Annotated in this window: 105 protein-coding genes, 2 tRNA genes and 2 pseudogenes; 36 read left to right on the forward strand and 73 right to left on the reverse strand. The window is 66.8% G+C overall.

Translation table 11 applies throughout. The features are described from left to right. From ACWKZU_RS00860 to ACWKZU_RS00890, 7 genes are all read right to left on the reverse strand, one after another. The coding region (locus tag ACWKZU_RS00860) for an ABC transporter substrate-binding protein (RefSeq protein WP_449280504.1) at nucleotides 1–1312 on the reverse strand (1312 nt) is incomplete at its 3' end. A gap of 73 nt (nucleotides 1313–1385) precedes the next feature. Further along, entirely contained in the window at nucleotides 1386–3068 is a 1683-nt protein-coding gene (locus ACWKZU_RS00865) for a dipeptide ABC transporter ATP-binding protein (protein WP_449280505.1), read from the reverse strand. Continuing rightward, nucleotides 3065–3937: an ABC transporter permease gene (locus ACWKZU_RS00870; protein WP_449280506.1), complete on the reverse strand. Its 873-nt coding sequence runs from the start codon at nucleotides 3935–3937 to the stop codon at nucleotides 3065–3067. Before ACWKZU_RS00870 ends, ACWKZU_RS00865 begins: the two co-directional genes overlap by 4 nt. Next, nucleotides 3934–4920, reverse strand: a complete 987-nt coding sequence (locus tag ACWKZU_RS00875) for an ABC transporter permease (protein ID WP_449280507.1) — start codon at nucleotides 4918–4920, stop codon at nucleotides 3934–3936. The genes ACWKZU_RS00870 and ACWKZU_RS00875 overlap by 4 nt, the downstream gene beginning before the upstream one ends. Nucleotides 4921–4924: 4 nt before the next feature. Continuing rightward, nucleotides 4925–6247, reverse strand: a complete 1323-nt coding sequence (locus tag ACWKZU_RS00880) for a M20 family metallopeptidase (protein ID WP_449280508.1) — start codon at nucleotides 6245–6247, stop codon at nucleotides 4925–4927. Next, on the reverse strand, nucleotides 6244–7194 hold the full coding sequence (locus ACWKZU_RS00885) for an aldo/keto reductase (protein ID WP_449280509.1): 951 nt from the start codon (nucleotides 7192–7194) through the stop codon (nucleotides 6244–6246). The genes ACWKZU_RS00880 and ACWKZU_RS00885 overlap by 4 nt, the downstream gene beginning before the upstream one ends. Beyond that, nucleotides 7191–8507: an acyl-CoA thioester hydrolase/BAAT C-terminal domain-containing protein gene (locus ACWKZU_RS00890; RefSeq protein ID WP_449280510.1), complete on the reverse strand. Its 1317-nt coding sequence runs from the start codon at nucleotides 8505–8507 to the stop codon at nucleotides 7191–7193. Before ACWKZU_RS00890 ends, ACWKZU_RS00885 begins: the two co-directional genes overlap by 4 nt. A gap of 315 nt (nucleotides 8508–8822) precedes the next feature. On the opposite strand from ACWKZU_RS00890, the gene ACWKZU_RS00895 reads away from it, so the two are divergent. Beyond that, nucleotides 8823–8892, forward strand: a tRNA-Ile gene (locus ACWKZU_RS00895). A 65-nt stretch (nucleotides 8893–8957) separates the two neighbouring features. On the opposite strand, the gene ACWKZU_RS00900 is transcribed toward ACWKZU_RS00895, so the two are convergent. The 4 genes from ACWKZU_RS00900 to ACWKZU_RS00915 all read right to left on the reverse strand — a co-directional run bounded on the left by ACWKZU_RS00900 (nucleotide 8958) and on the right by ACWKZU_RS00915 (nucleotide 13823). Beyond that, entirely contained in the window at nucleotides 8958–10295 is a 1338-nt protein-coding gene (locus ACWKZU_RS00900) for a dihydrolipoamide acetyltransferase family protein (RefSeq protein WP_449280511.1), read from the reverse strand. Between the two features lie 51 nt (nucleotides 10296–10346). Next, nucleotides 10347–11348: an alpha-ketoacid dehydrogenase subunit beta gene (locus ACWKZU_RS00905; protein ID WP_449280512.1), complete on the reverse strand. Its 1002-nt coding sequence runs from the start codon at nucleotides 11346–11348 to the stop codon at nucleotides 10347–10349. Then, a complete protein-coding gene (locus ACWKZU_RS00910; protein WP_449280513.1) occupies nucleotides 11345–12616 on the reverse strand; it encodes a thiamine pyrophosphate-dependent enzyme in 1272 nt (423 codons plus the stop codon). The genes ACWKZU_RS00905 and ACWKZU_RS00910 overlap by 4 nt, the downstream gene beginning before the upstream one ends. A gap of 94 nt (nucleotides 12617–12710) precedes the next feature. Then, the gene (locus ACWKZU_RS00915) at nucleotides 12711–13823 is read right to left on the reverse strand and encodes a histidinol-phosphate transaminase (RefSeq protein ID WP_449280514.1); all 1113 of its coding nucleotides are present in this window, start codon (nucleotides 13821–13823) and stop codon (nucleotides 12711–12713) included. Nucleotides 13824–13979: 156 nt separating this feature from the next. On the opposite strand from ACWKZU_RS00915, the gene ACWKZU_RS00920 reads away from it, so the two are divergent. The 3 genes from ACWKZU_RS00920 (at nucleotide 13980) to purB (ending at nucleotide 16626) form a co-directional block, all read left to right on the forward strand. Continuing rightward, nucleotides 13980–14390, forward strand: a complete 411-nt coding sequence (locus tag ACWKZU_RS00920) for a phage holin family protein (protein ID WP_449280515.1) — start codon at nucleotides 13980–13982, stop codon at nucleotides 14388–14390. A 103-nt stretch (nucleotides 14391–14493) separates the two neighbouring features. Beyond that, nucleotides 14494–14970 carry a low molecular weight protein-tyrosine-phosphatase gene (locus ACWKZU_RS00925; RefSeq protein WP_449280516.1) on the forward strand — a complete coding sequence of 159 codons (477 nt, stop codon included), beginning with the start codon at nucleotides 14494–14496 and terminating at the stop codon, nucleotides 14968–14970. Between the two features lie 270 nt (nucleotides 14971–15240). After that, a complete protein-coding gene (gene purB, locus ACWKZU_RS00930) occupies nucleotides 15241–16626 on the forward strand; it encodes an adenylosuccinate lyase (RefSeq protein WP_449280517.1) in 1386 nt (461 codons plus the stop codon). A gap of 109 nt (nucleotides 16627–16735) precedes the next feature. Here the strand turns inward: purB and ACWKZU_RS00935 are convergent, their stop codons facing one another. Further along, nucleotides 16736–17893 carry an MmpS family transport accessory protein gene (locus tag ACWKZU_RS00935; protein WP_449280518.1) on the reverse strand — a complete coding sequence of 386 codons (1158 nt, stop codon included), beginning with the start codon at nucleotides 17891–17893 and terminating at the stop codon, nucleotides 16736–16738. Nucleotides 17894–18142: 249 nt separating this feature from the next. On the opposite strand from ACWKZU_RS00935, the gene ACWKZU_RS00940 reads away from it, so the two are divergent. The 3 genes from ACWKZU_RS00940 to ACWKZU_RS00950 all read left to right on the forward strand — a co-directional run bounded on the left by ACWKZU_RS00940 (nucleotide 18143) and on the right by ACWKZU_RS00950 (nucleotide 20430). Then, entirely contained in the window at nucleotides 18143–19003 is an 861-nt protein-coding gene (locus ACWKZU_RS00940; protein WP_449280519.1) for a siderophore-interacting protein, read from the forward strand. 91 nt (nucleotides 19004–19094) lie between these two features. After that, complete coding sequence (locus ACWKZU_RS00945) at nucleotides 19095–19925, forward strand: LssY C-terminal domain-containing protein (protein ID WP_449280520.1); 831 nt, start codon at nucleotides 19095–19097, stop codon at nucleotides 19923–19925. Continuing rightward, a complete protein-coding gene (locus ACWKZU_RS00950; RefSeq protein WP_449280521.1) occupies nucleotides 19918–20430 on the forward strand; it encodes a hypothetical protein in 513 nt (170 codons plus the stop codon). The genes ACWKZU_RS00945 and ACWKZU_RS00950 overlap by 8 nt, the downstream gene beginning before the upstream one ends. Before the next feature lie 54 nt (nucleotides 20431–20484). Here ACWKZU_RS00950 and ACWKZU_RS00955 read toward each other — a convergent pair whose 3' ends face one another. The 10 genes from ACWKZU_RS00955 to ACWKZU_RS01000 all read right to left on the reverse strand — a co-directional run bounded on the left by ACWKZU_RS00955 (nucleotide 20485) and on the right by ACWKZU_RS01000 (nucleotide 28281). Beyond that, nucleotides 20485–20772, reverse strand: coding sequence for an ABC transporter ATP-binding protein (locus ACWKZU_RS00955; RefSeq protein ID WP_449280522.1), 288 nt, complete (start codon nucleotides 20770–20772; stop codon nucleotides 20485–20487). A 27-nt stretch (nucleotides 20773–20799) separates the two neighbouring features. Next, nucleotides 20800–21369 carry a DUF308 domain-containing protein gene (locus ACWKZU_RS00960; protein ID WP_449280523.1) on the reverse strand — a complete coding sequence of 190 codons (570 nt, stop codon included), beginning with the start codon at nucleotides 21367–21369 and terminating at the stop codon, nucleotides 20800–20802. Nucleotides 21370–21602: 233 nt separating this feature from the next. Then, on the reverse strand, nucleotides 21603–22979 hold the full coding sequence (dnaB, locus tag ACWKZU_RS00965) for a replicative DNA helicase (RefSeq protein WP_449280524.1): 1377 nt from the start codon (nucleotides 22977–22979) through the stop codon (nucleotides 21603–21605). A gap of 534 nt (nucleotides 22980–23513) precedes the next feature. Further along, complete coding sequence (gene rplI, locus ACWKZU_RS00970) at nucleotides 23514–23963, reverse strand: 50S ribosomal protein L9 (protein ID WP_449280525.1); 450 nt, start codon at nucleotides 23961–23963, stop codon at nucleotides 23514–23516. A gap of 13 nt (nucleotides 23964–23976) precedes the next feature. Next, a complete protein-coding gene (rpsR, locus tag ACWKZU_RS00975; protein WP_017884085.1) occupies nucleotides 23977–24237 on the reverse strand; it encodes a 30S ribosomal protein S18 in 261 nt (86 codons plus the stop codon). A gap of 55 nt (nucleotides 24238–24292) precedes the next feature. Beyond that, entirely contained in the window at nucleotides 24293–24829 is a 537-nt protein-coding gene (ssb, locus tag ACWKZU_RS00980) for a single-stranded DNA-binding protein (protein WP_449280526.1), read from the reverse strand. Nucleotides 24830–24832: 3 nt separating this feature from the next. Further along, a complete protein-coding gene (gene rpsF / locus ACWKZU_RS00985) occupies nucleotides 24833–25195 on the reverse strand; it encodes a 30S ribosomal protein S6 (RefSeq protein ID WP_449280527.1) in 363 nt (120 codons plus the stop codon). A 189-nt stretch (nucleotides 25196–25384) separates the two neighbouring features. Further along, the gene (locus ACWKZU_RS00990; protein ID WP_449280528.1) at nucleotides 25385–25759 is read right to left on the reverse strand and encodes a hypothetical protein; all 375 of its coding nucleotides are present in this window, start codon (nucleotides 25757–25759) and stop codon (nucleotides 25385–25387) included. Nucleotides 25760–25865: 106 nt separating this feature from the next. Then, nucleotides 25866–26687, reverse strand: a complete 822-nt coding sequence (locus ACWKZU_RS00995) for a PIG-L family deacetylase (protein WP_449280529.1) — start codon at nucleotides 26685–26687, stop codon at nucleotides 25866–25868. A 142-nt stretch (nucleotides 26688–26829) separates the two neighbouring features. Beyond that, a complete protein-coding gene (locus ACWKZU_RS01000) occupies nucleotides 26830–28281 on the reverse strand; it encodes a CCA tRNA nucleotidyltransferase (protein ID WP_449280530.1) in 1452 nt (483 codons plus the stop codon). A 67-nt stretch (nucleotides 28282–28348) separates the two neighbouring features. Here ACWKZU_RS01000 and ACWKZU_RS01005 point away from each other — a divergent pair, with 67 nt between their 5' ends. From ACWKZU_RS01005 to trxA (ACWKZU_RS01015), 3 genes are all read left to right on the forward strand, one after another. Then, nucleotides 28349–30694 (forward strand): DUF6049 family protein, encoded by a 2346-nt coding sequence (locus tag ACWKZU_RS01005; RefSeq protein WP_449280531.1) that lies wholly within the window; start codon nucleotides 28349–28351, stop codon nucleotides 30692–30694. A gap of 106 nt (nucleotides 30695–30800) precedes the next feature. Next, nucleotides 30801–31787: a thioredoxin-disulfide reductase gene (trxB, locus tag ACWKZU_RS01010; protein ID WP_449280532.1), complete on the forward strand. Its 987-nt coding sequence runs from the start codon at nucleotides 30801–30803 to the stop codon at nucleotides 31785–31787. Between the two features lie 35 nt (nucleotides 31788–31822). After that, the gene (gene trxA, locus ACWKZU_RS01015; RefSeq protein ID WP_053383104.1) at nucleotides 31823–32146 is read left to right on the forward strand and encodes a thioredoxin; all 324 of its coding nucleotides are present in this window, start codon (nucleotides 31823–31825) and stop codon (nucleotides 32144–32146) included. Nucleotides 32147–32622: 476 nt separating this feature from the next. Here trxA (ACWKZU_RS01015) and ACWKZU_RS01020 read toward each other — a convergent pair whose 3' ends face one another. The 9 genes from ACWKZU_RS01020 to rpmH all read right to left on the reverse strand — a co-directional run bounded on the left by ACWKZU_RS01020 (nucleotide 32623) and on the right by rpmH (nucleotide 38110). Next, on the reverse strand, nucleotides 32623–33081 hold the full coding sequence (locus ACWKZU_RS01020) for an SRPBCC family protein (protein WP_449280533.1): 459 nt from the start codon (nucleotides 33079–33081) through the stop codon (nucleotides 32623–32625). Nucleotides 33082–33121: 40 nt separating this feature from the next. After that, nucleotides 33122–34117, reverse strand: a complete 996-nt coding sequence (locus ACWKZU_RS01025) for a ParB/RepB/Spo0J family partition protein (RefSeq protein WP_449280534.1) — start codon at nucleotides 34115–34117, stop codon at nucleotides 33122–33124. 3 nt (nucleotides 34118–34120) lie between these two features. Further along, a complete protein-coding gene (locus tag ACWKZU_RS01030) occupies nucleotides 34121–35035 on the reverse strand; it encodes a ParA family protein (protein WP_449280535.1) in 915 nt (304 codons plus the stop codon). Further along, the gene (rsmG, locus tag ACWKZU_RS01035; protein WP_449280536.1) at nucleotides 35028–35669 is read right to left on the reverse strand and encodes a 16S rRNA (guanine(527)-N(7))-methyltransferase RsmG; all 642 of its coding nucleotides are present in this window, start codon (nucleotides 35667–35669) and stop codon (nucleotides 35028–35030) included. The genes ACWKZU_RS01030 and rsmG overlap by 8 nt, the downstream gene beginning before the upstream one ends. 135 nt (nucleotides 35670–35804) lie before the next feature. After that, on the reverse strand, nucleotides 35805–36308 hold the full coding sequence (locus tag ACWKZU_RS01040) for a Jag family protein (RefSeq protein WP_449280537.1): 504 nt from the start codon (nucleotides 36306–36308) through the stop codon (nucleotides 35805–35807). An 8-nt stretch (nucleotides 36309–36316) separates the two neighbouring features. Further along, nucleotides 36317–37279 (reverse strand): membrane protein insertase YidC, encoded by a 963-nt coding sequence (gene yidC / locus ACWKZU_RS01045; protein ID WP_449280538.1) that lies wholly within the window; start codon nucleotides 37277–37279, stop codon nucleotides 36317–36319. Between the two features lie 4 nt (nucleotides 37280–37283). After that, nucleotides 37284–37589 (reverse strand): membrane protein insertion efficiency factor YidD, encoded by a 306-nt coding sequence (yidD, locus tag ACWKZU_RS01050; RefSeq protein ID WP_449280539.1) that lies wholly within the window; start codon nucleotides 37587–37589, stop codon nucleotides 37284–37286. Beyond that, nucleotides 37586–37948 carry a ribonuclease P protein component gene (gene rnpA / locus ACWKZU_RS01055; RefSeq protein WP_449280540.1) on the reverse strand — a complete coding sequence of 121 codons (363 nt, stop codon included), beginning with the start codon at nucleotides 37946–37948 and terminating at the stop codon, nucleotides 37586–37588. Before rnpA ends, yidD begins: the two co-directional genes overlap by 4 nt. A gap of 24 nt (nucleotides 37949–37972) precedes the next feature. Continuing rightward, on the reverse strand, nucleotides 37973–38110 hold the full coding sequence (rpmH, locus tag ACWKZU_RS01060; RefSeq protein ID WP_010155609.1) for a 50S ribosomal protein L34: 138 nt from the start codon (nucleotides 38108–38110) through the stop codon (nucleotides 37973–37975). 453 nt (nucleotides 38111–38563) lie between these two features. Here rpmH and dnaA point away from each other — a divergent pair, with 453 nt between their 5' ends. From dnaA to ACWKZU_RS01110, 10 genes are all read left to right on the forward strand, one after another. Then, the gene (gene dnaA, locus ACWKZU_RS01065; protein ID WP_449280541.1) at nucleotides 38564–40012 is read left to right on the forward strand and encodes a chromosomal replication initiator protein DnaA; all 1449 of its coding nucleotides are present in this window, start codon (nucleotides 38564–38566) and stop codon (nucleotides 40010–40012) included. Between the two features lie 409 nt (nucleotides 40013–40421). Next, on the forward strand, nucleotides 40422–41564 hold the full coding sequence (gene dnaN / locus ACWKZU_RS01070; RefSeq protein WP_449280542.1) for a DNA polymerase III subunit beta: 1143 nt from the start codon (nucleotides 40422–40424) through the stop codon (nucleotides 41562–41564). A 12-nt stretch (nucleotides 41565–41576) separates the two neighbouring features. Then, complete coding sequence (gene recF / locus ACWKZU_RS01075) at nucleotides 41577–42746, forward strand: DNA replication/repair protein RecF (RefSeq protein WP_449280543.1); 1170 nt, start codon at nucleotides 41577–41579, stop codon at nucleotides 42744–42746. Further along, nucleotides 42743–43237 (forward strand): DUF721 domain-containing protein, encoded by a 495-nt coding sequence (locus ACWKZU_RS01080; protein WP_449280544.1) that lies wholly within the window; start codon nucleotides 42743–42745, stop codon nucleotides 43235–43237. The genes recF and ACWKZU_RS01080 overlap by 4 nt, the downstream gene beginning before the upstream one ends. 308 nt (nucleotides 43238–43545) lie before the next feature. Continuing rightward, nucleotides 43546–45543 (forward strand): DNA topoisomerase (ATP-hydrolyzing) subunit B, encoded by a 1998-nt coding sequence (gene gyrB / locus ACWKZU_RS01085; protein ID WP_449280545.1) that lies wholly within the window; start codon nucleotides 43546–43548, stop codon nucleotides 45541–45543. A gap of 25 nt (nucleotides 45544–45568) precedes the next feature. Beyond that, nucleotides 45569–48112 carry a DNA gyrase subunit A gene (gene gyrA, locus ACWKZU_RS01090; RefSeq protein WP_449280595.1) on the forward strand — a complete coding sequence of 848 codons (2544 nt, stop codon included), beginning with the start codon at nucleotides 45569–45571 and terminating at the stop codon, nucleotides 48110–48112. After that, nucleotides 48105–48512 (forward strand): DUF3566 domain-containing protein, encoded by a 408-nt coding sequence (locus ACWKZU_RS01095; RefSeq protein ID WP_449280546.1) that lies wholly within the window; start codon nucleotides 48105–48107, stop codon nucleotides 48510–48512. Before gyrA ends, ACWKZU_RS01095 begins: the two co-directional genes overlap by 8 nt. Before the next feature lie 97 nt (nucleotides 48513–48609). Beyond that, nucleotides 48610–48683, forward strand: a tRNA-Ile gene (locus ACWKZU_RS01100). Nucleotides 48684–48856: 173 nt separating this feature from the next. Next, nucleotides 48857–49069, forward strand: coding sequence for a helix-turn-helix transcriptional regulator (locus ACWKZU_RS01105; protein ID WP_449280547.1), 213 nt, complete (start codon nucleotides 48857–48859; stop codon nucleotides 49067–49069). A 90-nt stretch (nucleotides 49070–49159) separates the two neighbouring features. Further along, nucleotides 49160–50266, forward strand: a complete 1107-nt coding sequence (locus ACWKZU_RS01110) for a tyrosine-type recombinase/integrase (RefSeq protein ID WP_449280548.1) — start codon at nucleotides 49160–49162, stop codon at nucleotides 50264–50266. 63 nt (nucleotides 50267–50329) lie between these two features. Here ACWKZU_RS01110 and ACWKZU_RS01115 read toward each other — a convergent pair whose 3' ends face one another. The 6 genes from ACWKZU_RS01115 to ACWKZU_RS01140 form a co-directional block, all read right to left on the reverse strand. Further along, nucleotides 50330–50938 carry a hypothetical protein gene (locus tag ACWKZU_RS01115; RefSeq protein WP_449280549.1) on the reverse strand — a complete coding sequence of 203 codons (609 nt, stop codon included), beginning with the start codon at nucleotides 50936–50938 and terminating at the stop codon, nucleotides 50330–50332. A 9-nt stretch (nucleotides 50939–50947) separates the two neighbouring features. After that, the gene (locus ACWKZU_RS01120; RefSeq protein WP_449280550.1) at nucleotides 50948–51409 is read right to left on the reverse strand and encodes a single-stranded DNA-binding protein; all 462 of its coding nucleotides are present in this window, start codon (nucleotides 51407–51409) and stop codon (nucleotides 50948–50950) included. Between the two features lie 47 nt (nucleotides 51410–51456). Continuing rightward, nucleotides 51457–53274 (reverse strand): type IV secretory system conjugative DNA transfer family protein, encoded by a 1818-nt coding sequence (locus ACWKZU_RS01125; RefSeq protein WP_449280551.1) that lies wholly within the window; start codon nucleotides 53272–53274, stop codon nucleotides 51457–51459. Beyond that, nucleotides 53271–53753 (reverse strand): hypothetical protein, encoded by a 483-nt coding sequence (locus tag ACWKZU_RS01130; protein ID WP_449280552.1) that lies wholly within the window; start codon nucleotides 53751–53753, stop codon nucleotides 53271–53273. The genes ACWKZU_RS01125 and ACWKZU_RS01130 overlap by 4 nt, the downstream gene beginning before the upstream one ends. 257 nt (nucleotides 53754–54010) lie before the next feature. Next, nucleotides 54011–57031: a hypothetical protein gene (locus tag ACWKZU_RS01135; RefSeq protein WP_449280553.1), complete on the reverse strand. Its 3021-nt coding sequence runs from the start codon at nucleotides 57029–57031 to the stop codon at nucleotides 54011–54013. Between the two features lie 72 nt (nucleotides 57032–57103). After that, on the reverse strand, nucleotides 57104–58117 hold the full coding sequence (locus ACWKZU_RS01140; protein ID WP_449280554.1) for a DNA-processing protein DprA: 1014 nt from the start codon (nucleotides 58115–58117) through the stop codon (nucleotides 57104–57106). Between the two features lie 349 nt (nucleotides 58118–58466). Here ACWKZU_RS01140 and ACWKZU_RS01145 point away from each other — a divergent pair, with 349 nt between their 5' ends. The 8 genes from ACWKZU_RS01145 to ACWKZU_RS01180 all read left to right on the forward strand — a co-directional run bounded on the left by ACWKZU_RS01145 (nucleotide 58467) and on the right by ACWKZU_RS01180 (nucleotide 65512). After that, nucleotides 58467–59555: a tyrosine-type recombinase/integrase gene (locus tag ACWKZU_RS01145; protein WP_449280555.1), complete on the forward strand. Its 1089-nt coding sequence runs from the start codon at nucleotides 58467–58469 to the stop codon at nucleotides 59553–59555. Nucleotides 59556–59563: 8 nt separating this feature from the next. Next, the gene (locus ACWKZU_RS01150; RefSeq protein ID WP_449280556.1) at nucleotides 59564–59881 is read left to right on the forward strand and encodes a helix-turn-helix domain-containing protein; all 318 of its coding nucleotides are present in this window, start codon (nucleotides 59564–59566) and stop codon (nucleotides 59879–59881) included. Then, nucleotides 59878–61632: a hypothetical protein gene (locus ACWKZU_RS01155; RefSeq protein WP_449280557.1), complete on the forward strand. Its 1755-nt coding sequence runs from the start codon at nucleotides 59878–59880 to the stop codon at nucleotides 61630–61632. Before ACWKZU_RS01150 ends, ACWKZU_RS01155 begins: the two co-directional genes overlap by 4 nt. 89 nt (nucleotides 61633–61721) lie before the next feature. Next, on the forward strand, nucleotides 61722–62696 hold the full coding sequence (trxB, locus tag ACWKZU_RS01160) for a thioredoxin-disulfide reductase (protein ID WP_449280558.1): 975 nt from the start codon (nucleotides 61722–61724) through the stop codon (nucleotides 62694–62696). Beyond that, nucleotides 62693–63019 carry a thioredoxin gene (gene trxA, locus ACWKZU_RS01165; protein WP_449280559.1) on the forward strand — a complete coding sequence of 109 codons (327 nt, stop codon included), beginning with the start codon at nucleotides 62693–62695 and terminating at the stop codon, nucleotides 63017–63019. The genes trxB (ACWKZU_RS01160) and trxA (ACWKZU_RS01165) overlap by 4 nt, the downstream gene beginning before the upstream one ends. Continuing rightward, nucleotides 63016–64104 carry an ACR3 family arsenite efflux transporter gene (arsB, locus tag ACWKZU_RS01170; protein WP_449280560.1) on the forward strand — a complete coding sequence of 363 codons (1089 nt, stop codon included), beginning with the start codon at nucleotides 63016–63018 and terminating at the stop codon, nucleotides 64102–64104. The genes trxA (ACWKZU_RS01165) and arsB overlap by 4 nt, the downstream gene beginning before the upstream one ends. Continuing rightward, a complete protein-coding gene (locus tag ACWKZU_RS01175; RefSeq protein WP_449280561.1) occupies nucleotides 64101–65093 on the forward strand; it encodes a metalloregulator ArsR/SmtB family transcription factor in 993 nt (330 codons plus the stop codon). Before arsB ends, ACWKZU_RS01175 begins: the two co-directional genes overlap by 4 nt. A gap of 14 nt (nucleotides 65094–65107) precedes the next feature. Beyond that, entirely contained in the window at nucleotides 65108–65512 is a 405-nt protein-coding gene (locus ACWKZU_RS01180) for an arsenate reductase ArsC (protein WP_449280562.1), read from the forward strand. A 138-nt stretch (nucleotides 65513–65650) separates the two neighbouring features. On the opposite strand, the gene ACWKZU_RS01185 is transcribed toward ACWKZU_RS01180, so the two are convergent. From ACWKZU_RS01185 to ACWKZU_RS01200, 4 genes are read right to left on the reverse strand one after another with little or no spacing between them, the layout of a single operon-like run. After that, complete coding sequence (locus ACWKZU_RS01185) at nucleotides 65651–65959, reverse strand: hypothetical protein (protein ID WP_130109623.1); 309 nt, start codon at nucleotides 65957–65959, stop codon at nucleotides 65651–65653. Next, the gene (locus ACWKZU_RS01190; protein WP_211359139.1) at nucleotides 65956–67875 is read right to left on the reverse strand and encodes a heavy metal translocating P-type ATPase; all 1920 of its coding nucleotides are present in this window, start codon (nucleotides 67873–67875) and stop codon (nucleotides 65956–65958) included. Before ACWKZU_RS01190 ends, ACWKZU_RS01185 begins: the two co-directional genes overlap by 4 nt. After that, nucleotides 67872–68231: a Cd(II)/Pb(II)-sensing metalloregulatory transcriptional regulator CmtR gene (gene cmtR, locus ACWKZU_RS01195; protein ID WP_130109622.1), complete on the reverse strand. Its 360-nt coding sequence runs from the start codon at nucleotides 68229–68231 to the stop codon at nucleotides 67872–67874. The genes ACWKZU_RS01190 and cmtR overlap by 4 nt, the downstream gene beginning before the upstream one ends. A gap of 36 nt (nucleotides 68232–68267) precedes the next feature. Then, the gene (locus ACWKZU_RS01200) at nucleotides 68268–69590 is read right to left on the reverse strand and encodes an NAD(P)-binding domain-containing protein (protein WP_449280563.1); all 1323 of its coding nucleotides are present in this window, start codon (nucleotides 69588–69590) and stop codon (nucleotides 68268–68270) included. Between the two features lie 86 nt (nucleotides 69591–69676). On the opposite strand from ACWKZU_RS01200, the gene ACWKZU_RS01205 reads away from it, so the two are divergent. After that, nucleotides 69677–70030 (forward strand): ArsR/SmtB family transcription factor, encoded by a 354-nt coding sequence (locus ACWKZU_RS01205; protein WP_130109620.1) that lies wholly within the window; start codon nucleotides 69677–69679, stop codon nucleotides 70028–70030. Then, nucleotides 70030–70650 carry a GNAT family N-acetyltransferase gene (locus tag ACWKZU_RS01210; RefSeq protein ID WP_130109619.1) on the forward strand — a complete coding sequence of 207 codons (621 nt, stop codon included), beginning with the start codon at nucleotides 70030–70032 and terminating at the stop codon, nucleotides 70648–70650. The genes ACWKZU_RS01205 and ACWKZU_RS01210 overlap by 1 nt, the downstream gene beginning before the upstream one ends. On the opposite strand, the gene ACWKZU_RS01215 is transcribed toward ACWKZU_RS01210, so the two are convergent. The 26 genes from ACWKZU_RS01215 to ACWKZU_RS01340 form a co-directional block, all read right to left on the reverse strand. Beyond that, nucleotides 70622–72139, reverse strand: coding sequence for an ATP-binding protein (locus tag ACWKZU_RS01215; RefSeq protein ID WP_449280564.1), 1518 nt, complete (start codon nucleotides 72137–72139; stop codon nucleotides 70622–70624). The two genes, ACWKZU_RS01210 and ACWKZU_RS01215, sit on opposite strands and share 29 nt — an antisense overlap. Beyond that, nucleotides 72136–72918: a hypothetical protein gene (locus tag ACWKZU_RS01220; protein WP_449280565.1), complete on the reverse strand. Its 783-nt coding sequence runs from the start codon at nucleotides 72916–72918 to the stop codon at nucleotides 72136–72138. Before ACWKZU_RS01220 ends, ACWKZU_RS01215 begins: the two co-directional genes overlap by 4 nt. A gap of 11 nt (nucleotides 72919–72929) precedes the next feature. After that, nucleotides 72930–74393, reverse strand: a complete 1464-nt coding sequence (locus ACWKZU_RS01225; protein WP_449280566.1) for an SCO6880 family protein — start codon at nucleotides 74391–74393, stop codon at nucleotides 72930–72932. Next, entirely contained in the window at nucleotides 74393–75820 is a 1428-nt protein-coding gene (locus ACWKZU_RS01230) for a conjugal transfer protein TrbL (protein ID WP_449280567.1), read from the reverse strand. Before ACWKZU_RS01230 ends, ACWKZU_RS01225 begins: the two co-directional genes overlap by 1 nt. A 30-nt stretch (nucleotides 75821–75850) precedes the next feature. Further along, on the reverse strand, nucleotides 75851–76120 hold the full coding sequence (locus tag ACWKZU_RS01235; RefSeq protein ID WP_449280568.1) for a DUF6112 family protein: 270 nt from the start codon (nucleotides 76118–76120) through the stop codon (nucleotides 75851–75853). A 113-nt stretch (nucleotides 76121–76233) separates the two neighbouring features. After that, entirely contained in the window at nucleotides 76234–76500 is a 267-nt protein-coding gene (locus tag ACWKZU_RS01240) for a DUF6112 family protein (RefSeq protein ID WP_449280596.1), read from the reverse strand. Further along, nucleotides 76497–77672 carry a M23 family metallopeptidase gene (locus ACWKZU_RS01245; protein WP_449280569.1) on the reverse strand — a complete coding sequence of 392 codons (1176 nt, stop codon included), beginning with the start codon at nucleotides 77670–77672 and terminating at the stop codon, nucleotides 76497–76499. The genes ACWKZU_RS01240 and ACWKZU_RS01245 overlap by 4 nt, the downstream gene beginning before the upstream one ends. 6 nt (nucleotides 77673–77678) lie before the next feature. After that, the gene (locus ACWKZU_RS01250; RefSeq protein WP_449280570.1) at nucleotides 77679–78374 is read right to left on the reverse strand and encodes a hypothetical protein; all 696 of its coding nucleotides are present in this window, start codon (nucleotides 78372–78374) and stop codon (nucleotides 77679–77681) included. A gap of 80 nt (nucleotides 78375–78454) precedes the next feature. Then, the gene (locus ACWKZU_RS01255) at nucleotides 78455–79522 is read right to left on the reverse strand and encodes a ParB N-terminal domain-containing protein (protein ID WP_449280571.1); all 1068 of its coding nucleotides are present in this window, start codon (nucleotides 79520–79522) and stop codon (nucleotides 78455–78457) included. After that, complete coding sequence (locus ACWKZU_RS01260) at nucleotides 79519–80385, reverse strand: hypothetical protein (RefSeq protein WP_449280572.1); 867 nt, start codon at nucleotides 80383–80385, stop codon at nucleotides 79519–79521. The genes ACWKZU_RS01255 and ACWKZU_RS01260 overlap by 4 nt, the downstream gene beginning before the upstream one ends. A gap of 75 nt (nucleotides 80386–80460) precedes the next feature. Continuing rightward, nucleotides 80461–80895: a hypothetical protein gene (locus ACWKZU_RS01265; RefSeq protein ID WP_449280573.1), complete on the reverse strand. Its 435-nt coding sequence runs from the start codon at nucleotides 80893–80895 to the stop codon at nucleotides 80461–80463. Further along, complete coding sequence (locus tag ACWKZU_RS01270; protein ID WP_449280574.1) at nucleotides 80892–81587, reverse strand: DUF2637 domain-containing protein; 696 nt, start codon at nucleotides 81585–81587, stop codon at nucleotides 80892–80894. The genes ACWKZU_RS01265 and ACWKZU_RS01270 overlap by 4 nt, the downstream gene beginning before the upstream one ends. Then, the gene (locus ACWKZU_RS01275) at nucleotides 81584–82489 is read right to left on the reverse strand and encodes a bifunctional DNA primase/polymerase (RefSeq protein ID WP_449280575.1); all 906 of its coding nucleotides are present in this window, start codon (nucleotides 82487–82489) and stop codon (nucleotides 81584–81586) included. Before ACWKZU_RS01275 ends, ACWKZU_RS01270 begins: the two co-directional genes overlap by 4 nt. Beyond that, entirely contained in the window at nucleotides 82489–83571 is a 1083-nt protein-coding gene (locus ACWKZU_RS01280; protein WP_449280576.1) for an ArdC-like ssDNA-binding domain-containing protein, read from the reverse strand. The genes ACWKZU_RS01275 and ACWKZU_RS01280 overlap by 1 nt, the downstream gene beginning before the upstream one ends. A 409-nt stretch (nucleotides 83572–83980) precedes the next feature. Beyond that, the gene (locus tag ACWKZU_RS01285) at nucleotides 83981–84928 is read right to left on the reverse strand and encodes a cation diffusion facilitator family transporter (protein WP_449280597.1); all 948 of its coding nucleotides are present in this window, start codon (nucleotides 84926–84928) and stop codon (nucleotides 83981–83983) included. Nucleotides 84929–85258: 330 nt separating this feature from the next. Further along, nucleotides 85259–86098 carry a F510_1955 family glycosylhydrolase gene (locus ACWKZU_RS01290; protein WP_449280577.1) on the reverse strand — a complete coding sequence of 280 codons (840 nt, stop codon included), beginning with the start codon at nucleotides 86096–86098 and terminating at the stop codon, nucleotides 85259–85261. 118 nt (nucleotides 86099–86216) lie between these two features. Beyond that, complete coding sequence (locus tag ACWKZU_RS01295; RefSeq protein ID WP_449280578.1) at nucleotides 86217–86825, reverse strand: DUF305 domain-containing protein; 609 nt, start codon at nucleotides 86823–86825, stop codon at nucleotides 86217–86219. Between the two features lie 100 nt (nucleotides 86826–86925). After that, nucleotides 86926–87372: a DUF6153 family protein gene (locus ACWKZU_RS01300; protein WP_449280579.1), complete on the reverse strand. Its 447-nt coding sequence runs from the start codon at nucleotides 87370–87372 to the stop codon at nucleotides 86926–86928. A gap of 125 nt (nucleotides 87373–87497) precedes the next feature. After that, the gene (locus tag ACWKZU_RS01305) at nucleotides 87498–88310 is read right to left on the reverse strand and encodes a helix-turn-helix transcriptional regulator (protein WP_449280580.1); all 813 of its coding nucleotides are present in this window, start codon (nucleotides 88308–88310) and stop codon (nucleotides 87498–87500) included. A 1075-nt stretch (nucleotides 88311–89385) separates the two neighbouring features. Then, on the reverse strand, nucleotides 89386–90414 hold the full coding sequence (locus ACWKZU_RS01310) for a type II glyceraldehyde-3-phosphate dehydrogenase (RefSeq protein ID WP_449280581.1): 1029 nt from the start codon (nucleotides 90412–90414) through the stop codon (nucleotides 89386–89388). Nucleotides 90415–90522: 108 nt separating this feature from the next. Beyond that, on the reverse strand, nucleotides 90523–90837 hold the full coding sequence (locus ACWKZU_RS01315; protein WP_449280582.1) for a metal-sensitive transcriptional regulator: 315 nt from the start codon (nucleotides 90835–90837) through the stop codon (nucleotides 90523–90525). Between the two features lie 4 nt (nucleotides 90838–90841). After that, the gene (locus tag ACWKZU_RS01320; protein ID WP_449280583.1) at nucleotides 90842–93079 is read right to left on the reverse strand and encodes a heavy metal translocating P-type ATPase; all 2238 of its coding nucleotides are present in this window, start codon (nucleotides 93077–93079) and stop codon (nucleotides 90842–90844) included. Between the two features lie 33 nt (nucleotides 93080–93112). Continuing rightward, the gene (locus tag ACWKZU_RS01325) at nucleotides 93113–93370 is read right to left on the reverse strand and encodes a hypothetical protein (protein ID WP_449280584.1); all 258 of its coding nucleotides are present in this window, start codon (nucleotides 93368–93370) and stop codon (nucleotides 93113–93115) included. Nucleotides 93371–93384: 14 nt separating this feature from the next. After that, nucleotides 93385–95700 carry a heavy metal translocating P-type ATPase gene (locus tag ACWKZU_RS01330; protein WP_449280585.1) on the reverse strand — a complete coding sequence of 772 codons (2316 nt, stop codon included), beginning with the start codon at nucleotides 95698–95700 and terminating at the stop codon, nucleotides 93385–93387. Nucleotides 95701–95748: 48 nt separating this feature from the next. Next, nucleotides 95749–96651: a hypothetical protein gene (locus ACWKZU_RS01335; RefSeq protein WP_449280598.1), complete on the reverse strand. Its 903-nt coding sequence runs from the start codon at nucleotides 96649–96651 to the stop codon at nucleotides 95749–95751. Nucleotides 96652–96692: 41 nt separating this feature from the next. Further along, nucleotides 96693–96902, reverse strand: a complete 210-nt coding sequence (locus ACWKZU_RS01340) for a heavy-metal-associated domain-containing protein (RefSeq protein WP_449280586.1) — start codon at nucleotides 96900–96902, stop codon at nucleotides 96693–96695. Between the two features lie 228 nt (nucleotides 96903–97130). Here ACWKZU_RS01340 and ACWKZU_RS01345 point away from each other — a divergent pair, with 228 nt between their 5' ends. Then, nucleotides 97131–97343 carry a hypothetical protein gene (locus ACWKZU_RS01345; RefSeq protein ID WP_449280587.1) on the forward strand — a complete coding sequence of 71 codons (213 nt, stop codon included), beginning with the start codon at nucleotides 97131–97133 and terminating at the stop codon, nucleotides 97341–97343. A gap of 286 nt (nucleotides 97344–97629) precedes the next feature. Here the strand turns inward: ACWKZU_RS01345 and ACWKZU_RS01350 are convergent, their stop codons facing one another. After that, on the reverse strand, nucleotides 97630–98064 hold the full coding sequence (locus ACWKZU_RS01350; RefSeq protein WP_449280600.1) for a hypothetical protein: 435 nt from the start codon (nucleotides 98062–98064) through the stop codon (nucleotides 97630–97632). 94 nt (nucleotides 98065–98158) lie between these two features. Further along, a pseudogene (locus ACWKZU_RS01355) lies at nucleotides 98159–98635 on the reverse strand (DNA cytosine methyltransferase); the annotation flags it as partial. Nucleotides 98636–98768: 133 nt separating this feature from the next. Here ACWKZU_RS01355 and ACWKZU_RS01360 point away from each other — a divergent pair. Both ACWKZU_RS01360 and mobF read left to right on the forward strand, forming a co-directional pair. Then, on the forward strand, nucleotides 98769–99404 hold the full coding sequence (locus ACWKZU_RS01360) for a hypothetical protein (RefSeq protein WP_449280588.1): 636 nt from the start codon (nucleotides 98769–98771) through the stop codon (nucleotides 99402–99404). Nucleotides 99405–99495: 91 nt separating this feature from the next. Further along, a complete protein-coding gene (gene mobF / locus ACWKZU_RS01365; RefSeq protein ID WP_449280589.1) occupies nucleotides 99496–103044 on the forward strand; it encodes a MobF family relaxase in 3549 nt (1182 codons plus the stop codon). A 325-nt stretch (nucleotides 103045–103369) separates the two neighbouring features. On the opposite strand, the pseudogene ACWKZU_RS01370 reads toward mobF, so the two are convergent. The 4 genes and pseudogenes from ACWKZU_RS01370 to ACWKZU_RS01385 form a co-directional block, all read right to left on the reverse strand. Next, nucleotides 103370–104591: pseudogene (locus ACWKZU_RS01370) on the reverse strand (IS3 family transposase). 117 nt (nucleotides 104592–104708) lie between these two features. Beyond that, a complete protein-coding gene (locus ACWKZU_RS01375) occupies nucleotides 104709–106001 on the reverse strand; it encodes an APC family permease (protein WP_449280590.1) in 1293 nt (430 codons plus the stop codon). A gap of 163 nt (nucleotides 106002–106164) precedes the next feature. Continuing rightward, complete coding sequence (locus ACWKZU_RS01380; protein WP_449280591.1) at nucleotides 106165–106932, reverse strand: cytochrome c biogenesis CcdA family protein; 768 nt, start codon at nucleotides 106930–106932, stop codon at nucleotides 106165–106167. A gap of 3 nt (nucleotides 106933–106935) precedes the next feature. Further along, nucleotides 106936–107529 carry a TlpA disulfide reductase family protein gene (locus tag ACWKZU_RS01385; RefSeq protein WP_449280592.1) on the reverse strand — a complete coding sequence of 198 codons (594 nt, stop codon included), beginning with the start codon at nucleotides 107527–107529 and terminating at the stop codon, nucleotides 106936–106938. 1327 nt (nucleotides 107530–108856) lie between these two features. Here ACWKZU_RS01385 and ACWKZU_RS01390 point away from each other — a divergent pair. The 3 genes from ACWKZU_RS01390 to ACWKZU_RS01400 all read left to right on the forward strand — a co-directional run. Beyond that, nucleotides 108857–109309 carry a DUF6153 family protein gene (locus ACWKZU_RS01390; RefSeq protein ID WP_449280599.1) on the forward strand — a complete coding sequence of 151 codons (453 nt, stop codon included), beginning with the start codon at nucleotides 108857–108859 and terminating at the stop codon, nucleotides 109307–109309. A 438-nt stretch (nucleotides 109310–109747) separates the two neighbouring features. After that, nucleotides 109748–110509 carry a M23 family metallopeptidase gene (locus ACWKZU_RS01395; protein WP_449280593.1) on the forward strand — a complete coding sequence of 254 codons (762 nt, stop codon included), beginning with the start codon at nucleotides 109748–109750 and terminating at the stop codon, nucleotides 110507–110509. Between the two features lie 54 nt (nucleotides 110510–110563). Continuing rightward, nucleotides 110564–111262 (forward strand): multicopper oxidase domain-containing protein (locus tag ACWKZU_RS01400; RefSeq protein WP_449280594.1); only part of this gene is annotated, 699 nt, incomplete at its 3' end.

Raw genomic sequence — 111262 nt, forward strand, 5'->3', positions numbered from 1 at the left:
CGGTGCCGAAGGAGCCGGTGTCGAACGGGATCCGCTCGACCTCGAAGCCCGCCTCCTTCAGCGAGGAGGCGATCGCCTCGCCCAGCTGCTGGCGCTGATCGGTCTGCGCGTAGAGGCTGTCGACGTACCAGTCGAGATGCAGGCGCTCGCCGTCCTTGACTCGATAGCCGTCGCCGTCGATCTCGGTCCACCCGGCCTCCTCGAGCAGGGCGATCGCCTCGTCGAGGTCGTAGCCCCACGAGTCGACGAGATCCTCGTCGAACGAACCGGCCGGCGGTGTGCCGGGAAGCGTCGTGCTCCACGCCTTCTCGTAGACGCCGGCGTAGATGCTCTGGAGCAGACCGTCGATGTCGATCGCCGAGCGGAACGCCAGACGCACGTTCTCATCGTCGAACGGAGCCAGGTTGGGATTGATGTTCAGCAGCCACGGGGTGCCCGTGTTGTCCTGCGTGATGATCTGGTTGCCCGCGCTCTCCACCTCGGGGATGTTGAGCGGCGGTACCTGGTCGATCGCGTCCGCCTGACCGGAGTTCAGCGAGCCGATGCGCGACTGGGGCTCCGGCACGAACTGGATCACGACCTCGTCGAGGTACGCGGCGCCCTGGTGGTCCCGGGTCTCGGGAGCCCAGGCGTAGTCCTCGAAGCGCTCGAGCACGAGCTTCGAGCCCGCGACGTACTCGGCGACCCGGAAGGGCCCGGATCCGATCGACAGCGTCGGATCCGCGCTGCGCTGGCCCGGCTCGGTCTCGCTGAGCACCTTGCCGGAGTAGATCGGCCAGTGGGGGGTCGAGAGCTGATGGATGAACGCCGCGTTCGGGCGCGCAAGGTCCACGCTCAGGGTGTACTCGTCCACGACCTCCGTCGACTCGATGAAGCTCGACGACGTCGCGAGGCCCGGCTCGTTCAGCGGCCGGTCGAGGTTCTGCTTGAGCACCTCGGCGTTGAACGGGGAGCCGTCGTGGAAGACGACGTCCTCGCGGAGGGTGAAGGTGTAGTTCAGCCCGTCGTCCGAGATCTCCCACCCGGTCGCGAGATACGGGTGGTACGTGCCGTCCTCCGCCTGGGCGACCACCTGATCGAAGATGCTCGAGTTGATGGAGTTGACGTTCAGGCTCGGGACGACCTGGCTGTCCCAGGTGGGCGGCTCGGTGTTGGCGAGATAGGTGAGCGTTCCGCCCGCGACGGGGGCGGTGCTCGAATCGTCTGCGCCCGCGGACCCGGTGTCTCCCGAGGAGCAGGCGGCGAGGCCGAGAGCGAGGACGAGGCCGAGAGCGAGGCCGGTGGCCGCTCGGCGCAGTGGTCTGCGTGTCATGATGGGTTCCTTACTGGATGGACCGGCCGCGCGATGCCGCCGCCGGGAATGGTGCGGATGGGAGGAATCGGAGTCACAGTCTCGGTATCGCCGAGATCAGTTCTCTGGTGTACGGGTGTTCGGGCTGTTCGAAGATCTGCTCGGGCTCCCCGGTCTCGACGATGCGGCCGTGCTGCATCACGGCGACGTCATGGGCGATGTGCCGGATCACCCCCAGGTCGTGCGAGATGAACAGGAGCGAGACGCCGAGCTGATCCTGCAGATCGGTCAGCAGATCGAGCACCTGCGCCTGGATCGAGACGTCCAGCGCGGAGACCGGCTCATCGCAGACGATCACCTCCGGATCCGTGGCGAGCGCCCGCGAGATCGACACGCGCTGCCGCTGGCCGCCCGAGAGCTCCAACGGGTGGCGCCCGAGGTGCTCGCCCCGCAGCCCGACCTGCTCGAGCAGCTGCACGGCCCGGTCCACACGGTCCTCCGCGGGAACACCGGCCGCACCGAGCGCTTCGGTGAGGATCGCGCGCACGGAGTCGCGCGGATCGAACGAGCCCAGCGGATCCTGCGAGATCGTCTGGATCCGCCGCCGCCGCATTCGCCGTTTCCGCTCCGGCACGCTCGACCACGGCTCTCCGTCGAGGCGGACCTCGCCGGAGCTCGGCTCCGTCAGTCCCAGCACGATTCCGGCGGCGGTCGACTTGCCCGATCCGGATTCTCCCACCAGCCCGAGCGTGGTGCCCCGGCGCACGTCGAACGACACGTCGAACAGCACCTGGGTGCCCCCGCCCCCGGGGCGGGGATACACCTTGTTCAGCGCGCGCGCCTCGATCACGGGAGGGGCCGGATCGATGCTCCCCGGTGAGAGCGGCTGTGCGGCCGGACCCAGTCGGTCGGCGAAGGAGAAGGGCGGGAGCTTCGAGAGCCGGGTGCCCCGGGAGCTGCCCGAGGGAATCGCGGCGATGAGCTCCTTCGTGTACGAGGCCTGCGGATCGCGGAGCACCGCGTCGGGGTCGCCGCGCTCGACCAGCTCACCGCCCCGCAGCACGAGGATCTCATCCGCGAGCGAGGACACGACGGCGAGGTCATGGCTGACGAGCAGCAGCCCGGTGCCCTGCGCCTTCAGGCGCGCGAGCAGCGCCAGCACCTGCTTCTGCACGGTGACGTCGAGCGCGGTCGTCGGCTCGTCGGCGATCAGCACCCTGGGGTTCGCCGCCACGGCGCTCGCGATGAGCGCGCGCTGCCGCAGCCCGCCCGAGAGCTGGTGCGGGTACTGGCGGAGCCGGAGTGCTGCATCAGCGATCCCGACCTCCGAGAGCAGCTCCGCGGACCGCGAGAGGCGCTCCGACCGGTTCAGCTCGGTGTGCAGCCGGAGGGGCTCGTTCAGCTGACCGCGGATGTTCACGAGGGGATCGAGCGAGACGAGCGCGTCCTGCAGCACGAGACCCACCTCTCGGCCGCGCAGCTCGCGCCACTGGCGCTCGTCGAGGCGCAGCAGGTCGTGCGCTCCGACGGTCAGACGATCGGCCGTGACCGCCGACCCCCGGCCGGCGAGGCCGAGGAGGCTGCGCGCCGTGACGCTCTTGCCCGATCCCGACTCCCCGACGAGCGCGACGCAGCGTCCGGGTTCGAGGGTGAAGCCGATGCCGGAGACGACCGTCGTACCGTCGAAGGCGACGCTGAGATTCTCGACGTGCACGAGCGCATCGGCCGCGGCGGCGGTCTCCGGAACGCTCACCGCTCCGACCGCTGCGGCGCTCACAGCGAGCTCCGCTTCGAGACGAACCGCTGCTGCAGGTAGCGGCCGGTCACCGTGACCGAGATCACCGTGACGGTGATGAAGACACCGGGCCACACCGCGATCCAGGGTGCGATGCTGAGATACTGCCGGGCCTCCGAGAGCATGAGTCCCCACTCCGGGGTCGGCGGCACGGACCCGAGTCCGAGGAAGCTGAGCGCGGCGCCGAAGATGATGCTCACGCCGACGCCGAGCACGGAGCTCACGAGCACCGGCCCGAGGCTGTTGGGCACCACATGGCGGGTGACGAGCACCGACGGCCGCAGCCCCAGCGCCAGCCCCGACGCGACGAATCCGGATCCTCGCACCTGCAGCACCTGCGCACGCACGAGACGCGCGGCTCCGGGGATCCTGCCGAGGCCGACCGCCCAGATGAGGCTCAACTGGCCGGGTCCGAGGATCGTGATCGTCAACAGCGCGATCATCACCTCGGGAAAGGCGAGCAGGATGTCGAGGAATCGCGTGATCACGCGGTCGAGGATCCCGCTCGCATAGCCCGCGACGACCCCGAGCACGATGCCGCCGAGCAGGCCGATGAGGGTGGCGCCGATGCCGAGCGAGATCGAGTAGAACGCGCCGTGCACGATGCGCGAGTAGAGATCGCGCCCGAGCTGATCGGTGCCGAGCCAGTGCTCCGCGCTCGCGGGCTGCAGCGCATCCACGGGTCTGCCGAACAGCGGGTCGTGGGTCGCGAAGAGGCCGGGGGCGACGGCCGCGACGAGCAGGAGTGCGAACACCACCATCGCGAGCAGCACCCCGAACGGCGGAACACCAGCGCGGCGGGAGGCTTTCTGGCGAGCGGCGGCGGTGCTTCCGGGAATCGTGGCCGTCATGGTCTCCCCTGTCGCAGTCTCGGGTCGATGATCGGATAGAGCATGTCGACGATCGTGTTGATCACGATGAAGATGAAGGCCGCGAAGACGACGAAGCCGAGCACGAGGGGGATGTCCCGGTCCTGCACCGCGGAGACCGCGAGGCGACCGATCCCCGGCCGCGCGAACAGCGTCTCGACGACGGCCGTGCCGCTGAGCAGTGAGCCGAAGATCACGCTGCTCAGGGTGAGCGCGGGCAGGCTCGCGTGGCGGAGGACGTGATCGGTGCGGAGGCGGGTCTCTCCGAGACCCCGCGCACGGATCGTCGTGACGAACGGCTCGTGCAGCGTGTGCTCCATGCGCTCCCTGAGCACCTGCGAGAGCACGCCGATCAGGGGCACCGCGAGGGTGATCACCGGCAGCACGAGGCTCGCCGGGCCGTCGTTGCCGAACGCGGGCAGCCAGCGCAGGCTGAAGGAGAACAGGGTGATCAGCAGGATCCCGAGCCAGAACGAGGGGATCGAGACCGCGACGAGCTCGAAGCCCTGCGCGAGGAAGCGCACCCGGCGCTGTCTGCCCGAGGTCGCGAGCGAGAACAGCACCGCGACGCCGACGGCGACGATCATCGCCCAGACCGTCAGCTCCACCGTCGAGCCGAACTCCTTGAAGAGCAGGTCGACCACCGGGGTCGCCCGCAGGTAGCTCACTCCGAAGTCGAGGCGCACGATGCCCCCGAGATACGAGAGGTACTGCACGATCAGCGGCTGATCGAGACCGTAGTGGGCGGCGATCTCGGCGCGCATCTCCGGGGTCGCTTCCTGCACTCCGGCGAGCAGCTTGTCGAGCGGGTCGCCGGGGATCAGCTGCAGCGCGATGAAGGTGATCGTGGCCGCGGCCCAGAGCACCAGGACGATATCGACGAGGGAACGTCCGAGCTTGTGCACCCAGCTGGGGGCGCCGCGGCGGTGCGCCGCGATCACCCGCGTGTCGATGTCGGCGGTCATGCGGTCACGCCTCCCACCGGCGGCGGCCTCCGCGCGCCTGGAACTCGGCCTCTGCCGCAGCGCGCAGGCCGGGATCCGCGAGATAGTCGGCGGCCAGGCCGCCGAGCGCGATCGCACCGTCGACGAGCGCGCGGATCGCCGGTTCCCGCACGGTCGTCTCGGCGAACTCCGCATTGTGGGGCACGACGTCCGGCGAGCCGCCGAGTCCGAGCGCCGGGTGGATGGCCGGGATGAACTGGCTGACGTTGCCCATGTCGGTCGACGGGCCGCCCTGACGGGCGACCGCCGGCGTCACCGGCACGGTGCGCCCCCGCGCGGTGAGGTGCCGCGCCCAGCGCTTCACGAGCTCGGTGTTCTGCACGAGCGGCAGATAGGGCGGCTCGAAGTCCAGGTCGATCTCGGCGCGCGTGCCCGTGGCGAGCGCTGCGCCCTCGAGGATGTCGACCACGCGGTCGGTGAGCACCTTGAGCGTGTCGATCTCCGTCGAGCGGATCAGGAACACCGCCGAGGCGCGATCCGGCACCACGTTCGGCGCCGCACCGCCGTCGGTGATGATCCCGTGCAGACGGTCGACCGGCAGGATGTGCTGGCGCAGCTGCGCGACCGACTGGTAGGCCGTGACGACCGCGTCGAGGGCGTTGAGGCCCAGGTACGGGCTGAGTGCGGCGTGCCCGGCTCTGCCGTGGTACGTCACCGAGACCCGGCGCACGCCGCTCGTGCCGGGCCCGAAGATCGGGCTGACCGAGTCTCCGACCGAGGGGTGCACCATGCCCGCGGCGTCGACGTCGTCGAAGCCGCCCGCGCGGATGATGAGCTCCTTGCCCGCCCCGCCCTCCTCAGCCGGGGTGCCGATGAGCGAGACTCGACCGCCCAGGCGGTCGACGATGTCGCGCACGCCGAGAAAAGCGCCGACCGCGATACCCGCGATCACGTTGTGCCCGCACGCGTGCCCGATCCCGGGAAGCGCGTCGTACTCCGCGAGGATCGCGAAGTGCGGCCCATCGTCCCCGTCGTCGCCCGCGGTCGCGACGAACGACGTCGCGAGGCCGAACGCGGACCGCTGCACCGCGACGCCGTGCGCCTCCAGCAGCTCCGCGATCCGGGCGACCGAGCGGTGCTCCTCGAAGCCGACCTCGGGATGCTCGTAGAGATCGACCGCGAGAGCGCGGAGTTCGGCGGAGAGTCCCTCGATCCGCGCGGCGATCTGCTCCTGGAGCGCGGCGTCGGCCCCTCGGAACGGAGAGTGCGGATCGGGTTCGGGGCGCACGGCATCCGCCTGCGCCTGCTCGAATGCCAGATAGGCGTGCAGGGGGTCGGTGCCGCTCATGCCTGCTCCTCGCGTCCGTATCGGGGATCGAACGAGAAACCTCCGAGCGCCTCGCGAACCTCGTGCTCGATCCGGGGGACGAGCTCGGCGGCGATCGGCCGTTCGAGCACGGCCAGGTTCTCCACCAGGTGCTGCGGCGATCGCGACCCGACGACCGCAAGGGTGTTCGGCGCCGTCGCGAAGATCCAGGCGAGCTTCAGCTGCGTCGGGGTGAGACCCGTGTCGTCGGCGAATCGCCGCAGCACCCCGTCGACCCGCTCGAACTCCGCGGCCGGCAGCCCCCGGCCGATGAGCGGCCAGTACCCCACGAAGGGGATCCCCCGCTCGGCCAGCGACCCGATGAGCGGGCGATGCCCCGGCGCCGCGACGTTGTAGACGCTCTGCACCGCGGCGAGTCCCGGCTCGACGCGCAGCACGTCTTCCAGCTGCTCCGCGGTCGGCTCGCTCACGCCGATGCTCCCGACGAGGCCCTGATCGCGCAGATCCTGCAGCGCGCCGAGCTGATCCGCGAGCGGATAGTCCGGATCGATGCGGTGCAGATAGAGCAGGTCGATCTGTTCCCTCCGGAGCCGGGAGAGGCTCGCGTGCACCTGCTGGCGCAGGTAGTTCGGGTGGCCCAGCACGTCCCACTGCGTGGGTCCGGGACGGAGCATTCCGACCTTCGTGGAGACGAGCACGTCGGAACGGTCGCCGACGACCTCGCCGATCAGCGTCTCGCTGATGCCCGGGCCGAGCGCGTCCGCGGTGTCCACGGCGTCGAAACCGGCGTCGAGGGCGGCCCGCAGTACGGACTTCGAGGCCTCGGGATCCTGCGGGGCTCCCCAGCCGTCGAGGCGGGTCAGGCGCGCGCCGCCGAACACGAGGCGCCTCACGGAACGGCCGGCGACGGGCGTTGTAGCCGCTGCGGGCGCGGTCACCGCCGCGGCCGTCGTCGAGTTCTCGCTCATGCGGTCGCCACCGCCCTTCCCAGGAACTCGAGCACCCGGGGCCACAGGTCCGCTCGCGCGCGGGCGATGCCCTCCGGGGTGCCTCCGAGATTCGTGAATCGCTCGGAGACCCGGCCGGCGTCGGGTCCGATGATGATGGTCGCCGGGCCGTTCGCCGGGCCCAGGGTGTGCCCCGCGTTCTCATAGCTCAGATGCTCGACGTCGTGCGAGAACCCCTTCTCGCGCAGACGGGCCACCGCCCAGTCGCTGAAGACCGCGGACGGCCACAGCACGTCGTCCCGGCCGGAGAGGAGGAGGATCGGACCGTTGATCCGCTCAACGGGGATCTCGTACGGCTCAGGGTCGTCGACCAGCGAGCGGCTGCGGAGTGCGCCGACCGCGAAGACCGCGCCGCCGTCGCGCAGCGGCACCGGATGGTCGGGGTCGCTGAAGCCGCGCGGCAGGAACGGGATCGGCTCGCCGTGCAGCGTCCAGGCGGCGCGCACGGTGTCATCCCCGATCCTCGCGAACCCCTGATTGACGGTGTTGCTCGGCACCCACGCGAGCACCCCGCGTACCGCCGGGAAGGTGGCGCCGAGCAGCAGCGCGAGCTCTCCACCGCGACTCGCGCCGCTGACCACCAAGCGGCTCGCATCCACCCGAGGCTGACCCGATAACCAGTTGAAGGCGTTATCGAAGTACTCGAGCGGGATCTCCTCGAGGGTCTCCGGGAGAAGATCCTCGACGCGGAAGTACCCCAGGGCCAGCGCGGCGTAGCCGTGGGAGGCGTAGAGCGCGCTGAGCGCCTCGGGAATCCCGCCGTTGGATCCGGGCACGACGACGATGCCCGCGTGCGGTCCCGCTCCGGGCGGGGTGAAGAGCGTGCCGACGACACCGTCCTCGCGGATCTCGCGGCGCTCGACGCCTTCGGCCACCGGGCGCCGCAGGACGGAGGTCTCGGCGGTGCCGCTGCGCGGCGTCTCGACCGTGAACACGAGCTCGAACGGCTGGAGCCCCGACTCGATGAACCGACTGTCTCTGATGCGGACAGGCGAATCCTCCGTGGGCCTCAGCGACCAGATGAGCCCGTTCGCGTCGGCCGTGCGGTAGCCGCCGTCGACCGGGACGGCGGTCCCGAGGTCGACTCTCCCCGCCGCGTCCGCGACGAAGTGGGCGAAGGACGCCCACCGCGTATCGCCGAGCTGCTCCGACTCGACGGCGACCGAGACGAGCTCACCCGCGCGGGCTCCGCTGATCCGGACGCGGGTGTCCGCGTCGATGAGCGCATCCGTCGGCGTGACGTCGATGTGCAGAGAACCGCTCGCGTGACTCAATTCCACTCCCAGATGCGTGATGGTGCCGGTGACTTCGGCTCAGCTTATGGCTGGCATAAGCACCGCTACAACATCGGCAGGTAACCGAGAGTAATGTGGTAAACCCGTTACGTGACGTGCTCTCCTCCGAGAAGCCCGGGCGTCACCATCGGCGGGACGGACACCGAGATACAGCGAGTGCCCTCCCGGCGGAACGCCGGACATCCCGGAGCCGAGCGGAAGCGCTCACGCCGATCCAGGACACCGTCGGCCGGCCGCGTCGCAATCCGCAATAGACGTCGCGGATCGACGTCTGCCGGGTACCGTGGGGGCATCGCGACAACCCGGATGGTTCCGGTAGCCGGTTCATGACCGAGCAGCAGCGGGTTCGAATCCCGCCGTCGCGTCGAGCGTCGGTGAGGCGCCGCGCGTCGTCGCGGCTCCCGATCGTGCCGGACGCCGCGGTGCGACTCAGTCCAGCAGCAGCGCGGGCTCCTCGAGCACCGAGGCCACGTCGGCCACGAAGCGGGAGATCACGTCGCCGTCGACCACGCGGTGGTCGAACGAGCCGCCGACGGTCGTCACCATGCGCGGGCGCACCTCGCCGTCGACCACCCACGGCTTCTCGCGGATCGTGCCCATCGCCATGATGGCGCACTCCCCCGGGTTGAGGATCGGCGTGCCGAAGTCCATGCCGAAGACGCCGATGTTGGTGATGGTGATGGTGCCGTTCTGCATCTCGGCCGGCTGGGTGCGGCCGTCGCGCGCGGTGATGGTGAGCTGCTCGATCGCCTTCGCGAGGTCGAGCAGGCTGAGATCCTGCGCGTCCTTGATGTTGGGCACCACGAGGCCGCGCGGCGTCGCTGCCGCGATCCCCAGGTTCACGAAGTTGTGACGGATGATCTCGGTCTCGGTGAACGTCGAGTTGACCTGCGGATTGCGCCGGATCGCCCACAGCATCGCCTTCGCGAAGATGAGCAGGGGCGACACCTTGACCCCCGCGAAGTCGGTGGAGTTCTTGAGGCGCTTCACGAACTCCATCGTGCGGGTCGCGTCGACATCGGTGAAGACGCTCACGTGCGGCGCCTCCGTCGAGCTCGCGACCATGGCCTTCGCGATCTGCTTGCGCATGCCCTTGAGCGGGATCCGCTCTTCGCGGGCCTCCGGTGCGTCGGGGGTCGAGAGGTTGCGGAAGAGGCTCGCCTGCGAGGCCTGCCGCACCACGTCGTCGCGCAGGATCTCGCCGGCGATGCCGGTACCGCTCACCTGCGTGAGGTCGACGCCCAGATCCTTCGCGAGCTTGCGGATCGGAGGCTTCGCGATCACGGGGGCCGCGTCGGCCACCGGGATCGGCGCGTGGGCGCCGCCGGCCGGCACCGCACCGCCCAGCAGCGGCTCCCCGCCGCGGCGCCGGCGCGACTTCACCGCGCCGGCCGCCCCGTAGCCCACCAGCACGGCGCCGCCCTCCTCCTCGTGCTCGACGCTCGCCGCCGCATCGGCCACCGCGTCGCGGGTCTCCTCCGACTCGGCGGGGGCGGCCGAGGGCGCGGGATCCGATCCCCCGCTCCCCTCGACGGAGACCCGCAGGATCGGATCGCCGACCGGCACGGTCTGGCCGACCTCGGCGAGCAGCTCCGTGACCGTGCCGGTGAACGGCGAGGGCAGCTCGACCAGCGACTTCGCGGTCTCGATCTCGCAGATGACCTGATTCAGTGCGACGGTGTCGCCCGCGGCGACGTGCCACGCGACGATCTCTGCCTCGGTCAGCCCCTCGCCGACATCGGGGAGGGGGAAGGTCATCTCGCTCATGGGTGACTCCTGTGGTCTCGGCGGTCTATCGAAGTGCGGGGTCGCGACGGCTCAGTAGTGCATCGTGCGGTCGACGGCTTCGAGCACGCGATCCGCGTCGGGGAGGAAGAGCGGCTCGATGGAGGCGGCGGGGAACGGGACGTCGTAGCCGGAGACGCGCAGCACGGGCGCCTGCAGCGAATAGAACGCGCGCTCCGCGACGGTCGCCGCGATCTCGCTCCCCACGCTCGCGTTGCCCGACGCCTCCTGCGCGACGACGAGCCGGCCCGTCTTGCGCACGGAGGCGAGCAGGGGCTCGTAGTCGATCGGCGAGACGGTGCGCAGGTCGACCACCTCGATGCTCGTTCCCTCCGATTGCGCGATCTCGGCGGCCTGGAGCAGGGTCGTCACCATGGCGCCGAAGCCGACGACGGTGCAGTCGGAGCCGGTGCGGGCGATGCGGCTCTGGTGCAGCTCGGCTGCCGGGGCGCCGGGGTCGACCTCGCCCTTCTGCCAGTACTTCGCCTTCGGCTCGAAGAAGAGCACCGGATCGTTCGAGGCGATCGCCTGCTGGATCATCCAGTAGGCGTCGTGAGCGGTCGAGGGGGCGACGACCCGGAGACCCGGAGTGTGCGCGAAGTAGGCCTCGGGGCTCTCCTCGTGGTGCTCGATCGAGTTGATGTGCCCGCCGTAGGGCACGCGGATGACGATCGGCATGTCGACCTTGCCGTCGTGCCGGGCGCGGATCTTCGCGAGCTGCGTGGTGATCTGATTGAACGCCGGGAAGATGAAGCCGTCGAACTGGATCTCGACGACCGCGCGGTACCCGCGCAGTGCGAGACCGATCGCGCTGCCGACGATGCCGGCCTCGGCGAGCGGGGTGTCGAGCACCCGGGCCGTTCCGAACTCGGCCTGCAGCCTGTCGGTCACCCGGAACACGCCGCCGAGCGGGCCGATGTCCTCGCCCATCAGCAGCACACGGTCGTCGGCGGCCATGGCGGCGCGCAGCCCCTCGTTGATCGCCTTCGCGATCGGCAGCGTGGTGCGCTCCGCAAGAGTCACGATCTCGGTCACTCGGTCACCCCTCGCTCCGCTCCGTGGGCTGCCGCCGTGTGCGGCACCGGCCGCGACGCAGACGCTGGCGCGTCTACCGGCGTCGCGTCCGCCCCCTCGAACGACGACTCGTACTGGGCGAACCAGGCGCGCTGCTCGTCGATCCGCGGGTGCGGCTCGGCGTAGACGTGCGCGAACATCGACTCCGGCTCCGGCTTCGGCAGCGTCAGGATCCGATCGCGCACGGCCTTCGCCCGGCGATCGGCGGTCTCGGCGACCTCGGCGAAGAACGCGTCCTCGACGCCGCGGCTCCGCAGGTACGCCTCGAGGCGGTCGATCGGGTCGCGCTGCTGCCAGACCTCGAGCTCGCCGTCGGGGCGGTATCGCGTGGGATCGTCGGCGGTGGTGTGCGCGCCGATGCGGTAGGTGAGCGCTTCGATGTACCCGGGCCCGTGGCCCTCTCGCGCGAGGCGCAGGAAGCGGCGCCCGACGGCGTACGCCGCGAGCGGGTCGTTGCCGTCGATCTGCACGGCGCGGAGACCGAAGCCGAGCGCGCGTCGGTAGAGCGGGGTGCGCGACTGCCGGGCCACGGGCACCGAGATCGCCCAGCCGTTGTTCTGCACGACGAAGACCTCGGGGGTCTGGTAGCTGGCGGCGAAGACCATCGCCTCGTTGGGGTCGCCCTGGCTGGACGTGCCGTCGCCGTAGAAGACCATCGTGGCCTCACCGGTCGCGGTGCCCGCCTCGCCGGCGTCGAGCGCGGTGTCGCCGGCTCGGCGCTTCGCGTCGAGCACCTGGCCGAGCGCGTGACCGGTGGCGTGCTGCGTCTGGGAGCCGAGCACCAGCGTGTAGAGGTGCACGTTGCCGTTGGCGGGGTCGGTGATGTCCCACCCGCCGTGCGTCACGCCGCGGAACTGGGCGGCGATGTCCAGCATGTCGACGCCGCGCACATTCGCGACGAGGTGCTCGCGGTAGGCGGGGAAGATGTGGTCCTGCGGCTCGGAGGCACGGACGAGGCCCACCTGGCAGCCCTCCTGGCCCACGCTCGGCACCCAGAGCGCGAGCTGGCCCTGCCGCTGCAGGTGCGTGCACTCGGTGTCGAACGCGCGGGTCGACACCATGTCGCGGTACCACTGCTTGAAGTCGTCGAGCCCCACGGCCGCGAGTTCGTCGGCGAACTCGGCCGCGGTGCCCGAGGGCGCGTACTCGCCCGCATCGTCGAGGAAGCGGATCGGCTCGGGATCCGCGCCACTGGCGAGCAGCGGGGTGTCAGTCGTCTCTTCGCTCATCCCGACCCAGTGTAATCGGGCCCCATGTCGCGGCGCGGATATTCAGCGGCCGGGCGAGGCCCTGCGGCACCCGGACGGCTGCCGTGCGCGGCCGCTACGCGGTCGTCTGCAGGAGATGAGCGTTGACGACCCGCAGCACCTCGGCGACGCTCTCGGCCTCCCCCACCGAGATGCGCACCCCGTGGCCGGCGAACGGCCGCACGAGCGTGCCCGCCTCGGCGAAGTCGGCCGCGAGCGCGAGCGCACTCGCCACCCCGCCCTCCCCCGGCGCGGTCTCGGGGATCCACACGAAGTTGCCCTGCGCCGCCGGCACGGCGACGCCGATCTCGCGCAGCGCGGCGGCGAGCGCGTCGCGCCGGGCCGCGATCTCGGCGATCCGCTCGGCGCCCGCCGCCCGGGCCTCCGGCGTGAGCGAGGCCAGGGCGGCGCTCTCGGCGATGCCGGTCACGGAGAGCGGGATCGAGACGCTGGCGGCGGCGGTCAGGATCGCGGGATCCCCGACCCCGTAGCCGATCCGCAGCCCGGCCAGCCCGTAGGCCTTCGAGAAGGTGCGCAGCACCACGAGATTGCGGTGGCCCCGCAGCACGTCCTCCCCGCGCACGGCGTCGGGATCGGTGACGAACTCGCGGTAGGCCTCGTCGAGCACCACCAGCACGTCGGACGGCACGCTCGCCATGAAGCGGTCGAAGTCGGCGCGGCGGATCGTGGGGCCCGTGGGGTTGTTCGGCGTGCACAGCAGCACGACCCGCGTGCGCTCCGTGATCGCCGCGGCCATCGCGTCGAGGTCGTGCTCGGCGCGCTCGTTCAGCGGCACCGCGACGGGCACCGCCCCCGAGGCGAGGCCCATCGCCGGATACGCCTCGAAGCTGGGCCAGGCGTGGACGAACTCGTCGCCCGGGCCCGCCGCGGCCTGCACGAGCTGGTAGAGGATCGCGACCGAGCCGGCGCCGAGGTGCACCCCGTCGAGGCTCACGCCGAAGAACCCGGCGAGCGTCGCGCGCAGCTCGGGCATCGCCGCCGCCCCGTAGCGATTCGTCTGCTCCGCGCGCCTCGCGATCGCCTCGAGCACGCCGGGCAGCGGCTCGAAGGGGTTCTCGTTGCTCGACAGCTTGAAGCCGGGCTTCGTCGGGGTGGCGCCCTGCCGGTAGGCGGGGGTGGCGAGCACGTCGGGGCGGAGGCGGACGGGCGGCACGGCGTTTTCGCTCATGGACGTTCAGTCTAGAGGTCGCACCGACAGGCTCACCGGTCGTCCGGGCGGCGCGGGATCGAACCCCGTCGGCCTGCGCGCATGGAGTGACGAGCGAACACGCGCCGCCCTGCGCGCTCTGCGGCGCTCCGCAGGCTGGGCTGCGAGACTGAGGGCATGCGCACCATCATCCGGATTCTCGTCGGCGCCTTCGCACTGTGGCTCACCACGCTCATCGTGGGCGGCAGCGGTCAGCACGGCGTCTGGGTCGTCCCCATCGGCGAGGACGACTACTCACCCCTGCTGACGCTCGTCCTCGTGGCGCTCGTCTTCGGGCTCGTCAACGGCACCCTCGGCCGGGTGGTGCGCTTCGTCTCGATCCCCCTCTACATCATCACGCTGGGCCTCTTCGGCCTCATCGTGAACGGCTTCCTGTTCGCCGTCGTCGCCTGGCTGTCCGAGCTCGCGGGCTTCGGCCTGCGCATCGAGTCCTTCTGGTGGGGCGTGCTCGCGGCCCTCGTGATGTCGATCCTCGCGGGTCTCATGAACGGCCTGCTTGGCACCGGCAAGCAGAAGGAGGATCGCTGAGCCGGGGCGCTCCCGGCCTCGCGCACGCACCCGCCGCACGCGCCCCGCTCCCCGCGGCGAGCGCACCCCGGGTTCTCCGAGGGCGCTCGGGCACACTGGAGGGGTGAGCGCCTCCGACATCCTCCGCATCAGCTTCGTCTGCTCCGGCAACATCTGCCGCTCCCCCATGGGCGAGGTGATCTTCCGCTCGCTCGCGGAGCGCGCGGGGATCGGCGAGCGCTTCCGCGTGACCTCCCGCGGTACCAACGGCTACCACGTGGGCGATGCCGCGGATCCGCGCACCCTCGTCGCCCTGACCGACGCGGGCTACGACGGCAGCGCGCATCGGGCCACGCAGGTGAGCACCGCCGACATCGCGGGCCACGACCTGCTGATCGCGCTGGATCGCGGACACGAGCGGCACCTGCGCGGGCTCGGCGCGGATCCGGATCGCCTCAGCCTGCTCACCGCCTTCGATCCCGAACGGCCCGCCGACCCGGACGTGTTCGACCCCTACTACTCGGACCAGCGCGCCTTCGAGGAGGTGCTGGTGCAGGTGGAGCGCAGCAGCACCGTGCTGCTCGAGCGCCTGACCCGGTGATCCAGCGGCGCGCTGCTCCGATTCCCGCGCTGAGGGTTTCACGCCCGACCACCCCGCAAGACACCTTCGCGCGCCAGTAGTTGTCACCAAAACTGACGTTTGGTGACAACTACTGGCGCGCGAAGGTAGAGCCCCGGGCGGGCAGGGCGGATCGAGGACGGACGGGGCGCCGGGTGCTGACGCCGCACGGCCGCACGACCCCCGTGAGAGAATAGACGGCGGACCGCGCGGCGGATCGCGCGCCACACGCCACGACTGCACGGAGACTCCATGACGCCCCTGCCCCCGCAGCCCATCAGCCCGCTCGACGGCCGCTACCGCGCACAGGTCGCGGGCCTCGGCGACACGCTCTCCGAGGCGGGTCTCAACAAGGCGCGCGTGCACGTCGAGGTGGAGTGGCTCGTCTACCTGACGCAGCACGAACTGCTGGGCGGCACCCCCATGGCCGAGGATCAGGTGGCGGCGCTGCGCGAGTGGGCCGCGGACTTCGGGCAGGCCGAGATCGACGAGCTCGCGGAGACCGAGAAGACCACGCAGCACGACGTGAAGGCCGTCGAGTACCTCGTCCGGGCCCGCCTCGAGCAGCAGGGCCTCGGCCACCTCGCCGAGCTCACCCACGTCTGCTGCACGAGCGAGGACATCAACAACCTCTCGTACGCGCTCACCGTGCAGCAGGCGATCGCCGACGTGTGGCGCCCCCGCTTCGTGAAGGTCATCGGCGAGCTCGCCCGCCAGGCCGAGCAGTACCGCGATCTGCCCATGATGAGCCGCACGCACGGCCAGCCCGCCACCCCGACCACGCTCGGCAAGGAGCTCGCGGTCTTCGTGCACCGCCTGGAGCGCCAGCTGAACCAGATCGACGACATCGAGTACCTGGGCAAGTTCTCGGGCGCCACCGGCACCTTCGCGGCGCACCTCGCGGCCGATCCCGACACCGACTGGGCCGAGGTGTCGCAGCGGTTCGTCGAGGGCCTCGGCCTCGACTGGAACCCGCTCACCACCCAGATCGAGTCGCACGACTGGCAGGCGGAGCTGTACACCAGGATCGCCCACGCGAACCGCATCCTGCACAACCTCGCGACCGACATCTGGAGCTACATCTCCATCGGCTACTTCCGTCAGATCCCGGTCGCCGGGGCCACCGGGTCCTCGACCATGCCGCACAAGGTCAACCCGATCCGCTTCGAGAACGCCGAGGCCAACCTCGAGCTCTCGAACGCGATCCTCGACTCCCTCGCCGCCACGCTCGTCACGAGCCGCTGGCAGCGCGACCTCACGGACTCGTCGGCCCAGCGCAACATCGGCGTCGGCCTCGGCCACTCGGTGCTCGCGCTCGACAACATCCTCAAGGGCCTCGGCCAGATCGACGCCGCCCCCGAGGTGCTCGCGGCCGACCTCGACGCGAACTGGGAGGTGCTGGGCGAGGCGATCCAGACCGTGATCCGCGCCGAGGTCACCGCGGGCCGCTCGACCATCTCGGATCCGTACGCCGCGCTCAAGGAGCTCACCCGCGGTCGCCGCATCGGCCAGGCCGAGCTCGTCGAGTTCGTCTCGGGGCTGGAGATCGGCGACGAGGCCAAGCAGCGGCTGCTCGCACTGACCCCCGCCACCTACATCGGCGACGCGGTGCGGCTGCTCGACTTCCTGCAGCGCTGAGCGCGTTCCGGGGTCCGTCCGAGTCGGACGGACCCCGGAACAGGGCCGGATGGTGGCCGCGGTCGTCCTCAGCGGCGTGATCGCGAGGACAGGCCCTACGAGACGCCTACTAGCACTGCACCACCGAGTACATGCCGGTGGAGGTAAGCTCCTTCACGACTTCTCCGTTCCGAATCAAGGTGCATGTGACGGAGTCGCCATCCTGGATCTGAGCGTTGAACACCGCGGTTCCCGTCGAGTTCTCGAAGTACTTCTCCCAGGGGAGACTCGCGGCGGTCTCCTGCTGGATGGAGAAAGTGCCAGGAGCCGCGTAAGTGATGAGCGCTGAACTGCCGTTTCCGGTGATGCGGTAAATCGTCCCGCGTTTAGGGAGGGTCAACGAGATCTTGGTGGAGGAGTCCACGACCTTTCCGGCTGGGATGTTCTGTGCCTGAACCTTAAGGTCGAAGTCATCACCAGATTCGATCGATGTGAAGCCCGCCTCCGACAACGCGTTCCGCGCTGCCGCGCCGGTCATCCCGACTACGTCAGGCATCTTGCTCCCCGCGCGCATGGTCACCGTCGCCCAGATGCTGACTCGTTCACCCGGCTTTCTGTCGGTAGATATGACCGTGTTACCCGCACCCTTGATCTCATGCTTGAGGTAAGCGCGCTCGAGCTTCGTCTTGGCTTCGTCGACTAGGAGGCCTGCCACATCCGGGACCTCCATATCGGGGATGTCGAGGCGAATTGCGAGCGCCGACCCGGCGGAAACTTCAGTGCCCGCCTTCTGTGTCTGAGACAGGACCTTCCAGGTGGGATCCGGATCGTGGTCGCCGAGATCGTGGTTGACCGTGAGATGGGCATCCTCCAGGGCTAGCCGTGCCTCCGAGAAGGGCATTCCCACGACGTCGGGCACTTCGACCTCGATCGGGTGATAGACGACGGCCACCGCGGACTCCGAGTAGACCCTGCTTCCAGGGGAGGGCTCCTGGCTGTGCACCTCGTACAGGCTCCACTTCATATCTGGCCCCACATACTCCTGCTCGATGGCGAGGCCGGTTTCTCTGAGGAGGATCTCCGCTTTCACAGGCGTGAGACCGGTGAGGTCCGGAACCGTTCGCTTCATGCCGGCATCGATAGCGAACCATCCGCCAGCGACGAGAGCCACCGCAGCGACGAGCACGATGGCGAGCCGTTTCCCTTTCCAGCGGCTTCTCGTGTTGGAGATGTCATCGGTGCTGCCTGTTTCGCCGGTCGCATGCGTGGCGCACGTGGGGTCGGTCAAGCCGCCTCCTCTGATGAACTGAATGGTGCATGTGCACTGCCAGGATCCGGATATCTCGACCTCATAGCGTACCAGTAGGTTACTCAGGTCATCACCACGGGACAAGGGCGCGTGTCAGTGCAGGGGCATCCGGCGCCCATGCCCCGCGCTCGAGGTTCTGAACATACGAAGGGCACCGCCGCCCCCGCCCGCGCTGGCGGCTCCGAGGCGCTTATGCCAAGGTGGGAGGCATCCGAAGAGAGGATGTCCGTGTCCGAACTGGAGCCCCCCGTCGACGACCGCTTCGCCCGCACCCGCACCGTGCACCGCTTCACCGCGCGCCGGGTGACGGTCATCGACATCACCGAGATCGAGCACTTCACGCGGGTGACGCTGTCGAGCGACGAACTGGGCGACTGGGCGAGCACCGGGCCGGAGGATCACGCACGCGTCTTCTTCCCCGATCCCGAGACGGGCGAGCTCCTGGCGCCCACCCCGGTCGGCCCCGACGAGAGCGGGATCGTGCGCCCGGAGGGACCGGCCTTCGGCCGCGACTTCACCCCGCTCAACGTGCGCAGAAGCCCCGGATCGGGACACCGGGTGTTCGACCTCGACATCCTCCGGCACGAGGATCCCGGCCCCGCGGCCCGCTGGGCGGGGCGCGCCGAGCTGGGCGACGAGATCGTGATCGTCGGCCCCCGCGGCTCGGTGTCGGCGGCCTCGAACGCGCCGCGCCTGCTCTGCGTCGTCGACGAGACCGCACTGCCGGCCACCGCGCGCTGGATCGAGGACATGCCCTCCTCTGCACGCATCGAGGTGATCGCCGACGTCACCCACGGGCTCGACTGGGTGCGCGCCTACCTCGCAGCGCAGGGCGGCCGCGACGTGCGGGTCTCAGCACCCCCGGCCGATCCCGACGGTCTGGCCTCGGCCGTGCGCGACGCCGGAGTCGACACCGCCACGTACGTCTTCGCGGCAGGAGAGGCCACCCGCCTCGTGCCGCTGCGCCGCCTGCTGCGCCGCGAGCTCGAGCTGCCGCGCGAGCAGTACGCGATCAGCGGCTACTGGAAGCGCGGCGCCGTGGCCTTCGACCACCACGCCCCGATCGACCCCGAGGATCCCGAGGACTGATCCCGCGCACCCGGCTCCGGGCTCCGGCGTCTCCACGATCCTGCCGCCCGCAGTCCCTGGATGACGGGGCCGAGCCGACTACCATGGGTCCATGGACCCGGTGCAGCGTTCGCGCATCTCGCTCACGGCCGTGCTCGACGAGTTCTTCTTCGTCTACGCGGGACTCGCCGCCATCTGGCTGGCGTGGCTCGTGCTCACCGAGACCTTCAGCTTCGGCTGGTTCGGCATCCTGTTCCTCATCGCCTTCTGGGTGCTGCTGGCGTACCTGGTGCTCCCCCGCCTGCACCGCATCCTGACCACGGTCTACGTACCCGACTACTTCATCGGACGCACCCGGACGAGCGACGGGCTGCTGGGCGACCCGATCAACCTGTCGCTGCGCGGCTCCGAGCCGCAGCTGCACCGGGCGATGGAGGCGGCGGGCTGGATCCGCGCCGACCCGGTGACGCTGCGCTCCTCGTGGCGCATCATCGTCTCGACCCTCACCCGCCGCAGCTACGATCGCGCGCCGGTGAGCCCGCTGTTCCTCTTCGGGCGGATGCAGGACTTCGCCTATCAGCAGGAGGTCGAGGGCAACCCCGCGAAGCGGCACCACGTGCGGTTCTGGCGCACGCCGGAGGACTGGCTGCTGCCCGGCGGCGCCCGGGTCGACTGGCTGGCCGCGGGCACCTTCGACCGCGCGGTGGGGTTCTCCCTGTTCACGCTGCAGATCACGCACAAGATCGACGCCGACATCGATGTCGAGCGGGATCACGTGGTCACCACCGTGACGGAGGCGAACCCTGCGGCCCGCCTCGAGCTGCTGGCCGACTTCTCCACCGGGTACCACTCGCGGAACGGGGGCGGCGACAGCATCCGCACGGACGGCGACCTGCCGATCCTCGATCTGCGCGCCTTCGCCGAGGAGGTGCCGCGTGACTGACGAGCCGCGCAAGCGGGCGGCGGTCGAACCCGCCTCGGCGCTCTTCGCCCGCGACGACCGGGCGGGCCCGCGGGAGACGCGCCCCTTCTCCGTCTCCGGGGGCGCGGCGCTCGTGGTGCTCCGCGCGGGCGGCGCGGTGCTCTGGAGCGTCGGGCTGCTGCGGGAGTGGGGATCCATTCGCCACGAGTTCGATCTCGACGCGGACGAGTCGGCGTGGGCGCTCGGGATCGTGCTCGGGATCGAGGGCCTCTGGGCGCTGCTGCTGCTCGCACTCGCCTGGGCGGTGTGGCGGGGGAGCAACGCGGCGCGCGTCCTGGTGATGCTCGGGGCCACCGCGAGCATCACGATCTCGGCCGTCTCCTACTTCGCCGCCGGTGAGGAGATCACCGTGCGCACCACCCTGCTCACGCTCGCGCTCGACATCCTGGTGCTGCTCGCCCTCTCCAGCCGCGACGCCCGCACCTGGACGCGACGGCGGGTGCGGGATCGCGCGGCACGAAGCTGAGATCGCTGCGTCGACGGCCTCGGCCGCTTCGCGCGGTGCGCCGGACCGGGTCCCTCAGTGCCAGTTCTTGTCGTCGGGACGCCGCAGATCCTTGCGCGCCTCCAGATCCTCGGCGCTGGGCTTGCCGCCGAGGCCGACGAGGGCCACCATCAGCACCGACACGATGAACCCGATCCCCAGGAAGACCAGCGCGAGCACCCAGTCGCGGGTGGCCATCAGCACGATCAGGCCCGCGAACACCCCCAGCACCGCGGAGAAGCCGACGAGTTCCAGCGGTCGCAGGCGATCACGGCGCGACGGGGTCACGGGATCCTGCTCGGTGGGCTCGGGGGACTGGCTCATCATCTGCTTTCGTGTCGAATCGGAGATCTAGCGATCGGCGCCCGCGGTGTCCGCGCGGCGGGTGTCGAACGCGGAGATGCCCAGGAAGACGCCCGCGATGATCGCGTAGGCGCCGAAGAAGCCGAGCACGGCGACGGGATCCTCGCGCACGAGGAGCGCGAGGATGGCGAGGAGGATCCCCGCGGCACCGAGCAGCGTGGCGTCCGACCGGCTGCCGGGGCGCACGACGCTGCCGATCAGCTCCAGCAGCGCGCTCACGAGCGCCCAGGCGGCGATCAGGCACGCGAAGGCGATCGGCGTGCCGGCGAAGGGCAGCGCGATCGCGGCGAGGATCGCGGCGATCGCGAGCAGCAGCGGAATCGGGCTCGGCGATGCGGTGCGTCGAGCCGCCCACTCCACCAGGTGCGCGACGCCGATGGCGGCCAGAGCGGCCGCGGCGATGCCCCGATCGAAGCCCAGCTGCTCGTGCAGGGTCGCCGTGAACGCGATGGCGACGGCCGCGACGAGCAGCGCCGCGACGCGCACGAGCCGCGCGAATCGGGGGACCGGGGTTTCGGGGGTCGTCGACGGCCCAGTGCTCGTCACCGCAGCGGCCATGACACCCCTTCCTTCGTCCCCAGTCTATCGCGCCCGAGTGGGCGCCTCCTGACCGCGCGGGCCCGCCGAAAGCGCCGCCGGCGGGCGTCGCGTCACCCTGTCGCCGAGACGGATCACACGTCGCCGGACGCACCCTCGGGGCGCATCCCGTCGCAGTGGCGCCGCAACGGATCGCACGGCTTCGCCGCGCGATTCCGCTCGAGCGCTGCGCGCTCACGGGATGCGCGATGCGCTCATACGCCCTGCGGCATGTCCTGGAAGCGGGAGTAGTGGCCCTGGAACGCGACCGTGACCGTGCCCGTGGGCCCGTTGCGCTGCTTCGCGAGGATGAAATCGGCCTCGCCGGCACGCGGGCTGTCCCGGTCGCCCACCGCCTCGCGGTGGAGCAGGATCACCATGTCCGCGTCCTGCTCGAGCGAGCCCGACTCGCGCAGGTCGCTGATGGCGGGCATCTTGTCGGCACGCTGCTCCGAGGCGCGGTTGAGCTGCGAGAGCGCGATGACGGGCACGTCGAGCTCCTTCGACAGCAGCTTGAGCGCGCGCGAGAACTCGCTGACCTCCTGCTGACGGCTTTCGGTCTTCTTGCCGCTCGACAGCAGCTGCAGGTAGTCGATGACCACCATGCGGAGGCCGTGCTGCTGCTTGAGGCGCCGGCACTTGGCCCGGATCTCGACGAGGGTGAGGTTGGGGCTGTCGTCGATGTAGAGGGGCTTCTCCGCGATGCGCGCCTGCGTGGCCGCGAGCTTCTGGAAGTCGCGGTTGTCGAGAGCGCCCTTGCGCAGGGTCTGCATGGGGATCGTGGCCTCGGCGGCGAGCAGGCGCATCGCGATCTCGGCCCGGCCCATCTCGAGCGAGAAGAAGACGGTCGGCGCCTCGGCGTGCACCGACGCGTTGCGCGCGACATCGAGGGCGAGGGTCGACTTGCCCATGGCCGGACGGGCGGCGATGATGATCATCTGCCCGCCCGCGAAGCCGTTGGTCATCGCATCGAGCTCGCTGAAACCCGTCGGCACGCCGAGCATGCCGTCCGCCGCGCCGTTGGCCTTGTTGATCTCCTCGATGGCCGCGTCGACCGCCAGCGAGAGGGGCACGTAGTCCTCGCCCTGGCTCTCGCCCGTCACGCCGTAGATCTCGGACTGGGCGACGTTGACGAGATCGATCGCCTCGCCCTCTCCCGCGTAGCCCATCTGCACGATGCGGGTGCCGGCCTCGACGAGCCGTCGCAGCAGCGCCTTCTCCGCGACGATCTCGGCGTAGAAGCTCGCGTTGGCCGCGGTGGGCACGATGCTGGTGAGGGTGTGCAGGTACTCGGCGCCGCCGGCGCGCTGCAGCTCGCCGGCCTTCGTGAGCTCGTCGGTCACCGTGATCACGTCGGTGGGCTCGCCCCGCGAGTACAGGGAGAGCACGGCCTCGTAGATGACCTCGTGCTTCGGCACGTAGAAGTCGGGGCCCTTGAGCAGGCCGGTGACATCGGCCACCGCGTCCTTCGAGAGCAGCATGCCGCCGATGGCGCTCTGCTCGGCGAGCAGATCGTACGGCGGGGTCCGCTCGTGCCCGCGGGCCTCGTCCTCGACGAACGGATCTGGGATTCCCAGGTGTGCGATGGACACTCGGTCACTCCTTCACGCTGAAACGGGGGCTGTTACTGAACGATCAGACACCAGACCCCGGACATTCACGGTATGGGCACTCGCCGCGCGGTTCAAACGTCGACGGATGCGGGGAAATAGACCCTGTGGATAACTCGGTGCATAACCGGCCGCTTTGAGCCGCATCTTGTCCACATGCTTGGGGACAAGATGTGGATGGCTTGTGGAGTACGAGATATTTATAGCCTTTGATCAGGCATTTGCGCTTTCCACAGCGAAAAAGTTATTCAAGTTTCAGGTAGAACTTGAGGCTTGCGATGCGGGGGAGGGTGTGGACAACCTCGGCTCGAGATCGCATTTGTCAAGACCGAAACGCGTTCCGGGCGTTTCGTCCGGTTCACCGCCCGTTTCCGCTCCGTTTTTCAAGCTGGCGGGCGGCGCGGAGGGCTCGGCGGTGCGCCGGGAGCGGCACCGGCCGGGCTTCGTCCCCACACGGCAGCGGGGCGGCGATCCCGAAGGATCGCCGCCCCGCTGCGTTCAGCGCGAGCGAATCGCTCAGCGCTGCGAGATGACCTGCAGGGTCACCTCGGCGTCCACACCCTCGTGCAGGTGGATGATCGCGCGGTACTCGCCGGTCGTCTTGATCGACGGAACGGTGATCTTGCGCTTGTCGATCTCGCCGAGGCCGGCCTCGGAGACCGCGGCCGCAACGGCGGCGGGCTTCACCGAGCCGAAGAGGCGGCCACCGGTGCCGGTCTTCGCCTGCAGACGGATCTTGTTCTCCTGCAGCTTGGCCTTGAGCGCCTGCGCGTCCTCGACCGAGGCGAGCGCGCGCGCCTCGCGCGCGGCACGGAGCTGCGCGACCTGGGCCTCGCCACCGCGGGTCCAGTGCACCCCGTAGCCCTGGGGCACGAGGTAGTTGCGTGCGTAGCCGTTCTTGACGTCGACGACGTCACCGGCGGAACCGAGGCCCTGGACCTCGTTCGTGAGAATTACCTTCGCCATGATGGTCTACTCCTTAGCGGCCGGAGCCGGCGTAGGGGAGGAGGGCCATCTCGCGGGCGTTCTTCACGGCCTTCGCGATCAGACGCTGCTCCTGCACGGACACGCCGGTGATGCGGCGGGCGCGGATCTTGCCGCGCTCAGAGATGAACTTGCGCAGCGTCGCGACATCCTTGTAGTCGATGACGCCGACGGTCTGCTTCTTCGCGGGTGCGAGGGTCTTGGCGTTCTTACCCCGACCCGGCTTGCGGCCTGCGCCGCTGGACTTGCCTGCCATATTTGGTCTCTTTTCGTGATGCGATCCGGTTGCACCGGATCAAGAAGTTTCTTGCCTAGAAGGGCTGCTCGTCGTCGAAGCCGCCACCGAAGTCGCCACCGCCGCCGGAGCCGCCCTGACCCGAGTTGGTCCAGGGGTTGTCCTGCTGCTGCGCGGCGGGCTTGCCCCAACCGCTCTGGCCCTGCGGCTGGCCGCTGCCGCCGCCGAAGCCGCCGACCTGGCCGCGCGACTGCCCCCGGTTGACCTGGGCGGTGGCGAAGCGGAGCGACGGCCCCACCTCCTCGACCTCGAGGTCGAGGGAGGTGCGCTGCTGCCCCTGGTTGTCGGTGTAGCTGCGCTGGGTGAGACGGCCCTGCACGATCACGCGCATGCCCTTGGTGAGCGAAGCGGCGATGTTGTCGGCGTACTCCCCGTACGCTCGGCAACCCAGCCACAGCGGCTCGCCGTCCGACCAATCACCGGACTGGCGGTCGCGCACGCGCGGGGTCGAGGCGATCCGGAAGGTCACCCACGACTTGCCCGCCTGGCTGACGCGCGGCTCCGGGTCGGCAACCAGGTTGCCGACCACGGTGATCAGCGGCTCGCCGGCCATGAGCTACGCGCCCACCTTCGCGGCGGCACGAGCGGCCTTGGCCTGATCGCGCTTGGCCTGAGCGGCGCGCTGAGCGATGAGCTCGTCGGCGCGGAGCACCTTGGTGCGCAGCACGGCCTCGGAGAGGCCCAGCTGACGGTCGAGCTCGGCGGTCGCCTCGGGGGTCGCGGTGAAGTTCACCACGGCGTAGATGCCCTCGGCCTGCTTCTTGATCTCGTAGGCGAGACGGCGCTTGCCCCAGATGTCGACGTTCTCGATCTCGCCGCCCGCAGTGCGGATGACGCCGAGGAACTTCTCCAAGCTGGGGGCCACGGTGCGCTCGTCGATACCGGGATCGAGGATCACCATGAGTTCGTACGGATGCATTACTGACCCACCTCCTTCGGACTTCACGGCCACAGGATTTCTGTGGCAGGAGGGTTGTTGTGCATCGTGCCCGCGTGCGGAGCGGATCGCTCGACACGCAGACAACTAGAACAGCTTAGCACCTTTACGCCCTCGGCGGCAGCGCCGATCCCGCGGCTCGCCCGGGCTCGGCGGGGGCGGTGGATCCCGCTACTCCAAGGACGGCTCCTCTTCGGCGGACCCGGTGCACACCTCGAGCTCCGCGGCCGTCGGCTCGTGATCCCACTCGCACGAGGACACGTCGCCGAAGCCGCCGGTGCCATCGAAGCCGCCGAACTCGTCGAACCCGCGGATCGCCTCGCTCGCGATCGCGATCCCGCCCACCAGCACCGCGGCGGTCACGGCGATCCACACGATCCTCGCGAGCGCGCTCGGGGGCTGCGACGTCGGCGGCGCCGGGCGGGCGAAGGGCCCGAAGCCCGGCGTCGTGAACGGCGGCGGCGCGGGATCGGCGGCCGATCCGAACGGCGCCTCCGGACTGCCCGGCGCGCCCGGCGGCGGGCCCGGCGGATTCGAGTCGCTCATCGCGAGCACCGCCCTTCGTGGACTGGGATCGCCTCATCGTAGCGCGGAACTCGGAAGCGACCCCCACCCGCGCCGCGCCGCCCCGCCGCGGCGAGCGCGACGCTCCCTAGCGGCGGTGGAACGATTCGATCCTGCCGATCGGCTCCCGCTGGCCGCCCACGTGCACGATGTCATCGCCGTCGACCGTGAGCTGCGTGGCGTGCGCGCGCAGCGCGGCGACCTTGCGGTCGAACCAGGGGGAGACGTCGTGCGCCTCGACCAGAGTGTCGGGCTCCGCGGCGTCCGGGGAACGGGTCCCGGCATCCGCGTCGCTGCCGCCGCCATCCTCGGACGCGGCATCGCCGTGCGTCGACACGATCTCCCAGAACGGCAGGTCCAGCGCGTGCGCCACCGCGCGGGACAGCCGGTGCGCGAGGACGTGGTCGGGGTGCCCGTAGCCGCCTCCGTCGTCGTAGCTCACGATGCCCTGCGCGCCGGCGGCGTGCGCGGCGGCGAGCAGGTCGCCCAGCGCCTCGACGGCGGGCACGCTCGTGAGGGCGTCCGGTCCCGCCGCGGGGTCCGGGAGCGCGCGGCCGTCGTCCCCCCACTGCATGCCCGAGTCCTCGTAGATGGCGGGGGAGAGACCCTCCGCTCGCGCCGGCTCGACCCCGAGGAACGCGTGGCGCTCGATCCCGAGCATGCCGAGCGCGGTGCGCAGCTCGTTCTGCCTCGCCACCGCGAGACCGTGGGCCGCGACGAGCGCCTCGAGCGGGCCGGCGACGACCTCGCCCTGCTCGCCGCGGGTCAGGGTGACGAGCAGGGGCTCCCGCCCCGCCCCGGCCAGCGCCGCGAGCGTGCCCCCCGTCGTGATGGTCTCGTCGTCGGGGTGGGCGTGCACGAACATCACCCGCGCACGCCCGTCGAACCACTCGCTCGGATCCTGCGTCATCGTCTTTCTCCAGTTCCTTCCGGGGCGGGTCGGCGGGCGATCGCCGACCTCGACTCCCCTGCGCTCCGCTCGATCGACGGGCCGGGGTGCTGCGCCGCGGGATCCTCAGCACCCGATGGGCCGGCGCATCCGCCCGGCGTCCTCACCCGGCCGTCTGCTCCGCCCACCAGGCGCGCAGCCGCTCCTCGGCCGCCTCCTCGCCGATCGGCCCCTCGTCGAGCCGCACCTCGAGCAGGTGCTTGTAGGCGCGGCCCACCATCGGCCCGGGCGGGATCCCGAGGATCGCCATGATGCGCTCCCCATCGAGCTCGGGGCGCACAGCAGCCAGTTCCTCGGCCTCGGCGAGCTCGCCGATCCGCCGCTCGATGTCGTCGTACGCGTGCTCGAGGCGCTCCGCCTTGCGCCGGTTGCGGGTCGTCACATCGGCGCGGGTGAGGATGTGCAGCCGCTCGAGCTCGCCGCCGGCGTCGCGCACATAGCGCCGCACGGCCGAGTCCGTCCACTGCTGATCGCTGTACCCGAAGAAGCGCAGGTGCAGTTCGACGAGGCGCGACACCCGCTTCACGGTGTCGTTGTCGAAGCGCAGCTCGCGCAGGCGCTTCCGCGCGAGCTTCGCACCCACCACGTCGTGGTGGTGGAAGGTGACGCCCCCGCGCTCGAAGCGACGGGTGGCCGGTTTGCCGATGTCGTGCAGCAGCGCGGCGATCCGCAGCACGATGTCGGGGGAGGGGGAGTGCTCCCGGGTCCGCTCCAGCTCGATCGCCTGCCGCAGCACGGTGAGGCTGTGCTCGTAGACGTCCTTGTGCCGACCGTGATCGTCCTGCGTGGCCACCAGCGCGGTGAGCTCGGGCAGGAAGCGATCGGCCAGCCCGGTGTCGACGAGCAGCCGGATCCCGGGCAGGGGGTCGTCGGTCGAGATCAGCTTGACGAACTCGTCGCGGATCCGCTCGGCAGAGATGATGTCGAGGCGATCGGCGAAGCGCACCATCGCCTCCTGCGTATCCGCCGACACCTCGAAGCCCAGCTGCGCGGCGAAGCGCGCCGCTCGCAGCATGCGCAGCGGATCATCGGTGAACGACGACTCCGCGGAGCCGGGAGTGCGGATCACGCCGGCCAGCAGATCCTCCACTCCGCCCGCGCCGCTCGCGGAGGACGCGCCGACGTCGATGAGCCGCAGCTCGGGCAGCATGAGCGCGAGCGCGTTGATGGTGAAGTCGCGCCGCACCAGGTCGCCCTCGATCGAGTCGCCGTAGCTGACCTCGGGCTTGCGGGAGTCGTCGCGATAGGTGTCGGCGCGGTAGGTCGTGATCTCGACGTCCTCTCCGAGCAGCTGCGCGGCGATGGTGCCGAAGTCCCGCCCCACGTCCCACACGCTGCGGGTGAGCGACTCGAGGATCTCGCGGGTCTCATCGGGCCGGGCCGAGGTCGTGAAGTCGAGATCGGTCACGGTGCGGCCCAGCAGCGCGTCGCGCACCGGTCCGCCGACCAGGGCGAACTCGTGGCCGCGATCCGCGAAGGCCGCGGCGAGCGTCGCGACGGGCTCGGAGGCTGCGATGGCCCGCAGTGCCTGCATGGATTCGGCGAGAGAGGGCATCCCTCAAGCGTACCGGGGGACGCGACGGCTCGGATCCGTATCAGCGTCGATCCATAGACTGGGCCCCATGTCATCAGCTCGTCGGCGCCGCGCGCTCGCGTCCCCCGCCGCACTGGTCGTGCTCGGGCTGCTGGTCGCACCCGCGGCACCCGCGCTCGCCGAGCCGGAGGATCCGGATCCCGCGCCGCTCGCCGCCGAGTTCGTCGTCGCGCCGCAGGAGCCGGTGATCCTCGAGGGCACCGACGCCGCGTTCGGGTTGCTCGTCAGGAACACGGGGGAGCTGGCGATCCCGAGCGGGACCATCGAGCTGCGCCTCTCCGTGCAGCCGGCGCAGTCCCCCGACGACCTGGACGCGGAGTCGACGACGCCCTCGCTGCACCTCGCGGAGGCGCGCATCGGCGAGACGGCCCCCGAGAGCGAGCAGGCCGCGACCATCGCGGTGCCGCAGGACGAGCTCCCGACGCTCGAGACCCGTGGCGTGTACACCGTGCGGGCGTCGTTCACACCCGACCCCTCCGACGGCGCGGAGACCGCGGATCCCCTCTCTGCCGTGACACCGGTGGTCTGGCGGGGGCCGGGATCGCCCAGCGCCGAGGGCGAGGGGGGATCGGGGGACGGACAGCCCGACGCCCGCAGCAGCGTGCCGCTGGGGTTGATCGTGCCGGTCGTGCTCCCGTCCGAGATCCGCACGCTTCCCACGCGCAGCCAGCTCGGCGAGCTCGTGCCCGCGTGGGATCGGCTGCTCACCCAGGCCCGTGCGCACCGCGCCACGCTCGCCATCGATCCGCGCGTCGTCGCCGGGATCCGGGCGTACGGCGACGAGGCCCCCGAGAACGCCCGGCAGTTCCTCGCCCGGCTGGAGCAGAGCGCGCTGCCCAGCTTCCTGCTGCAGTTCGCCGACGCGGATCCGGCGGCGCAGGCCGCCCTCGGCTTCACCTCGCTGCTCACCCCGAGCAGCCTCGACTTCGTCTCGCGCTTCGGCAGCTTCCCGTTGGCGGCCGAGGGCGGAGCGACGGCCGCCACCGAGGGTGCCACCGCCGCGGCCTCCGCTGCGGAGAGTTCTGCTGCCGCGGCCGATAGCGATCCCGGCGAGTCCGGCGCCGGGACCTCCGACGCCGCGACGGACTCCTCGGCCTCCGGCGAGTCCGGCGCCGGAGGAGAGGGGGATGCGCAGGAGAGCGCGGATGCGCAGGACGACTCCGAGACGCAGTCCCTGCCGACGCTGGAGGATCTGCTGAGCTGGCCTCAGGGCGATCCCGTCGCGTGGCCGGCGAACGGCGCCGTCGACGCCGACACGCTCGAACTGCTGCGCACCTCGGGCGTCGACACGGTCGTGCTCGGCTCGGGCAACGCCTCGACGGCGGACACGGCGCGCGCGCGGATCTCCCGGAGCGACGCGCTGATCGCCGACGACGCGCTCGGCGACGACGCGCTCGCGGCGCTGTCGGGAGCCACCGAGACCGAACGCGCTGCAGGCTCGGCCCGGCTCGCCGCCCGGCTGGCGTTCGCCGCGCAGTCGGGCTCGGAGGGCCTGCTGCTCGGCCTCGACCGCGGCGCGACGGGCGACAGCGAGGACCCGGCGCTGCTGCTCGAACTGCTCGCCTCGTTCGACTGGGTCGTGCCCGCCCCCGTCTCCGAGCTGCCCGAGGGCCGGGCATCCCTGCGGGCCGGCGGCACGAACGAGGAGCGGCTCGAGCTGCTGCGCTCGGCCGCGAGCCGAGAATCCTCGGTCACCGAGCTCGGCGCGGTGCTCGTGAACCCCGAGTACCTCAGCGGCTACCAGCGCGCGCGCCTGCTCGAGCTCTTCGCCACGCGGCACGCCGCCCCCGGAGTCGACTTCGACGGCGTCGCCGCCCAGTACCGGGAGCGGGACGCCGAGCTGCTCGAGGGCGTGCGCGTGATCAGCACGGAGCACACCCAGCTCGTCGGCAGCTCCACCCGCGTACCGGTGCAGCTGCGCAACGCGCTGCCCTTCGACGCGATCGTCGCGGTGCAGGTGGAGCCCTCGTCGGCCGCGCTCTCGGTCACCGAGCGCCGGTTCCCCGACGTCGTGGTGCCCGCCGAGGCGACCGAGCGGGTGCTCGTCCCCGTGCTCAGCCGCGTCTCCTCTGGAGAGTCGGGGCTCGTGGTCACCGTGTCGGCGGCGACGGGCGATCCGACCGTCTTCACCAGCACGCTTCCCGTCTCCATCCGCAGCAGCTTCGAGACCATCGCCCTCTGGGTGATCGGCTCGCTCGCGGCGCTGCTGCTCGGCTTCGGCATCTGGCGCAGCGTGCGCCGTCGGCGTCAGCACGGCGCCGACGCCGGAATCGACGCGGACGATGAACCAGAGGCGTCCGACGTCGACGATGCGACCGACGCAGACGCCGACGCGGCCACCGCACCCGGCGCTGCGACCCGGGCCGCGGAATAGCACCGCCCTAGTATGGGTTGTACCACCTGCGCGGTCCCGACCGCACCCTGATATTCCCCGCGCGGCCCCCGGCCGCGTCAGAACCGCACTGCGCGCGAGGAGCCCCATGCACCAGATCATCATCATCGGTTCCGGCCCCGCCGGTTTCACCGCGGCCATCTACGCGGCACGCGCCGGCCTCAAGCCGCTGCTCTTCGCGAGCTCGGTCGCGATCGGCGGGGAACTGATGAACACCACCGACGTCGAGAACTTCCCCGGCTTCCCCGAGGGTATCCAGGGGCCCGACCTGATGCAGAAGATGCAGGAGCAGGCCGAGCGCTTCGGCACCGAGGTGGTGTACGACGACGTGGTGGAGGTCGACTTCTCCGGCGAGATCAAGCGCCTCACCACGGGCGACGGCACCGTGCACGAGGCGCACACCGTCGTCTACGCGACGGGGTCGGCCTACCGCAAGCTCGGCCTGCCCGACGAGGACCGGCTCTCCGGCCACGGCGTCTCGTGGTGCGCGACCTGCGACGGCTTCTTCTTCCGCGAGAAGACCATCGCCGTGGTCGGCGGCGGCGACTCCGCCATGGAGGAGGCCACCTTCCTCACCCGCTTCGCCGACAAGGTCTACGTGATCCACCGCCGCGACGAACTCAAGGCCTCCAAGATCATGCAGCAGCGCGCCTTCGACAACGAGAAGATCGAGTTCATCTGGAACTCGGAGGTCGCCGCGATCCACGGCGAGAGCCAGCTCAGCGGCGTCACGCTGCGCAACACCGTCGACGGCACCGAGAGCGAGCTCGCGCTGGAGGGCCTGTTCATCGCGATCGGCAACGACCCGCGCACCCACCTCGTGCACGGCAAGCTCGACCTCACCGGGGAGGGCACCATCGCGGTCGAGGGACGCAGCTCGCGCACCTCGTCGCCCGGAGTCTTCGCCGCCGGCGACGTCGTCGACCCGACCTACCGCCAGGCCGTCACGGCCGCCGCGTCGGGCACGGTCGCGGCGCTCGACGCCGAGCACTACCTCGCGGCGATCGCCGACCACGGCGAACTGGAGGCCGTCGAGCTGGACCGAGTCGAGGTCGAAGCGCTCGTCGAGCGCTGATCACCGACCATCTTCCCAAGGAAAGAGGAGCCATCATGAGTGAGGCCATCAACGTAGACGAGCAGACCTTCGACAAGGTCGTGCTGCAGAGCGAGATCCCCGTGCTCGTCGATTTCTGGGCCGCCTGGTGCGGTCCCTGCCGCGCCGTGGCGCCGGTGCTCGATCAGATCGCGGCCGAGCAGGAGGGCAAGCTGCGCATCGTCAAGCTCAACGTCGACGAGAACCCGAATCTCGCGGCGCAGTACCGCATCACCTCCATCCCCGCGATGAAGGTCTTCAAGAACGGCGAGGAGGTGCGCGAGATCATCGGGGCGATGCCGAAGCCGATGATCGAGGAGCACCTGAACGGCATCATCTGAGTCTTCTCGCTCTGCGGCGGTGAGACGATCGGCCGCGTGCTTGGACAGGCACGAATCGTTCTGAAGTTGAACGCGTCAGCGTTCACCTCGATTCGTGGGGCCGCACACGGCGGCCTCGCGTGTCGCTCCGCGCCACGCATCCCTGATGCGCACGCTTCCCCGATCGCCTCACCGCCGCTCTCGTTTGCCGATGATTCGACAGATGGTGAGGGGCGGGTGGCAGAAGTCGCGCGCAGGTGCGATGGTGCGCCGCGTCGAGTCCGCTTCGCCAGTGGGAAAGCACGGATGGCCGGCTTGCACCTGTTCGCCGGTTGAGCGAGCGAGGCGAGTCGAAACCCGGCGAGTCGCGGCCCGCGGGATCCGCATCGAGATACCCGGGTCATCGGGTCCTGCGCCTCCGGCCTGTTCCCCGCCTCCGCGCAGGATGACGGTTGCAGGCGCCCGCTCCCCGAGCCTGCCGAACGGGGAGATCCCGCTCAGGCGGCCGGCGTCTGCTCGGCGAGGGCGGCGAGACGGTCGATCGACGCGCGCAGCGCGTCGACGGTGTTCCCGCGGGCGCGGGCGAAGCGGTTCGGATCGGTGAGCCCGGTCCAGTCGTACGTGTGACGCACCAGGCATCCGCCCGCGGGCAGCGGATCCACCTCCCAGCGCCAGAGGTGCCCCGGCTGCGGCTCACCGACGGGTGACGGGCGCCACGCGATCCGGCGCCCCTCCTCGAACTCCACGATGTGGTTCTCGCGATCCTCGCCGTTGTGGATGCGCATCACGAAGACATCTCCGACGTCGTGCACGCGCTGACCCGCGGCCGCCTCGATCAGGTTGCCGTTGCCGTCCCAGCTCGGCTGCTGCGCGGGATCGGCGATCAGTTCGAAGACGACCGCCGGGTCGGCGGACACCTCGCGTTCGGCCGCGACGATTCTCGTTTCCTGGCTCATGGCACCAGTCAACCACGCGGCCCGCCGCTTCGGGGAATACCTACCCGAAGCCGGGGTCGTCGAGCTCGGCGAGGATGCGCTTGAGATCCGCGATCGTCGCGAAGTCGATGATGATCTGCCCCTTCTTCGCCCCGAGCTTCACCGCGACGCGGGTGTGGAAGCGATCTCCGAGGCGCTCGGCGATCTCGCCCAGCTGCGCCTGCACACCGCCCGCCCGCGGCTTGGGGGAGCGGCGCTTGGGCTCCTCCGACGCCACCGCCTCGGCCGCGCGCACCGAGAGTCCCTCGTTGACGATCTTGTCGGCGAGGCGCTGCATGGCCTCGCCGTCGCCATCGAGCGAGAGGATCGCGCGCGCGTGACCCGCCGAGAGCACTCCCGCCGCCACGCGCGTCTGCACCGGCTCCGGCAGGCGGAGCAGCCGGATCGTGTTGGAGATCTGCGGCCGCGAGCGGCCGATGCGCTCCGCGAGCTGCTCCTGCGTGATGCCGAAGTCGGCGAGGAGCTGCTGGTAGGCGGAGGCCTCCTCGAGGGGGTTCAGCTGCGCGCGATGCAGGTTCTCGAGCAGCGCGTCGCGCAGCATGTGCTCGTCGGCGGTGCTGCGCACGATCGCCGGAATGGTCTCCAGCCCGGCCCGCTTGGAGGCGCGCAGGCGGCGCTCGCCCATGATCAGCTCGTAGCGCGGCTCGCCCGCCGACGGCGCCGGCTCGATGGCCCGCACCACGATGGGCTGGAACACGCCGAACTCGCGCACGCTGTGCGTCAGCTCCTCGAGGGCCTCCTCGTCGAACTCCGTGCGCGGCTGCGAGCGGTTCGGCACGATGTCCGCGACCGGCAGGCGGGTCAGCTGCGCGCCCGGCACCTCCTGCAGAGCGTCGTCGGTGTCGACCCCGACGGTCTCCTCGCCCGCATCGATCGCCGCGACCGCTCCACCGTTGGCGGGGAAGAACACATCGACCGGGCGCTCCCCGCTCGAGGGCGACTGCGGAATGAGCGCGCCGATCCCGCGGCCGAGCCCGCCTCGCTTCTTCGTCGCCATGCGCTACGCCTCTCCGTTCTGGTTACTGATGTTGTTCGGTGATCCCGGGCCCCGCTCGGCCATCTCGGCCGCGGCCTCGAGGTAGGCGAGCCCGCCGATCGACGCGCCGTCGTAGGCGTGCACGGTCTGCCCGTAGCTGGGGGCCTCCGAGATGCGCACCGAACGGGGGATCACCGCGTTCAGCACCTGCTCGGGGAAGTGCGCGCGCACCTCGCCCGCGACCTCCTGGGCGAGGTTGGTGCGGGCGTCGTACATCGTGAGCAGGATCGTCGAGATGCGCAGCCCGGGATTGAGGTGCTTCTGGATGAGCTGGATGTTGCCGAGCAGCTGGCTCAGCCCCTCGAGCGCGTAGTACTCGCACTGGATCGGGATGAGCACCTCGTCGGCGGCGACGAAGGCGTTGACCGTGAGCAGCCCGAGCGAGGGCGGGCAATCGATGAACACGTAGTGGTACGTGCGCTCGGATTCGGCGAGGAACGCCTGCAGTGCCGTACGCAGCCGCTGCTCGCGCGCGACGAGCGAGACCAGCTCGATCTCGGCGCCGGCCAGGTTGATGGTCGACGGCACGCAGTCGAGGTTCTCGTGGTCCGTCGTCGACTGCAGCGCGTCCTCGAGCCCGCTGTCGCCGAGCAGCACGTCGTAGACGCTCGTGACCTCGGGGCGATGGGGCACGCCGAGCGCCGTGGAGGCGTTGCCCTGCGGGTCGAGATCGATCACGAGCACGTTGGCGCCGCGACGGGCGAGCGCCGACGCCAGGTTCACCGTGGTGGTGGTCTTGCCGACCCCGCCCTTCTGGTTCGACACCGTGATCACCCGCGGCTCGTCCGGCAACGGGGAGACGGTTTCGGCGAGTTTGCGGCGTCGCCTGATCTTATCGACGAGGTGGTCGCCGACGAGCGACTTCTCCGCTTCAGCCATGTCTATCGATTTTAGCCCGAAACACCCGGGTCGTCTCGTCCAGCTGACCGACACCGAGCTCCTCGACCGCGATGTCGCGCACGCGGTGCTTGCGGAGCACCTTCTCGGCGGCGTCGATCTCGTCCTGCACCGAGGTCCCCTTGAGGAAGAGCATCTCCCCGCCGTCGCGCAGCAGGGGAGCGGTGAGCGGCACGAGCTTGCGCAGCGCCGTCACCGCTCGAGCCGTGACCTGATCCACCTCGAAGGCGCCGTGATACTCCTCGGCGCGGCCGCGCCGCACCTCCGCGTTCCGGAGATCGAGGCGGTCGATCTGCTCGTTCAGCCAGGCGCAGCGGCGCTCCATGGGCTCGATCAGCAGGAACCGCACGTCCGGCCGCACGATCGCGAGCACGAGTCCCGGCATGCCGCCGCCGGTTCCGATATCGGCCACGCGGGCCCCGGACTGCACGAGCGGAGCCAGCACCGCGCTGTTGAGCAGGTGCCGTGTCCAGAGGCGGGGCGGTTCGAGCGGGCCGATGAGGCCCAGCTCCTCGCCCCGGGCGCCGAGGTCCCGGGCGAACTCGCGCAGCACGTCGATGCGCTCACCCGCGATGGCGGCGGCGACCGCGGGCTCCGGCTCGAGTTCTACCGTCATTCCGTCCTCATCACTTCGACTCCTGAGCGAGTGGGATCCGCGCGACCCCGGCACTGCGCCGCGTCGCGCGGAGGAGCGCCGAGGCTCCCGGCGCCCCGTCGGGCCTTCGTTTCACGTGAAACGGGCCCGTGGGCTTCAGCCGCGGCTGATGACGAGCCGTCGATCCCGGCCCTCGCCCCGCGACTCCGAGTGGTAGCCGCGCTCCGCGACCTCGTCGTGCACCAGCTTGCGCTCGTAGGACGACATCGGCTCGAGCTCCACGCGATCCCGACCCGCGGCGATCTGAGCGATCGCGGCGTCGACCATGCCCTTGAGCTCGGTGGCGCGGGCGTCGCGCGATCCCGCGACATCGACGATGAGCCGCGAGAAGCGGCCGGTCCTCGCCTGCACGGCGAGGCGGGTCAGGTCCTGCAGCGCCTGCACCACGTCGGGTGCGGCGATGCGATCGAGATCCTCGCCGCCGCCGTTCACCGAGACGTACGCGCGGCCGTTGGCGACGTCGATGTCCAGGTCCCCGTCGAGATCGGCGATGTCGAGCAGCCCCTCGATGTAGTCGGCGGCGAGATCGCCGTCGGCCTCGAGCTCCTCGAGACCCGGTTCGTCGCCGGCCAGCTTCTCGTCAGCGCGCTCTGTGCTCACGGTGCCCCTCACTTCTTCTTCTTCTTCGAGCGCTTCGAGCTCATCGGCTGCTGGCGCTGACCCTGCTGCGGTTCGGGAGCGGCCGACGGATCCTGGCCCAGGGCCTTCGCGCGCTTCTCGTCGTCGGTCATCTTACCCTTGGCCTTGAGACGTTCCTGACGCTTGCGCCAGGCCTCGCTGCCCGGGGTGGGCATGGTGTTGATGACGATGGCCTGCTGACCCATGGTCCACAGGTTCGAGCTGAACCAGTAGATGTTGAGCGCGAGCGGGAAGGCCACACCCGAGAAGAGGAACGCGAAGGGGATGATGTAGAGCAGGATCTTCTGCTGCCGGTACATCGGCGAGTTCTTGGTCTCGTCCGAGACGTTCTTCGACATGATCTGCAGCTGCGTGAAGAACTGCGACGCGATCATGAGCACCATGATGGCGCCGAGCAGCGCGACGACCATCCAGTTGCCGCTCTCCCAGCCCTGGGTGAACGTCATCTTGAGCGGTGCGCCGAAGATGCTCGCCGCGTTGAAGCTGTTCGTGAGCGACTCGTTCATGAACCCGATGCCGGTCTTGTTCTCGGCGGCGTGGCGGAGCACGTAGAACAGCGAGAAGAACACCGGCATCTGGATGAGGATCGGCAGGCACGACGCGAACGGATTGGTGCCGTGCTTCTTGTACAGGGCCATCGTCTCGCGGCTCATGGCCTCGCGCGAGAACTGATCCTTCTTGCCCTTGTACTTGTCCTGGATCTTCTTCATGTCGGGCGCCAGATCCATCATTCGACGCTGCGACTTGATCTGCCGGACCGTCACCGGGATCAGCGCCGAGCGCACGACGACGACGAGGCCGATGATCGAGAGCACCCAGGTGACGCCCGAGGCCGGGTCCATGCCCATCGCGGTGAACAGCCAGTGCCAGGCCCACAGCACGAGCTCGACGAGCCAGCGCAGCGGCCACAGTATCGTTTCGAAGAAGTCCACCGGGTTAGGCCTTTCGCTCGATGGGGCGGACGAAGCCGCGAGGGTTGATCACGAAGTTCTGGTGCTGCCCGGGAGGTACGTCATCGATACCGCCGGGAGTGAAGGGATTGCAGCGGAGAAGCCGCCAGACGGTGAGCGCCGTGCCGACGAGGAAGCCGCGAAGCTGATACGCCTCCAAAGCGTACCGGGAACAGGATGGATGATACCTGCATACCTGTCCGTAGAGCGGGGAGACGAGGCGGCGATAGGCGTGCATGAACGCGATCATCGCGTTGCGCGGCAGCAGCCAGATCTCGAGCAACGGAGTCATGATTCCGCGCCCCGGGGGAGCATCTCGTGGGCGAGGCGGTCGAGGGCGCGATTCATCTCGTGCTCGAGCTGTTCGAAGGACGCGTCGGTGATCGCCGGCAGGGCCCGGAAGACCACGTCCAGCTCGCCGAAACCCGCGTGCAGCCGGCGCTCGACGACGGTCTTCATCCTGCGGCGGATCAGATTGCGCGTGACCGCGTTGCCGATCGCCTTGGAGACGATGAAGCCGAACCTCGCGGGTTCTCCGGGTGCACGCAAAACCGCGTGGGTGATGCACAAGGCACCCCCCACGCGGCGACCGGCGCGCACGGCGCGGCGGTAATCCTCGCCCCGGGTGACACGATGCTGCCTCGCAGGCACGATCGGGAACCGGGAACGGTGAGACTAGGCGGTGAGCTTCGAGCGGCCCTTGCCGCGACGGGCCGCCACGATGGCGCGGCCGGCGCGGGTGCGCATGCGGGCGCGGAAGCCGTGCACCTTGGCGCGGCGGCGGTTGTTGGGCTGGAAGGTACGCTTGCTCATGACAGACTCCGTGACTTATGGAACAGATCCCCGAGGCTCGGTGACATCGAGGAAGTCGGATCTGGGCGAGCACGTGATGCCGTGAGAAAAACGCACGCGTTTTCCGCAGCACGCACTGGCGCAAGTGCGCCGATCCAGGCGGGCCGCCCATACAAGGTACTTACTCTACGCGAGAACTCCGGCTCCGTCAAAGTCTCGGCTCCCCCCGACCGGCTCCCGACGGCCGGCTCCGGCACCGTCTCGGCGCGGATGCGACGCGCCGAGACGAAGATCGATCTCCGCTTTCACAGACAGACTTGCCTGTGGACAAAACTGTGGCTAACGTGGGCGCAGGTGTTCTCCCACCGCTGACAATATCCCGGAATTGCACGGATCTGCGGCGATTCCCTTGTGGATAACTCTGGGTATAACATTGACCATTCCAATCCATTCGAGATCGAGCCGGGTAGACGCGTGACTGATGACGAACTGCAGGAGGTCTGGGCGCGTGTGACCCGGGCGGTCATGGGCGACCCGTCCGTGGGCCCCGCGAACGGCGCTCAGGTCGCCCTCGCCCTGCCCCGGGGGATCGCGGCGGGCACCCTCTACCTCGCGGTTCCCTACGAGTTCACGCTGAAGCTGCTCGAGAGTCGCCTGCGACCCTCGATCATGGCCGCGATCGCGGGGATCCCCGAGGCCGACGAGATCGAGAACTTCGTCGTCATCGTCGACGAGGAGGCGCATCCGTCGCTGGATCCCGAACCCTCCGCCGTGGAGGAGGAGCCGGCCGCCGCGACACCGCTTCCGGCATCGACGCACGCCACTCCTCGGCACGATGCGGTGCGCCCCGTCGACGAACCGCGCCGGCGGCACGGCGCCGAGGCGCCCGTCGACAGCCGCCTGAACGAGAAGTACCGCTTCGACAGCTTCGTGATCGGGCAGTCGAACCGTTTCGCGCACGCCGCCGCCGTCGCGGTGGCCGAGGCCCCGGCCCGGGCGTACAATCCGCTCTTCATCTACGGCGACTCCGGCCTCGGCAAGACCCACCTGCTCCACGCGATCGGGCACTACGCGCGCGAGCTCTTCCCCGATGTGCGCGTGCGGTACGTGAGCTCGGAGGACTTCACCAACGACTTCATCAACTCCATCGCCAACAACCAGGGCGCCGCCTTCCACTCGCGGTATCGCAGCGTCGACATCCTGCTCGTCGACGACATCCAGTTCCTCGAGGACAAGGTGGAGACCCAGGAGGCGTTCTTCCACACCTTCAACACGCTGCACGATCACAACAAGCAGGTCGTCATCACGAGCGACGTGCAGCCGAAGCAGCTCCGCGGCTTCGAGGAGCGGATGCTCTCGCGCTTCGAGTGGGGACTGCTCACCGATATCCAGGCCCCGGACCTCGAGACGCGCATCGCGATCCTGCGCAAGAAGGCGCAGCGGGAGAACCTCGAGATCGACCACAGCATCCTCGAGTTCATCGCCAGCAAGTTCTCGTCGAACATCCGCGAGCTCGAGGGCACCCTGATCAGGGTCACGGCCTACGCCAGCCTGAACCAGCAGCACATCGACATGCCGCTCGTGCACACGGTGCTGAAGGATCTGATCACACTCGACGCCGACAACGAGGTGCAGCCCTCCGACATCATCAGCAAGACGGCCGAGTACTTCGATCTGTCGATCGACGACCTCTACGGCCCCACGCGCGCGCAGCAGATCGCGACGGCCCGGCAGATCGCCATGTACCTGTGCCGCGAGCTCACCCCCCTCTCGCTGCCCAAGATCGGACAGCTCTTCGGCGGCCGCGATCACACCACCGTCATGTATGCGCACAAGAAGATCTCGCAGCTCATCGCCGAGCGCAGGTCGATCTACAACCAGGTGCAGGAGCTGACGACGCGTATCAAGCAGGGCTCTCGCTGACACCCGTTCACCGACCGTTTCTCCACAGATATTCATCACCCTGTGGATAGCTGGGGAGAACTCGGGCGTTTCTGTGGAGGAGATCCTGCGGCCTGTGGAATCATCGTGAGGGCGCTACTTCCGCATCATTCCGCGGGGGAGCACTCGCTCCGATGCTGCCAACACCTCACAGAGATGTAGTTCTTTAGGACATACTGCGATCGGGGGAGTTATCCACAGTTTCCACAGCTGTTAACACTGTTAACACCTCAATCTCTTTTCAGGGCACTCGATCACGCACTCCGCACTCGGCCCGATCCCCGTCTGCCAGACGCCGACAGGAGTTCGCGGATGCTCCGGGCCGCTGAGTATGCAAAGATTGTGAACCGACAGATCAGGCGCACACGTGTGTGCGTGGGAGGGAACCCAGATGCGATTCACCGTCAACCGTGACGTGTTCAGCGAAGCCGTATCGTTCGCCGTCAAGCTGTTGCCGCAGCGTCCCACCCAGCCGCTGCTCAGCGGTGCCCTGATCGAGGCCGAGGGCGACCAGCTCACGGTGTCGTCGTTCGACTACGAGGTGTCCGCCCGCACGAGCGTCACCGCGGTGATCTCCGAGGCCGGCCGGGCGCTGGTATCGGGACGCCTGCTGAGCGAGATCGCGCAGCGTCTGCCCCACGCCGATGTCGAGGTGTCTCTCCTCGAGAGCCGGGTGGAGGTGCGATGCGGATCCGCGTCGTTCAGTCTTCCCGCGATGCCCGTCGAGGAGTATCCCCAGGTGCCCCGGATCGACTCGGTCTCGGGGTCGGTTCCCGCCGACGTCTTCGCCGATGCGATCGCGCAGGTCTCCCTGGCCGCTTCGAAGGACGACGTCACCCCGGTCATCACCGGTGTGCAGTTCGAGGTGAACGAGAACTCGCTGACGCTGACGGCCACCGACCGGTATCGCGTGGCCACGCGGAGCATCGACTGGGAGAACCAGGGCGGCCAGGAGGAACTGACGGCACTGGTGCCGTCGAAGATCGTGACCGAGGTCGGCAAGACGTTCTCGAGTGACGGCCAGGTGCAGGTCTCGATCGTCAAGGACGCCGAGCGAGAGCTGATCGCGTTCACCGGCGGATCGAAGACGGTGACCTCGCTGCTCATCAAGGGCAACTACCCGCCGGTCGGCCGCCTCTTCCCGGAGAACGTCGACAACTATGCCGTGGTGAACACCGGCGAACTGGTGGAGGCCGTCGGCCGCGTCGGGCTGGTGCTCGAGCGCGAAGCCGCCCTCCGCTTCTCCTTCGTCGAGGGATCGGTGACGCTGGAGGCGGCGGGCACCGAGTCGGCCCAGGCGGTGGAGACGGTCGACACGCACCTGGTGGGCGACGACATGGTGGTCTCGTTGAAGCCGCAGTTCCTGCTCGACGGTCTGCGCTCCACCCATGCGGAGTTCGCGCGGATCGCGTTCACCCGCACCGACAATCCGGGCAAGCCCGGGCCGGTGCTGATCACGAGCCAGCGCAGCAAGGAAGAGGCCGACGAGGAGAGCTTCCGCTACCTGCTCCAGCCGAACCTGCTGCTCCGATAGGGGAGGGGAGCGATGCGGGTCGCGCATCTCTCGCTCGTCGACTTCCGCAACTACCGCAGCGCGGAGCTCGAGCTGGCGCCGGGCCCGAACCTGCTCGTCGGCCGGAACGGCCAGGGCAAGACGAACCTGGTCGAGGCGATCGGCTACTTCGCGACGCTCCGTTCCCACCGCGTGACCGGCGACGGGCCTCTGATCCGATCGGGGGCGGATGCCGCCGTAGCGCGCCTGAAGGTGGCTGCCGCCGATCGAGATGTGATGCTCGAACTGCAGTTGAATCGGGATCGGCCCAATCGTGCGCAGGTCAACCGCAACGCGGTGCGACCTCGGGAGGTCACCCGATGGTTCGCCGCAGTGGCATTCGTGCCGGAGGACCTGGGAATCGTTCGTGGAGAGCCCTCAGGACGCCGGCGCTTCCTCGATGACGCGCTGGTGGCCCGGCATCCGGTGGCTGCAGGGGCTCTCGCAGACTACGAACGGGTGGTGCGTCAGCGTACGTCGCTGCTGAAGTCATCGCGCGGAGGCTCCGGTGCACTCGAGGCGACACTGGGCATCTGGGACGAGCAGCTGATTGAGTACGGCACGCAGATCATGCTCGCGCGCCGCGAGCTGGTCCGCGATCTGGGGAGTCCGCTGCGGGAGGGGTACCGTCGGCTGGTGACGCAGGATCACGGCCCCGAGCTGACTCTGAGCGAGTCGGTGCGCAGCGCGATCGCCCCGGATGATGTTTCACGTGAAACGGGCTCCCCGGAGGCGCTCGCCTCCGTTTCACGTGAAACACTCGCCGAGCAGTTCCGGCAGGCCCTCGCCGCCGTGCGATCGCGAGAGCTCGATCGCGGCGTCACGCTCGTGGGTCCCCACCGGGATGATCTGGTCCTCACGCTGAACGGGCTCCCCGTCAAGGGGTACGCCAGCCACGGGGAGTCGTGGTCCTTCGCGCTGTCCCTGAAGATGGCGCTCGCCTCGATCCTGCGGGACGAGTCGCCGGCGGGCGATCCGGTGATCATTCTCGACGATGTCTTCGCGGAACTCGACTCGCGGCGGCGCGAAAGCCTCATGGCCGCGGTCAGCGACTTCGAGCAGGTGATCGTGACCGCGGCCGTCGAGGAGGATGTGCCCGACGGGGTGTCCTGGCGTCGCGTCCGCATCGAAGCCGGCGCGATCCTCGAGGAGACCGACCGATGATCCCTGTCGGCGAGGACGGATTCGCCACCGAGGCCTATCTGCGCGCGAAGGCCGTGTGGCGCGGGTCGACGTATCGCCGGAGGCGGCGCGCGGAGCAGGACTCTGACTCGCCGGGGGGCCGCCCGTTCGGCGGCGGACGTGATCCGCGTGCGCTCGGAGACGTGCTCAGCGTGATCGCCAGCGACATGGGGTGGAGCGTCGAGCTCGAGCAGGCCCGCCTCATCGCCGAGTGGCCGGAGTTCGCCGGGGAGGCCACCGCCGACCACACGACGGTGGTCGGGATCAGCAATGGTGTGCTGCAGGTGCAGTGCGACTCCACCACCTGGGCTACTGAGCTGCGGCGGCTGCGCGCCGAGATGCTCACGAGGCTGCTCCGCGACTACCCCGATGCCGAGATCCGCGACCTGCGGTTCCTGGCCCCCGGTGCGCCGAGCTGGCGGCACGGCCCGCGGTCGGTGCGGGGGAGAGGACCGCGCGACACGTACGGGTGATCGAGGAGAACCATGGTGACGGGGTCGCGCGCCGGTATCCGGAGATGGGAGTGCATGCGTCCGCGGGTGTTCCCAGATGATTCATGGCCGCGGCGACGCCGCGGAGACGGCCCGCCGAACAGCGCGCAGGAGCGTCTCGTGGGCTTCGATCCGATGCATCGACTGCGCGGGGGATCGTCCCCCGCTGAGAAATGAGTGCTGGGAGCCCGCAATGGGGCATTCCGGGGCTGATTCTTGATAAGCTGGTGTGCGGACGTGTCCGGCGTGCAAAAACGCTCTGAGAGGCCCAGAAAAGGATTATTCAAGGCATGAGTTCAGAACAGGCTGCGGCCGCGGAAGACTACGGCGCCGGTGCGATCCAGGTGCTCGAGGGCCTCGAGGCGGTACGCAAGCGGCCTGGCATGTACATCGGGTCCACGGGCCCGCGGGGTCTGCACCATCTCGTCTACGAGATCGTCGACAACTCCGTCGACGAGGCGCTCGCCGGCTACTGCGACACGATCGACGTCACGATCCTCGAAGACGGCGGTGTGCGCGTCATCGACAACGGGCGAGGGATCCCGGTCGATCCGCACTCATCCGACCCGAGCAAGTCGACGGTGGAGGTCGTACTCACGGTGCTGCACGCCGGAGGCAAGTTCGGCGGCGGCGGGTACGCGGTCTCCGGCGGCCTGCACGGTGTGGGCTCGTCCGTCGTGAACGCGCTGTCGAGCCGGTTCGAGGTCGAGGTCAAGCGGCAGGGTTTCACGTGGAACATGTCCTTTACCGGCAGCGTCCCCGACGGTCCCCTGACGCAGGGAGAGCCGAGCGAGGAGACCGGCACCACGATCACCTTCTGGCCCAGCGCGGAGATCTTTGAGACGATCGAGTTCGACTACCAGACGCTGCGCACGCGGTTCCAGCAGATGGCCTTCCTCAACAAGGGCCTCAAGATCGTGCTCACCGATCTGCGCCCGCAGGAGCCGGTTGAGAATCAGGAGGGCGAGCTCGTCGCGCCCGCCGCGCCGCACGACGAGTTCCTCTACGAAAAGGGGATCGAGGACTACGTCCACCACATCAACTCGACGAAGCGCGCCGAGCTGGTGAACGACGAGATCATCTCGTTCGAGCTGGAGGACACCGAGCGCAAGATCTCCGCCGAGGTCGCGATGCAGTGGACCACGGCGTACACCGAGAGCGTGCACACCTACGCCAACACCATCAACACGCATGAGGGCGGCACCCACGAAGAGGGATTCCGCGCCGCTCTGACGACGCTGGTGAACCGGTACGCGCGCGAGAAGAACATCCTGCGCGAGAAGGACGACAACCTCTCCGGCGACGACGTGCGCGAGGGGCTCACCGCGGTGATCTCCGTGAAGCTCGGCGAACCGCAGTTCGAAGGCCAGACCAAGACGAAGCTCGGGAACACCGAGGCCAAGGCCTTCGTGCAGAAGGTGGTGGGGGATCAGCTCGGCGACTGGTTCGAGCGCAATCCCGGCCCGGCGAAGGACATCATCCGCAAGGCGATCCAGGCGGCGACCGCGCGTCTGGCCGCCCGCAAGGCCCGCGAGACCGCGCGGCGCAAGGGCCTACTCGAGTCCGGCGGCATGCCGGGCAAGCTCGCCGATTGCACGAGCAAGGATCCCTCGATCTCCGAGATCTTCATCGTCGAGGGCGACTCCGCGGGCGGATCGGCGAAGACCGGGCGAAACCCCCATACGCAGGCGATTCTCCCGCTCAGGGGCAAGATCCTTAATGTGGAGAAGGCCCGCCTCGACCGAGCCCTGGGCAACGCCGAGGTGCAGGCCATGATCACGGCGTTCGGCGCCGGCATCGGGGAGGAGTTCGACCCCGAGAAGGCCCGGTACCACAAGATCGTGCTCATGGCCGATGCCGATGTGGACGGTCAGCACATCACCACCCTGCTGCTCACGCTCCTGTTCCGCTACATGCGCCCGCTCATCGATCTCGGCTACGTGTACCTGGCTCAGCCCCCGCTCTATCGGATCAAGTGGGCCAACGCCGAACACGAGTACGTGTTCAGCGACGCGGAGCGAGACATCCGTCTGAGCGCCGGTGCGGAGAACGGACGCCGGCTCGTCAAGGAGAGCGGCGTGCAGCGCTACAAGGGCCTCGGCGAGATGAACCACGAGGAGCTGTGGGACACCACGATGAACCCCGAGACCCGCACGCTGCTGCAGGTCACCATGGAGGATGCCGCCGCGGCGGATGAGATCTTCGCCACGCTGATGGGCGAGGACGTGGAGGCCCGCCGCAGCTTCATCCAGCAGAACGCGAAGGACGTGCGCTTCCTTGACATCTGAGAACCAGAATCCGGATCCCGACACCGTGCAGGACGAGACGACGGAGCCTCAGGAGGAGGCCGTCCACGGCAAGATCGACCAGGTCGATCTGCAGCTCGAGATGCAGCGCTCGTACCTCGACTACGCCATGAGCGTGATCGTCGGGCGCGCGCTGCCCGACGTGCGCGATGGACTCAAGCCGGTGCACCGCCGCGTGATCTACACGATGTACGACGGGGGATACCGCCCCGACAAGGCGTTCTCCAAGTGCACGCGCGTCATCGGCGATGTCATGGGCCAGTTCCACCCGCACGGCGACAGCGCGGTGTACGACTCCCTCGTGCGTCTCGTGCAGCCGTGGTCGCTGCGCTACCCGCTGGCGCTCGGCCAGGGCAACTTCGGCTCGCCCGGCAACGACGGAGCCGCCGCGCACCGGTACACGGAGACCAAGATGTCGCCGCTCGCCATGGAGATGGTGCGCGACATCGACGAGGACACGGTCGACTTCCAGGACAACTACGACGGCCGCACGCAGGAGCCGACGGTCCTCACCAGTCGCTTCCCGAACCTCCTCGTCAACGGTTCCGTCGGCATCGCGGTCGGCATGGCCACCAACATTCCGCCGCACAATCTGCGAGAGGTCTCCGAGGGCGCGATCTGGCACCTCGAGCACCCCGAAGCAACGCGCGAGGAACTGCTCGAAGCGCTCATGGAGCGCGTGCACGGCCCCGACTTCCCGACCGGTGCGCAGATCCTCGGCACCAAGGGCATCCGCGACGCCTACCGCACCGGCCGCGGCTCGATCACCATGCGTGCGGTTGTCAACATCGAGGAGATCCAGGGCCGCACCTGCCTCGTCGTGACCGAGCTGCCGTATCAGGTCAACCCCGACAACCTCGCGGTCAAGATCGCGGACCTCGTCAAGGACGGCAAGGTGCAGGGCATCGCCGACATCCGCGACGAGAGCAGCGGGCGCACCGGCCAGCGCCTCGTGATCGTACTGAAGCGCGACGCGATCGCCAAGGTCGTGCTCAACAACCTGTACAAGCACACGCAGTTGCAGGAGAACTTCGGCGCGAACATGCTCGCGATCGTGGACGGCGTGCCGCGCACGCTCGCGATCGACGGCTTCATCACGGCCTGGGCCAAGTTCCAGGTCGAGGTCATCGTGCGCCGCACGGAGTACCGCCTCAAGAAGGCGGAGGCCGAGGCCCACATCCAGCGCGGCTACCTGAAGGCCCTCGATGCCCTCGACGAGGTCATCGCGCTGATCCGTCGCTCGCCGACCGTCGACGAGGCGCGCGAGGGTCTCATGGCGCTGCTCGGCGTGGACCAGATCCAGGCAGACGCGATCCTCGGCCTGCAGCTGCGCCGCCTCGCGGCCCTCGAGCGGCAGAAGATCCTCGATCTGGCCGCCAAGCTCGAGGCGCAGATCAAGGAGTACCAGGGCATCCTCGAGTCGCCGGTCGAGCAGCGCAGCATCGTCATCGGCGAGCTGAGCGAGATCGTCGACAAGTTCGGCGACGAGCGGCGCACCACGATCCTGCACGGCTTCGACGGCGACATGTCGATGGAGGACCTGATCCCCGAGGAGGAGATGGTCGTCACGGTGACGCGCGGCGGATACGTCAAGCGCACCCGCATCGACAACTACCGCTCGCAGCACCGCGGCGGCAAGGGCGTCAAGGGCGCGCAGCTGCGCGCCGACGACATCGTCGAGCACTTCTTCGTCACCACGACGCACCACTGGCTGCTGTTCTTCACGAACACCGGTCGCGTCTACCGCGCGAAGACGTATGAGATCCCCGAGGGCGGTCGCGACTCCAAGGGACAGCACCTCGCCAACCTGCTGGCGCTGGCGCCCGACGAGTCGGTCACGCAGATCCTCGACGTGCGCGACTTCGCCGCCGCCGGGTACCTGGTGCTCGCCACCCGGGACGGCCTCGTCAAGAAGACCGCGCTCGAGGAGTACGACACGAACCGCACGGGCGGCATCATCGCGATCAAGCTGCGCGAGGGGGACGAGCTGGTATCGGCGCTCCTCGCCGAGGCGACGGACGACGTGCTGCTCGTCTCGCGGCACGGCATGTCGGTGCGATTCACCGCCTCTGATCAGGCACTTCGTCCTATGGGCCGGTCCACGAGCGGCGTGCGGGGCATGGGCTTCCGCGAGGGCGACTCGCTGCTGTCGGCCTCCCGGATCAACGGTGCCGAGGGGTACGTCTTCGTGGTCACCGAGGGCGGCTACGCGAAGCGCACGGCCGTCGACGAGTACCGCGTGCAGAACCGCGGCGGTTACGGCATCAAGGTGGCGAAGCTCGACGAGAACCGCGGCGACCTGGTCGGCGCGCTCATCGTCGGGGAGACCGACGAGGTGCTCGCCGTGCTGGCGAGCGGTAAGGTGGTGCGATCGAGCGTCGCAGAGGTGCCGGCGAAGGGGCGCAACACCATGGGTGTGGTCTTCGCACGATTCCCAGAGGGGGACCGTATCATTGGCATCGCGCGAAATTCGGAGCGCGGGCTCGATGACGAGGAGTCCGAGGCCCAGGGCGCCGAAACCGCTGACAACAAGGAAGACGTGAATGAGTAACACTGTCGCCGACAAGCTGGCAAAGAAGACCCGGAAGAAGGCGCCTGCGAAGCAGGTGCGCCTGAAGCTGGTCTACATCGACTTCTGGTCGGCCGTGAAGTTCTCCTTCCTGGTGTCGATCTGCCTCGCGATCGTGAGCGTCGTCTCGACGGTGCTGATCTACACGGTGCTCACGCAGACCGGCGTCTTCGCACAGGTGGACACGCTGTTCATGGACATCGTGGGCGAGGACAACAGCCTGATGAAGGTCATCGGCTTCCCGCAGGTCTTCGGATTCGCCGTCGTGGTGGGGATCCTCAACACCATCGTCGGCACCGCGCTGGGCGCTGTGGGATCCCTCGTCTACAACCTGCTCGTGCGCGTGCTGGGCGGGTTCCAGCTCGGTTTCACGAGCAACTAGGCCGCGGCCTCGCGGCGCACAGGTCGGGCAACGCGCCCGATATCCGGGTTCGATTTCGATTTTCGGCTCGGATCGGGTAGAGTCATTGCTTGGTCAAGGGGCTATAGCTCAGGCGGTTAGAGCGCTTCACTGATAATGAAGAGGTCCCAGGTTCAAGTCCTGGTAGCCCCACCGAAAAATGCGGGAAAATCAAGGGTATCCGTGATCATCACGGGAGCAAGACTTGATTGCCTCACGAAAAACTCACGATTTACTCGGCAAAAGAGCCCATTTTGGCTCCTGCCTGTGTGGATGTTTCGAGACATCTGGATACGGCGGTGGGAAGTCCGGGACACCTGTTTGGCATGACCAGACAGAACCCCATCGAACACCTTCAACCCCTTATCAGTTTGCAGGAGCTTGCCGAGTACCTCGGCGTCCCGGTCCAGCGCATCTACGACTGGCGGGCCGCTGGCACCGGACCCCGCGGCTATCGCTTTGGTCGGGAGTTGCGCTTCCGCGTCGCGGACGTGGAGCGATGGCTCGAAGAGCAGGCCGAGTCGTCCGATGGGCGGTGAGCCAGCATGGCTAGGCCACGTACCCCGATCGGGACTTTCGGCGAAATAACTGTCAAGAAATTCGGAGCCAGTTTCATTGCCCGAACACACATGCGCGACTGGGACGGGAAGCTGCGCCGCCTTGAAGCCAGCGCGGCGACCCGTTCCGCCGCGGCAACCCTGTTGAAAGAACGCATCTCCAAGCGTGGCGATCATCGGGCTGGCTCCGGGGTCCTGACCGGAGATACCACCTTCCCTGAATTGGTGGAGTTCTGGATCGACGACATGAAAGCCGACACCCGTCTGGCGCCGTCGACGAAGGACACGTACGAACGCAACATGCGCACTCTCGTCTTTGCCGCGTTCGAGCACTTCACGCTTCGAGAGATTAGTGTCAGCCGAGTCGATCAGTTCCTCAAGCGGGCCTCCACCGTCAGCTACAGTCGCGCCAAGCACGCAAAAGTCGTGCTCGGTCTGATGCTCGGTCTTGCCGCCAGGTATGACGCGATCCCCACCAATCCTGTGCTCTCCACCCGGCGCCTTCACAAGCCTAAGGTGCGGCCGTTGGCGCTCACGATCGAGCAGGTCGACGCGATCCGTCGTGCGGTCGCGAACTGGCGACGTGGACCGAAGCGGATGGGACCGAAACCAGACGGTCAACTGGAAGTCATCATTGAGACGATGCTGGGCACGTCCGCGAGGATCGGGGAGGTCCTTGCAATTCGTGCGTGCGATCTCGACCTGGATGCGCAGACACCCAGCGTGGAGATCACCGGCACGATCGTGCACTTCAAAGGTCAAGGACCCAAGCGACAAGAGTTCCCCAAGACAGACTCCTCGCATCGGCGAATCCCACTGCCTGCGTTCGCGGTGGCGTGCCTGCGGCAGCATCTGGAAGCGAAAGGAACCCCGGCGGGTGAGGTGCTCATATTCCGCACCAGGAATGGGACGCCGTTCAGCACGAACAATGTCCGCACTCGGCTACGGAAGATTCTTGAGGAAGCTGGAATCATGGGCGTCACTCCACATGCTTTTCGACGAACGGTCGCAACGACAATTCACCGTGAAGCCGGCATCAGGCTTGCATCGGAGACGCTCGGGCACAGCTCGGAGGAGGTCACTCGCGTGCACTACATTGAACCCGACGGGATGGTTGACCCGCGAGCCGCACAGATCCTCGAACAACATCTGGCGCCTACTGGTTTGCATGGTCGATGACCTCTGCCGCGTGGAGGTTCGGGTTGAAGCATCGATCCTCACCGTGCCGCCACTCGTGCGTGCTCACGGCACTTCTCCGGTACTCAGCACGAGACCTGCGATGAACTGATCCTCGGTATGGCGACGCGATTCAACATCGGCGTGCATGTGCTCCACGAAGTCTTCCTCACGGTTCGGGATTCGGATGTCTTCGACGGGATCGGGGTCAGGTTCGCCGGGCCAGGCAATGCGACGTGTCGGGCGGTCGGTGTTCAGCCGTGTGCCGCAGGCGGCGGTCCAGTGTCGGAGGCGTTCTTGGGCTTCGGTGAAGTCGCGGTGCCAGACGAGCATCGCGGAGCCTTTGGCTTCGGGGTGGATCGCGCATAGCCAGTGGATGTGCAGCGCGGACAGCTCCCACACCAGCTCCGGGTGGCGGTGCCAGAACGGAGGGATCACCGCGACCGGGAGGCCGTAGGTGTGTCGGAGCCAATGCACCCATTCGTTCAGCGCGAGCCATTCTTCTTCTGCGGCGTCGGCGGTGAGGAGGTTCCAGTTCACCGGCCCCGGAGGCCCCGACTCATCCTCGCCCTGGGTGCCGGGGGTGTCGGTGTCGGGGTCGTAGCTTTCATCGAACTCGTCCTCCGCCACCTCACCTGCATCGACTTCACTGGTGTCGGGCAGTTCATCGGCCATGATCCGTCCTCACCTCCCGATCGCGGCAGCAGCAGAGGTGCGGCGCGGCGTGCCAGGAGACAACGCCGCGTCTTCGAGCCCGGCATCCAGTGAGTCGGACTCCGGGGTGCGTCGGGGCCGGTCGACGGTGTAGCGGGTGCGGGCGAGGTCGTGTCCGATTTTCTTTGCGACGAATTCCTCGGCCATGACGGTCTGCCCGTTGTCGTCGGTGCGGTCGTAGTGGTGGGTGTAACCTTCGGCGACGAACTTGTCGCCTTTCGCGAATCGTTGGTGGGCGCGTTCGGCGGTCTTCCGGAACGCGACGAGGTCGTGGAAGGTGGTCTCGGTCTGCGTGAATGATCCGTCGTCTTCGCGACGGTAGTGCTCCTGCCCGATCTTCACGAACAGCCGTGCGTCACCTTTCTCGGTGAACGACAGGTGGGGTTCGGAAGCGATGAACCCGGACAGGGACTCTTGTGTGTGGATGGTCATTGGACTCTCCTGGTGATGTTCGGGACCCCACGGCTTGGGGTGCTCTGTCACTCAGGTGCGCCCACGGCCCCCTGCTTGCCGCTCTGTGCAGGGGTGTCGTGTTGCAGCAGCTTTTCCACATCACGGCGCTGCGTCTGTAGCTCGTCCGCGTTCTTGCGCCCCGTCCAGGCACGGAGCTTCGCGACGATGGGCGGTGCTGAGCGGAGGAGGATGAGGCCGGTGCCGAATGGGAGGGTGCGGATCACGTCGGGCGGCATGATCGCTACCCGGCGGATGGAGCGTTGTGCGGTGCGGGAGCCGTGGTCGCCGATCGTGGTGGAGTCGGTGATCTCGTCTCGCTCTCCGATCAACGTGGTGAGGTCTTGGAGGTCGCGGCTGTTGGATGCTCCGCCGAGGATGATCTTCACAATGCTGGCGTCCCAGATCGCGCCCGCGGCGTTGTCCGACCACTTCTCTCTAGCCTGGGCGAGGGATTGCAGCACGGGCATCGTCGTGATCCCCGTACCCCCGCCTTCTGCCATCAGTGTGGGGAGGGATGGGAGCGGGGCGAGGTTGCCGATCTCATCGAGGGCGAGGAGCAGTGGCGGGTCGAGTCTGGTCGCGGGTGAGCGTGCGGCGAGGCGGCGTGCGGCTTCGACGAGGTCTTCCACGAACGCCGACACCAGCGCTGCACTGTTGTTCGCCCCCGCCCCGGTCGCGAGGAGGTAGACGGTGCCGCGCTTGCGTAAGAACTCTTCCGGGTCGAACTGCTCGTGCGGTCCTGGGCTCACGGCGTCGAGCACTCGGGGGTCGGCGAGGGCTGCGAGGGAGAGCGAGACGCCTTGCCAGATCGAGTCCCGGGTGCGGGGGTCTGAGTCGATCATCGCCTGCAAAGAGTCTGCCCACCCGGTTGCAGCCTCTGGGTTGGCGGTGAGGATCGCGACGGCATCGGAGGCTGCTGCGGGGTCGAGGGTCCATCGGAACAGTTCGGCTGGGGTTCGGTGATCGAGCGCTGCGGCGTGGAGAAGGGCTTGAAGGGCGGTGCGGGTTTTCCCTTCCCAGAAGTCACCGCCCTCGACACCACCAGCGGACAGGCCGGTGCCGGCAGCAAGACCCGTGGCGCGGACCATCGCCGTCAACGGGTCCTCACACCCACGGATCGGCGACCACCGCAGCCCCGCCGGGACACCTTCGGCCAGGTGCTGCGGGTCAAACACCGCGACCGGCCGCCCGTCGGTGCTGCGGGCAGTGAGCGTGGCGGTGAGGTTATCGGGACGGGTGGAGGTGGTGACGACCGCGCCGGGGGCGTCGAGGATCGCGTTGATGACCACGTGCAGACCTTTGCCGGAACGGGGTGGCCCGATCAGCAGGATCGAGTCCTCCACGCTCGCCCACACGCTCACGCCGCGTGAGGCGCCAAGCAGATAGCCCACGTCCTGCGCTTCGGGCTTCGCCAAGGACGGGCGGAGCTGCCCGCCGCGGCGCAGCAGCGACTTCGCTGATGCCGCGGTGGCGACGTCGGTGCGAGTCGCGATCCCCACGATCCGATACGCGTCGACCTTCGTGCGCCGGTTGTGCTCCAGGAACGCTCGCCACACCCACAAACCCGCTGCACCGACAGCGACGATCAGGAGCCCCGCGACGAGCCAGTAAGCGACGGGGTTGAGACCGTCGGCACCGAGCGCGCTTCCTGGATCAGCAGGGCGCAGAAGCACACCGAGGCCTGCGTCGATGCCACCGGTCGGCTGTCCGATCCCGGTGACCCACGCGGCAATGGAGCCCGCGGCGCGAAGAATGACGGTCAGGACAGCGGCAGCGATCAGGGCGATGATGCCGAGGTTCGCCAGCTCATCACCGAGCGGCCCACCCTGCCTGGGTGTGCTCATGGCAGCCTGCTGATGGTGAGGGTGCCAGAGATACGGCCGAGGAGGATCACTTCACCCGTGGCGGCGACGGCGACCTGTTCGGCGGTGAGGAGGGCGCGGGCGGTGCCGTCGGGGCTGGCATCGGAGTGGACGTGGATGATCGCGATCGCGACATCCTCACCCGGCACAAACCCTGCCCCCTCCACCTGGTGCAGCACGGGCCGGGCCGCCGGCACCGGCAGCGCAACCTTCTCCGGTGCTGGCGGTTCCCACGGCTTGGGTGTGGGGCGTTCGCGTGGTGGGGTGATGATGTCGGTGAACATCGATCCGTCCGCTTCCCTAACCTGAACCCGCAGGGGCGTGCGGTATCGGGCAGCGAGAGCGTCGAGGATCGTGGGGAAGGATTCGCGCCGCCAGCCCGGTGCGAACGGTTCCGGCAGATGCGGCACACTGTCCACGGTGACGGTCATCGCCCCGTCCGCGTCGATGACGAACTCCACCACCGGAACTCTGACCGGCCCACTGCTCCCAGGCGTCGGCGCCTTCGGGGGTTGCGTGTCGGGGGTGGTGCGGCGGTAGCGGGGCTTCGGCGTCACAGGTTGGGTCCTCTCCGGAACGTGCAGGGGTGTCGCCATGCAGGTGTACCCGCGTCGTCCTGGGCGCAGAAAGGTGGGAGGGCACGAACCCGGGGGTGGTTCGTGCCCTCCCGTGCTGACCCGCCACTGGGGTGGGGTGCCGACAGGTCAGCAGCTTGTGATTAGTCCTCCTTTGCTCCCCCGAACTGGGCCGTGAACTCCTCGAACGACAGGTCTTCCTCACGGACGTACCCTGCGCGTTCGCGGGCGATCGCGAGTCGGCGCCCGAACAGAAGCACCGCGCCGGTCGCCGCGGCGATCAGACCGCCGGCGAGGCCGAGCGGCCACCAGCCACCGCCACCGGTCTGCGCGAGTTCGCCCGGGGTACCCGGCGTTCCGGGCTCCTCCGGGGTCTCGGGCACGGGGGTGACGGTGGTGGTTTCGTCCGGTGCACCGCACAGGCCACGGTGCAGGATGAGGCCGTCGGTATCGATGACGGTCTCAACCCAGTAATACGTGCCGACCTGATCGAGCACGACCTCGTCTGAGGTGTACTCGCCGGGACCGGTGAGGTCAATCATCGCGGAGGTGAACACGAGCTCGTCCGCGGTGCACAGCGCCTCATCGGTGTGCTGCCGGTACGACTCGAACACCAGGCGTGCCCCGTCAGGGACGGTGCCGGTGACGGTCGCGACATCGTGCGCCGGCTCACCCAGCATCACACTCGGGACCGCGTTCGTCTTCACGCCGAGCTCTTCGGGCTGCTCGGTGATGACGGTGGTCTCACCCGGCGCCCCGCAAGAGCCTTCGGCGAGCACATCGCCGTCGGCGTCATAGAGGCTTTCGATCCAGTACACGTTCCCTGGTGCAGAGACGGTGGTGGTGCCGGAGTGGTAGATGCCGGCCTGGGTGACGGGGATCTCGTCGCTGACGTAGAACGGTGTCTCACACACCGGCTCGGCCTCTGCTGGGTGCGGCCCGTACGCGCGGAACACCAGGTAGGCGCCGTCGGGAATCGCCGTTCCCTGCACGAGCGCGGTGTCCGAGAACGGTTCCCCGACGAGCGCTGCCGGTGTCGCCTGCGTGATCACCGATACCGGCACCTCAGTATTCGCCTGTGGGACGTAGAAGCGTTCCAGCACATCCGCCGGCGACGACTGGAACGGTTGCACACGGTCGTCGCCCTCGAACGTCGTCACGAGCACGTAGAACCCGGGCTCGGTCGGCACGATCTTGTCGTCATCGGTGTAACCGAGCTTGTAAACCCCGTTCCGTGCCGGCGTCGTAAGCTCCGCCAGCACCGGCGCGGTAATGAGGTCGAGATCATCCGTGAGCTCAGTGTCCATGGCGAACGGGCCGTACACGGTGTGACGGAGTTCATCGAGGTCGGCGTTCCAGTAGCCGTCGCCGGTGAAGTCGCCGTGGTTGGCGGGGAACCCGGTCACGGTGACGACATCGAAGGCGCGGCCGCCGGGGTGCACGTTGTACTCCCGCATCAGCGAGGTCACTGTGATCGGCCACCTGACCGAGGTCGTCTCCACCGTGATGCCGTAGTCGTCCTGCCAATCAGCGGCGAGGTAGTCGCGCACCCACTCCGGTTGTGTGGCCTTTTTGACTTCCCACACCCAGGTCACAAACCCGCCCGACGGAGCCACCACAGGCGGAGACGTGTAGACGCCGGGGCCATCCGCGGTGACCGTGATCGTGCCCAGCGGCACAGCGTTGCTGTCGATCGCCGCGCTCTGGGTTGGTGGCAGGGTGCCGGGGACTTGGTAGACGGTGCCCTCGAAGACCACCGGAATGTGTGCGCCGTCCTGCTTCAACCACGCACCGTTGCTACTGCTGACAGTGATGGTGTCGGTGAGGGCGTTGCCGGGGACGGCGAGCCGCTGATCGGCTTCCGAGATTGCGACGGGCTGGAACGGCACCACCGAGGTCTCTGCCACCTGCCCGAACCGGTCGGTGAACGACTCGGTGAGGTACTTCGCGTTCTGACCGTGGGCGTCCTTGTCGATCGCCCACACCCACGTATAAAACCCCGACTCCGGCGCGACGATCGTGCCCGGCGACGTGTACGACCCGGCACCCGTGAGCGTCACAGTCTCGGTGCCTACGACCGGGGCACCTGCCGGTGGGGTGTCGGCTTCGGCGGGCTGCTCATCGAACGGCCCATACAAGGTGCCGGTCGCGGTCACCTCGATCGGTGCACCATCGAGGTGAATCCACGTACCCTTCGACACCGTGACCGTCAGCCCATCCACGAAAGCGTCACCTTCGGCGACGTAGCGGGAGGCGACCTGGGTGGTGATCTCCGGCTGGAAGTCCAGATCGATCACCGGAGACTGCGCTAATGCCGACAAGCTCGTGGAGGAGCCTGCGACGGCGGCGATGAGGCGCTGCTTCCCGGGTGTCGCGTAGAGATCCAGTGCTGCACCGTACCCGGCGGCGGGCACGGTCATGGATGCCCCGATCCGGTATGACGGCACCCCATCGGCCGGGATTCCGGTGATCGGGTGTGTGCCGACCGCCAAGTTCCGCGTCGAGGCACCGTCAGCGAACAACGCACTGGTAAGCGCCGCGCTCCCGGTGAGTGAGGCCGGGTGAGCCGTGACGGTGAGAGTGCCGGTGTACTGATCCGCCATACTCACCGTAAGGGACAGCGACGGGTCCGTGACCGCGTTCACCGTGGCCTGCTGACGCATCGTCGCAAGATGAGCGAGGATCGTGCCCCGCTCAGACGCGGGCGCAATCGCGACATAATAGTCGTCGCCGGACATGCCGTGCGAGTTGTACATGCCGGGGCTTGCCACCGACCACACGTACAGTGCCACCGCGGCGGTGACATTCGCGTTGGAGGACTGCCCCCACCGATCCAGCACGTAGTTCATTTCCGCGAGCTGCTGACGGGACAGCGAATCCAGCGACGTGATCCGTTCCGGCCCCGCCGTGTTCCCGTAGGGAGGGTCAGCATGGAGGTCCGCACAGTACGCCTGCCGGCCATCGACGCCCGTGTCGTAGGCGCCGAGGAACGCACCGCCAGACCAATAGCCGATGCCCTCACTCGCGGCGTGCGCGGGTTGCGTGCCGAGCGCGAACGATCCGGCGAGGAGGAACAGGGCAAGAAGCACGGACAGCCATCGCCGAATGTTTGTCGGTGGTGGCGCGGCTTCTGGCTGCGGAATATGGGCGAGTGATCCTGACACGAGATGCCTCCCTGACGGTCTGCGAACAGCAACCCGGCACGGGCCGCCTGCACAGCAGGTGCGCCACCGCCCTCACAACACCGGCCCCCGAGGCGGCGCGCTCCGCCCGCCACTGTCCCGGTCGAGTGGACCGACCTCGAGCCCTGCACGCTCCCGCACCGCACGGTGCGCACCGTCACGCACCCCGTGCAGCAGTTCGCGTACGTCGTCGTAGCCGGTGATGATCGACCCGAGCCCGTCACGCAACAGCCGGTGACAGCCAGTGGATGCCGCGGACGTGAGCGGCCCAGGGATCGCCCCGACAGGGCGGCCGAGTTCGATCGCGCGGGCGGCGGTGTGGAGCGTGCCGGAACGGTATCCGGCCTCCACGATGATGACGGTGCCGGAGAGGGCGGCGAGGAGCCTGCTACGTTGCAGGAACCGCCACTTCGTCGGCGTCGCACCCGGCGGCAACTCGCTCACCAGCAGCCCGTCGTTCCCGACCCGTTCGAGCAGATCGGTATGCCCCGCGGGATACGGGCGGTCCAGACCACCGGCAAGCACCGCAATCGTGGAACCACCTGCTCCAAGCGCGGCGCGGTGCGCGGTACCATCGGTTCCGTACGCGCCACCGGAAAGCACCGTTCGAGAGTCTGCGACCGCCGACTGCACCAGCTCTGACGCGACGTGCGCACCATACCCGGTAGACGCACGCGCCCCGGTGACGGTGACGCGATCCCACACCGGTCCGGTCAACAGTCCGGTGTCACCTTTGGTCCACAGCGCGACCGGGACCCGGTCGCCGAGAACCTCGAGCCCGGCCGGCCATTCAGCATCCCCAGGAATCAGCACCCGCATCTCGTGCCGCTCAGTCTCCGCGAGCACCCGCTGGACCTGGGTCGCGTCGATGCGGGGCGCGAGGTGTCGCTGCCAGGTGTCCCCATCCGGTCCCGCCGGCACCTTGTCGGCGGTGGCGCGGGCGACCGTCTCGGATGCGCCCACGGTGCGGAGCATTCGCCCCGTCACCGCATCAGCCGGTTCGGACGCGAGAGCGAGGATAACCCGTGCCGTGCGCTCGTCTGCTGCCAGTTCATTGATGGTGGCCATCAGTGCGTCTCCCTCGGTCGTGGTGAGTCAATCGAGGGGTAGGTGCGACCCCGCACACCGAGGTGATCGTCGTGAGTGGGACCTGCGACTGCGGGAACGCACACTCGCACGCCCTGCGGCTCGGCGGAGGCTGCCGGGATGAGGCAGAGTCGGGCTTCAAGAGCCCTGAACTGTGTCGTTTGTCTCTAGACCCGCATCTTCTTGACTGAGTTTCATGCCCGCCAGGTGCGTCTTCCCAGCCCCCAGGCTGGACTCCACAGCCGTCACGATTCTCGACAATCCATCACAAAATCCTGACGAATTCGCTGTATTCTTGATGCATGGTCACGATTCGTGAAGCTGCGGGGCGATGAAGCTCGCCGCGGTGCGGAGCATCGGAACTGCCAGGGGTTGGCGGTCCGAGGAAGATGCTGCGGACTTCGAGCAGGAGATCATCGATCAGCACGCTCTCGCGATGGCTGCCGCTGGACTCAGTGACGGGTACATCGCGCAGTCCAGGGCGGTCGTCTTTGAGTTCCGTCACCATCTCGACGCCCCGGTCTGGCAGGCCAAGCCTTCTGACGCGGACGCTTTCCTGGCCGGGCTACGTCGAGCAGGGCTGGCCGTCACGACCAGAGCCGGCAAGGCGGGCGCGATCGCGCAGTTCTACGACTTCGCTATCGCCCGCTATCAAGGCGACATCCATGCGCTCACCGAGTGGGTGATCGAGCAGCCCGTCGACGAGTACAACCGGCAGTCCGGGTCGTCGCTCGGCAAGGTCAAGGTGCCGCCCTCGGACGCGGAGATTGAGCGGCTGTTCGGCGGCTGGGCGGCCTCACTTCAAGACGAGCGACGCTACCTGCCCGCTGCCCGGAACTACTTCGCTGCGTCGCTCTGGCGCAGGGTCGGGGTGCGCATCACCGAGGGCACGAAGCTCGACCTCCGTGATTGGCGGCCCGATCTCGGGGCGCTGGGCAAGCTGCATGTCCGGTTCGGCAAAGGCTCGCGCGGACGCGGGTCGAAGCAGCGCCTGGTGCCCGCGATCAACGGGGCGGACAAGCTCATCGACTGGTGGCTCGGCGATGTGCGACACCGGTTCGGACCCGATTGGGACAACCCGGATGCCCCGATGATCCCGTCGGAACGGTTCGATCACGAACTCGGCCGTTCCTGGCGGGCCAGCGATGACGTGCTCCGACGAGGCCTGGCCCGAGCCACTGAGCGGTTCCTGCCTGCCTGGGCCGACGGGCGAATGACGCCGCATGTGCTCCGGCACTACTGCGCGTCTTCTCTGTATCTGGCGGGTATGGATCTGAAGGCGCTGCAAGAGCTGCTGGGCCATCAGTGGCTCTCGACCACGACGCAGTACATCCACGTCCCGGGCGAGCACGTAGAGAACTCGTGGATGCAAGCGAACCAACGGCTGGAAGACCGATTCGAAGGGATGACCGCGCGATGAAATGGAACTTGCGAGTCCAGGCCGCCGAGCGCGGCATCTGGAAGTCGACGGAGCTACGGCGGATGCTCGCCGACGCCGGGCTAGAGATCAGCCAGGGCAAGATGTCGGGGCTGTGGACGGGCACCCCAACCACGATCCGGCTGGACGACCTCGACGTCATCTGCCATGTCCTCGGCTGCGAGCCGACCGATCTCCTCGTACCCGAACCCGAGAAGGTCCGCGCCCGCAAGCCCGGCGCCCGCGAACGGGAAGAAGCTAACGGGAACACGAGCATCGTCACGCCCCGGTTCGGCCCGAAGAACGATCGGCCCGCCCCGCCGCTATGAGCCCGGCACGCGGCCCGAACGGACCCCTGAGTCCGCCGCTGCCCTGCACCGCGTGCGGGGTCAAGCCGGCCGCGTGGCTCACACCCCGAATCGACTTCTGCTACGACTGCATCCCCGGCGGCCCGTTCACACCGCCGGCCTGTAGCAAGTGCGGATCGGCCGAGTATTACAGCCAAGGCCTCTGCGCTCACTGCCACCCCGGCAGCCCCGGCTTCATCGGCTCCTGCCGCGACTGCCTCGCCTGGGGCGTCTACCGCAGGCACAACTGGCGGTGCTGGAAGTGCCGCTGGTGGTTCACCCACTACCCGCAAGGTGAGTGCATCTCCTGCCACCGCGAGGTCACTATCGGTGAACAGGGCTACTGCCGGCTCTGCCTGGAAACCGCCCGCTACCACCAGAGACTCGGCGAACCGCTCGACCTCGACACGGCACGCAAGTACGGCCAGCAGCTCTTCCTCGCCTCGGTGAACGACTCCCGTCAGCCCGCGGAACTCCACCTGCCGATGGCGATGAGCATCCGCGAAGCGCTCAAGGTCATCAGCACCCCGCCGCCGGAACCGGCCAGCCACCAACCGGTGCTGTTCCATATCGACCCCGACCCCGAACGTCTCCGGCAGCGCTCCAACGAGATCAGGCTGCGCGACATCACCAGCCGCACCGACCACTTCCTCTACGCCCGAGCCCGAGAGTACGCATGGAGCAAGCGCCAGACCAACCAGGTCAGGCGCACCCTGAAAGTCCTGCAACTCGTGTTCCCCGGCGCGAATCTGCGCTTCCGCGCCTCCGACATCCTCTCGATGCGCCGCTACGACGACGGCAGCAACATCCGCTCCACCATCGAAGTCCTCGAAGACGCCGGGCTCCTCACTGACGACCGGGTGCCCTCGTTCACCAAGCTCTTCGAACGCAAGACCCACGCACTGCCCGAGCCGATGCGATCCCAGCTCGAGCTCTGGCGAGACATCATGGTCGACGGTTCCAAGACTCCGCCGCGCCGTCAGCCCCGCGACACGATGACCGTCAAGGGCCAGATGTACGGCATCCTCCCCGCGATCACTCGCTGGGTCGAAGAAGGCCGCACCAGCCTCGCCGGGATCAGCACCGAAGACATCCTCGCCGCCCTTCCTGACGACCCCTCGCGCCGTCACGCCATGATGCTCGGCTTCCGCAGCCTGTTCACGATCCTGCACGGTCGCAAGCTGGTCTTCACCGTCCCGACGAAAGCGATTCCGCTGCGCGGCCCCAGACGCAACCTCCCGCTGCCGATGGAACCCACCGCGATCCGCGACGCGCTCACCAATCCCGACCCCGCGATCGCGCTGGCCGTCTCCCTCGTCGCCTTCCACGCTCTGATGACTTCGCAAGTGCAGCACATCAAGCTCACCGACATCATCGACGGACGTCTGCGGATGCCCGATGGCCGCTTCATCCCGCTCGCCAAGCCCGTTCTTGTCCGCCTGGCCGCCTGGCTCGATCACCGAGCCAAACGCTGGCCCGAGACGAAGAACCCCTACATGCTCGTCACCACCCAGACCGCACCCCGTCTCTCACCGCCCAGCCGGAACTTCCCCTGGAAGAAAGCCGGCGTGGCCGCGCAAGCACTCCGCACCGACCGGATTCTCTACGAAGTCGAGCAGACCGGCGGCGACGTCAGGCGCATCTGTGACCTCTTCGGCATCAGCGTCGAGACCGCACTTCGCTACTCCCACACCAGCACGGGACCACAGAACATCATGGCCGACAGTGCGTAGGCGCCGCGGGAGATGAATCTTCGGCAAACACCCGCCCAGATGCGCTGCGCAGACTTGCCGCTTGCTTCGACATGCGTCAATATAGATGCATGTCTATTCAAGAGGTCCAACTACTCATCGTCGGGTCCGGTCCTGCGGGGTACACCGCGGCGGTCTACGCCGCCCGTGCTGGTCTCGCGCCGGTCGTGATCGCGGGTTCGGTGACCGCGGGTGGTGCGCTGATGACGACGACCGAGGTGGAGAACTTCCCGGGCTTCGTCGACGGCGTGCAGGGCCCGGAGCTGATGGAGTCGATGCGGGCACAGGCCGAGCGGTTCGGCGCCGAGATCGTCTACGACGACGCGGTCCGCCTCGAACTCGACGGCGACGTGAAGACCATCGAGACCGGTGCCGGGGCGACGTATCGGGCGCGGGCGGTGATCCTGACGATGGGTTCCGCGTACCGCAAGCTTGGCCTCCCCGAGGAAGAACGGCTGTCGGGGCACGGTGTGTCCTGGTGCGCGACCTGCGACGGGTTTTTCTTCCGGGAGCAGGGGATCGTCGTGGTCGGCGGCGGGGACTCGGCAATGGAGGAGGCCCTGTTCCTCACCCGGTTCGCATCGAAGGTGACCGTGGTGCACCGCCGGGACGAGTTCCGGGCGTCGAGGATCATGGCGCAGCGCGTGCTGGACGATCCGAAGATCGAGGTCGCCTGGAACAGCGAGGTCGCTGCGATCCTCGGCGGCGAGCAGGTCACCGGGCTCACGCTGCGCGACACGATCACCCGGGCCGAGCGCACGCTCGACGCGACGGGGGTGTTCGTCGCGATCGGGCACGACCCGCGTTCCGAGCTCGTGACCGGGCAGCTCGACACCGACGCGGATGGGTACGTGCGGGTCGCGCACCCGTCGACGCGGACGAACCTGGCCGGGGTGTTCGCGGCCGGGGATCTCGTCGATCACACGTACCGGCAGGCGATCACCGCCGCAGGCACCGGTTGTGCGGCCGCACAGGACGCCCAGCACTACCTGTCGAACCTCGCACCCACCACCGTTTCCGCACCTGTTCTGGAGGTCTCCGCATGAGCATCGTCACTCCCGTCTCCGACGCCACCTTCCGGACGGAGGTGCTCGAGTCCGAGCTGCCCGTCGTGGTCGACATTTGGGCGACCTGGTGCGGCCCGTGCAAGGCGATCGCTCCGATCCTGGACCTGCTCGCCGGCGAGTACGCGGGGCGGGTGAAGATCGTGAAGGTCGACGCCGACCAGAACCCCGAGACCGTGACCGCAGCAGGCGTGACCTCGATCCCGACCCTCGGCTTCTACCGGAACGGGGAACGATTGGACGTGCTGATCGGAGCGCACCCGAAACCCGTCTACGTCGCGAAGATCGAGGGGCTGATCGCATGACCGACACCCTGACCCGCACCGCCCCGAAGCGGCTCTCCACTCTCGACAAGTGGCTGCCGCTTTGGATCGGCCTCGCCATGGTCGCGGGCCTCCTGCTCGGACGCTTCGTGCCCGCGCTCTCGGACGCGCTCTCCGCGATGGAGGTCGGCGGAATCTCGATCCCCATCGGGCTGGGCCTGCTGGTGATGATGTACCCGGTGCTCGCGAAGGTCCGCTACGACAGGGTCGCCGCCGTCACCGGGGACAAGAAGCTGCTCCTCTCCTCGCTCGTGCTGAACTGGCTCGTGGGGCCCGCGGTCATGTTCGCGCTCGCCTGGATCTTCCTGCCGGACCTGCCGGAGTACCGGACCGGGCTGATCATCGTCGGACTCGCCCGCTGCATCGCGATGGTCGTGATCTGGAACGACCTCGCGTGCGGTGACCGGGAAGCGACCGCGGTGCTGGTCGCGATCAACTCCGTCTTCCAGGTCGTGATGTTCTCGGTGCTGGGCTGGTTCTACCTGACCGTGCTGCCGGGCTGGCTGGGACTGGACGCGCAGGGTCTGGATGTCTCGGTCTGGCAGATCGCGCTGAATGTGCTCGTGTTCCTCGGTATTCCGCTCGCCGCGGGCTTCGCGTCCCGTTTCGTCGGCGAGAAGCGCAAGGGGCGCGACTGGTACGAGGAGAAGTTCCTCCCCGTGATCGGGCCGTGGGCGTTGTACGGGCTGCTGTTCACGATCGTGCTGCTGTTCGCGCTGCAGGGCGAGCAGGTCACCTCGCGCCCGATGGACGTCGCCAGGATCGCGCTGCCGCTGCTGGTCTACTTCGCACTGATGTGGTTCGCCGGCATCCTGCTCGGCAAGGGGCTCGGCCTGGGGTATGCACGGTCGACGACGCTCGCGTTCACTGCGGCGGGCAACAACTTCGAGCTCGCGATCGCGGTCGCGATCGGCACCTTCGGCGCGGCATCCGGCCAGGCCTTGGCCGGGGTCGTCGGCCCGCTCATCGAGGTGCCGGTGCTCGTGGGCCTGGTCTACGTCTCGCTCTGGGCCGCGAAGGCCTGGTTCCACACCGACCCCTACGCCACCGAATCGAGGACGTCATGACCGACACGACCGTCATCTCTGACGCCGACGCGTGCGCGCCGTCCACGGCGCACGCCATCGGCACCGAGGCCGCCACGACCGTGGCCGGGGCGCTGAAGGCGCTCGCTGACCCGCTGCGGCTGCGGATGCTCTCCGCGATCGCGACCGACCCGCGCGGCGAGTCCTGCGTATGCGACCTCGCCGAGCTCGCCGACGTGTCCCAGCCGACCGTCTCCCACCACCTGAAGGTGCTGAAAGAGACCGGGATGCTGCTGTCCGAGCGGCGCGGCACCTGGGTGTACTACCGCATCGCGCCGGGCAAGCAGCGCGCCGTCGCGGCCCTCCTCGACGCGTTCGCCCCCGCCGCGGCCACAACGGACGAGCCCGAGGACACCGCAGCACGGGTCGCGGCCCTGCAGCAGATGGACGCCCGCGTGACGCGGCTCGCCGACGAGCTGACCGGGCTGAACCGAGAACTCGTGATCGCGATCGTCCGCGAGTCCTACGCCGGCCTGGTCCGTTCGGCCAAACTGACGGCGCACATGATCCCGCTGACCGAACGGTTCGCCCGGCAGCGCCTCACCGACCTGACGCGGGACCGCTCGGCCGGGGTGCCGCGGGTGTTGTTCGTGTGCGTGCAGAACGCGGGCCGCTCCCAACTCGCCGCCGCGATCGTCAACCAGCTCGCCGACGGCCGCGTGATCGCGCGCTCCGCGGGCTCCACCCCTGCCTCGGATGTGCACCCGCACGTGCGCTCCCTGCTCACCGAGATCGAAGGCGAGCAGGAGGCCGAGACGGCGTTCCCGAAGCCCCTCACCGACGACGCCGTACGCGCGGCCGACGTGGTGGTCACCATGGGCTGCGGCGACGTCTGCCCGATCATCCCCGGCGTCCGCTACGAGGACTGGGCCGTGGGCGACCCTGCGCTGGCCTCGCCCGAGGGGGTCGAAGCGATACGCCACGACATCGAGGGCCGCGTCCGCGGCCTCCTCGCCACCCTCACCGACTGAAAGATGCGAAAACCATGACCGACCAGAAGCCCTCCGTCCTCTTCGTCTGCGTCCACAACGCCGGCCGCTCCCAGATGGCCGCAGGCTGGCTCCGCGAGCTCGCGGGCGACCGCGTCGAGGTCCGCTCCGCCGGATCCATGCCCGCCGACCAGATCAACCCCGTCGCGGTCGAGGCGATGCGCGAAGAGAGCATCGACATCACCGCCGAACAGCCCAAGGTGCTCACCACCGAAGCGGTGCAGGACTCCGACGTGGTGATCACGATGGGCTGCGGCGATGCCTGCCCGTTCTTCCCGGGCAAGCGGTACGAAGACTGGAAGCTCGACGATCCCGCCGGTCAGGGCATCGAGTCGGTGCGGCCGATCCGCGACGACATCAAGGGCCGCGTCGAAACCCTCCTCGCCGAACTGCTCGTCTGAGGGACTGCGAGCAGCGGAGGGGGTAGAGGCCAGCGGCCCTACCCCCCTCCGCTTTGTTTCCGGGTTCTCGATCCACGCGGCGAACACCGCTTTGCCGTGAGGTGTGACCCAGTGATCGCGTCACCGGTCGTTCTCGCTCTACCGGGATGCGCCTCGCAGCGCTGCTTCGATCTGCTCCTGCGTGGGCGCTCCGGCGTACCCGCTTCCTGTCGCGTAGACCCGGCACGCGAGCGAGCGAACCGGGGCCGTGGGGAACAGGTCGACGCCGTCGACGAGGATCGTGGGCGAGCCTCCGAACGGAGCATCCGCCGCCTCGGCCTCGGTTCGAATCGTCACCAGCTCGACGGGCACGTCCGCGAGCCCGAGAGCGTCCAGGGCGGCGCGCGCGTGCTCCTCAGCGACAGCTGTGTTCGGGCAGTCGACGATGTGCAGCAGTTCGACCTTCATGCGGTCGGCTCCTTCCGAGTCCGGGCGGCGCGCAGGCCGTTGAGGATGACGACGACCTCGGCGATCTCGTGCACCAGGACCACCGCTGCGAGCCCCAGGACGCCGAACAGGGCGAGCGGGAGCAGGGCGGTGATGATCAGCAGCGACAGGATGATGTTCTGGTTGATGATGTGCCGCCCCCGACGGGCGTGGTCGAACGCGCGCGGCAGCAGCCGCAGGTCATGGCCGGTGAACGCCACGTCGGCCGACTCGATCGCGGCATCGGAGCCGGTCGCGCCCATCGCGATGCCGATGTCTGCGGCGGCCAGGGCGGGGGCGTCGTTGATGCCGTCGCCGATCATCGCGACCGAGCCGTTCTTCTTACCGAGTTCGCTGATCGCGGTGGCCTTGTCCTCGGGGCGCAGCTCGGCGCGGACGTCCTCGATCCCGGCCTCCGCAGCGAGGGCACGTGCGGTGCGGGCGTTGTCGCCGGTGAGCATCGTCATCCCGATGCCCTGGGTCGCGAGGGTGCGCACGACCTCGGGGACCTCGGGGCGCAGCTCGTCGCGGACGCCGATCGCGGCAACCGGGACGTCGTCGCGGTGGACGATCACGACCGTCATGCCCTGCTCTTCCAGGCCTGCCACCTGGTCGCCGAGCGACCCGGCGTCCAGCCAGCGGGGGCTGCCGACCGTGATCCGCGCGCCGTCGAGCTTGCCCTCGATGCCGTGCCCGGCCTGCTCCGCCACGCCCTCGGCCGCAGGGGCATCTGGAGCGGCCGCGGTAATCGCGGCCGCGAGCGGGTGGGTGCTGTGCTGCTCCAGCGCGGCCGCCCAGGCAAGCGCCCGCGCCTCGGTGATCCCGTCGGCGGTGAGGACGGCGGTGACGGCGGGCTCGTTGCGGGTCAGGGTGCCGGTCTTGTCGACGGCGACGTGGCGGATCACGCCGAATCGTTCGAACACGGCCCCGGACTTGATGATCACGCCGAACTTGCTCGCCGACCCGATCGCGGCGACCACCGTCAGGGGCACGGAGATCGCCAGCGCGCAGGGCGACGCCGCCACCAGCACCACGAGGGCGCGGGTGATCCACAGCTCCGGGTCGCCGAGCAGCGACCCGAGGGTTGCCACGAGCGCGGCGAGGATCAGCACGCCGGGCACCAATGGCCGGGCGATGCGGTCGGCGAGGCGGGCGCGGTCGCCCTTCTCGGCCTGCGCCTGCTCCACGAGCTCGACGATCGTGGTCAGCGAGTTGTCGGTGCCCGCCGCGGTCGTCTCGACCTCCAGCGCCCCGGCGGTGTTGATGGCACCCGCCGACACGGCGTCGCCGGGCTCGACCTCGACCGGGATCGACTCCCCGGTGATCGCGGAGGTGTCCAGGCTGGAGCGCCCCGTGCGGACGATCCCGTCGGTCGCGATCCGCTCGCCCGGCCGCACCAGCATCAGCTGACCTACATGGAGATCCTTCGCCGGGACTTCGACGGCTGTTCCGTCGTGGCGGATGGTCGCAGTCTCGGGGACGAGCTTGAGCAATGCCCGCAGCCCGCCGCGGGCGCGGTCCATCGCCTTGTCCTCCAGCGCCTCGGCGATCGAGTAGAGGAACGCCAAAGCTGCGGCTTCCTCGACATAGCCGAGGATCACCGCGCCGACCGCGCTGATCGTCATCAGCAGGCCGATGCCGAGCTTGCCCGTGAACAGCTTCCGGATCGCGCCCGGCGTGAACGTTGACGCCCCCAGCAGCAAACCGATCCAGAACGCCACCAGCGCCGGGATCTCGAGCCCGGACCACTCCAGGACCAGGCCGGTCAGGAAGGCGGTGCCGGAGAAGACTGGGACCATGATCCCGCGGTCCCGCCACCAAGGGCGCTCCGCCTCCTCGGCTTCTTCGGCGTCCGCGGTCTCGGGCTCGTCGTGCTCGCAGCCGCACGCAGTGCTCATGCGCCTGCTCCCGTCCCGCAGCAGCCCGGCACGGTGCACTGGGCATCCATGCAAGGCGCGTGCTCGTCCACCGCGAGCGTCACGTCCACCAAAGCGGTCAGCGCCGCCGCCAGGTGCGGGTCCGCGATCTCGTAACGCGTCTGCCGCCCCTCTGGCTCCGCGACCACGATCCCGCAGTCGCGCAGGCATGTCAGGTGGTTCGACACGTTCGAGCGGGTCAGTTCCAGCTCGCGCGAGAGCACGGCCGGGTAGCTCGGCCCGTCGAGCAGGGTCATCAGAATCCGGGAGCGCGTCGGGTCCGCCATGGCCCGGCCGAGCCGGTTCATGACGTCGAGGCGTGAAGCAATGGTCAGCATTCACTGATCATACAGCGAATGCTGACTATTTGGGTATCAGCGGACCAGGGGTGGTGCCCCCAGCTGGATGAGCTGCGGCGCAGGCGCGCAGCAGGGCCCGGCCGCGGACTGCTCGTCGGGCGCGTCGAAGAGGCCGGAGCCTCCGCACACGCCCGTGTCGGGCAGGGCGAGCTCCACGCGCTCGGCGGCTTCGCGGTCTCCGGCGATCGCGGCGACGACGCTGCGTACCTGCTCGAAGCCGGTCAGGGCGAGGAAGGTCGGCGCGCGTCCGTAGGACTTCGCGCCCACGATGTAGAACCCCGGCTCGGGCTGCTCGAGGTCGGCCGCGCCGGTGGCCCGGACGGAGCCGCAGGAGTGCACGTTTGGGTCGACCTCCGCGGCGATGCGCGTCGGGGCCTGCAGGCGCATGTCGAGGTCGAGACGGATCTCGGAGAGGAAGGATAGGTCGGGGCGGAACCCTGTGGCGACGAACACCCGCGCCGCAGGCGCGAGCTGTCGGCCGTCCTCTGCAACCAGTACTGCCTGGCCGCCGTCGATGACGACCTGTTCAGTGCGGAACCCGGTGACGAGGTCCACGAGGCCGTCTTCGACGGCCTTCCTCGCGCGCTGGCCCAGCGCGCCGCGCTCGGGCAGTTCGTCGGCGCTGCCGCCGCCGAAGGTGTTGCCGACCGTGCCGCGGCGCAGCACCCAGCTGATCCGTGTTCCGGGTTCGCGCTTGGCCACCCTGGACAGGATCCCGATCGTGGTCGCCGCTGAGTGCCCGTTGCCGACCACCACGACATGCTGACCCGCCAGCGCACTGGCATCCTCGATCGCGGGCATGCGGTGCTCCATGAGGCCTGCCTCGATCGCTGCACGCTCGCCGAGGGCGGGAAGCCCGTCGGCGCCGGCGGGACTGGGCGTCCGCCAGGTGCCCGAGGCGTCGATCACGGCGCGTGCTTCGATCCGCTCCTCGCTGCTGTCCGCGGGCTCGACGTGCACGATGAAGGGCTGCTCAGCGCGTCCCGCATCAACCGAGAGATCGCGGCCCTTGCGCCCCACGCCGATCACCCGCGCCCCATACCGGATGCGATGACCGAGGGTCTCCGCGAGCGGCGCGAGGTACTGCTCGATCCACTGCGCGCCGGTCGGATACCCCTGAGTGGGCGCCATCCAGCCGGTGGGTTCCAGCAGGCGTCGCGACGCCGCATCGGTGAGCTCCGTCCACGGCGAGAACAGCCGCACGTGCCCCCATTCGGCCACCGCCGAGGCCGGCCCAGTGCCGGCTTCCAGGATGAGCGGGTTCAGGCCGCGCTCGAGCAGGTGCGCGGCCGCCGCGAGTCCCTGCGGGCCCGCGCCGATGACGACGACGGAATCCATATCAACCTCCATGCATTGATGTTCTTCGATGTGACAAGCCTGCCGAACGCATCGACATCTGTCAATACGTGAGGCAGAATGGAAGCATGGCTGCTCTCCGCTCGACGATTGACACGACACCCGCGCAGGGGCCGTGCTGCGCCCCTGCGGCATATCCGATGGTCGATGACGCGACCGCGCAGCAGCTCGCGAAGGTGTTCAAAGCGCTCGGCGACCCGAACCGGATCAAGCTGTTCTCGCTCATCACCGCGAGTGCGAGCGGGGAGATGTGCGTGTGTGATCTCACCGAACCCGTCGGGCTGTCGCAGCCGACCGTGTCGCACCACATGAAGCTCCTTGTCGAGGCCGGGCTCGTCACCCGTGAGCAGCGCGGCAAGTGGGCGTACTACCAGCCCACGACCGGCACCCTTGTCGACGCAGCCCGAGCATTCACGGCCTGATGGAGTCGCTCCAATTCAGGCCGATGGTCGAGGCTGACTGGCCCGAGGTCGAGAACATCTACCGGGCCGGGATCGCGACCGGGCACGCCACCTTCGAAACCGCTCCACCCAACACCTGGGCCGCCTTCGCCACCGGCAAACGCCCGGAACTCAGCCTCGTCGCCGTCGACTCCGAGGGGCAGGTTCTCGGGTGGGCCGCCGCCTCACCCGTCTCGGCGCGGGCCGTGTACGCGGGCGTCGTCGAGCACTCCATCTACATCCACCCGGATGCTGCAGGGCACGGAGTCGGCTCAGCTCTCCTGACCGCGTTCCTCGAACTCGCGGACCAGGTGGGGGTCTGGACGGTCCAATCGTCGATCTTCCCCGAGAACACCGCAAGCTTGCGCCTCCATGAGCGGGCCGGGTTCCGCGTCGTCGGACGGAGAGAACGCATCGCCCGCATGGAAGCCGGGCCATACGCCGGACGCTGGCGTGACACCCTCCTCGTTGAACGCCGCACCACAGCTGACCCTGCAGAAGCACGAGGTGAGGGTGCATCTTCCACGAACATGCACCCTCACGCGCACTCCAGCGGCCCGTCGACCCGCATCTTCACGCTGAATCGCCTTCAGAAATCCTGAACTTACGGGGAACCCCTTTCATCCGCGCGGTAGTGTCAAATGCCGCAAGCTCTGCCGGGTGGAGTTGGTGTTGGACGACGAAGGATCTTTCCTTGATCCGCCAGAGTCCTTGCCCGGTGCCCAGGCCGGGGAGGAGTTTTTGTTCGGTGCCGGTCAGGCCGAGGGCAGCGGCGGTCGCTCCGAGCTGGTCGGGTTCTTGCCGGTAGATGATCCTCGTCTCCGCATTCGCCAGGAGCGAGTTCGCGAGGGCGCGCATGGCGGAACCTTGGTCGCCGACGTTGTCGAGGTCGGTGAGTTTGTGGAAGATCAGCATGTTCGCGATCCCGTAATGCCTGGCCAGCCGCCATTGCGCATCCATTCGCCTCAACAGGGACGGGTAGGCCATCAGGCGCCAGGCTTCGTCGTAGATCACCCACCGGTGACCGCCGTTCGGGTCCATGAGCGCTGACTCCATCCACGCCGACGAGCAAGTCATCAGCACAGAGATCAGCGTCGAGTTCTCTGCCACCCGCGACAGGTCCAGAGACACCATCGGCAGTGACGGGTCAAATCGCACCGTCGACGGCCCATCAAACAACCCCGCAAGATCGCCTGCGACAAGGCGGCGGAGGGCATGACCGACGAGCCGCCCATCTTCCGCAAGCCGCCCGTCCGAATCAACCTCGGGACTGGGGGTGAGGATGCGGTCGACGACCATCGGCAGGATCGGCACGTCGCTGGATCGGACAGCGTCTTGGAGGGCGAGGTCGATCGCCGTGTGTTCCAACGGCGACAACACCCGATCCAGCACCGTCTCTGCCAACGCACCGATCAGCTCTCGGCGTCGCGAGGCAACCTGCGCCTCCCATTCCGCATCCGACAGACCCTCAGGGCGGTGCCCTTCATCGAGCGGGTTGAGACGGTTTCGGAGCCCGTGCCCGAGAACGATCGCCCGCCCACCGACGGCTTCCGCGACAGCTGTGTGTTCGCCTTTCGGATCACCGGGGACGTACACGCGGCGGCCGAACGGAATCGAGCGGGTGTAGAGGGACTTGGCGAGTGAGGATTTGCCGGAGCCGACGATGCCGGCCAGGACGATGTTGGGGGCGGTGATGATGCCGCGAGCGTAGAGCGTCCAGGGATCGTAGACGAACGAGCCTCCGGAGTAGAGGTCCTGCCCGATGAACACCCCATCAGCCCCGAGGCCGCCTTCCGCGAGGAACGGGTACGCCCCGGCGAGTGTCGCAGAGGTGTCCTGATGGCGGGGCAGACGGAACCTGCCCGGAGTTCGCAAAGCCGCCGCCCCCGGTTCGCCCGCTGCGGGGAGGTAGTTGGTGTTGCGGCGTTCGGCACGCTCCGCCGCGATCCGCTCACGTTCCATTGCCTGTTCGCTTTTGCGGGCGTCGGTCTCGATCTTGGCCGCGGCGTGCTTGCGGGCCTTGCGGTGTTTGCGACGTTCCCCGGCGGGTTCGACCAGCGCGGCGGTGTGGAGTTTCTGCCGATCGCTCACAGCGCTCGCCCCCGCGACAGCGAGACCGAGCGGGAGGGAGGGAACGGATCATCGTCATCCTCGACCACCTCGACGTGCGGACGGGCGTGCGGGCGCGTCGATTCGGTCTGCGCTATCAGAAGATCAGTGCTCGACTGTCGAAGCTCGGCATGGGTGCGGAGCAGGGAGACATGCCCGTGGTCGTGGTTGTACGTCAGCGTGTACTCGCCGCTGCTGGTGGTGTGGTCAAGGAATCCGGTGGGGATGGCGTCGTAGACGTACCCGTTGACGAGCGCCGCCTGCGTGGTCTCCTCGCCCATGTCGAACCCGGCCAGGTGCTCGATCGCCGCATCCGTGCCGTCACGATCGATGATCGCCAGCACCTCGTCAGCATCCTGGCCTTGCAGGAACACCACGCTCACCCACCGCGAGATCGGAATGACGTCTGTGGGTTCGGGGTGCCAGGCGATCCGTCCAGATGCGGCCATTGCCGCATCCACCCGGTCATGCACGCCATCTAGCAGCACGGCGGCCTGCTGCAACTCCGCGGTCGCGGCCAGCGCGCTCGTCGTACCGACTGTCTGATCACCGGCATCGTCGTGCGCGCGAACCCGGTGCGTGACGTGGGCGGCGGCGAGTTGGTCGAGCACCTGCCGGAGTGATCGCACCCCGGTGAGGAGATCGCCGAGCACCGTGTACGTGTCGGCGGGATCCTCGAACACGCGGGTCGCGTGTGCGAGGCCACGGAGCGCCTCGGATGCTTCTGCGGCGTCGGCGGTCGGGTTGTGGAAGGTGGGCATGGCTGCTCCTGTCAGACGGTGCGGCACAGCGGGAGTGCCGCGACGGTGAACGCTTGGGCTTGCTGGCCGACCAGGCGGCGGGTTTCGCAGGAGGCTTGGATCGCGGCTTGCTCGATCGCGGCGACCGCCGTGTCCAGTTCCTCCGGGGTGGGCGCGGAGACGCTGATGAGTCCGGTGTAGCGGAGGACGCCGTGGCCGGCGGTGAGGTCAGCTTCTTGTTGGAGTACATCGCCGTATTCGGCGGTTTGGGAGGCGTCTTCGATCTGCCCGATCTTCTGCCGTTGCGCCGCATCGGAGATCAGCTCGGTCTTCTTTCTCCGGATGTCGCGCGCCGCCTGGTCCGAACGGATCGGCGTACAGATCAATGAGAAGGCGCGTTGAATCCCGGACGACAGAAGCACCGGGGCGAGGAACCCCGGGTATACCTGTGACCTGGGCAATTCGCTGACCCACAGCACCGTATGAAACGCGGAGTCTGACCGCAGCCGATCCCACGACTCGGTCACCGCGACCGGCCCGGCCGTTGCGAGGCTGTGGCCGATGTCGCTGTGGCGTTCGAGAAGTGCGGCGGTGGCTGGGTCGTAGGCCGAGCGGAGGATCACGGCGACTTCTGCCGGAGTGAGCCAGCCGCCGACGGTGAGTTCCGCGGCTCGCAACGCGGTCACCAGCGTCGCCATCTCTTGCCGAAGCACCGCCGCCGCACCCTTGATCCCGCCACCATTCGTCCGCACCTGGCGGGCTGATGCACGCAGGTCGAGGGCGAGACTGATCGTGGTCGCGTGACGTTCCCCGGCGGGACCGGCACGGTCGATGAGTTCCCGGTATACGGTCGAGGCCCACGACCCGTCATCGTGGCCGTGCCGGTGCCACCATTCGACCAGGCCGGAGCCGCCGTCGGGAAGGGTGCGTTCGCAGACTTGGAGACGCGCAATCCTGCCGGATCGGCAGGTCGTCGCTAAGACGCGTCCCCAGGTCGCGACGCGACGTTCCTGCTCACCCGGGTCGAGGAGCACGAACGCCGGATGCGACACGCCGATGATCGCCGTGAGCGTCTGCGCGTGGGGGTCGTGGATCATCGCCGCCCCGGTCTCCGGGTCCTCCCACTCCCGAAGCGCCGCCGCATCACCTGGGAGTGCAAGCGTCCCCGCGGGCCGGAGTTTCACGATCCTGCGCCGGAACACCGTCTGCCGCGCCTGTGTACGCGCCATCCACTGGACGGTGACGGGTACCCACTCGATCAGCTTCCGACCCCCAACAGGCGTCCAGGCAAGCGCCGCGCAGAGAAGCCAGACCGGGGCTGTCCAGGCCAACAGCATCCCGCCGCCGGCGTAGAGGGCACCGACGATGGAGAGCACGCCGATGGCGAGGACGATAAGTTGCGGGAGGGACAGGCCGAGGAGGATGCCGCGGCGGGTGAGGCGGGAGAACTGCACCGCCCGCAACCCGAACTCCACCGTGTTCTGTTGACCAGGCATCAGTTATCCCTTCCCGTCGGCTTCGGTGCCGGCGGCGGCGTTGGCTTCGTCGGTGGCGGCGGCTGCTTCGTCGGAGGCACCTGAGGCGACGCAGGCGGTGCGGTCGGGGTGTGGGTTGGTGCAGGCGGCGGTGCCGCCTGCACGCTCTCACCAGCACCTGCCGCGTGACCTTCCGCAGCACCACCGACCGCACCACCGAGTTTCGGCCCGGCAGTCGCAGCTGCCCCTGCGACCTGCGCGCCGATCACGACCGCGGCCGCAGGCCCCGCCGCCGCAGCTCCTGCCCCGGCACCTGCACCTGCCGCGCCGGCGCCGCCGCCCGCGGTGCCTGCGCCCGCTCCGGCGGCTGTGCCTCCGCTTGCTGCGGCTCCACTAACGGCGGGCGTCGCGGACGGTGCGGGCGGGGTGCCTCCACCAGATGGCGCCGCGCCACCCGGAGCTCCGCTCTTGTCGCCAGCTCCGTCAAGCACCTTTTTGGCCCCATCCGCCTTCGGTGCCGATGGCACCGGCACGGGACGATTGAGTGCGGACTTGGCTTCTTGTTCCGCGCTCATCGAGTGGTACATGTCGAACCCGACGAAGGAGAGGAACTTGTACGTCATGTAGGGGGCGAACGCGGCGATGAACATCAACACAACGCCTGCGATGGGGTCGCTGATCGACGCGAGATCAAGCTCGATCGGGGCGCTGACCTGGGTGATGGCAACGAGGAAGATCACCACGAGCACGAGTTTGGACAGGATCAGGGCGATCACGAACGTCGCCCACTTTCCGAACCATCCCTTGGTCGCATCCCAGGAGAACCCCGCAAGGGCGATGGGTGCGAAGACGATCGCGACCAGCAGGAGGGCTTTGCGGATCAGGAGGGAGAACCATACGATCGCAGCCGCCGAGATGGCGAGCCCCGCGAGGAATACCGTGACGATCGCCCCGACCCCCGGTGCGGCGATGTTCAGTGCTCCGAAGCCTGCCGCGAGGAGGGTGATGCGGTCTCCGATGCCCTCCATCGTGTTGCCACTGGCCTGCACGATCCCGATCGTGAGCTGGTCCGTGATCTCCAAAAGGAGGCCGGTGAGGCCGATGGCGACGAACGATCCGAGGATGCTCTTCGCGGCTCCCAGGGCAGCGCGGGTGAGGGCGGTGGGGTCGCGGTGGATGAGGCCGGTGATCAGTTGCAGGCAGAAGAAGATCAGCACGACAAACACCGCGACCCCGAACAGGATGTTGTAGACACCGATGTAGCCCTCGTCGGTGACATCGACGAGGGTGGTGGTGTCGAACACCATCCAGACCGCCTCGAACAGCCACGCCGCAGCCCCGCCCATGGCCTGGGCGAGCCAGTCGAACGGCGCCGCGATCAGGGTCGCAGCTCCTTCGCCGACGGTGTCGCACACGGCGGAGATCACCGGCACATCACACACACTCACCGTGCGCTCCCTTCCCTCACCAGCACGGGCTTAGACGGCTTGGCCGACACCCCAGAAGAAGTTGACGAGCGTCACACTGGCGCCGCAAATGATCGCCGCCCCGCACGAGACGAGCACCCCGACCTTCCCGCGCGACGCGAGATGCGGGTTAGAGCTGTTCGCGCCGAACCCCCACACGATTGCCGAGACGATCAGGGCGAGGACGGAGAGGATAAGGCCGACGGTCATCACCGCGCCGACGATGATGCGCAACTGCTCGATACCGGGAAGCCCAGTACCGTTCGGATCAATATCAATCACAGAATGCTCCTTCAGCTCACAAACGCCACAGATGGCGAACTTGCCAGCCAGGTGCACCCTTGCTCACCGCGAACGGTGCGCGATGCCCACGGCACGGAAGCCCGGAGTGGTCGCTAGAGGTTTTCGCCGACGCCGAGGAGGAAGTTGATCCATGCCACCCCGGCGCCGGCGAGGGCGGTGGCACCGATGGCGACCCAGGCTCCGATCCTGGCTTTGGTCGCGGTGTGGGCGTTGCCAGTGGACGAGGCGATGGCCCAGATGATCGCGGAGATGATCAGCATGAGCACGGCGATGATGAGTACGAACATCAAGAGCGCACCCACGATGGTGCGGAGGTCGTCGGCGGCACCGACGCCGCCGAAGTCGGGGAACACCATCAGCGTCCACTCCCACTCAGGGTGCAGGTTGCTCGTGCAGTGCCACCGGTGATGCCTTCTGCACCTTGGCCGGTGAGCCATTGGTCTGCGTCGATCGCGGGTTGGCCTTGGCCTCCGGGGCGGATTTCCAGGTGCAGGTGCGGGCCAGTGGATTTGCCTGAGGAGCCGACATCGCCGATGTGCTGCCCGGCGGTGACGGTCATCCCTTCGGTGACATGAATGCCGTGCTCCCACATGTGCGCGTAGTACGAAGCGACCCGCTCACCGCCGACGGTGTGCTCCACAATGATGAGCCCACCCCAATTGCCGGTGTATCCGGCATGGGTGACGATCCCGTCGGCGACCGCATAGATCGGGGTGCCGTCGGCGGCGCCGTAGTCGCTGCCGGAGTGGAACGCCTCCTCGAATGTGACCGGATCGATGCGCCACCCGAACGCGCTCGTGCGCACCCACGTGCCTTCCGGGAGGGGGAAGACGACCCTGGTAGTCTCCGGCGCCACAACCTCTCCACTGCCGCCACCGCTCGGCGGTGCGGGACGGGTGAGGGCGGTGAGGATCGCCTCGGCGACGGGTTGATAGTTCTGATACCGGTCCGGGAACGCCGACACCTCAACGGCTTGGGCGGCTTCGCCGGGGTCAAGTTGCTGCCAGCCAGGAATATCGAGTAACCCGCGCGGTGAGGGGTAGTTGGGTCCGGTGGGTCCGCCGTAGAACGCGCGAGCCTGATAGTTCGGGTCCATGAGTTCGGCGACGGTGCCCCACCCTGCTTGCGGACGCATCTGAAACAGACCCAGCGAGTCGTGGTCGGAGGCATCCCCATCGTTGGGATAGTCAGCGGATTCAGGGTATGTGCCGGTGTTTGAGAGCATCCGCAGATGCGATTCCGTGAGCGCCGCCATCAACGCGATCACCACACCCGGCCGTCCGACCCCGGTGGTTTGCGAGCCTGTGGTGATGATCGTGGCGGCGTGGGTGAGCTGCTGCCGGTTCAATGTCACCGTTTCACCGTTGCGCGTGGTCGCGGTGAGCGAATCAGGGATCGGCCCGACAATGAGCGACCCCGGTGCGCACGCGGCGATGGCAGGGTTGGCGAGGACGGCGACGGACAGGAGCACCGTGGCGGGGCCGAAGCAGACGGCGGCGACAGCGAGGGTGGCGAGGAGCTTCTTCAGCATGAGCGGTCACCGCAACGGGTTGTCGAGCTGCGACAGTCGCAACAGCCCGCACGTCTCGGTGAGCGGATCGGCAGGCGGCGGCGCGGCGGTTCGTTCTGGGGCGCAGACGAGAAACAGCGTGAACGCGACCGGGTGCGTCGTGGTGATGGGGTCGGTGCCCCAGTAACCGGTGCGGTGGCGGGTGCCGGTGATCGTGTACGCGATCGTGCCGTCGGGAATCTGTCCCGGTGCCGCCTGCGTCACCGCGTCCTCCCACATGGCCGGGATCTCGATCGTGTCGATGGTGGGCCACTGCCTGGTTTGATGCGTGCGCAGTTGCGCCCACGCCTCCGGGGTTGGCAGATATGAGCGCACGTCGGATGCTGCGGCGTCGGCCTCCTGGTCGGCGGTGACATCGGCGATCATCTGCGCATAGTCGGCGGGACCGTAGCCGCTGGTGGTGTCCCAGGTGAACAGTGCCACAGCGACCGCCACCGCGAACTCTTCCGGACCACCGGACGAGGCGACCGGAGCTGGCCTCGAAGGCACATGCGCGGGACTCGTCGCTGCCGGGGTATCCGTCGCGGACACGTCTTGCGGGTCAGCGGGCTGTGGTCCGCGGATGAGCCCGTAGATGCCGATGCCAATGAGCAGAAGCAGGATGAGACCGCCGGCGAGTGCGGCGATGAGAATAGTGCGGCGGCGGCGAGCGGTGGGGTCCATTCTGGTGTCCTTCCCGACAATGTGCGGATCACCAGGCAGGTGCGCCGACACACCCAAGAACAGCCAATCGTCGTGAGGGTTCAGGCGGTGTCGCGGTGCGCGTCCCGCGCAGTGCGAGCAGCATCCAGGAACGCGATCGTCGCGGTGACCGCGTGTTCGAACATCGCCCACTGGTCGGTTGAGAGGGCGGGGCCGATGGTGTCGGGGTCGTAGCGTTCGGTCCAGGTGGAGAGTTCATCCCAGAGGTAGACGAACGACCGCACCGGCAGAAGCTCACGCGGTTGCTCGTCGACCACACGCAATCGTGCTGATGCGAGCTGGGAGGGGCGCTTCTTCGTCGCGGTCTTTGCGCGCTCGACCGCGAGCTCGGCCAGCCGCTGCAAATCCGCGGGTCGTGCGGTGTCTTCCAGCTCTCGGAGGCGTGCTGCCCCGGTGGCGGCGGTGTCGCGGATGCCCGCCGGTTGCGCCGGGTCGCCCGCGAGGGCGTCGAGTTCAGCGAGGGCTTGCGCGGCACGGATGCGGTGCTGTGCTCCGGTGATCGACTCGCCTGCGTCGATCCGGCGAAGCTCCTGGGAGGCTCGCTGCCGCATGTCCTCAGGTTGTGTGTGGTCAGCGGCAAGCCGCTGTAGCTCGTTGATGCGTTCCAGTGACGTGTAGGCGTTGCGGCCGGTCACCATGAGCGCTGCCTGCTGCCGCGTCTCGCCCTTCTGCGGTGCCGCCACGGTGGCGGCACCGTGTGACCTGGGGTTTTTGTGTTTCGGGGTGAACCGTGACGCTTCCTGGCGGTCTGCGGCGTCCTCGGTCATGAGGGCTTTCAGCTCGGCATAGAGGGTCGCTTCCTCGGTGCGGGTGAGTGGCTTGTGGAGGAGGTTGTCGTCTTGCTCGGCGAGGAGCTGCCCGAGGGTCGTGGAGATGCCCGACCGCACCCACACGTTCACGGTCTTCCACCCAAGGCTGCGGATGGCGGCCAGGCGCCGGGCGCCGCAGATCAACATTCCGTCCGGGGTGATCGTGATCGGCTGCAACAACCCATCCCGGCTGATCGACTCCACAAGAGGGTTCAGGTCGCCAAATTCTTCCCGGTGGCGGCGGCCGGCCCAGATCGACTCGACCGCCCGCTCCAGCTCGATATGCCCCGGCTCGCTCATGATCGGCCCCGCATGACGCCGGGTGCGGCGACCTGGATCGCTTCTCCCAGGGCGGTGTCATCCATGAGGTGCCAGAGGGCTTCGCCGATCAGTAGCCGCAACAGCACCCCACGTGCCGCGTTCGTTCCTACCAGGTGCGCGTCGGGGGAACCGAGGATGATGCGCAGCAGCCGGTACCAAGACGGGGCCGGGATGTCCAGGAGAGCGCGGGCGTGCCGGTCACGACGCAACGACTCATACGCGCCGGCCCGCGAGACCGATTCGGCCAGGCGTGCGCAGATGCACTCCACCGCAGCACGGGCGACCTCGGGCTCCCAACCGTGCCAGCACAACAGCGTGATGGTGTCCTCGACGGCGGACTCCACGCCCGTCGACCCCGAGAGTTCCGTCTCGTCGTCGGTGCCGTCATCGTCGTCGGTGAAGGGGCTGGTGCGGAACGCGGGGTGGTAGTCGGTGAGAGGGTTCTCCCGGTCGGAGAAGCGTTCGGCGTCATGGAAACTCGAGTACCGGGGCCTGCGTGCCTGATGCACCGAGCACAGCAGGCCGTTCGCGCGGTTCTCCGCGATACAGGTGATCTGCACTGCGCGGGTGATGACCGCCCACGGATCATCGGCCCGGCGGACGGAGGCGGTGCGCATCGCCTCGAACGCCGCCGTTGCTGCCTCCCACGGGTCCAGCCGGTGCTTTCTGGCGAGGGCGGCGTACTTCTGGGCAGCGTGCTGCATGAGCGCCGCAGCGTCCGGGTCTGTTCGCCAGGCGTCTGGCCCGTCATCACTCAGACGGCTGAGAAGTTGGCGGAGTTGTTCTGAGTTCTCGAAACCCTGACCGCGACCGTGGCGGCCAGGGATGTGATGGTGTGGCATGGTGGCACCTCCTTCAAGGAAGGTGCGCACCCGCTCCCCACCGACGCCCTGCCACCGTTCCGAGTACATAGCCGCTCACCCCAGCCCGATCCCTGAAGGTCGCACCCACGACGAGGAGTGGCGCCGATCCTGCGGTTCGAACACGTCAAACGGTTCGAACACCGCCGCCTCCTCGGGCGCGACTCGTCCTGCGTGACGAGCCTGAATGTCCCGGACACCGTTACGGGTCGCTCGATAGGCCTGCCCCGGCGTACGGCGGGCGCGAAGTGCGAGCTCGGTGTGCAGGTTGATGCCGCGACCCGCGATCCGGGCGGTGCTTGAAGCGATCAGATCGGTGGGGCGTACCCACGCGATCCCACGCCCCACTCGCGAGGAATGATCCCCGGAAGTGGTAGCGAGTGAGGGGTCGCGGTGCAGCGCGAACGCTGACCGCTCCGCCTCCGCCGCGCCACTCGACTCGGTTCGTACCTCCGGTAGCTCAGGTCGGTTCACCTCTGCGTCGTCGTTCACGATGACTCCTCCTTCACGTCACCGTCCACTGGGGTGAACCAGCGACCGACGGTCGACGGATGTACGCCCAGGTGCCGGGCAATCTGCTTGTTCGACCACCCCTGCACATCCCGCAACTGCGCGGCCTGTGCACGCCGCTCACTCACCGACACCACCGCGACTAGCGGCTCAGGTGCGCTTTCCGGGCCAGACGGGGCATCACTTACCGTCGGTTCAGCGTGTTCGATCGGTGTCGTCTCCGGCGCAGTCGCGCTTGTATCAGCGACCGGCGTGAGGGGGCGTGTGAGGATGACGGTGAGGTGCGTGATCGACAGCAGCACCAGCGGCGGCACCGCAGCGACACTCGCAGCAAGCACGCTCGGCACATCGCTATCGGCGGCGATCACGGCATGGATCGCGTTCGCCGTCACCGACACCACAGCACCGGCGGCGAGGAGTGTCCACGGATACCAGGTCGGGCGGTGCTGGCTGGCGAGGGCGACGACGGCGACGGTGGCGACGACGATGATGCCGTCCACGATCAGCGGCCACGCCCACGCCTGCCCGGCATCAATCCCAGACCGCCCAGCCAGGTCCGCAAGGGCAGTGAACGACAGCCAGAACGCGCCGGCCGCGATGAACACCGTTCCCGTGATCGCGGTGACGACCGCCAGCCGCCGACCCCGCGGCAAGGAAGACTCGGCGGCACTCATGACAACATCCGCCCAGGCGATTCGCGCACCACACGCCGCTGATCCGCCACGGATTCCACAGTCCGGGGTGCGAGGTGGGTGGTGCGGTAGGCGGAGCGGATCGTAGCGATGATCTCCCGTGACTCGAGCCCCGCCCGCTCTGCCGCAGGGCCCAGCGCGTCGAGAGTCGCATCGGGAGGGGTGCCGGCCTCGGCGAGACGGCAGGCGGCCCAGAACAGGCCCCGGTTCCGCTCACCCTCACCACGACCCGCGACCCACCCCGCAAGCACCTTCGCATCCGACCCCCGCCGCGCAAACCGCGAAGCACGGGCACGGTCGAGCGGGACCGGGGTGCGCGGGTCCAGGAACTCGCGCAGCCGCGCCGCCTCCACCGGGGCCGGGGCGTCGCCAGTGGCGACGATCAGCCGATACGGCGCCCGCACCCCACCCGGGCGCAGCACCATGGAAGGTGGAGCGATGACGTAGCCGCCGTCACCCCGAAAATCGATATGCGCCCGCGCCGCTTGCCACGACGCCTGCACCCGGTCAGCATCTGCCGGGTAGTAGGCGTGCAATCCACCGGAGGGGGTGCGCACGAGCACCGCCCACCCCGCCGCAAGGCCCTCGCGATGTGCAGCGCGAAAAGCGGGAAACCCGGTGCCAGTGGCGCGCAGATCGACATCGACGACCTCGATCCCGGATGTGACACCGGTAGGGATGCCGATATTCGCTACCGGCCACCTCGCCCACCACTCCGACACCTTCACAGAATCTGCGGTGGCGTCGTGGAACCCGCGACGCACCAGCGGCCGCTTCTCGCCCGGCACGCACGGAAACACCGGCACCCCCGCCGCAGCGAACCGCAACGCAGCCTCATGGAGTGGCATTCCGCCGACTTCGGAGAACAGATCAACGGCACCCATCACAGACTCCTCACTGGTGACGCCATCGTGCGGCGCGGCTCCGATAACGCATCGGCAGCATCAGGCTCAACGGTCGGCACGGTGCGCGTTTTCGCAGGGGTATCACGGGTGAGGCCGGGAGGGTCACCGGTGCCGATCTGCACGGTCGGGAGCTGATCGAGAATCGTCGCGGCGGTCTTCCGCACACGTTCACCTGTCGCCTGGACGACTTCGACCGGCGACTTCTCTGGCACTGTTGCCGCCCATCCCGACACATACGGGACCGTGTAAACGCTGGTGTCCATGCCGTGCGCGGCGGCGACCATCAACGCCACCGAATCCGCCTCCACCTCACCGATCCCGCGATGCCCTGTCGCGTCCGGATTGTCGGGGCCGTGGAGGAGCACGTGGGCGAGTTCATGCACGAGGGTCTTCACCTGTGCCGCCTCGGGCATGTTCTCCCGCACCGCCACCGTCTTCGCCCCGAAATCGGTGAGGCCGTTGGCGCCTTGGATCATGCCCTCGTGCGGCACCCGCATCACGGTGAACCCTTGTGCTTCGACTTGCGTAGCGATGCCCTCCCACAGCCCGCCAGGCGCTTCACCTTCGAGCAGGTGGGGTGCGGGTGCCGTGGGGATCGGGTCGCCTGTGGTTTGGGAGACATCCCACACGTAGGCGGGGCGGACGCCGACCATGCGTGAGCGCACCGTCTCACCGGGCTTCGGTTTCTCGAACCTGCCGAGCCGACGCCACGACTCCGCTACCTTCGGCGTCAACGTCGCGAACCGGCCTGTCACGGGGGCGAGGATCATGTACCCCGACTGGCCCTTCTCGACCTGCCGGCCGAGCGCTTGCCACTGCTTGAACCCGGCCACATACGTAGGCACCGGATCCGGTACCCGGCCCGCCTCGAACGCGGCCTGATGCTGCACGAAGATCAACAGTGTGTTGTTGAAGGAGCGGGCACGAAACCGGGCCGCGAACTCCAACGCCTGCTTCCAATCCTCGCCCGATACCAGCGACTCCACCGCGCCGGTGAGCTGTTCATGCAGGGCATCGAGCTTCGCATCCCGTGCCGCCCGCTGTTCTTCGCTGGTTGCCATCGTCGTCCTCCTTCCGCAGGTACCCGCACACGACGGGTGACCTCTGCGACCAGAAGGTGCGCGAAGGGACTCAGAGAAGGCAATCGAGACGGACGACGGACAGAAGAGTGAGCGATCGCCAGGCGCAACACTGAACCCGACGTGGTCAGCCCACCTCTACCTCAGAAGGAGCAACCCCGGTAATCCGAGCATCGAATCATGCCCATTTCGCCCGGAAGCATGCCGTTTTACTCGGGATGTATCATCGGAAGAATCAGGGTGGGCTAGTACTGGCTCAAGGAGTTCTTGACCAGACTTGGACTTTTTGACTGAAGCGAAGCGCCGGCCTCTCTTCGGCGGGAGGTTGCACAACTCCACCCGCGAACCCATCCGCAGGTACTTCCAGCTCAAATGTCTCCTGATAGCACGCTTATGCGTGTGGGTTCGGACGGGTGGTGGTGATGTCAATTTCGAAGGCGGGATCATCGTCGGGCAGTGTGCATCGGTCCTCGATCTGCAAAGTGGAGAAGTAAATCTTGAACCGTTCGGCTAGCTCCTCGTTGGCCTGGGTGAGAATGCGGTCACCATCGCGAGCCGAATTCTCGGCCTGGACGTGAGCCGAAAAGACATCACGTCCGGAAGTTAAGGTCCACGCGTGAACGTGGTGGACATTCCTGACGCCATCGATCCCTTCGAGGGCTTCGAGGGCGGCTCCGACGTCAACGGTATCGGGGGTGCCCTGAAGGAGGATGCGCAAGGACGAACGGATGATCGACCAGGAAGCCCAGAACAATACGAGACCGAACAGCATACCCAGCAAGGGGTCGATGGCCAGAAATCCGGTGAAGCGGATAACGAGCGCGGAAATGACGATGATTATGCTGCCGACGAACGTTTGTAGAATGTGCCAGAACGCGCCCTTCATGTTCAGGTTCGTCTTCTGCCTCTTATACATTAGGGCGAAGGCGACGATCTCGGTGACAATACCGCCAGCAGCGACCCACAGCATGACGGAGGTCGGCAGCTCGATGGGTTCACTGAGACGCATCGCGCCCATCCACAGGACGAAGACAGCCATGACGGCCAAGAAGAGCCCGTTGAATAGCGCCCCAATGATCTCCGCCCGAGCCCACCCAAAGGTATGACGTCCGGTCGCTGGGCGTCGACTCAGTTGTTGGGCGACGAGGGCAATGAGCACGCCTCCAACTGCGGAGAAGGTATGGAACGCGTCGGACAGCACCGCCACCGAACCAGTCCACAAACCTACTAGTAGTTCAATCACGAAGTAAACTCCGGTGAGCAAACCGGAGATGACCAGCGCGCGGGTGTCACCTGCGGCCGATGGATGTCCGCCATGAGCTTTCATTGCTGTCCCCATGTCCACGCCCTCTTTCTTTGCTTGTCAGACTCGAATGTGATGAGGAGCTGCACTGAATAGTACCCCCCTGGGGTATCAATTCGAGGATTCTGAACCGTCCGGATCTGGGCGGCACCACGTATATGGCTGCGATACTCCTCGACCTGACGTTTAGTGCGTGCCGACCGGTGATATTTCGCGACACCAACTCCGAATCTGAGTGCAGGTCTGGGATGACGACGTTTACGACGGTGTAGTTGAACAGGACTGCAAGGAATTCGATGATCGCCAACCAGGCGAAATGCGTTCCGCGTCATGACGAGATCTAGTCGCTCTCTACCTGGGTCATCTTCACCCGGCCGGGCTTAGAACAGCACTGCCATTGGGAGTGACTTCGACGATGCCGCGATCGTCGACAAGGACGGTTCGATCGGCACTAATGGCAGCGAGAGCTTGAACGGGACCGACGAGGGAATCAAGCTTCGCCCAGGTGCCATCGGTTGCCTGACTCCAGAGCCCGCCATCGATACCAGCACCGACAAGTGTGCCGTCCGGGCGGGCGTCGAGAGAATAGAGAACGGGTGCGTCACTGACCAGTGTGAATGTCGTGCCTCGGTCTGTACTTACCTGGAGGCCTTCCTCAGTTGCGGCATAGACCCCGTCGTCGGTGGCGGCGAGGTCGGCGGCGGCGAGGGGCGCTCCGCGTGTCCATTCGGTTCCGTTGTCAGTACTGATGAGGAGATCGATGGTGCTGGAGCCGATTCCGTAGAGGGTGCGGTCGGGTCCGGCGGTGAGGACGTGGAAGTCTTCGATGCTAGTAAACGCAACCGGTGACCAGGATTCTCCGAAGTCGTCGCTGCGGATGATCCCGAGGTTGGGGGATCCCAGTTCTGTCGGGGTTTGCAGCCCCGGGTGGCCGGAAGCGAAGATCGTCTCGTCAGCGACGGTGAATCCCATCGCGTCAAAATCGTAACCTCCGATGGGGCCAGAGACCTTCCCTGTCGGGGCGATGGTGAAGATGCCGTTGTGTGTGGCGATGAATAGCTCATCGCCACGTGGGTCAGCGGCGATCCCGTGAACGTGGTCAATGCTCGGGGGTACAGCTTCCTGGCTAGGTTCAGTTGCGGCGGCACATCCGGACGCCAAGAGGGTGAGCGCGGTGACGGATGCCACGATCAGTGAGTATTTCATTAAGACTCCAGAGGGCGGCGCAAGACGAGGTCGCAGTAGCTGTCGTTGCGCCAAGATGATTTCGAGATGGGAAGGATCCCGTGGGGCAGCGGTATGCCACCCCACAGGGTTGACCTAGTTACAGTTCGGCGAGAAGGTCCTGCATCGCGGCGATCTCCAGGGTCTGGTCGTCGATCACCTGCTGGGCCAGAGCGAGCACATCAGGGTTCTGAGCGTCTTCGAGAGCAGTCCGCGCCATGTCGATGGCGCCCTCGTGGTGTACGACCATCTGTTCAAGGAACAGCCTACTGGCTTCCGTGGCCTCGGCGTTTTCTAGCGCGGTCATATCCTCTTCGGACATCATCCCGTCGCTTCCGTCGGCACCCATCGAGCCGTGATCCATACCGACCATTGGGTCAGGATTATAATCGATACCCCAGTCGTCTAACCAGCCGAGCATACGATCGATCTCGGGCCCTTGGGCATCCTTGATCTGCTGAGCAAGTTCAGCGACTCGCGGGTCGAGTCCGTCTTTGGTGAGTACGATGTCGGCCATCTCGATGGCCTGCTGGTGGTGCGGGATCATCATCGTCACGAACATCTCATCACCCGCGTTCGCCTCGGCAGACGAGGCAGACGTCGATGGTGTGGTGGCATCGCCTGTAGGGGGCGTCGTCGCGGTGCAACCGGTGAGGACGAGGCCGAGGGCGAGCGCGCTCGTACCAAGCACGAGGGGAAGCTTCTTCATAATGGTATTCCTTCGATCTATCGCATATAAAAGGGTCAGCGCGTCGTACCGCAGGGGCGGACAACGTCGATTTGTCGGTGTCAAGGCCGACGATGACGCTTCAGGTGCGACTGATGGAAAGAGTGATCAGAGAGGGCTCCCGTGGAAGAATGCTCGTGGACATCAGAAGCCACAGACCTGCAGGGCGCCATAGAACCGAACCGAACCGATGCAAGAGCACGGGCGGGGCGAGCAGAAGTATCCCGACCAACAAGGCGAGCACGCAGGCGGTCACCATTTCCTGATGCTCGGGTGCGGGGGAGGTACTCGGCTGACAGGTGCCACTGCACTCTGCCGACGGGTCGGAGAGTGTTCCCGCCACTCCGGCCTCGGAATGATTGGAAGCCACTGCCGAGTGACTGACGGATGCTGTGCCGTGCCCAGCGGCCTCAGAGCTGAACGTATGCATTCCGAGCAGACCAACGATAATCAGGAGCACAGCGCCGCACAGAATAAAGAGGATTCGCGTCGAATGCTGACCACGCATTACGCTCTGCACGTTTTCCATGCCCGATCCTCCTGTCGGCAACTACGCTAGCACCCGCTCCTTGCAGTGCGCTGTGTGGTTGGTCTGGGCCGTGACCGACGGCATTCTGTGAACCATGACCCATCAACCCCGTTCTCGTCTCGCATTTAGTTGCCACGACGTCGGATCATCATCCGATATTGGCTCGGAGTGACGCCGATGCTGCGGCGAAACTGACGAGCCGCGAAATCAGGATCACCCCAGCCGACCGTGGCGGCAATGATGGCGATTGGCGTGTCCGTTGTTCGCAGTAGATCTGCCATCCGTTTCGCCCGCAACATCGTCAGGTAAGCAATCGGGGATCTTCCATATGCATTCACGAAAACTCTCCTCAATTGTGATGGTGAGAGATGAACGGCATTCGCGAGCTCTGAAAGAGACCATCGGCGCGCGAGGTCGCCACTGAGGAGGTTGGCCAGGTGCCGAGCCTCGGCGCGCAACGGGACGAAGCCACGAGGCCATGGGACTGTGCTCCGTTTGGTTGCCGGGGATCGAGGACCGGTGCCAGTCAGACACGGGAAGATGACATCGAGAACCGCGAACAGCAAGGACTGCGCACGATAGAACCGTTGAGGTGGGAAGCCGTCGAGACTTAAGGCCGCCAGTTCGTCCAACCACGGCATCAAAAGGCTGAGCCTGTCCTCGCCGATGCGAATTACTCGGGCAGGCTCGACGTAGTATGACTCCAGAAACCGGTGTGCATCGAAGCGGTCGACAAACTGGGCGGCAAACTGCCAGAACACTTGATCGACAAGATAGTCCCCGTGCAGATACAACGTGGTGGTCGTTACCCAGTCCTCGGGCTCTGCGCTGCACAACGTGTTCGCTGCAAGGACGACAACGTCCCCGACGTTTACATGGCGAATGCCGAACTCACTGAACAGCAATGCACCACCCGCACGGACGACGATGATCTTCACGCAGTCATATGCGATCGGAGCTACTTCTGTGTACGCCGTACTTGTCCGGGCATTAATGGGTGAGAACGGTCGGTCGTACCGGGAGTTTGATATCGAAACCACCACCTTGTGCGGCAGCGCCAGATTGGCTGTAGACAGAAATGTGATTCTTCGACCAAGTGCCCTTGCTATTGAAGCTAATTGCAGCGTGAAGAAACGGCTCCGAATGTGCCTGAGACACCAAGGCATGCTTCAGATGCTTTTGGACGGCGGCAACCGTAGCCGTAAGAATTACCCGTCAGCGAAGTGCTGTCCTGTAGGTCAGGTTCTGCTGATGGAAAACTCAATAAGTGACGGGCGGATCGAAAGTGACTGTTGGGAGGATGGGACTTTAACAAGCCCCCCAGAAGTGCGGGGAGTGCGGGTGCAGTTCAAGATTGGCCGCACAAGGAGAGCTCGGACGACGAGGGCGAGCAGGACAAACATGCAACTCACGCCTAAGACCGCGCACATCCAGCTGGATCTTGCTGAATCGGAAGGCTCCCGTGAGGTCGCGGGGTCCAAGGAGCCCGCAATGCTCTCAGTCGGGTGTGCGAGGGCATGAGGTGCAGCGAATGTTGCTGTGGAAGGGGGTGCGGACATTCCAGAATGCGGCTCTGGCTGGGGGTGGCACATCCAGTAGATGGTGAAGAGTAGGGCGAGGACGCCGAGAACAGCCACCAGTGCGAACAACACGCGATCACGGTGAGGTGCTCGCGTGCTCGTCAGCATACTTCCCACCTCCGTCACTCCTCGAACGCTCATACCCTTACAGGGTACCCCTGTCGACGTGCGCGACTTTGGCTTGCCAATCGACAGACAACTTGTGCTCGGTCAAGGCATGCGCAACGCATGCCAATCAGGAGTTACTGCGCACTGGCCGCACTTGTCGCGGACGACCCCATTCTCCAGGGCTCTGAGCTGCTGGACGTGCGTTAGCCGAAGTGCGTGAGCTGAAGTGCGGGTGGGAAACCCAGCCGGGCGGAAGATGACATGTCCCTGGTTTCGCGGAGTCGGTTTGCTTGGCTCTGGGCATCGATCACACCTGCCTAGCATGTCAGCGGAGGCCGGTGCCGATGCCCAGGGCGGTGTCAGTGCGTGTGATGGACTCATTCGCATCGCGCACGCCTGTGAGCGCGCGAATCGCGTCGATGTTGTCGGGGATGACAATTGCCTGGTTGTCGACCATATAAGCGTAGAACAGTTCATCGCCTTGCACTGTCAGCATGTCTTCCCACACCGCAACCTCATAGAGGCTGTCCCGGGGTCGCCCCAGGTCTCCCATGAACTCTTTGACGACGTTCGTCGCGGTGAGTCCGTCCGCCAAGTTGATCAGTGCGATGCGACTGGAAGCGCGGAACGCATCGAGAACCTCCTGCTTGGCCGCGGGGCGCGTGAGTTGGACGCTCCAGTAGTGTAGGTGAGCGATGGTGGTGGGTACCTTTACGGCCATGGTGACCACGTCGAGATCGGGGTCCACACTTTGCGCGTCGGGGCCTTGGTGGCTGGGGATTACCGGCTCCGGGACGATTGTGTTCATGACGCCGCCCCGCTCGCTTTCCCACGGGTCAGTGGCGCGGCGCAGCAGGGTGCCGCGCGCACGGCGCAACAATCCAGCGGTTTTCAGCGCGGTGAGCGTGCGCACAATCGAGGTCGTGTTGCACGACACCACGCGGGTCGCATCCCGACCTACGGCACCCGCGTAGGAGGATTCCGCGACGAACGAGTGCCCGGTGACCGCATGTTTCTCGCCTCCTTGGACCAGGAACCTTACTCCGCGAGAGCGATAGATCTTTACGTTTTCGGCGGCCACGTGCTTGGGAGTGCAGTCCACGACTACATCCACCTGGTCAAGCAGGTCGTCGAGTAGTCCGGCAGGAGCTAGACCCTTCTCTCTCATCGCCGCGAGCCTGTCGGGACTGGTGGCAAAGACGGGAATGCTCTTCTCTGTGGCGGGCCAGACTCGCCAGTCGGCTGCGATATCTGCTACACCCACCAGCTGCATGTCTTCCTGATGCCGTAGTGCGTCGGCGACCCGCTTGCCGATCACGCCGTAGCCGTTGACGGCGACCCGGATGGTGCTCATAGTTCTGCCTTTCTCTCGGTACCGATTGGGGAGGGCGCCGTGACGGTGCTGCCACCCGCCAGATCGTGCCGCAGAGGAAGGAAGCACACGCTCGGCATTTCGTATTGGTTAGGATCGGACGAGTCGGGTGATGGCGTCAGTGGCTTCCTGGATTTTCGCCTTAGCCGCCTCGTCGCTGAGCTTGGCGGCATCGAGTACGCAGTGCTTGAGGTGATCATCGAGAAGCCCTGTGGCCACGCCTTGGATGGCTCGGGTTAGGGCACTGATCTGAGTGAGGATGTCGATGCAGTATTTCTCTTCGTCGACCATGCGGGAGATTCCGCGGGCTTGCCCCTCGATGCGCTTCAAGCGGTTGAGATACTTGTCTTTGTCGGTGATGTAACCATGGTGGTGGACGGTGTCACTGAGGCTTGTTTCGGTCATGGGTTCAGTCTCTCTGTTGACGGTCGAGGACCGCTCGGGTGCTGTTGGCGGGGGTGAGGTCGAGACGACGCAGTAGTTGTGCGTTGAGGGCCACGACGACGGTGGACAGCGACATCAGGATCGCACCGATGGACATGGGCAAGACGAAGCCGATGGGCGCGAGCACACCCGCGGCGAGGGGCACCGAGATGAGGTTGTACCCGGCGGCCCACCACAGGTTCTGCTTCATCTTGCGGTAGCTGGCACGGGACAGTTCTATCACGGATAGGACAGAGCGGGGGTCGGAACTGGCGAGGATCACCCCTGCGGAAGCAATCGCGACATCGGTACCGGCACCGATCGCGATGCCGACATCGGCTTGGGCGAGGGCGGGTGCGTCGTTGACGCCGTCGCCGACCATCGCGACCCTTTTGCCTTCGGCCTGCAGTTCGGCGATCTTCGCAGATTTATCTTCGGGGCGCACGCCCGCGAACACACGATCGATGCCGAGTTCGTTGCCGACCGCTTGAGCGACGGCATCGGCGTCACCGGTGATCATGACGACTTCAACGCCGAGCTTGTGCAGCGCGTCGACCGCGTCGCGGGATTCAGGACGGATCTCATCCGCGAGTTTGAGACCACCGATGACCGTGCCGTTTTGGATGACGTGGAGGATGATCGCACCCTCACTTCGCCATACCTCGGCCTCGTCGACTTCGGGGGCGTCTTCCTCGTGGAGGAGGTGGGGGCCGCCGACGCGGATCTCGGTCCCGTTGACTATCGCGGTTACTCCGACGGCCGGTGAGGAGGAGAACTCGGTCGCTTTCGCGAGTGTAAGGTTGCGTTCCTGCGCGGCGCGGACAATCGCCTTTGCGAGCGGGTGCTCACTGTCGGTCTCGGCAGCGGCGGCGAATGCGAGAACGGCATCGGGGTCGTGGTCGCCGACGGTAGCGATCCCGGTGACGGTCGGTTCGCCCTTGGTAAGGGTGCCGGTCTTGTCGAACAGAACCGCGTCGATCGTGCGCATGCTTTCGAGCGCCAGCCGGTCCTTGATGAGCACACCGCCGCGTGCGGCGCGCTCGGTGGCGATGGAAACCACGAGCGGGATCGCGAGTCCGAGTGCGTGAGGGCAGGCGATAACGAGGACGGTGATGGTACGGATGACGGCGGCGTCGGGGTTTCCGACAAGTGTCCACACGATTGCGGTGATAGCGGCCGCAGCGAGAGCGAACCAGAACAGCCATCCCGCGGCACGGTCGGCGATGCGCTGCGCGCGCGAAGTGGAGTTCTGCGCCTGGGTTACCAATCGCTGGATGCCCGCGAGGGTTGTGTCATCACCGGTAGCGGTGACCTCGACCCGCAGCCCCGAGTCAGTCGCCACCGTGCCGGCGGTGACGGTGTCACCAATGCTGCGAGCAACCGTCCGAGATTCACCGGTGACCATCGACTCGTCCATATCGGCGCGGCCATCGACGATCCTCCCGTCAGCGGGAACACTGCCACCTGGACGGACGACCACGACGTCGCCCACCTTGAGGTCTGCGGGTGCGACTTTAACGATCTGGTCGCCTTCGACACGTTCCGCTTCATCGGGTAGAAGCGCAGCAAGCGAATCCAACGCGGAGGTGGTCTGGGCGAGGGAACGCATCTCGATCCAGTGCCCGAGGAGCATAATCACGATCAACAGCGCAAGCTCCCACCAGAACTCGAGCTCGTGGTCAAGCACGCCGAGGCTTGCGCCCCAAGACGCGAAGAACGCTACCGTGATCGCGAGCCCGATGAGAAGCATCATTCCGGGCTTGCGAGCGCGCAACTCACTGATCGCGCCGGTGAGGAACGGCCAGCCACCCCACACGTACATCACAGTTCCCAGCACGGGTGCGATCAGGTTCGCTCCGGGGAACTCCGGGATGGAGTAGCCGAGCAGCATCGCGAACATGCTGGAGAACCCAACAACCGGGACCGCGATGATCAGGTTGATCCAGAACAACTTCCGGAACTGCTCGACATGGTCGGCACCGTGCCCGGCGTGACCACCGTGCCCGGCGTGATCGCTATGCCCGCCACCTGCACCCGTGTGCCCAGCGTGCTCCTCGTGCATGGCATGATCGTGCCCAGCGTGCTCCTCGTGCGTGGCATGATCGTGCCCAGCGTGCATCGCATGATCATGCCCCACATGCTGGTCCGGCCCCTGTGTAGCAGAGTGTTTGTGGCCCGCGTGGGGGTCTGCCGCGGGCGGGTGATGTGCGTGCGGATCGGTCATGAGGGCCTCCTCGGGCAGGTCTGGTAGTTGGGGTTAGGCAGCGTGCGCGTACGCCGCAGGGTCGGCGTCGAACTTGGGTCCGCAGCCGGCGCAGCAGAGGTAGTAGCGCACGCCGTCGTAGTCGCGGACGAGTCCTGCGGCTTCGGCTTCAGTTCTGACGACGAGGTTGCCTGGCATGACGGGGCAGTCCGCGACCTGGTCGGAGGGCAGCTTGTCGGCTGCGGGGTTGTGGCAGGCACCGCCCTGGTGGTGTTCGTGCGCGCCTTGGTTGTGGTGATCGTGCGTGGTCATAATTTGTCCTTTCGTCAGACGTGGTGTGGTTCGCGCACAGGCGCGGCAGGTGTTTGAGCTATTGGAGTGGTGACGTGGCGGCGGAAGCGGCGTAGTCGGAGACTATTGCCGACAACGAAGACGCTGGAGAACGCCATGGCAGCACCTGCGAGCATCGGGTTGAGCATGCCGAGAGCTGCGATCGGGATCGCGGCGGTGTTGTAGGCGAAGGCCCAGAACAGGTTCGTTTTGATCGTGCCCAGCGTCTTGCGAGAAAGCTGGATCGCATCGACCGCGCTCATCAGGTCACCTCGCACGAGGGTGATGTCTGATGCTTCGATGGCAACATCGGTACCCGTGCCCATCGCGAGACCCAGATCGGCCTGGGCGAGCGCAGGGGCGTCGTTGATACCGTCTCCGACCATTGCGACGATCTTCCCCTCCTTCTGGAGGCGGGCAACGACATTGACCTTGTCTTTGGGAAGGACCTCGGCGATTACTGTCTCGATACCCACCTCGGCTGCGATCTGCCGGGCGACAGCCTCATTGTCACCAGTCAGCAGAATCGGGGTAAGCCCGATGGCCTTCAAACCGGCGATCGCTTCAGCACTGGTGGGCTTTAGCGTGTCGGCCACGACGAGGATGCCACGTGCCGCACCATCCCAGCCGACAGCGACGACCGTCTTCCCCTCCGCCTCCGCGCGGGCCTTGCTCGACGCGAGTTCCGGGCTGAGCGTCTGGGACCATTCGGCGAGCAGAGATTCACGTCCGACGATGACGGCGTGTCCGTCGATAACACCTTGGACACCTTTTCCCTCGACGTTGGCAAAATCCTCTGGCACCGACAGCGCGCCGACTTCTTGGGTCGCACCCTTGGCAATCGCCTGCGCGATCGGATGCTCGGAGGCATCCTCCAACGCGCCCGCGAGTCGGAGCAGTTCGGCACGATCCACTCCGGGCTCGGTCATCACGTCGACGAGGGTCATCCTGCCGGTGGTGACCGTGCCGGTCTTGTCCAGCACGACGGTGTCGACCTTGCGGGTCGATTCGAGCACTTCCGGGCCCTTGATCAGGATGCCAATCTGGGCCCCACGACCGGTGCCAACCAGCAGCGCGGTGGGAGTCGCCAGACCCAAAGCGCACGGACAGGCGATGACGAGCACCGCGACTGCGGCGGTAAACGCCGCAGCGATGGGGAACCCGGCACCAAGCCAGGCGCCCAGCGCGACAACGGCGATCACGATCACGATCGGTACGAAGATTCCAGAGATCCGGTCTGCGAGGCGCTGCACTTCCGCTTTTCCGGTCTGCGCGTCCTCCACCATCTGCGCCATCTGAGCGAGCTGAGTATCCGAGCCGATCCGCGTCGCGCGTACGACCAGGCGGCCGCCCGCGTTCACCGTCGCTCCGGTGATGGTGTCGCCTTCGCCGACTTCGACGGGGACGGATTCACCGGTGAGCATGGAGGCGTCAACTGCTGAGGTGCCGGAGATAACGATGCCGTCGGTAGCGATCTTCTCACCAGGACGTACGATGAACTCGTCGCCCACCGCCAACTCCTCAGTCGGGATCTTGACCTCGACACCATCCCGGAGCACGGAAACTTCCTTAGCTCCGAGATCCAACAGGGCGCGCAGCGCCGCGCCGGCCTGACGCTTGGATCGCTTCTCGAAGTAGCGACCCATGAGGATGAACATGGTCACCCCGGCACCGACTTCGAGGTAAATGTTGGCCGCGCCATCTGAGGGGGCGATTGTGAACTCGAAGGGATGTGTCATACCGGGAATACCGGCGGTGCCGAAGAACAATGCATACAGCGACCAGAGCAAAGCCGCTGATGTACCCATCGAGATGAGCGTGTCCATCGTCGCAGCACCGTGCTTGAGGTTTGTCCATGCTGCCTTGTGGAACGGCCACGCCGCCCAGATGATCACCGGTGCGGCGAGCGCCAGGGACGCCCACTGCCAGTACGTGAACTGCAAGGCTGGAATCATCGCCATCGCGATCACCGGAACTGTCAGCACGATAGAACCGACCAGCCTATGCCGAAGCAAAGTCAACTCCGGGTCTACGCCCTCATCCGTTTGGCTCGAGTTGTCAGCCTTCGCGCTCTTAGGTTTGGGAAGCACGGCAGTGTAACCGGTCTTCTCGACCTCGGTGATCAGCAACGCGGGGTCATAGCCATCGGGCACGGTAACCCGAGCTTTTTCGGTGGCGTAGTTCACGGTTGCTTCGACGCCTTCAAGCTTGTTCAGCTTCTTCTCGATGCGGTTCGCGCAGGAGGAGCAAGTCATCCCGCCGATTTCCAGTTCGATACCTGATCCCCGCACTGTGGGGGCTGATGTGCCCATCATCTTCCTTCTCTCAGTCCGCCGGCCAGCCCAACTACTTGCATTGAATCAGTGGCCGCCGGAATGCGACTCGTCGTTCCCCTGCGCTCCGTCTCCGTGCGTCGCATCGAGGATGAACTCGGCGGTGTGCACCTCACCATCTACTTGGAAGTCCAGGTACAGCAGATAACGGCCCGCCGTGGGCGCTTCCGCGGCGAAAGCGATGTCGGGCCCTGCGGTAGCACCCACCGTGGGGTCCTCACCCTCCGCATGAACGTGCAGATAAGCCAGATCGCCTTCACGCAGTGCGACCAGATGCCCGAACGCACCGAGGTAGGGCTCAAGGGTCCTCACGGGCTCACCGTCACGAGTGATCGAGATCGTAAGTTGGTTCGACGAACCCGCCACCAAGTCACCATGGAGTGCGACGGTGAAGCCGTCGACCTCGGTGGTCTGCCGCACAGTCTTCTCAACCGGCGCGAAGTCACCTGCTACTTCGACGGTGCGAGTGAGGGTGATGCTTGAAGCGCCCTCGGTGGTAGGCGTGAAATCGGCGTACACCCGGTAGGTGCCAGCCTCTCCCCACGCCCACGGAGCCGACCAAATCCCTGTGCTCTCGGTCAATTCGGGGTGCACGTGATGAAACTGCGCACCGTCAGTGCGTACCACGATCAGGTGCAGATCCTCGCCATGTGCCGTCGTGAACTCCGTCACCGGTTCGCCCAACTCGTCGAGAACTTGGAAGGTTATCTCACCCAGAACGCCAACCGCTCGGGGCGAATCCAGCGGCGACAGCACATAACCATCGGCGCTGAGCGAAAGTCCGTTGAGCACGTGCCCAACCACCCCCTGCTCAGCCTCGCTTTGGCCTACACCGTGACTGTTCGTTTCGCTCTCCTCGGCCCAGGCATCTACGAGGCTATTGGGGACGATGACGCCAGCGAGCCCGAAGGCCCCACCGAACGCCACCACCAATCCAGCTCCGTAAAGCGCGAGTCTCGCACCAGTCTTCATCAGACGCGTACAGCCGAGTAGCCAGCCTCTTCGACCGCGTCCAGAACCTTGGCATCGTCGATATCGCCCAAAGCGGTGACAACCAGCCTCCCCGTCCGAGCGCTGACTTGGATGTCCTCGACACCGGCGATCTCGCTGACCTCTTCACGAACAGACATCTCGCAGTGCCCGCACGTCATGCCTGTCACCTGGTACTCGTTCGCGGTCATCAGATTCCCTTTCATTACATTTAATACCCCTACCGGGTATGTTCTACGCCAACAATATACCCCGGTTAGGTATTCCACAAGAGGATGATTGATCGGTTCAATCCGCTTTGGCTGCAGGCAGGTCTCTGTTCAGGTGCCTCTGACGTTCGTAGTCGCCGACGGCCGCGCTCAGTCGTGATGATGACTACCTCTTCCTTTGTAGTCGCGCCCGCCTCTCGTATCAGAGAGATGTATGAGAACGCCGAGGCCCGCGTGCGCGGCCTGCTGGAACGCGGTCGCCGCGAAGGGGTTTTCCGGATCGACCTACCCGTGGAGTGGATGCTCGCCGTCACGCACGCCACACTGAACACCGCCGCCGAGGAGATCACCGCCGTAAGACTCGATCCGGCCGAGGCTGCCCCCTACATCAACGCGATCCTGCAACCCGCCTTCGCCGCCTAACGCTCGACGCAATTGTTGACGAACGTGTGAAACGAATCCCCCGTCAGAACCGGTTCTGCTGCGGCTCGCAGAACCCTCAATGCGTCCATGGCTTGAAGCGGAAGCACACCGTTTCCGAGAGCAGAAAGTTGCTGGTTCGCCGTGAGCTCATGACGGGAAGCAGTGACCCAGCCGACCGGTAGACCCATGAGCCATTCCACGAACGCGGGTGCGGGGCGCGGAGTGGTGTCGTCACTCAGAAGCGCAGGCGAGGGCGCAGCACGGCCAGTGATTTGCTCCCATCGAGTCACGGCTTCGGCGTATCGTCCCCATCGTTGAAGAATTGCCCGATCAATGACCACAGACTCTCGGGTTCCTCTGCCCGTGGATAGCCGTCCGGCCCGTGGAGGGCGATGATCTGGTGACTCAGCGCGATCGTGCCCCGACGCGCCCTCACTTGTTGCAGACTCTCCCCGCCACGGGATGCATCTGAGGCCAACGGGGTTCGGAAGAGTGCGGTGGGCGAGGATGAAGACCCGATATCGGGGGTGGGGTGCGCCGACGTGGGAAGCGGGTAGACCGATCCATTGCGCGTCATACCTGAGGTCGGCCAGGTCTCCCAGAACTGCTCCTGCTGCCCGAAGAGGTCGAGTTGTGATTTCTCCCAGATGCCACGGGTCGGGTTCCACGCCGCGAGGGGTTGCACCTCCGGGGGTTGCATGCTCGGGGTTGCGTTGCTCATTGTCGTCTCCTTCGAGGTGTGCGCGGATCGCGGGTGCGGAGAGCAGCCCGCGGACGTTCTCGATCACGACCCACTCAGGTCGCAGAGCGTCGATCGCTGCCGCCATGTGAGCCCAGAGGCCGGAGCGAGTGCCCGGTTTCAGGCCGGCCATCTTCCCGACCGTGCTCACGTCTTGGCAGGGAAACCCGCCACAGAGGATGTCTACCGGTGGGACGGTGCGCCAGTCGATGTTGGTGATGTCGCCGAGGTTCGGGGCGTCGGGCCAGTGGTGGGCGAAGACGCGGGCGACGGGTTCGTTGATCTCGGAGAACCAGACTGTTTCAGCGTTGAAGACTTCCTCAACGGCGAGGTCAAGTCCGCCGTAGCCAGAGAACAGCGAGCCGACACGCAGCGGGACAGCCGGATCGTTGAGGGGCTGGTCTGCCACGGGTGAACCTCCTGAACGGTGATCCCCGGAGCCGTCCTGCTGCTCCGAGCTGGTCACCTGCCAGGTACGCCGGCCATCCATGACTCGACGTTCAGCTGCCCGCCCGGTCACCACACACCGCCGTCGACGGTCAGCACCGTTCATCCCTTCGCGGTTCGCTCGAACGAGTTGTCACGCGTCTTGCAAGCGAGGTTCGAAGACCACCCGTCCTGCCGCATAGTTGTAGTTCTTCGGCGGGTCAGGGAAGACGGCGAGATTCTCTGCGTATCGTGTAACCGTGGAGTGCGATTCAGGTGCGATTAGTTGCCAGCTTGACCGCATCGCGAATCAGCTCACCGGGTTCGATCTCAACGCCTTTCTTGCGACGCTGATTGCCACATTGGTCGGTGCCGCTGTAGCCGGAGCCATAAGCATCGCTCTCTACCGGCATGAGCTTTCCAATAGCCGACGTGAGGACGTTGACGATGCTGTTGTTGTATTGATCCGAGAGGTTCAGATCTACGCGGACCAGATGAGGCGATGGCGCGCCGAGCTACAGGCGTACAGCGCGAATGCAGTCCAACGCATCGGAGTTCCTAGCCCCATAGAAAAGCCACCGATGGGGCCGGACCGCGCAGGGATTGATACTGCGGTGGAAACCCTCATCGTCCTCACCTCTGGCACCGAGCGGGACGTAGCGGAACGCGCAAGACAGGTGCTATACGAACTGACATTCATCGCCGATGATGCTCAAGCAGCCGAATACGCTGCGGTGAGGCGGGTGCTCGTTGCTTGGCGGGCGCGTAAACGGTCGAACGAGGAGATACTGTCTAGCCTGACGGTCATAGACGTTCGCCGAAAGGGTATCGAGGCTGGTAAGCCGACTGAAGAACTACCGCCTTCGCCTGAGCCGTACCGACGTATCGAAGGGTGACTGGCGACTGGCCCTCAATAGGCTAGCCGGAAACTCCCCATCTCCTATCGTGACGATAGTCGCGCCGATACCTAGTACTCACCTTCCGAGTATGACGGTTTCGATGCGGGTTATGTCCGCCGGCGACGGCTACAAGTACCTCCTGCGCACCGTCGCGTCAGGCGACGGCGCCCGCGAACTTTCCACTCCGCTGACCAGGTACTACACCGAAGAAGGAACCCCGCCGGGCCGCTGGATAGGGTCAGCGGTCTCCGCGCTCGGCGGTGGTGCGATCGCTGTCGGCGACGAGGTATCGGAGCAGCAGCTTCAACGCCTGCTCGGGCAGGGCCGCGACCCGGTGACCGACCGGGCACTCGGGAGCGCGTACCGGAAGTATCCGACCGTGACTGAGCGGATCGAGCGCCGCACCGGAAGGCTCGACGCAGGCCTTCCAGTGACGGAGCGCGCCCAGGCGGTCTCCGCAATCGAGGCGGAGGAGAGTGCACGCGGCACCCGGAAGGCGGTTGCGGGGTTCGACTTCACGTTCTCGATTCCGAAGTCCGCGTCGGTGCTGTGGGCGGTATCTGACGCGGGCATGCAATCACTGATTTCGGAGGCGCATCACGCGGCGGTTGCAGAGATGGTTGCGTTCATCGAACGCGAAGTTGCAGCAACCCGTGTCGGTGCAGCGGGACTGGGTGGGGCGGTTGCGCAAGCCGATGTCTCCGGCGTGATCGCGACCGCGTTCGATCACTACGACTCGCGCGCGGGCGATCCGCATCTGCATACGCACGTGGTGATCTCGAACAAGGTGCAGACCGTCCACGACGGTAAATGGCGATCCCTCGACGGCCGCCCCCTCCACGCCTCCACGGTCGCTCTCTCAGAACTCCATGAGGCCGTGTTCGCTGACCACCTCACTCGCGCGTTCGGTGTCCAGTGGGAGGCGCGCGACATGGGGCGCGACCGCAACCCGGCCTGGGCGATCGCCACGGTGCCGGAGGAACTGGTGACGGAGTTCTCGTCCAGGTCCCGGCAGATAGACGAGGAGAAGAACCGGCTCATCGCCGAGTACGTCGAACGTCACGGCAGGCAACCGTCGCGGGCGACGGTCATCAAGCTCCGCGCACAGGCAACGTTGGCGACCCGGCCGGAGAAGCAGGTTCGTTCCTTCGCGGACCTGACAGCGGAGTGGCGGGAGCGTGCGTCGCACCTGCTCGGTGAAGGTGCCACGCGCTGGGCACGCACTGCCACCGCGAACGGTGCACCGTTGCTGCTCCGCGCCGATGATGTGCCGTTGGACGTGATCGGGTCTCTGGGGCGCAGCGTGGTTGAGGCGGTCGGTGAGAAGCGGACGACCTGGCGGCGTTGGAACCTCACCGCAGAGGCAGCACGGCAAACGATGCCGTACCGGTTCGCCACCACGCAGGATCGTGAAGCGGTTGTCGGCATGGTCGTCCATGCCGCAGAGCGCGCCTCGCTCCGGCTCACACCGCCCGAACTCGCGTCCAGCCCGGACCTGTTCCGACGCCCCGACGACACCAGCAGGTTCCGGCCGCTCGCCTCGACGGTGTACTCGTCACCCGACATCCTCGCGGCCGAAGACCGGCTCCTCGAGCGCGCCCGCAGCACCGCCGCGCCCACAGTGCCCGTCGAGGTGATCGAGAAGATCACTCGCCGCGCGGATCACGAAGGACGACTTCTCGCTGACGACCAGGCAAGGGCCCTGACGAGTGTTGCCGTCTCCGGTCGCGCCCTTGACGTGCTCATCGGCCCCGCTGGCGCAGGAAAGACGACGGCGATGCGCGCGTTGCGGACTGCGTGGGAGCGTGAGCAAGGGCGTGGCAGCATCGTCGGGCTCGCGCCGTCTGCGGTCGCCGCGGAAGTCCTCGCTGCTGATCTTGGCATTCGGACTGAGAACACTGCGAAGTGGTGGCAAAACCATCAGAGCGCTGGCGCATCGTTCCGGAAGGGGCAGCTCGTGATCGTGGACGAGGCCTCCCTCGCCGGCACCCTCTCCCTCGACCGGATCACGGAGCACGCCGTGGAGGTCGGCGCGAAGGTACTGCTGGTGGGTGACTGGGCGCAACTCCATTCGGTCGATGCCGGCGGTGCGTTCTCGCTGCTGGTGCATGACCGGGAGGATGCTCCCGAGTTGGTCGACGTGCACCGGTTTATCAACGTCTGGGAGAAGGCCGCCTCCCTCGACCTTCGCCACGGTCGCCCCGAAGCCATCGATACCTACGCTGAGCACGACCGCGTCACCGGCGGCAGTACCGAGGCGATGATCGACGCCGCCTACACCGCCTGGCGCACCGACACCCTCGCCGGAGCAGCGACGATGTTGATCGCGGACTCAAACGAAGCCGTCCATACGTTGAACCAGCGTGCGCGCGCCGAGCTGATCTTGGACGGCACGGTGGATGCCCGCCGTGAGGTCGCCCTCGAAGGAGACGCGCGTGCCGGGGTGGGTGACACGATCATCACCCGCAAAAACGACCGCAGGCTCCGCACCCCGCGAGGGTGGGTGCGAAATGGCGACCGCTGGACTGTCACCGACATTCGCGGCGATGGTTCACTTACCGCCCGCCGTGCCGACAGCCGCGGCACCGTGGTGCTCCCCGCCGATTACGTCGCAGACCATGTCGATCTGGGGTACGCGGTAACCGCGCATCGCGCGCAAGGCATCACCACCGATACCTCTCACGTTCTTGCGGAACCCTCTACGACGAGGGAGAACCTGTATGTTGCGATGACGCGCGGCCGCCACGCGAACCGCGTCTACGTCGCCACCGACCGGCCCGACGAAAACCACACCACACCGCACCCCGCAGACGACCCGGACGCGACCGCGCGGGATGTGCTCTACGGGGTACTGCAGCACGTCGGTGCCGAGCTCTCAGCGCACGAGACGATCACGGCTGAGCAGGAGGCGTGGGGGTCGGTGGCGCAGCTTGCGGCCGAGTATGAGACGATCGCACAGGCCGCCCAACAGGACCGCTTCGCAACCCTCATCCGAGGCTCCGGCCTCACAGCAGACGATGCAGAAGACACGATCCAATCTGAGGCCTTCGGTGCGCTGTCGGCGGAACTGCGCCGTGCGGAAGCGAACCACCACAATATCGACACCTTGATGCCACGCCTTGTCGCGGCCCGCGGCTTCGGCGATGCGGACGACATCGCCTCTGTGCTCCACCACCGTCTTGCCCGCGCCACCGCGAAGCCCATCGGTTCTGGACGCACCCGCAAGGCACCCCGCCTGATTGCGGGCCTGATCCCCGAAGCAGCAGGGCCGATGAGTGCCGAGATGCGGACGGCACTCGCTGAACGTCACGAGCTCATTGAGCAACGCGCCGAAGCGACCCTCGATCGAGCCCTCACCGATCGTGAGGAATGGGCGCTCACGCTCGGCAAGCAGCCAGCGGAAAGGGGGGTCGCGGCAGTGTGGCGGCGGCAAGCACGGACGGTAGCGGCATACCGTGATCGCTACGGCATCACCACGAGAACTCCACTCGGCCCCGCTCCTGATGGCGACGCGCAGAAGATCGACGCCGCACGAGCGAAAGCAGCCATCACGCGAGTCCGCGACCTTGCCAGCGCCGAAGGGCACGACGATTCGTCGCGTTCGGTGCGGCGTGAAGGCACGAGCCGGGGTCTGTGACCAGTCGCACTTCCGAATGCCACTGGCACGTCGTACTCTGGTGATGAGGCGGAATTCTCCTTGATATGACGCTCCTCGGGGCAGGCCGCAAGGCCACACATAATTGTATTGCTGTGTGTCTAGAACGCTTTCAAGATGATCTGGATCGGACCAGCCAGCCTCATCCAGCTAGTCCGCACCCGAGCAGGGAAACGTTGGATGGCTATTGCTAACGACGCGTCGCACGAGGGCCGTCAACGAGTCAGTCCCAAGTAGTGTCCTGATCCGTAAATTCGATTCAGGTGTCGGTGAATTGGCCTGGTTTGAGTTCCGACCGGTTTTCCTGTCAGCCGGTTGGTGACAGAAGCGTCTCGGTCTCAGCGTAGTATGCCTGCTCGACTTCGGCCGGGGTGCGCATGTCGAGTTCCCCGTGAAGGCGTTCATGGTTCCACCACCACACGTATTCGAGGGTCGCGAGTTCGACCTGCTCAACCGTCCGCCATGGCCCTGCTGTCGGATCAGTTCGGTCTTGTATAGGTTGTTGACCGCCTCAGCCATGGCATTGTCAAAACTGTCGCCGACCGTCCCGGTCGAGGGCACTGCTCCGAGTTCCGCAATGCGATCCGTATAGACCATGGCGGTGTAATTCGATCCGTGATCGGCGTGATGGATCAGCCCATCGAGCCTGCCGCCCGATTGCCACGCAGCCATATCGAGTGCCTGCATCGGCAGAACCTCAGATTTCAGCGTCGCAGCGACATTCCAGCCCACGATTCTGCGCGAGTACACGTCAGTGACGAACGCGACATAGGCGAACCCAGACCAGGTGACGACGTAGGTCACGTCGCACACCCAGAGCTTGCGCGGCCCGTCAGCGGCGAATCTCCGGTTGACGAGATCGGCAGGCAGTGCCGCCGTTCTGTTGGGGCGTGTGGTGAACACGCGCTTTGATTTCCGTACCCCGCGCACGCCGGCGAGCCGCATCAGACGCTCGGTCTGGTCGCGGCCGATCTTCCACCCCTCACGCTTCAGCAGGGCATGCATCTTCCGGCGCCCGTACACGCCATAGTGCTTCGCGTGGAGCCGCCGGATCTCAGGGAGGAGCAACTCGTCGCGCAGCTGCCTGGCTGAGGCCGACCGGGCTTTCGCGGCCCGGTATCCGCGGGAGGTGAGGAACCCACGAACTGCCGCACGCAGCGTACGACAGAGGAACTCGACCCCGAAACGATCACGGTACTCGTCGATGAATCTGATCATTTCGTTCGTGGCCGGTCGAGTTCCTTCGCGAAAAACACGCTCGCAGCTTTAAGAACCTCGTTGGCCTTCTTCAGCTCGGCGTTCTCGCGTCGCAGACGTCGGTTCTCTTCGGCCATATCGCTCGTGACGCCGGGTCTCACGCCGGTATCGATGTCGTAGCGGCGCTGCCACACTCTCAGCGTCTCCGGGCTCACTCCAAGGAGGACGCCGACGTGTCGGCAAGCGGCGGTCAGCGATTCAAATTCGGGGCGGGCCTCGGCAAGCATGCGGAGCGCACGCTGACGAAGTTCGGGGCCGTATTTGCTTGGCATCGTAGTTCCATCCTTATATACAGATCGGAACTAAACCCAGGCCAATTCAGTGCTCTGGGAACCGAGACAGCACGAGGCTCCGACATCGGCGAGGCCTCAGAGTTAGGACTCCCGGCTCTAATTCGTCTCCTCTTTTGCTCTCACCCGCATAACGATCACCTGGCCGACGATAACGGCTGTCGCAACCGCTGCAGTGACAATTACGGTTTGAAGATCGCTTTGCACTTTAAGAATCGTGAAGGGAATCAGAATCGAGAAGTTGAGCAATACTGTGAGAAGCGGTGCCCACGGCTTTGCCTTGATTTTTGTCCGGAGGTGCCGAATCACGCCCCATTGCACCGCGATGTCCATTGCGAGGTAGAGGAACGCTCCCATCGATGCGATCTGAGTGAGGTCCAGGAAGGCTGTGGCGATAATCGCGAGCCCAGCCGTGATGATCAGCGGCTGTTGCGGGACGCGCGCAGGCAGTGACGGCGTCTGGCGCATGTCTTGGAGCATTCCGTAGAGGCGTGATACCGAATACAGACTGGCCAGCAGCCCGGACAGTGTTGCGACAACGGCGATCGCCACCGTGATTCCGATACCCCACGAGCCAAAGAGCGGTTCGGCTGCCGCAGCCAACGCATAATCACGCGCTTTTACCGCGCCTGCGGCCCCAATACTGGACTCTACCGAGACGGTGATCAGCATGTAGAGGACCATGCAAACCGCCAGGGAAATGACGATCGAGCGCGCAATGTTCTTTTTCGCGTCCTGAATGTCGTCACCTTGGTTGGTTATGGTGGTGAACCCTTTGTAGGCGAGCACACACAGGACCGTTCCGGCGAGCAGTCCGACGATATCGGGGGCCTCGCCTGAGCTTTGGGCGAAGAGTCCGGATCCTGATGCGACAGCACCGACGAGTCCCGCTATAGCGAGCAGTGCGATGCCCACGATCTTGATGATCGCAGTCGTGGTCGCGGATCCTTCAACGAGCTTATTACCGAGCAAGTTCACGATGGCTGCTGCCACGATCGCAAGCACGCCCAGGAGGGGGACGAGAATTGCAGAGTCTTGTAGGCCAAATGGGCGCAGCAGGTAAGTTCCGAAGGTGCGGGCGAGGAGACTTTCCGCGACCACCATTGAGACGTACATGAACAGGGTAAACGATCCCGCAGCGACCCCCGGTCCGTACGCATCTTTCAGTAGCATCGCAATACCACCCGCAGAGGGGTTCACGCTTGAATATCGCGTGTACGAGTAGGCGCTGACACCGGCGACAATCGCGCCGAGCAGAAACGCGAGCGGAAACCAGTCTCCGGCGAAGCCCGCGACCTGCCCGACGAGCGCAAAGATTCCCGCCCCGATCATCACTCCGGTGCCGAGCGAAACGGACCCGACGAGTGAAATCTTGCCCTTCGTTGCGACCATGTGAACCCCTCGCTCCTTCTCGTTCAATTTCGGTTTTCACGCCATGCTTACTAAGCAGGGAGCAGTACTTTGCACTTCCCCACGTTCTAGTTTGAAGTGCAACATCAGGGTGTGGGGATGGGTGACTCGTGCCGAGCCCCCGGCTCCAGTTCCGTCTTCGTAATCAGAGGGGCGTGACATAGCCGTCAATCATTGCTTGCATGCCGTACATCATCTTTGTCCAGAGCCCCGACACCATCACTAATCCGATGAGTACGAGGAGGCTGCCACCGATCAAATTTACCTTCCTAATGTGACGCTTCATGAAACTCGTGGCCTGAGTCATCCAGCTAAAGCCGAAGCCCGCCAGCACGAATGGGATTCCGAGTCCCAGACAATATGCGACGCCAAGAATCGCTGCGCGTCCGGCTGATTCGGCTTGCAAGCCAAGGGCCATAATTACTGCAAGTGTGGGTCCCATGCACGGGGTCCACCCCACCCCAAAAACGACGCCGAGTAATGGCGCTCCAGCAAGCCCTGTCCTCGGACTGAACTTTAACTTCGTGGTGCGCTGCATGGTGCGGATCATGCCGACGAACACGAACCCCATCACAATCATGACCGCCCCCATGACTCGGGTGATTACTTCTTCCCACTGCAGAAGCCAGACGCCTACGGTGCCAGCAAGCGCAGTCATTGAAACGAACACAGCTGAAAACCCGACAATAAACAGAAGGATGCCGAGCATCGTGCGTCGATGTACTCGCTTTGACCGGTGTCCCTGCTCCTGATCCGCACCAGCGGGAACGCCCGCAGTTGCGCCGACATAGCCTAAGTAGCCAGGAACCAGAGGGAGCACGCAAGGTGATAGGAACGAGAGTAGTCCTGCAGCTACCGCAATCAACGCTGCAAAGAGGAGCTGACCTTCTGAAACCAAAAACTGGAGATCCAACGGTCAACTCTCCGGTTCTTCGAGAGTCTCAGTGATCAACGTGCGAAGTTGGGAAACACCCGCCAGCTGACCAATCACCCGATGTGCAACGCGCCCCTCGGTGTCGAGCACGAGCGTCGTTGGTACTGCATTCAGCGGGACCTGCCCGGAGAATGCTTGTTGCACGGCTCGCCCTGCTGCAACATCCATAATGGATGGGTATTGAATACCGTATTGCTCAGCGAACTGAATTGCTTGTGCTTCTTGGTCGCGTGTGTTTACCCCCAGAAATTGCACGCCTAGTGGCGCAAATTCATCATAGGCTTCCACGAGGTCTGGGGCTTCAGCACGACAAGGAGGACAGCCGGCGTACCAGAAATTGACGACTGTTACACTGCCGATCGTGTCGGCCGAGCTAAGCGTGTCTCCGAATTCTGTTTCTCCAGAAAACTGAACTGGCTCCGTGCGTTCCGACGGTGGAATACTCGAAACTGACCCATCGCCTGAGATGTATCCTTTTTCGTTACTCTCACTCCACTGATCACTGAGGTTGTCATTATTTGATACGCACCCGGTGAAGGATATTGCGGCGAAGATTGCACCACTTATTGTCGCCATGAGGCGACGCCGCCGTCGGTTCACGCTTGACGTCTTCCTGCGAGGATCGCACCGGCGATCAGAAGTAAGGCACCCATCGGGTAACCCGCTAACACTTCTGCCCAGCCCGGCGGCTGCGATGGTCCGAAAACCCCTACGTGCGCCAACCAATGAGTAAGGAGAACCAGAGCACCAAGCAGCAGGATGGCTTGCCCTGTCCTTACTAATCGTCGATGAAGTCTGTACCAGTTAGCTTCGTTATTTGACTTATTCTTCTCTGAAAATTCCACTATTAGCTCCTGTGCCGAATTAAGCGCATGGCTCGAACCTTTGGGGTCTGTGAAGACCAAAGTGCCGTGATTTAGCAGCAGTACGCTCTCGCAGACACCGACCCCGTCTGAGCGTGGTCAGAGCGTCATAATCTACGCAGTACTGTCTTTCGCCGGTTTACCAGCGGATACGCCATTGTTTTAGATGCGACCGAAGTTGCCTAGCACTCCGGCCCAAGCGAATGGGCGTAAACGGTTCTGACCTCTCATTGAGGAGTCAGTCAATCACAGCACATGAATGCCAGACAGCGATGATCTAGCGATCGAGAGTGTTAATCAGACTCGAATGACTGACAGCTTGAGTCGGTTAGTGGTAAACAATGGTGGAAAAAGCTGAAGTTGCCACGGCCAGTACTCGACCGGATCTTTCGTTCGTGGGAGAAGTCGAGGTGCACGAGAACTGTATGCAGCCCAAGAAATAAATCCTATGACTGCGAGAATCACACTACAAACAGTCAGGATGAGAGGACTACCGGATCCCTCTAAACAGTTTTCCTCACAGAGACTCAAACTCCCGGCAGTTACAGAATCTTGAACCCGGATTTGAGAATCAACTGAATCGGTCGAGCTAATCGCCACAGATGCTGCATTCGAGTTGTTCACCGCGGAATGCGTAGCGAGGAGACTCACCAACAGAACTATGAGCCCCAGTCCAGCTACCATCATGCGGGGCGCTCGTTCAGCGAATCTGGATTGCACGTGTCCGGTAATTCGAAACACATGCACCTCCAAACCATTTTTACGTGTATCGCAACCAAACCAAGTGCTGGGATACTGCCATTCACAGTATACGAGTGCAAGTTTTGCGATTCTTAGCATTCAGGGAGATGAGGTGTTCGGCAGGCGTCGGCTGCGCGTTTGTGCTCGCTGCCGCGAAGTTGCCGGACCGCGAGCAGAGATGTGCCGCACGGCGAACGTTCATGCGACAACTCAAAGCAGTGTTGACGTGATGCTGGCTGTTACGCAGGAGCACATGGTACTGTAACGAAACAATAACGAAAGGGGTTTGGGTGCGCAATATGCTGAATCGCGTTGCGACACATTCCCGACCCCGCAACATCTGGATAACGTACGCGATCGTGCTACTGCTCATTGTTGGCATAGTCGCAATGCATTCCTTCCCTGGCAATATGACCGCCCACGACGCGCTCCTGCCCGTGAGTGCGACCGCCGAGTCCGGTGGCAACGCGCATCCGACCGAAGAAGGTCCCCCAGCTGGTCCGGCGAGCGCGGCAACGGCCGACTGCGATGCGAGCTGCGCGCACGGCACAGCCCCCGACCACGGGCACCTGGGCATGCTCATGCTGTGCATGCTGGTCCTGTTGACCGGGCTGCTCTTCCTGATCCGGCCCGCCCTGTTCCGCCTCTCCCGCGCCGCCGCGCAGTCCGCCGGCTGGCTGACCCGCGCTCTCCCTGCGCCGCCGGCGGCGCGTCCGCCGTCGCTATTCGCACTGTCGATCAGCCGTACCTGAAGCCAGGCCCCCGGCACGAGCCCTGCACACGCACCCCGGCAGTGAGCCGCGGCGAGCGGTGCGGCAGATCGACTGACGCCCGGCCTCGTCCGGGCGGTCAACCCGCCGGACGCCGACCCTGCCCGAGGACCTGCACGCTGCGCGTGCTTCGCTCGTATCGCGGCCGAACGGCGTCCTAGGCCGTCCGGCCGGTGTGGGCAACTCGATCACACGCCCACCCCACCGGTGCGCGTTCACGTCACTCGTGTCGTCCGAGCAACTGCGGTGCTGCGTGCCGCTGCCTCGGACCTTTCGTATCCACTGGCCGCCGACCCACAGAACAGTTATGCATTCACGTCGAAACCCGTTCAAGAACCCAGCCGTCTTCATCCCCAGCGCCCTCGCCCTGAGTATCGCGGTCGCCATCGGCAACTACTACGTCATCGGGGGACTCTTCGCATGAACACTCCGCAGGTCTATCTCACCCCCATGCCGTCATTCGACTTCCTCTCGGACGGCACCGGCGGCGGCGTGCGCCACCGCCGGGCACGGCGCAGCCTCATCGCCACCGCGACAGCAGCGCTCAGCGTGGCCGGCCTGATGAGCCCCGTCGTCTTCCCCACCCCCTTCGCCCCGGTGCCGGGGGCCGCGGCCGCAGAGCTCCCCGCGCAGCAGCTCGTGAGCGGCCCCGCCGCATTCGAGGCCGCGGCCCTGGACGCGATCGGCGCCGTCGAAGTGCAGGCCGCCCCCGTCGCACCGCAGCGCGTGAACGCCGAGCAAGGCCTCGTCGATCCCTCGCAGCTGACCGATACGAAGCTGCGCTACCCCTTTGACCAGACCATGCCCCTCACCGACGGCTTCGGCTACCGCACCGTCCCTGTCGAGCAGTTCCACGATGCCCAAGACATCGCCGCCGGAGGCGGCACGCCGATTCGTATCATCGGCGACGGGGTGGTCGTTGAAGCGGGCTGGGCGAACGATGGCTGCGGCTTCTCGCTCAAGGTGCAGCACCTCGTGGACGGGCAAGACCTCACCAGCAGGTACTGCCACATGGAAGGCGAGTCGCACGCCTACCAGGTCGGCGACCGGGTGCGCATCGGCGACGAGGCGGGACGGGTGGGCAACACCGGGCTGTCCTTCGGGGCGCACCTGCACCTCGCACTGCGCCTGAACGGAAACCCCATTGACCCGCTCCCCTTCATCGAAGCCAACGCGCAGTAGCCGCCAGTCTCACGGCACGACCCCGACCCACGAAACCCGAAAGATTCCACCCTTATGAACGCATCGTTGAATCGTCGCCAGTTCTTCGCCGCTGGCACGCTGACGCTCGCCGCCCTTGGCCTGGCTGCCTGCACCCCCCGACAGAACTCCGCCTTCCTCGCGCCCACCGCCGATGCCGTTGACGCGGCCGAGGCGCGCCGCCTGACCACAGGGGTGACGATCGATCGAGCGCTCACCGCGGAACCCGTCACACTGGATTTCGGTGGACAGACCGCGAAGACCTGGGGGTATCGGGGAGCCTCGGCCACTGAGCCCATCCGCGGCAATGTGGGTGACTTGCTCCGAGTCACCTTCACCAACGATCTACCCGATCCGACCACAGTGCATTGGCACGGCCTCGCCCTGCGTAACGACATGGACGGAGTGCCGGGGCTGACGCAGCCCGCGATCGCGGCCGGCGACACGTTCACTTATGAGTTCGCACTGCCGCATGCGGGCACCTACTGGTTCCATCCGCACGTCGGTACGCAGCTCGACCGGGGCCTGTACGCGCCGCTCATCATCGACGACCCCCAAGAGCGGGCCGACTACGATCGGGAATGGATCATCGTGCTCGACGACTGGCTCGACGGCATCACAGCCACCCCCGACCAAGTGTTCGCAGAGCTCAGCAGGGGTATGGGCGGTATGGGTGGTATGGATCATGGAGGTATGCCGATGCGGATGGGCAACACCCTCATGGGCGCCACCTCC

Source organism: Leucobacter sp. (assembly GCF_053528595.1).

Excerpts from the sequence above, each read along its gene's own strand:
- ACWKZU_RS00870 (WP_449280506.1), bottom strand. The coding sequence starts at position 3,937 with ATGACGGCCACGATTCCCGGAAGCACCGCCGCCGCTCGCCAGAAAGCC.
- ACWKZU_RS00875 (WP_449280507.1), bottom strand. The coding sequence starts at position 4,920 with ATGACCGCCGACATCGACACGCGGGTGATCGCGGCGCACCGCCGCGGC.
- ACWKZU_RS00880 (WP_449280508.1), bottom strand. The coding sequence starts at position 6,247 with ATGAGCGGCACCGACCCCCTGCACGCCTATCTGGCATTCGAGCAGGCG.
- ACWKZU_RS00885 (WP_449280509.1), bottom strand. The coding sequence starts at position 7,194 with ATGAGCGAGAACTCGACGACGGCCGCGGCGGTGACCGCGCCCGCAGCG.
- ACWKZU_RS00900 (WP_449280511.1), bottom strand. The coding sequence starts at position 10,295 with ATGAGCGAGATGACCTTCCCCCTCCCCGATGTCGGCGAGGGGCTGACC.
- ACWKZU_RS00910 (WP_449280513.1), bottom strand. The coding sequence starts at position 12,616 with ATGAGCGAAGAGACGACTGACACCCCGCTGCTCGCCAGTGGCGCGGAT.
- ACWKZU_RS00915 (WP_449280514.1), bottom strand. The coding sequence starts at position 13,823 with ATGAGCGAAAACGCCGTGCCGCCCGTCCGCCTCCGCCCCGACGTGCTC.
- ACWKZU_RS00920 (WP_449280515.1), top strand. The coding sequence starts at position 13,980 with ATGCGCACCATCATCCGGATTCTCGTCGGCGCCTTCGCACTGTGGCTC.
- purB (WP_449280517.1), top strand. The coding sequence starts at position 15,241 with ATGACGCCCCTGCCCCCGCAGCCCATCAGCCCGCTCGACGGCCGCTAC.
- ACWKZU_RS00945 (WP_449280520.1), top strand. The coding sequence starts at position 19,095 with ATGGACCCGGTGCAGCGTTCGCGCATCTCGCTCACGGCCGTGCTCGAC.
- ACWKZU_RS00955 (WP_449280522.1), bottom strand. The coding sequence starts at position 20,772 with ATGAGCCAGTCCCCCGAGCCCACCGAGCAGGATCCCGTGACCCCGTCG.
- ACWKZU_RS00960 (WP_449280523.1), bottom strand. The coding sequence starts at position 21,369 with ATGGCCGCTGCGGTGACGAGCACTGGGCCGTCGACGACCCCCGAAACC.
- rplI (WP_449280525.1), bottom strand. The coding sequence starts at position 23,963 with ATGGCGAAGGTAATTCTCACGAACGAGGTCCAGGGCCTCGGTTCCGCC.
- rpsR (WP_017884085.1), bottom strand. The coding sequence starts at position 24,237 with ATGGCAGGCAAGTCCAGCGGCGCAGGCCGCAAGCCGGGTCGGGGTAAG.
- ssb (WP_449280526.1), bottom strand. The coding sequence starts at position 24,829 with ATGGCCGGCGAGCCGCTGATCACCGTGGTCGGCAACCTGGTTGCCGAC.
- rpsF (WP_449280527.1), bottom strand. The coding sequence starts at position 25,195 with ATGCATCCGTACGAACTCATGGTGATCCTCGATCCCGGTATCGACGAG.
- ACWKZU_RS00990 (WP_449280528.1), bottom strand. The coding sequence starts at position 25,759 with ATGAGCGACTCGAATCCGCCGGGCCCGCCGCCGGGCGCGCCGGGCAGT.
- ACWKZU_RS00995 (WP_449280529.1), bottom strand. The coding sequence starts at position 26,687 with ATGACGCAGGATCCGAGCGAGTGGTTCGACGGGCGTGCGCGGGTGATG.
- ACWKZU_RS01000 (WP_449280530.1), bottom strand. The coding sequence starts at position 28,281 with ATGCCCTCTCTCGCCGAATCCATGCAGGCACTGCGGGCCATCGCAGCC.
- ACWKZU_RS01005 (WP_449280531.1), top strand. The coding sequence starts at position 28,349 with ATGTCATCAGCTCGTCGGCGCCGCGCGCTCGCGTCCCCCGCCGCACTG.
- trxB (WP_449280532.1), top strand. The coding sequence starts at position 30,801 with ATGCACCAGATCATCATCATCGGTTCCGGCCCCGCCGGTTTCACCGCG.
- trxA (WP_053383104.1), top strand. The coding sequence starts at position 31,823 with ATGAGTGAGGCCATCAACGTAGACGAGCAGACCTTCGACAAGGTCGTG.
- ACWKZU_RS01020 (WP_449280533.1), bottom strand. The coding sequence starts at position 33,081 with ATGAGCCAGGAAACGAGAATCGTCGCGGCCGAACGCGAGGTGTCCGCC.
- ACWKZU_RS01025 (WP_449280534.1), bottom strand. The coding sequence starts at position 34,117 with ATGGCGACGAAGAAGCGAGGCGGGCTCGGCCGCGGGATCGGCGCGCTC.
- ACWKZU_RS01030 (WP_449280535.1), bottom strand. The coding sequence starts at position 35,035 with ATGGCTGAAGCGGAGAAGTCGCTCGTCGGCGACCACCTCGTCGATAAG.
- rsmG (WP_449280536.1), bottom strand. The coding sequence starts at position 35,669 with ATGACGGTAGAACTCGAGCCGGAGCCCGCGGTCGCCGCCGCCATCGCG.
- yidD (WP_449280539.1), bottom strand. The coding sequence starts at position 37,589 with ATGACTCCGTTGCTCGAGATCTGGCTGCTGCCGCGCAACGCGATGATC.
- rpmH (WP_010155609.1), bottom strand. The coding sequence starts at position 38,110 with ATGAGCAAGCGTACCTTCCAGCCCAACAACCGCCGCCGCGCCAAGGTG.
- dnaN (WP_449280542.1), top strand. The coding sequence starts at position 40,422 with ATGCGATTCACCGTCAACCGTGACGTGTTCAGCGAAGCCGTATCGTTC.
- recF (WP_449280543.1), top strand. The coding sequence starts at position 41,577 with ATGCGGGTCGCGCATCTCTCGCTCGTCGACTTCCGCAACTACCGCAGC.
- ACWKZU_RS01080 (WP_449280544.1), top strand. The coding sequence starts at position 42,743 with ATGATCCCTGTCGGCGAGGACGGATTCGCCACCGAGGCCTATCTGCGC.
- gyrB (WP_449280545.1), top strand. The coding sequence starts at position 43,546 with ATGAGTTCAGAACAGGCTGCGGCCGCGGAAGACTACGGCGCCGGTGCG.
- ACWKZU_RS01095 (WP_449280546.1), top strand. The coding sequence starts at position 48,105 with ATGAGTAACACTGTCGCCGACAAGCTGGCAAAGAAGACCCGGAAGAAG.
- ACWKZU_RS01105 (WP_449280547.1), top strand. The coding sequence starts at position 48,857 with ATGACCAGACAGAACCCCATCGAACACCTTCAACCCCTTATCAGTTTG.
- ACWKZU_RS01110 (WP_449280548.1), top strand. The coding sequence starts at position 49,160 with ATGCGCGACTGGGACGGGAAGCTGCGCCGCCTTGAAGCCAGCGCGGCG.
- ACWKZU_RS01115 (WP_449280549.1), bottom strand. The coding sequence starts at position 50,938 with ATGGCCGATGAACTGCCCGACACCAGTGAAGTCGATGCAGGTGAGGTG.
- ACWKZU_RS01120 (WP_449280550.1), bottom strand. The coding sequence starts at position 51,409 with ATGACCATCCACACACAAGAGTCCCTGTCCGGGTTCATCGCTTCCGAA.
- ACWKZU_RS01125 (WP_449280551.1), bottom strand. The coding sequence starts at position 53,274 with ATGAGCACACCCAGGCAGGGTGGGCCGCTCGGTGATGAGCTGGCGAAC.
- ACWKZU_RS01140 (WP_449280554.1), bottom strand. The coding sequence starts at position 58,117 with ATGGCCACCATCAATGAACTGGCAGCAGACGAGCGCACGGCACGGGTT.
- ACWKZU_RS01145 (WP_449280555.1), top strand. The coding sequence starts at position 58,467 with ATGAAGCTCGCCGCGGTGCGGAGCATCGGAACTGCCAGGGGTTGGCGG.
- ACWKZU_RS01155 (WP_449280557.1), top strand. The coding sequence starts at position 59,878 with ATGAGCCCGGCACGCGGCCCGAACGGACCCCTGAGTCCGCCGCTGCCC.
- trxB (WP_449280558.1), top strand. The coding sequence starts at position 61,722 with ATGTCTATTCAAGAGGTCCAACTACTCATCGTCGGGTCCGGTCCTGCG.
- trxA (WP_449280559.1), top strand. The coding sequence starts at position 62,693 with ATGAGCATCGTCACTCCCGTCTCCGACGCCACCTTCCGGACGGAGGTG.
- arsB (WP_449280560.1), top strand. The coding sequence starts at position 63,016 with ATGACCGACACCCTGACCCGCACCGCCCCGAAGCGGCTCTCCACTCTC.
- ACWKZU_RS01175 (WP_449280561.1), top strand. The coding sequence starts at position 64,101 with ATGACCGACACGACCGTCATCTCTGACGCCGACGCGTGCGCGCCGTCC.
- ACWKZU_RS01180 (WP_449280562.1), top strand. The coding sequence starts at position 65,108 with ATGACCGACCAGAAGCCCTCCGTCCTCTTCGTCTGCGTCCACAACGCC.
- ACWKZU_RS01185 (WP_130109623.1), bottom strand. The coding sequence starts at position 65,959 with ATGAAGGTCGAACTGCTGCACATCGTCGACTGCCCGAACACAGCTGTC.
- ACWKZU_RS01190 (WP_211359139.1), bottom strand. The coding sequence starts at position 67,875 with ATGAGCACTGCGTGCGGCTGCGAGCACGACGAGCCCGAGACCGCGGAC.
- cmtR (WP_130109622.1), bottom strand. The coding sequence starts at position 68,231 with ATGCTGACCATTGCTTCACGCCTCGACGTCATGAACCGGCTCGGCCGG.
- ACWKZU_RS01200 (WP_449280563.1), bottom strand. The coding sequence starts at position 69,590 with ATGGATTCCGTCGTCGTCATCGGCGCGGGCCCGCAGGGACTCGCGGCG.
- ACWKZU_RS01205 (WP_130109620.1), top strand. The coding sequence starts at position 69,677 with ATGGCTGCTCTCCGCTCGACGATTGACACGACACCCGCGCAGGGGCCG.
- ACWKZU_RS01210 (WP_130109619.1), top strand. The coding sequence starts at position 70,030 with ATGGAGTCGCTCCAATTCAGGCCGATGGTCGAGGCTGACTGGCCCGAG.
- ACWKZU_RS01220 (WP_449280565.1), bottom strand. The coding sequence starts at position 72,918 with ATGCCCACCTTCCACAACCCGACCGCCGACGCCGCAGAAGCATCCGAG.
- ACWKZU_RS01225 (WP_449280566.1), bottom strand. The coding sequence starts at position 74,393 with ATGCCTGGTCAACAGAACACGGTGGAGTTCGGGTTGCGGGCGGTGCAG.
- ACWKZU_RS01245 (WP_449280569.1), bottom strand. The coding sequence starts at position 77,672 with ATGCTGAAGAAGCTCCTCGCCACCCTCGCTGTCGCCGCCGTCTGCTTC.
- ACWKZU_RS01250 (WP_449280570.1), bottom strand. The coding sequence starts at position 78,374 with ATGGACCCCACCGCTCGCCGCCGCCGCACTATTCTCATCGCCGCACTC.
- ACWKZU_RS01255 (WP_449280571.1), bottom strand. The coding sequence starts at position 79,522 with ATGAGCGAGCCGGGGCATATCGAGCTGGAGCGGGCGGTCGAGTCGATC.
- ACWKZU_RS01260 (WP_449280572.1), bottom strand. The coding sequence starts at position 80,385 with ATGCCACACCATCACATCCCTGGCCGCCACGGTCGCGGTCAGGGTTTC.
- ACWKZU_RS01270 (WP_449280574.1), bottom strand. The coding sequence starts at position 81,587 with ATGAGTGCCGCCGAGTCTTCCTTGCCGCGGGGTCGGCGGCTGGCGGTC.
- ACWKZU_RS01275 (WP_449280575.1), bottom strand. The coding sequence starts at position 82,489 with ATGGGTGCCGTTGATCTGTTCTCCGAAGTCGGCGGAATGCCACTCCAT.
- ACWKZU_RS01280 (WP_449280576.1), bottom strand. The coding sequence starts at position 83,571 with ATGGCAACCAGCGAAGAACAGCGGGCGGCACGGGATGCGAAGCTCGAT.
- ACWKZU_RS01285 (WP_449280597.1), bottom strand. The coding sequence starts at position 84,928 with ATGGGGACAGCAATGAAAGCTCATGGCGGACATCCATCGGCCGCAGGT.
- ACWKZU_RS01290 (WP_449280577.1), bottom strand. The coding sequence starts at position 86,098 with ATGAAATACTCACTGATCGTGGCATCCGTCACCGCGCTCACCCTCTTG.
- ACWKZU_RS01295 (WP_449280578.1), bottom strand. The coding sequence starts at position 86,825 with ATGAAGAAGCTTCCCCTCGTGCTTGGTACGAGCGCGCTCGCCCTCGGC.
- ACWKZU_RS01300 (WP_449280579.1), bottom strand. The coding sequence starts at position 87,372 with ATGGAAAACGTGCAGAGCGTAATGCGTGGTCAGCATTCGACGCGAATC.
- ACWKZU_RS01310 (WP_449280581.1), bottom strand. The coding sequence starts at position 90,414 with ATGAGCACCATCCGGGTCGCCGTCAACGGCTACGGCGTGATCGGCAAG.
- ACWKZU_RS01315 (WP_449280582.1), bottom strand. The coding sequence starts at position 90,837 with ATGACCGAAACAAGCCTCAGTGACACCGTCCACCACCATGGTTACATC.
- ACWKZU_RS01320 (WP_449280583.1), bottom strand. The coding sequence starts at position 93,079 with ATGACCGATCCGCACGCACATCACCCGCCCGCGGCAGACCCCCACGCG.
- ACWKZU_RS01325 (WP_449280584.1), bottom strand. The coding sequence starts at position 93,370 with ATGACCACGCACGATCACCACAACCAAGGCGCGCACGAACACCACCAG.
- ACWKZU_RS01330 (WP_449280585.1), bottom strand. The coding sequence starts at position 95,700 with ATGGGCACATCAGCCCCCACAGTGCGGGGATCAGGTATCGAACTGGAA.
- ACWKZU_RS01340 (WP_449280586.1), bottom strand. The coding sequence starts at position 96,902 with ATGACCGCGAACGAGTACCAGGTGACAGGCATGACGTGCGGGCACTGC.
- ACWKZU_RS01345 (WP_449280587.1), top strand. The coding sequence starts at position 97,131 with ATGTATGAGAACGCCGAGGCCCGCGTGCGCGGCCTGCTGGAACGCGGT.
- ACWKZU_RS01350 (WP_449280600.1), bottom strand. The coding sequence starts at position 98,064 with ATGAGCAACGCAACCCCGAGCATGCAACCCCCGGAGGTGCAACCCCTC.
- mobF (WP_449280589.1), top strand. The coding sequence starts at position 99,496 with ATGACGGTTTCGATGCGGGTTATGTCCGCCGGCGACGGCTACAAGTAC.
- ACWKZU_RS01375 (WP_449280590.1), bottom strand. The coding sequence starts at position 106,001 with ATGGTCGCAACGAAGGGCAAGATTTCACTCGTCGGGTCCGTTTCGCTC.
- ACWKZU_RS01385 (WP_449280592.1), bottom strand. The coding sequence starts at position 107,529 with ATGGCGACAATAAGTGGTGCAATCTTCGCCGCAATATCCTTCACCGGG.
- ACWKZU_RS01390 (WP_449280599.1), top strand. The coding sequence starts at position 108,857 with ATGCTGAATCGCGTTGCGACACATTCCCGACCCCGCAACATCTGGATA.
- ACWKZU_RS01395 (WP_449280593.1), top strand. The coding sequence starts at position 109,748 with ATGAACACTCCGCAGGTCTATCTCACCCCCATGCCGTCATTCGACTTC.